A 111,834-nucleotide genomic window follows, 5' to 3' on the forward strand; every position below is an offset into this window, starting at 1 on the left:
CACCCATGTCGTGCTTTCGAGGGTTCGCGGACGGATGGTTGCTTCGACACCACCCATCTTACCGCGGCTCAAGAAGATGCGACATGGGTTCTTTCGTTCTATGCCCTCCAATGCTGATTTCAGGCGAATAACCAAGGATCACTTTAACTGATTGGGAGATATAGACTTGCGGATGGGAACAAACAGCGGGCCGGGTACTACATCAAGGGAGCGGTACGCGCCGCCGATGTCGAGGGAGACGGATCGTCCGTCGCGAGCTGGCGCCAACGAAGGGGAGGTCACGATGTACGCACGCACTCCGGACAGCCGGCCGGCAGAGGTCCAGCCCCGCCCGGGTCCTCCCCTGGCCTCCGCTCCCGGCCCCCGGGTGCTGCTCGCCGCGGCGGACGCCGACGCGCACGCCGTGTACGGCCCCTTCCTGGAGCACGCCGGCTACGCGCTGGTCCACGCGAGCTCGGCGGGCGAGTGCGTGCTCCTGGCGCAGTCGCAGCGACTGGCGGCGGCGGTCGTGAGCGTCGGCCGGCACGGGCTGCTGCCGTGGAGCCGCTACAGCGAGCTGGCCCGGGCGGCGGACGAAGAGCTCGCCATCATCTGCCTCACCACCGACCCCCGCGTGGCCGACGCCGACCGGCTCCCCCCGCGCGCCCTCGCGGTGCTGATGCTCCCGTGCGAGCCGCCCGAACTGGTGGCCGAGCTGGGACGCGTGCTCCAGGCCCGCGGCCGCCGGCCGAACTAGCCGCGGCGGGATCTCTCACGCTCGAAGGGCGCCGAGGATGGTCTTCGGCGCCCTTCGTGGTGCGAGTGCCTGAAGACACTCGCTGGAACCACGGAAAGCCTCGCAAACAGCCGCGAGGCTTCAACCGCATCTGCCACGCAGTTCCGTCGCGCGAAGCGCCGAAGTCCCTCCCCTGAAGTCGGGGGAGGGACAGGCGCGCCAGGCGCCAGGGCGGGGGCTGCCCGCGGCCGCGCTGGAGCCGGCGGAGCGCGAGATCTCCGCGGGTGAGGTTTTTACAGGTCCGGGAAAACACAGCAGGTCTCACCCAGAGTCAGCAGAGTCAACAGAGGTGTTTCTCTGCTGACTCTGCGGCAGAAAAACCGCGTTGCTTCCCGGCTGCCTAGCACCTTCCTAAGTGGCGCCCCGACAGAGACTTGCGCTGCCGGGGCGTTCGCTTGCCGATACCGGGTGGGATAGCTGATGGGATAGGTTCACGCCGCGAGTGATTCCGGGCGCTCCGTCCCGCGAAGGAAGTTGCGCATGCTGCGGCGCGCCTCGGCGGCGCGGGCGCGCACCCGCTCGTTCTGCGGGTCCTGATACACGCGCTCGCGCGTGGCGCTGTCGGCGTGGCCGGTCAGGCGGTTGAGGACGCGCGCGTCCTGCGCGAACTCGGGCGCGAGGTCCGTCGCCTGCCTGCGCAGGCCGTAGAAGGAGCGGCCCTCCTGGTGCTCGACGCCCGCAATCGCCTCCACAGCCACGAACATCATGCGGAGCGACACGTACGATAGCGCCTGCCTCGTCGCGCGTTCTACGGGCACTGAGCCGCGCCGGAGCTTGCCCACCGGGAACAGGTAGTAATCCGAAATCTCCCCGCGCTGGTAAGCGGCCTCCGCCTCGGCCAGGTAGCCGGACGAGAGGGTTTCGTCCACCAGCGCCCGAAGCTCCGGGTGCAGGTCAACAACCTCGCCGTGCTTCTTCCCGGCTCCGTGGACGACGAAGCGGCCCAACCCGAAGCCGCCGCCCGTGCCAAGGTGCAGGTCCGAGCGCCGCGCCCGCACCGCCTGTCCCGCGCGAAGCTCGGCGGCAAGCTCCACCAGCAGCCGCAGGCGGGGATCACCCTGGGGAAGCGCGGCGAAGATCGCCGCCACCTCGTCCACGGTGTGCCGGGGCCGCTTCGTCTCGGCCCGGTGCCCCGTGGCGACCCGCCATTCCTCCTTCACCTTGATCTTCCAGCGCGGCCGGGGCAGGGCGGCCGTGTCGGGGATCAACCCTTCCTGCCGCAGCCACGAAGCGACCGCGTACAGCACAACGCACGTGTATTCGGCCGCGACCCTGCCCCGCCCGTCCTTGCTGCGCCTCGCCAGCAAGCGCACCAGATACAGCACCATGCCGGGCGTCAGCTCGGCCCACGTGAGGCGCCGGTCGAGCAGGGCGACGGCGCGCTCCGCGTACATCTTGGCCTGCCGCGCGTGCTTCGTCGCGCCGGGGTACGCGCCGCGCAACGGATCGAACGCGCGCGCAATCCCCTCGGCCAGCGTGAGCGGGGCGGCGGACTTCTCCGGCGCCGCGCCCGCGCCGGGCTCGGCCATCGCGTTCGCAAGCTCCAACGCCTGCTTGCGCCCCTGCTTGCGGTCGCGGTGCCCCAAGCTCCGCTTCTGCTGTTTACCCCGATTGTCAAGCCAGAGCAGGTACAGGACTCCCCCCGGTTCCCGCTCGGCAATGCGGATCGTCGCCCCGTAGACTCCGAAGGACTCGGACCAGCACTTCTTGCCGGACTTGGCCGGCTGCTTCGCCTTGGGCATCATCGCTCCCCGAATTTGGAGTGGATGATGTCCCGGAAGAGCCTGTCCGGAACATACCCACTCAGGTCAGAAAAACAAGGATCGTCCTTGTCTTTTCTTGCCTTCTGGGGTAAGTCCCGGCGGCGGATGAGGGGCTTGGCCTTGCGCCCGGAGTTCGGAATCTTCCCTTCGCGCAGCAGGCGGCCCAGATGGTCCGTGCTGTATCCGGACTCATGGGCGGCGCGGCGAAGGCTCAGAAGCTCGTCACCTGCGCGCACCTGCGCGGCGGCGAGCTCGTCCGCGCAGAAGTCGAGGATGCGGGCCTGCGCGTCGGCGCCCAGGCGGCGCTGTTGGGCCGCCAGCGCGCGCCACTCGTCGGGCAGGTCGGTGGGAGTGGGCTGGTGTGGCATGGCGGGGCCTCAGCGCAGAGCCGAGGGGCGCCGCAGCGCGCCGAGGAGCCGCCGCGTGCCGTAGGCGGCCCCGCCACCACACCCCGCCTGATCGCGAGCCGTAGAAGCCGGGGATGCGCGCAAGCCGCGGCCGAGGGCGCCACGGCCTGACGCGGGAAACCGCTCCCGGCCGCAGGCCGGAAACCGTTGAGACGGGCGCAGCCCGTCAGCAGTGAGGGAGTCCGCGCCGCACGGGCGCCGGGGAGAACGAACGGGGCCGGTTGTTGTGGGGGCGCCGTCCGAAGGGACTTTCAATCTTTCCCGAAGGCGGCGCCCCCACACGCCCGCGAAGCGGGCGACATGGGGGCGTGGGATGAGGCCGGGCATAAGCGAAGAGGGGGCGGGGGGTTAGACGGCACACCTGCCCCCGCTTGTTACCCCGTTCTTGCGCACGACGCCGACGGACGGACCGCGTGATATGAGGGATACGCGCCCGGAGGGCCGGGACGCCGCCGCGAGCATGGACGGCCCCCGCATCTCCTGGAACTCTTTTCGGAACTGCCGTACTGACCGAATAAGGAGATGGATTATTTCCAAAAAGCAGGGTAGAACACGCTTATGGGATTGCCAGCGTTTTCCGGATCTTCGAGCGCGGCGCGAGCCTGAGTGGCAATTTCCGCCTGATACGTCGCAATCTTGGGTACCAAGGTATAGATGTCCGTGGTATCGATAACGACGGTCCGTACTTGGTTCGTATCGAAAGGAATTCTGTCGACTTTCCTAATGATTTGCACAATTGGTAGACGGCATGCGTGGCGCAGCGCCGTTTCGTAGAATACGTTGGGATTTAGCGTCGAGAGATCGGCTACCACGAGCCGACTACGTTTTATATGCTCGATGATTTGTGATGTAATCATCCCTGGCGAACCGATCTGGTCAGCGCGAACTACTCTCAATCCGAGTTCCTCGATTGCTGGCTGCACGATCGAACCCATAAACAAATCTGCGTGTTTCCGTTGCTCGCTTCCCTCCTCGCCGATGGGCGTCACGTAGAAGCACACCTGTGCCCAATCCCCCTTTGCGGTGCCAATTTCATTCGTAGCACTCAACGGGGGAGTCGCGAACGCGCGAGGAGATTGGGGCGTGGATGCCAGTTCTTCCAAGACGTGTTCGACGGAAACTAGTGTTTCGGCGCCGCCAATCGTTTGCAGGAGGCCGAGATCTTTCGCATTAACCACGAACACATCGAGACACGCGCGAGGGTCGTCAATGTAGAAAGAGGACGACTCAAGGAAATCCTTCATGACCTCCGGCGCTGGCACGCGTTTGTTGACGTACTCTTCATAAATAGCCTTAAACGGTGGAATGTTCTGAATTGCTAGCCTAAACTTCGCCAAGGTGCGGTCACGATGGGTTTGCGTGTCATCGCACGCGATGCGGCCGTCCGGTGTCAGTTCGATCCATTCAGCCTTATACGAACCGATTGTTACGCCGTACTTGCTGGAGTTGGTAATCAAAACCCGCACAGCACTGCTGTTAGGGGAACGCCCAAGCTTCTGCATTAGGGTCAGTCGCCGGATCTTATCTCCACCCGCATAATTCACTATTCCAGCCCCCAGAACCAGCACCTGCTCCAGAGGCTCGCTGGGATAACCTTTTTCTCGTTTAGAGCCGATCTTGGCAGCTCCTACGCCCGACTTCGCGGGCTTTGCTGGTTGCTTCTTCGTCTTGGGTTTCTTTGTCGCCGCGCTCTTTGCCGGAGACGCTGCGGCTGCCTGGGCGATTTCCGTGTTATCAGCCATGAGCTTCAGAAGGAATCCGGTTGCGGAGTTTGCCGTGCCAAAGCTGAAGTCCTATCCAGATAATACTCCCGCCCCCTGAACGTCAAGCGACAGTAAAAATCGCACGCATTCAATCCGATGCCTTGCGTGCCGCGGGCGCGTTGACCGTACCCCTTGGGCGGAGTCCCATGTTCGGACCGGTGCCGCAATCAGAGCCCTAGCCCGCGCTCCCTCCGGATCGAACGCGGGGCGTCGAGCGCGCGCTGGAGTGCCCGCGCCGCCCGCTGCGCGGCCTCGGGGTGGTCGGCCAGGAGCCGGTCAAGCTCCCGCGCGGCCCACGTGGGGCGCGTCTCGGCCAGCACCGACCGGAGCACGGCAATCCCCGTCTCCTCCGCCGTACTGGAGTGCGGCAGGGCGCGCCGCATTTCTTTCGCCTTCACCTCCGCCTCGAGCGTCTTGCGGGCGTGCTCCTGCGCGGCGGAGAGAGCTTCCCGCGTCGGCTTCTCCCGCACGCGCCGCGCGGCCGTCTCCAGCAGGTCGGCGAGGTCGCGCGCACGGCGGCGGGCCTCGTCGGTGTTCCTCACCAAACCGAGCCCCCACAACGGGCGCACACCCCGCAGCTTCCCGAACGCTTCCGGCTTCTCGCGGAGGATGCGCACCGTATCCTCCAGCCCCTTTGCGCGGTAGTGCGCGGCCACCTTCGACTTGCTCGGCTCGGCGTACACCTCGCGTAGGGCGGGCTGGAGCACGTCGGTTGCTTCCGTCGCCCGGCGGGTCAACGCCTCCAGCCGCTCCACCTCGCGCGCGGCGGCGTCCGCCGCGCGCACGATTTCAGAGACGGCCTTTTCCGTCTTCCGGATCGCCTCCGCCTCGCGGAACCACTCGGCCGCGTGCTGAAGCTTCAGGCGCAACCCCGCCTCCTTCAGGCGGTCGGCCTCCTCGTCCACTAGCGCGGCGAAGGCTTCCTCCATCTGCCGCCGCACCGCCGCCGGCGGGACCGGCAGCGGGACCGGCTCAGGCTGCGGCGCCGGAACGGGCTCGGGCTCCGGCTCAGGCTCGCGGACCGGCTCCGGCACGGCCGAAGCGGATGCGGGCGCGAGCGACGGCCCCGCAACGGTGCGTGACTGCGCGAAGTGGTGCGCAGAGTGCTTCCCAAACCGGGCCTCCAGCGTCTTGCGCGAGAAGCCGACCTCGGACGCCTTCACTTCGTGGCTGTCGTCGTGGATCACCAGCCCGCCGCCCTTCACGCGCACCGACAGCCCCACGGCCGCCAGCCCGTCGTGCACCTCGGCCCAGGAGCGCGCGCGCTCCAGCACCGGGCCAGCCCGCTCGGCCACGCGGTGCAGGAACGCCGGATCGCCGCGCAGCAGCACGCGCGCGGGCTGCTGCCCCGGAACGCGCCCGTGCCGGCCGGGCACGATGCGGAAACCAAGCTCTACCTCCCCTGCCCGCAACGCCTGCTCGATCTTCGGCCAGTCCCACGAGTTTTCCCACGCGCGGCGCGTCTCCGGGTGCACGCGGTTGACCACAAGGTGCATGTTCGGGTGCGCCGTGTCCTTGTGGGCCACGATCAAGGCCTCGTGACCGGAGAGCCCTAGCTTGCGCAGCACGGCGTCCGCCACGTAGCGCATGCTCTCGCGGTCTACCGGGTCGCCGGGATCGAAGCTGATGGACAGGTGATAGACCGGGCGCTGCGTCCGCAGCGACAGGGACGCCGTGGCGGCCATGAGCCGCGCCGCGGTCTGCGGGTCGGTGGTGGGAAGGTTGCGGGATTCGATCCACGCAACGCGGTCGCGCTCCTCGCCGGACGATCCCGCCTCCAGGTAGCGCGCCAGCCCCAGGAAGCCTTTCCCGAACGGGTACGTCTGCCCGATCACCGGAGCACCCAAGCAAACGAATCCTCCACCGCCGCCAGAGCCGGAAGCAGCTCGGCGTCCGCCGGTAGCTCCTCGTCGGTGTTGGCGCGGCGGGCCAGCTCGTTGAGCGCACGGCCCGCCGCGACGATCACGTGCGCCGCCGCGGCCGGGGTGGTGTCGGGCGCGGGCGCCGCGCGGATCGCCGCCTCGGTGCGCTTGGCCGTGACCTCGATGCGGGCGGCGGCGGCCTCGGCGCCGTCGATCTCGGCCACGGCCTGCAGCTGACGCAGGTTGTTGAGCACGCGCCCAAGCTCGCGCACGAGCTCGTGCCGGGCGCGGCGCGGGGGCGGGGGCGGCGCGGCAAGCGCCGCCTCCCGCACGTAGCGCAGCGGCGGAACGCCGCGCGCACGGGCGATGGCCTCGACGCGCGCCCACTCCTCGGGCGTCCAGCGTGTCGGCTTGCGCAGGGTGCGGGGTGGCAGTTGGGGTTCCTTTGAGCGCAGCGAAAAGCGAGCAGGGGATTAGGCGCCCCCACGAGCGAAGCGATGTGGGATCAGGCGCCTAACCCCCATTGCTCGCTCCCGGATTTCTGCACCCTGGTACCCCGGCCGGGGACGGGGCGACGACGGGCGCGAAGAGGGCCCTCTAGGGACTGTTACGCGCGCGCACGCGCGCGACAGTCCCTAGAGAGCCCTGCACTCTGCCGGGGAGAGGGGGGAGCCGGGGAGCCGGGGGAGCCGGGGAGCCGGGGGAGCCGGTAGGCAAGGAGCCGGGGAGACAGGAAGGCGGGGTGAGGCGGGGGAGGCACCCCAGTCCCGTTTTCCGTGTCGGACGGCGGGCTTGTGCGTGATTTGGGTCTTGCAGGCTGGCGGGAATCGTGAGGTAGTTACAACGTTACGGGCCGCCCTCTTGGCGTGCACGAAATGCAAGCCCGTAACACGGAGTTTCACTGATGCGCACCCTCCGAACCGCCGCCGCTTCGTTCGTCGCGCTCGTCCTCGCTGCTGCGTGCGATCAGGCGCCGACGACGCCCGCACTCCTCCAGCCCGACCGCCCGGCCTTCGACGGTTTGGGGTTCGGTTCCGGGCACGCGGTCGCCCCGGTGCCAACATCAACGGTCGCCGCCTCATCAAGTGGCGAGACGACGACCGTGACGACGGATAGCACGAGCACCGGGCGCGGACTCGGCTTTGGCTCAGGCCACTAGGGACTAGGCGACCCACTGATTACGGAACGGGATCCGGGCCACTCGTCCCCGATGGTTCTGCGGGTTCCAGCGTTTCAGGCGCACCCGCAGCTCGCCCGTCAGTTGTTCCGGACCTGTCGTCCGTAATGGCGGCGTCACCCTGTGTTCCTGAATGAGACTCTGGACGCGCTCAGCGTGCCGAGCGATCTCGCGGTCGCCCCGCGATTTCGCGAGCTCCAAGGCTCGTCGGGCGTGCTGTTCGGCGTCTTTCCACGAGCGGCACGCCCGCGCGGCTTCGGCCAGGTGGTAGTACGCGGCGGCCGAGTGCTCCGGGTGCTTCTGCGCAAGCGTTAGGGCCAACTGCCGGAGCCGTTCGTACTCGTCCTTAGCACCACCAAGAGCCGCGTAGGAGCGGGCCAACATACTCGCGACCACAGCCCGCGCGGACGGCTGTTCGATCACGTCCATGCAGAGTTGCAGTAGCGGGACAGCGGCACTGTATCGGTGCTGCATCACTTGGACTAACGCAAAATCGGAGACGAAGAACGGGAATCGCCGATCATGCAGCGGGTACAGTTCGACTGCACGCTCCGCTTCTTCTTCCGCTGTGCTAAAGTCCGCTCTCTCCAACAGGAGCAACATCCGATCGTGCCGGACGTGGGCTGCAAGCCACCAAAGATGTCCGTCGCGTGCGACACGCGCCGCTGAATTTAGGTGCTTCACCGCCCGTAATAGGTTCACCCCCTGTGAATACAGGAGGGCGGCCATTCCGATATGTCCACAGATGTATTCGATTCTAGCTCTCTGGCGAATAGCAAGCTCGGGGTGTCGTTTCTGCCGCCGGGCAAGAACGATGGCGCGTGCATAAAATTGCTCCGCGCGTTTCCAATCACCAGCGCGGCGAAGCATGAGCGCGGCGAGGTTTGCTGCCTCGGGATCGTCGGGAGAAACTGCTGCCGCCGCCCTGGCAAACTCTATCGCCGTAATCATCAGTGAGCGCTCTGCGGCCCAATCTGCGATTTGCGCGCACGCACGGGATAGGGCAGCTGCATCGACATTACGCGCCCGGGCGGCTGCAAACGTGCGAAAAGCCTCCCCTATCTCGGGCGCGCCGTTTTGAGCCGCGCGGAGCCGTTCCGCCGCCTCCACTGAGGGCTTGCTGTGGAACAGGCGCGAAAGAGGCTGCGGTGGTGGGGTGCCTTTCGGGTGCGGAGGCGTGCTGGCGAACAGGCGCGCGAGCCGGTAGTCGTGCCAAAGCTCCAGGGAGACGGGGCCGTAGTCCCCCTCTGCGAGAATCGCGTCGACTTCCGGGTAAGGCCAGTCGGGTGGCGGCGGGATTATGTGGGGAGCCGGGGGCATGATTCTCCTGCGCGGGAGCACTTTGTTCACTAATCCCGACACTGTACCGCACCTGAGCGTAAAAGTTGGCGCGCCGTGGCGGCTTCTACAAGGTCGCCGCTCTTGGCCGATTCTGTGTGCAAGACCTGCTGAACTCCTGTGAAGCGCCGCGGTCACACCTTTTTCGCCACATGACACTACAGATACTTACCGCCACGTGACACGGCGCAGCTAATGGGCCGTGCATCTTGACCCCGCGAGCAACGCCCGCAACATGGGATGATCCCCGTATAGTCATTTTCGGCTACCTGCAATGGACTTTTGTGAGGCGCCTCTAAACCCGACACTTCCTAGAAGAACTCGGACAGGCGCCGCGCGGAGCGCCCTTGGAAATGTTCTGGCGCGCACGTGACCGGCGTTTCGGGGTGGTGCTTTTTCGTTCTCACGGCGCGTTTAAGGCGCCCGGAACGAACGGGAAGCGGGGGGCTGTCGCTGGAGCCGGATCACCCTGGCGCGAGCTGGGGGACGCCGGAACACGGGGAGGCAAGGAGCCGAACCGGAATCGTCTGCGGGGCCTACACTACCCGACAGGCGTCACACCTCGGGCGGCAGCCCGCTCCCCCCCGCCGGGCCAATCCAACGGATGATGACCTGCGCACTTGATCAAGCCTGCCTCACTCCCGGCCAGCCTGTGGCCTACTCGATCTCGCCCGATGTGGCGCTTGGGGTGGCGCCTCTGCTTCCGGGATTGGGAGTCCTGCACACGTGGCGGGTGCTGCGGTCGCTGGTGCTCTGGATCGCGGCAGACCGCACGGCCCCGTTCACCGTGTGCGGGATGCAGGCGTTAGAGGAGCAAATCCTAACCGCAGACTATGACCACGAAATCCGTCTGCCGCTGGCGGTAATCGCGCGTTCGCTCACACCGGGGGCGGAAGACGCCAACATGGGACGAATGGCTTACGCTTGCTTGTGCGTAGCCGAATGGGCGCTCGGTCGGGGGTTGAATGGCGTCGCTGTCGCCTTCGCGGATGCTGGCGCGCTGGCGAGTGGCCTAGAGCCCTACGCGGAAGTCGCCGCGCGCTTCCGGCGGGCGGTCGAGCGGCGCAACTGAGGTGTTGTGGGCACGGCGGACGTGCTCGTCCCGGTGCCGATGCTCCGGGATGCCGCAAGGCAGGCGGTGGCACGGGCGAGTCTCCGCCAGGTCGCGCGCGCAATCGGCATTAGTCCGCCCGGCCTCCGGCTGTTCTTGGACGGAAGCGCTCCGCGTCGAGCGACGCAGCAAAAGCTTGTGGAGTGGTACGTTAGGGGAATTCAAGCGCAGGACATCGCCGCTGACGTGGCTACAATCGCAATGGCCTTGCTCCTTGCTCGTTTACCTGACGGTGCGGTCAAGCTCGCGACTGAGCGCGAAGTCTTAGTTGCAATCCGAAGCGGGCATGAGAAAGCAGGTATCTCACCGCCAGAGTGGGTCCGGACTCTGCCAAAGGAGAGTGATCACCTTGCACAGAACGATGCGCCCGGACGGTAGCGCAGCTGGTCGCCCAGCCGAGCCCCCGCTGCGCCAGCCTGCCGGGGTTACGTCTTCGGAACGGTTCACCGTACCCCAGGGAATGTTCAGCGTGCGCAGGGAGCCCGCCGACAGGCAGGGTACCGGGGCGCGCTGGACGATCACCGTGAGCGGCGGGTGAGTAGCGCGAAAAAGCTCGCTCTTCCGATTGCGGGGGATGAGGAGCACGCAGACAAAGCGGATGATTCGGCGGCGGGCGGCGAAGTTCCCCGGAAGCCGGTAGCGCCAGCCAAGCTACCGCCGTTCCCGCCGACCCGCCGCGAATTTTCGCTAGGCGAACGCGGTCCGGACGGTTTCTATGGGTCCGGATGGTGAGCGGCACATACAACCCCCCGCGCGGGACGTTCACGCGCCCGATTCCCTCCTCAGAAGCCGGCGCCTACGTACGCGCCCCGCGCCGGCCCGGTGGAATCGGACGGCGGCGGGGCCGCGGAGTAGCGCGGCGCGCGCACCTCCGCCGGTCTTACGGTGGTCGGATGCAACGGACCACCGGGAGCTGCGCCACTTTCTGGACGACGGCTCGTCGGACGAAAGTCCGAGGACCGGGCCGGGTGAGGGGAGGAATTCAGGGGTTCGCCTGAATCCCGCTCAGCAGCGGTAGGCAAAACAGGTGGGGTCGGCGGTAAGCCAGCCGCAGCCACACGGCGCGTTGAAGTCGCACGACGAGCCGCAGCTTCCCGCCTCGGGCGTACACGGATGCGTGACGGGACAGATGTCACAGCTCTCCCCCTCCGTGGACGCCGACTGTGCCCGCACGGTGCCGCGCGCCCCACCCTCGCGGGGCGAGGCATCGAAGGTTTCCACCGAGAGGGTATCAGGGTCCAGCCGCATCTTCTTCATTGTCCTTCGCCTCCTGAGGGAAGGGGTCGCGGGCCACCGCGGCGCGGATCACCGCAGGCACCACCGCATCCGCAGTGTAAAGGCACAAACAGACCGCGTCAACACTCCGCTCTGGCGATCCGCGAAGTACGTGGCGGAACACCAAGAGGCCTGGTGGCTGTAAAGCACCCCCGCCGGATGGTGGGGCCTCGACACAAATTAGTCCGCACTGCATAGAACCGCGAAAATGGCACTGGATGCACCCGGCGCTGACGGCAAGCAACTTGGGCGCCTTCGAGAGGAACTAAGCGGTGTGGCGCGCCAAATCGCTGCGTTGCTGACGCAGCCGCGGTATGACGAAGCGGCCCTAGCAGAACTCGACGTGCGCGCTGCGGCGCTGCGGTCCCAAATCCGTGCGATGGAGCCGCCTGTCGGTAAGGGATAGGACTCACACACACGGCAGGTGAGCGGGGGGCTTGTCCCCCCGAGCCGGTAGTGGGCTAAGTTGAAATGGCGTTTTCGTGCGCGGGGCGGGTCAGCCGTATGCTGAGCTGTCGCCGCGCGCGTCGGGGTACTCGCGCTGGTAGGCGCGGGCGATGTCCGCTAGAACGTCGTCCGGGAGAGGGCGGCGCTCCTCCCCTACGCGGCTTGCCACCAGCACCACGGCAAAGTCGAGCACCCGCCGGGAGTCATTCTCCGAGAGCGGAGGGTAGATGGTGACACCCATGACCTTGAAGGGTTTGATTTCGGTTATCGCGGACATCGGAGTCTCCGTCTGAACGGTCAATAGGAAAGCGCAGGGGCGCTCCAATCTAGGGAGCGCCCCTCTAGTGTTCTAGAACCTGTGGTGCCTACGCCGCCAGCGCTCCGGGCGTACGGCCCGCCCCTTGATATGGGGGAGAGTTAGCGGTCTTGCGGTCTGCTTCTCGCTCTGGAGCGCATGCGGATGCGATACGCGATTAGCGCGACCGACCATGCGCAAGTCACACCGATAAAGAGGCGCATATCTTGGCTCGGGCCGTACCGGACCAGCAGACCGGCGGGGAGGAAAAGGGCGACTAGCCATACGTGCGCGGCTAGTAGGAATCTGCCGATGCGGATGATCAGCGGCAGCAGCACGATTAGCATGACGACCACAAAGAGAACGGGGGCCACGGTGGGTTATCTCCGTTTCTGAAGGGGAGATCTCCTCCGATGATGATGCAGCCCGCCGGGGATTCCCTGGCGGGCTGCACGGGCAGGCAGGCTGTAGATACGCCGTCGAGGTGTGATTATCACACTCCGGCGGCGTTGCAAGTGGGATAGGATTTGGGATAGGTTGGGCGGCAGAGTCGGGTATTTTCGCCCGTGGAGTCCGGTTGGCCCTTCCGGAACATCAAGGATTCACAACAACTTACCGCACTCTCACGAATTCGACTGCTGACTCTGCGTGAGAATAGTCTTTTGTCTTTTACCGGATTCGATATCACCGCACCGGTAGCCAGTACGTCAGCTTCACCGCCAGGTAGTGGTCGCCCGGCGCGTCGAGGGTGCCGAGCAGCGAGCCCGGGTTGACGCGGCGGGCGGGGACCAGGTCGTCGGCGCGGTCCTGCTGCCACACCACGAACAGCGTGCTCCCGGGGCGCCACTCCCAGCGCAGCACCGCGTTGCTGCGGAAGCTGCGCAGGTCGAAGTCGTCCACCGTGCGCGACTGGCTCCCCAGCTTCACCGTCTGCGAGGCGCCGCGGTCCACGAAGCGGGTGGTGTCGTCCTCGATGGAGCGCAGCCGGTACGCCCCCGCCGCCGGGAGCTCGCCGAAGTCGTAGAAGCGCCCGCTGGAGGCGAACGGCTCCGCGTACAGCTCCAGCGACAGGTCCGGGGTGAACAGGTAGGTGAGGCGGATCGGCGCCGCGAACTCGCGCCGCTCCACCGCCGAGAACACGTACGTGCGCCCGAACGTCTCCGCCGGGCCGCCCTCGAAGCTGGTGATGAACTGCCGCACCGGCGTCGACCACAGGAAGTTGGGGTCCACCGAGAGCTGCCAGCGCGGCCCCGGGCGCACCGACACGCCGCCCGAGAGCCGCACCGTCGGCGGGCTGAACTCGTTGCGGCCGTAGTAGACGCGCCCGTTCCAGCGCAGCCTCGACGACGGGCTGCTGGTGGTCTGGAAGATCACCGCCCACGACGAGGGCGAGCCCATCAGCGGCCCCCCGCGCGTGAGCTGGTCGCTCTGCGAGCGGGGCACGTAGAAGGTAGTGAAGTAGCTGCGCCAGAAGTTCTTCCAGGTGGCCTCGGCGTCGAAGTAGAGGATGCCGTCGGTGCGCGTGCCGCCGTAGTTCCACTCCGCGTACGGGGTCACGTACAGGTCCAGGCGGCGGAACGGTCCCATCGGCCGCGTCTCGCGCCAGCGCAGCTCGCCGTCCACGCTCACCGCGTCGGCCGTGGAGAGCCGCCCCGCGTCGTTCAGCTCGAAGCCGGGTGAGCGGGCGGTGGCGTAGGTTCTCCAGAGCCAGTGCTTCCCGCTGATCTTCGCCGCGCCCAGGCTGGCCACGTAGCCCGAGAGCGAGGTGCGCGAGGGGTCGAGCGTCACGTAGTCCGCGTCGGGCCGCTGGAAGTAGCGCGCCGAGGAGAGCTGCGCCCGCAGGAGCGCCAGCGAGTCGCCGGCCACGTGGCTGTAGCCCAGCGCGCCGCCCACCTCGTAGGTGCCGCCCTGCAGGCGGAGGTTCCAGTCCACCCCGCCCGCCACCGCGCCGCGGTTCAGCCGCGCCGCCAGCGGCGAGCCCTCCTCCAGGTCGCGCCCCACCAGCGTGAGCGTCGTCCCCACCGTCGAGCGCGCCTTCCCGAACTCCTGCTGCAGGCGCACCACCCCGTACCCCGCGGGCGGCTCCACCACCACGCTGCCGAACGAGTCGGCCTCCGCGTCGAAGGTGCGCGCCCGCTCGCGCCCCGTCACCGCCGCCAGCACGCCCACGGAGAGGCCCGTGGGAAGGCGCCCGGTGAGCTTGGCCGCGCCCAGGATGGTGCTGTCGTCGGGGCGGTCCACGAAGTCGCCGCCCGCCGGCCCGCGCGGCGCCGCGCCGATCCGCCGCGAGTAGAAGTAGTTGGCCCCGCCGCCGGCCAGCAGCTGGCTCCCCTCGGTGAAGAACGGCCGCCGCTCGGCGAAGAAGGTCTCGAACGCCGAGAGGTTCACCTCGGCCGGGTCCGCCTCCACCTGCCCGAAGTCGGGGTTCACGGTGGCGTCGAGCGTCAGGTTCGGCCCCAGCCCCATCTTGAAGTCGGCGCCCACGCGCGCCGTGGCCTCGCGCGGGTCGTGGAACGGGTCCGCCGGGTCCACCCCCGAGCGCAGCGACGCGCCGGCCGCCACGTACGGCATCAGCTCCATCCGCCGTCCGGGGCGCACCCCCTCGATCCCCGTGAGCTCGCCGAAGCGCGACGCCCACGCCGACACGCTCTTGGGGACGACGATCCAGTAGTCGTCCTCCTCCTTGCTGGGGATCCAGCGGCGCACGTTCACCCCCCAGGTCTGCGCGCTCCCGGGGTTGAAGCGCAGCTGGGTGAAGGGGATGCGCAGCTCCGCCGTCCACCCCGCCGAATCGCGGGCCACCTCGGCCTCCCACACCGGCGCGTACGAGTCGTCGACCGACTCGCTGTCGCGCGGGTGGTAGGCGTCCAGGCGCTGCCCCGCCGCGGTGACGCCGAACGAGTAGGCCGTGCGGCGGTCGTGATAGGTGTCGAGCGAGACGCGGATCATCTCGGCCTGCGCGAACTGGTCGCGCCGGCTCACGGGCGCCTGGATCGCCTTCGGGTCGGCGGAATACATCCGCGCGCCCACGTAGAGCGCGTGGTCGTCGTAGACGAAGCGCACCTCGGTGCGCTCCGTGGCCGGGGCGCCCTCGGCCGGCTCCTTCTGCGCGAAGCCGGAGAGCACGGGCGCCGCCGCCCACACCTCGTCGTCCAGCCGCCCGTCGAGCGCGGGGGCGCGCCCCTGCACCCGCACCGCCGCCGCCCGCTTCGCCGCCGCCGAATCGGCCGCCTGTGCCGCCGCCGGCTGCTGCGCCGCGGCGCCGGCCGCCGACAGGGCGGCCAGGAGGAGGGCGGCCGCCGGGCCCGTCACGCGCGCGCTCACGTGGCCACCGTCGCGAGCCAGCGCGCCACCCGCGCCCGCTCGCCGTCGGAGCCGATCCCGTCCATGGCGCGCTCGAACGCCGCGCGGACGCCCTCGCTGCGCAGGCTGCGCTGGGGGACCGAGACCAGCACGCGCGCCCGCTCGCCGTCGGAGGAGATCTCCTCGCTCGCGCGGATCGCCGCCGCCACCACGTCGTCGCGCGCGCCCTCGCGCCGGAGCACCGTCACCAGCACCCGCGCCAGCTCGCCGTCGGAGCTGATCCCGCCCGCCGCGCGGAAGAACGCCTGCCGCACCCGCGCGTCGGCCAGCGGGTTGTCGCGCGCCACGCGCGCCAGGACGTACGCCCGCTCGCCGTCGGAGCGGATGGTGGCCGCCACGCCGAGCAGCGCCGCCAGCTCCGCGGGGCCCGGCGAGGCGCGCTCCAGCACCTGCGCCAGCACGTAGCGCTTCTCGCCGTCGGAGCCGATGGTCCCCGCCGCGTCCAGCAGCGCCGCCACCTCCGCGGGGCCGAGCCGGGTGCGCTCCAGCGCCTGCGCCAGCGTGTAGCGCTTCTCGCCGTCGGAGTCGATCTCGCGGGCCAGGTGGCGGAACACCCGCACCGTCTCGTCGTCGCGCAGCGCCGGCGAGGAGCGCAGCAGCGTCACGTAGTAGTGCCGCTTCCCGCCGTCGCCCTCGATCTGTTCGATCTCGCGCAGCACCCCGTCCACCCCCTGCCGGGCGCGGATGCGGGCCACGCGCCGCTCGGCGCCCACCCCGCTGCTGCGCACGGCCTGCAGGATCATCCGCTCGATCCAGGCGCGGTCGTCGGCGTCGGGCGCGCGCTGCACGCCGTCCTCGAAGTAGAGCCGTCGCACGCCGCCGCGCTCGTCCGGGCGGAACTCCACGCGGCGCTCGGGGCGGCCGCGGACCGCCTCCTCGATCGTGAGCCGCCCGTCCGACGAGATCCGCGCCACGTCACGGTCGTCGTCGGTGAAGTCCACCTCGCCGCGGGCCAGGATCTCCAGCCGCGTCCCGTGGTCGGTGTCCACGCTGCGCCAGGTGCTGGTCGTCTGCGCCGGCGCCGCGCGGCACCCCGCCAGCAGCGCCACCCCCGCCGCCGCGACGGCCCCCGCGACCCTTCTCCACCGCTCGGACATCTGGCTCCTCCCTGGCTCGAATGGTTTCTCAAGTGCTGATATTTCAGCACATCCGCGTACGCGAACGGGCGATTCCAATCCCACGCCCCTAACGCACTAACGCACTAACACACTAACGCACTGGCGGTTCGGGCGTGTCCTCCGCTGCACTCCGCGCCGGGGCTGCGCGCGCGCTCACGTCGCCGCCCGCGCGAACCAGCGGGCCACCCGCGCCCGCTCGCCACCGGAGCCGATGCCGTCCATCGCGCGCTCGAACGCGTCTCGGACGGCCTCGCTGCGCAGGCTGCGCTCGGGGACCGAGACCAGCACGCGCGCCCGCTCGCCGTCGGAGGAGATGTGCTCGCTCGCGCGCACCGCCGCCGCCACCGCGTCGTCGCGGGCGCCGTCGCGCCGCAGCACCGTCAACAGCAGGCGCGCCAGCTCGCTGTCGGACGAGATGCCCTCCGCCTGGTGGAAGAACGCCCGCCGCACGCGCGCGTCGGCCAGCGGGTCGGCGCGCGCCACGCGCACCAGGACGTACGTCCGCTCGCCGTCGGAGCTGATGCCCGCCGCCACGTCGAGCAGCGCCGCCAGCTCCGCGGGGCCCGGGCCGAGCTCCAGGGCCCGCGCCAGCACGTAGCGCTTCTCGCTGTCGGAGCGGATGGTGGCCGCCGCCTCGAGCAGCGCCGCCATCTCCGCGGGGCCGAGCGAGGCGCGCTCCAGCGCCCGCGCCAGCACGTAGCGCTTCTCGCTGTCGGAGTCGATCACGCGGCCGGCGTGGCGGAGGATGCGCGCGGTCTCGTCGGCGCGCAGGCCGGGAGAGCGGAGCAGGGCGGCGTAGTACTGCCGCTTCCCGCCGTCGCCCTCGAGCTGGTCGATCTCGCGCAGCACCCCGTCCACCCCGTTGCGGGCGCGCAGGCGGGCCACGCGGTGCTCGGAGCCGAGCCCGCTTCTGCGCACCACCCCGAGGACCATCTGCTCGATCCAGGCGCGGTCGTCGGCGTCGGGCGTGCGCTGCACGCCGTCCTCGTAGTAGAGGCGCTGCACGCCGCCGCGCGCGTCGGGGCGGAACTCCACGCGGCGGTCGGGGCGTCCCGCGACCGCCTCCTCGATCGAGATCCGCCCGTCGGACGAGAGCCGCGCCACGTCGCGGTCGTCTTCGGTGAAGTCCACCTCGCCGCGCACCTCGATGTCCACCCGCCTGCCGTGGTCGGTGTGGCTGCTGCGCCAGGTGCCGGACTGCGCGGCCGCCCCGCCGCAGCCGACCAGCAGCGCGGCCCCCGCGAACGCGACGGCTCCCGCGATCGTTCTCCACCGCTCGGACATCTGGCTCCTCCCTGGTTCGGATGGTCTTCTCAGTGCCGGTATTCAGCACTTCCGGGCCGACCGGTCGATTCCGTCCTCTTCACGCACTTCGCACTTCGCACTGCGCACCGCGGTTTGGGCGTGTCCCTCCGCTGCGCTCCGGGCCGGGCTGCGCGCGCGGTAAGGCAGCAAACAACGCTGCCTAACCGCGCCGGGCCCCCTCCGCGCCAAACCCCCGGCGCTCCGGGGTCCCGGCCCTCCGGGCGCGCATCCCTCACGCAGGATCTGGTCACGATCGTCCGCGATGCGCGCCGAACCCGTCCCCGCGCTGAGCGAGCCCGCGCAGGCGGGCTTTGCGCAGTTGTTGCCGCGGATTCATCCGCCACCCCCACGCCGGTCCCCGTCATGTCCACCCTCTCCCGAAGTTGGGAGAGGGTTGCCGCTCCAGGGCGGCGGGTGAGGGCCCCCGCGCCGACTCCGTCCACCTGCGGAAAAATCAGCACTTCACCGCCGGGAAAGGGACGGGCGGACCCGTCCCCGTTCCGCATCAGCCGTCGGTGAGCTCGCGGATGATGGCGATCATCCAGTTCTCGCCCTCGGTGTTGAACGGCCGCGCCTCGCCGTCGACGCGGTAGCTGTGGCGCAGCCCGCCGTCCGCATCGGGGGTGATCTCCAGCCGCCTGCTCCGGCCGCGGGCCCTCTCCTCCACCACCAGGCGGCCGCCGCGGCGGATCCGCGTGATGTCCCAGCGCTGGCGCCCGAACTCCACGTTCTTCGCGAAGATGCGCGCCACGCGGCCGTCGTGCTCGGTCACTTCCACCTCCGCGTTCCAGAGGTGCTCCTCGACCGTGCCGTCCACCTGCACCGAGCGCGCGCCGCTCCCGGGCGACGCCGCGGCCTGGCGATCGCCCAGCAGCTCGGCCAGGACGCTGGCGCGCTCGGAGTCGGACGAGATCGCGTTCGCGGCCCGCAGGTACGCCTCGCGCACGCGGGGGCTCAGCACCCGGCGGGCGGCGATGGTGCGCATCACGAGGCCCTGCTCGCTGGACGAGTTCATGTGCGGCACCCCCTCCAGCACCGCCGCCAGCACGTTGTCGCCCGCCACCGGCAGGACCAGGGCGCTCCGGTAGATCTCGCGCTGCTCCGACGCCGAGGGCACGTGCCGCGCCGCGTCCACCACGGCCAGCACCACCGCCTCCGTCAGCCCCGGCCGGCGCAGGACCGTGGTGAACATCTCGCGCTGCTCCCCGGCCGAGGGGATCTCGCGCGCGGCGGCGACCACCGCCTGGATGACGTCGGGCCCGGCCTGGGGGCGCAGCACCACCGCCTTGAGCACCTCGCGCCGCTCTCCCGGCGACGAGATCTCGCGCGCGGCGGCCACCACCGCCGCGAGCACCCCGGGGGTGGCGGTGGCGCACTCGGCCACCGCCTTGAGCACCAGGCGGCGCTCGCCGTCGGAGGGCATCGCGCGCGCGGCCTGCACCACGTCGGGGAGGAGCGCGCCGGGGCAGCCGCCCATCACCGCCATCAGCACGTCGCGCCGCTCGCCCGGCGACGCCATCCCCGACACGGCGGCGAAGAAGGCGCGGCGCACCTCGCCGTCGGAGAGCAGCCGCGAGCGCGCGGCGGCCTTCAGCACCTCGCGCCGCTCGCCGTCGGAGTTGATGCCGCCGGCCACGCGCAGCAGGCTCACCATGTCGTCGCGGCCGACGTCGCCCTGGCGGAGCACGGCCATCAGCACGCTCGCCCGCTCCGACGCCGAGCTGATCCCGCCCGCCGCGCGGATCACCAGCTTGTACGTCCCCGTGTCGTCCTGCACCGCCTGGATCAGCGCCCGCGCGTCGGCGGAGGCCACGCTCTGCTCGCGCGCGACCGTCTCCACCTTCCGCTCGTCGAGCAGCGCCGACCCTGCCGCCGGGACCGCCGCGGACGCCTCCGGCTCCGCCGCTTCCGCCGTCGGGGCGGGGGGCTGGGTCATCCCCTCCAGCACGTCGCCGATGCGGTCGCCCAGGCGGGCCAGCAGCCCGGGCTTTTCCGGCTTCTCCGTCTCCCCGGGCCGCTCCGCCGCCGCGGCCGTCCGCGCCGCCTGCGCCGGGGGCACCACGCGGGCGACCACCGCGCCGGGGTCCGTGACGTCCGGGAGCCGCGGCTCGGCGGCGCGCAGGGCGGCGAGCGGCACCACGGCCACGGCGGCGACCACCAGCGCGGCCAGCCCCAGCCCGCGGCTCACCCCGCCGCGCGGCGTGGCCTGGTCCAGGATCGCCAGCAGGCGCCCCTCGAACTGGCTGCGGCGCGCCATGGCCAGCGCGGCGGCCGGCCCCTCGGACGAGCCCAGCGAGCGGACGATGTCGAGAAGGTGGTCGGCGTAGCTCACCGGGCGGGTGCCCAGCGCCAGCACGGCGTCGTCGCACGCCCGCTCGCGCTCCTCGCGCATCCGGCGGGCGGCCACCCACACCAGCGGGTGGAACCAGAAGAAGGCGAGCGCCAGGTGCGCGATCCACTGCGTGAGCGGGTCCCAGCGGCGGATGTGCGCCAGCTCGTGCGCCAGCACCACCGTGCGCCGCTCGCGGTCCCACGACTCGGCTTCCTGGGGGAGGAGCACCACGGGGTGGAGCACGCCCCACGTCATCGGCACCGACGCGTGCGCCTCGCGCAGGAGGGTGACCATGCGCCCCACGCGCAGCCGCCGCGCCAGCGAGTCGGTGATGTGCACCCACCCCTCGTCGGTGATCTCGGTGGCCCGCCGCTCGATCCAGCGCACGCGCAGCAGCCCGTACGCCAGGCGCACCACCAGCAGCGCCCCGCCCGCCGCCCACAGCGCCAGGAGCGCCATCCGCCAGTCGAACGGCAGCGGCGGCCGCGTGCGGGCCGGGGCCGGCGCGGTGCTCGCGGGCGCGGACACCAGCGGAGCCGCCGGCGACGGGGACGGCACTTCGCGCGCGGCGACGGGGGCGCCGGCCGGCGCGGGCCCGGAAGCGGGCTGCGAGACGGGCGCCGCGGGGTGCGCGGGCGGAGCGGCCGCCGGCGCGGCGGGGAGGGGGCGGAGGAAGGCGGGGAGGGGAAGCGCCTTCCACGCGGGGAGGAGGCGGCCCAGGGCGGGGAGCGCCAGCACGGCGGCGAGCGCCACCACCCACACCAGGTGCCGCGACGCGGCCGGGCGCCGCCGCATGAGCCGCGTGGCGGCCAGCGCGCCCAGCAGGACCACGGTGGCCTTGAGCCCGGCGTCCAGCAGCAGCGCCACGCCGGCCGCGAAGTCGAGATCGGTCCCGCTCATCCTCCCGTCTCCTCGCGCCGCGCGGCGTCGATCAGCTTCGCCAGCCGCTCCAGCTCGGCGCCGGAGGGCTTCTGCTCTTCCAGCAGCGCGTTGATCACCTGCTCGGTGCTGCCGCCGAAGAAGGTGCGCACCAGGTCGCGCAGCGCCGTGCTGCGGGCGCGGACGCGCGGCGTGGTAGGCACGTAGACGTAGCGCTTGCCGTCCATCTCGTGGCGCAGGTGCCCCTTCTCCTCCAGCAGGCGCAGCGCCGCCCGCACCGCCGAGTAGGTGGGGGGATCCGGGAGGTCGTCGAGCACCTCGGCCGCAGTGGCCTTCCCGCGGCGGTAGACGATCTCCATGATCTGGCGCTCGCGGCGGCTCCCTGCGAGGACGGCTTCGCTCATGACGGTGCGACGGTGCGGAGTGAAGGTGCGAGAGCCGGTCTCCCGCGGCGGGGCAAGTGCGGAAAATTCCGCACATGCTGAATATTCAGCAGATGAGGGCGGACGTCAAGAGTTTCGGTTCGGAATGGGGATCGGTTCCCCAGGGCAGGGAGCCGAGACGGGCGGCTGAAGCCGCAGCAACAACCGCGGAAAGCCTCACAAACCCCGTGAGGCTTCAACTGCGACGGCGCCGGAACGGACAGTTGTGTCGGGCTCACGCGCACTCACGCACTCACGCACTGCCGTTTCGGCGTCGAGGAAGCCGGCCACCGCCGCGGCGTACTCGTCGGGCATCGCCAGCGAGGTGGCGTGGCCGGCGCCGTGGAAGGTGCTCACCACGGCGGACGGGTACAGCGCCCGCAGCCTCGCCCGGTCGCGCGCGCGCAGGATGGGATCGTCGGCGGACTCGAGGATCAACACGCGGCCCTCGCGCCTCTCCAGGTCGCCCGGCGCGAGGCGGAACGCGGCCAGGCTCTCCAGCATCCAGTCGTTGTAGCGCGCCAGGGCGGCGCGCGAGACCTGCCGGCGGACGCCGTCGCGCAGCCAGGCGTCCCAGGACGCGGCCTCCGCGGGGCCGGCGCGGCGCACGGGCCGGAGCACCTGGCGCAGGCGCATGCGCAGCAGCGCGTAGAAGACGCGGTCGGGGATCAGCGCCCACAGCCGCGAGCCCAGCCGGATGCGCCGCGCGTCGCCGGGCCGCAGCGCGAAGGTGTGCGAGAGCGCCAGGTGCCGCACGCGCTCCGGGTGCCGCCGCGCCAGGCACTGCGCCACCCAGCCGCCCAGCGATCCGCCCAGCACGTCCACGCGCTCCAGCCCCAGCCGGTCCAGCAGCGCGGCGATCCCGTCGCACAGCGCCGTCATCGCCGGAACGGCGGGGTACGCGAGCGCGATCACCCGCCGCCCCTCGGCCAGCCGGCGGAGCGCGGCGCCCGCCGCGTCCACCATCCCGAGCGCGCCCGGCAGCACAAGCAGCGGCGGACCCGGCCCGTCCCCGCTGTCGGAGAACGTCCACTCGACGCCGTCGATCGTCAGGCGGGAGAGCGAGGAGCGCGGATCGGCTCCAGCGGTGGTCTGCATGGTCGTTTCTTGTATGAAGTGGAACGTAAGCACTATTTTAAACTAGTTTAAACTTGAATTGAGCGCAATCAAAATCTCTCCCTCTCCTCTGCGGACACGCTCCACTCTTGCGTGTCGTTCGAACCGTGATCTATGTAGACAGCCCTTCGAGCATTATCCCTCCTCATCATCTGCAAGGAGAATGGTCATGAAGCCGAGCATGCGCAGACCGACGACCATCGTGGGAGCCGTCGTCCTGGCGCTCGTGGGATCCGCCCTGCTCCTTCCCAGGTCGGGCCTGGGCTCTGCCCCGCCGGAGGGCTCGTCCTCCCAGTTCCAGTTCAAGCGGACGAGCGGACTCTTCTCGCTGCCGCAGAACGCCGTCTCGGTGGACTGGGTGGTCCTCAACGACGGCCCGGTCGCCCAGCAGGTGCGCGTCACCGTGTTCAAGGTCGGCGCCGGCGTGAAGACTTCCCAGGGAGCAGTGGTCGCGACGGTCAATCCCAACAGCTCCTTCCACAACGCCAACGGGGTGGGCGTGGGCAAGCCGTTCACGGTGGGCTTCTACTACGAGGTGGTCGTGGAGAGCACCAACGCCGCCGTCCACCCGAGCGTGCAGGTCTGGTCGAACCAGGCCAACGCCGTGATCCCCGGCACGCTGATCCCGCCGGGCGACTTCGTCCCCCTCATGTAGCACCTGGTCCGCACGGCGCGGAGAACCAACGCAGACTCTGTCGATGCTGCGTGGCTCACCATCCGGCGTTCGATGACCGTTTCGCGCTTACCCGCGGAAGGGCCCGACGTAGGCGCGAAACAGGTATGCCTGGAACATGCACCCGGGGGAGACCGGCACGTAGTAGATGCGGGTGACGTCGTGCATACGGTCCGGCGGTTCGTGCTTTTTCGCGCGCTCTTCCTGGTCCATGACCTCGAAGATGTCGACGCCCTGGAACGCGCCGACCTTCCGGAGCCCGGGCTCGCGCAGGTCGGCCGGGGAGAGCGAGCGCGGCAGGCCGTACCGATGGGCCGGGCGGCCGTTGAGGATGGTGATCACCTCGCGCCGCTCGAACCAGGGCTGCCCCTGGGCGTAGCGCGCCTCCGGCACCACCTGGTGCAACGGCCGCCCCGCGACCAGCGTGTCGCCCGTGCGCGGGTCGATCCATCCGGCGAATTCGCGCAGCTCGTCGCCCACCCCGGCGCAGACGCGCACCTCCTGCGCCCTGGCCGGCGGTCCGACGGGGGCCAGCGGCCGGTCCGGGGCGCAGCCGAGAAGGAGGGACGCGAGGGTGGAGAACGCGAGATGAAGTCGCCTCATAGTCGAACTCCGGTCAAGGCCTGCCAGGATGCCGATCGCCTATGGTTGCTTGTATACCGTACGGCTGGAAGATGCATCCGGGGGAGACCGGCACGTAATAGACGTCGCCTGGGACGCGGTCCCTGAACTCGAAGACGTCGACGCCCTGGTACGTGACCGAGAGGCGCAGCCCCGGGTCCCGCAGGTCGGCCGAAGACAGCGAGCGCAGCATGCCGTACTTGGTGACGCGGCGGTTGCCCACCGTGATCGGCTCGTCGCGCTCGAACCAGCGCTGGCCGGCCGCGTACACGTAATTCGGGATCACCTCGCGCAGCGGCCTGCCCGCGACCAGCGTGTCGCCCGTGCCCGGCTCGATCCACCCCGAGAACTCGCGCAGCTCACCGTCCACCGCAGCGCAGACGCGCACCTCCCGCGCCCTGGCCGGCGGGCCGACGGGTGCCAGCGACCGGTCGGGGGCGCAGGCGGGGAGGAGCAGCGCCAGGGCGAAGAATGTGAGGTGAAGCCGCCGCATCGTCGCCTGCCGGTGAGGAGTGGCCGGATTCCGATCTGCTCCCGCGCTTCACCCGCGGACGGGTCCGACATCGACCTCATTGTAGTACTGCTGGAACAAGCACCCGGCGGAAACCGGCACGTAGTAGCTGCGGGTGATGCCGTGCAGCTCGGCCGGCTGTGGCTCGTTCCTGATGCGGCTCTCCTGGTCCTTCGGCTCGAAGATGTCGACGCCCTGGAAGGTGCCGACGCGCCGGAACCCGGGCTCACGCAGGTCGGACGGGGAGAGCGACCGCGGCAGGCCCCACTGGACGGCCCGACGGGTGTAGGAGGCGCCGGAGACAGGGACGGGCACCGCCTCGCGCCGCTCGAACCAGGGCTGCCCTTGGGCGTAGCGCGCCTCCGGCACCACCTCGCGCAGCGGCTTGCCCGAAACGAGGGTGTCGCCCGTGGCCGGGTCGATCGAGGCTGGCAGCTCGCGCAACTCGTCGCCCACCGTGGCGCAGACGCGCACCTCCTGCGCCCTGGATGGCGGCCCGAAGGGCGCCGGCGGCCGGGCGAGGGCGAGGGCGGGGAGCAGGATTGCGAGCGCCGCGAGCAAAGTCCACCGCATCTGGTTTCCACCTCCGGATGCACGTTCCCGCCGACGGAATGGCCCCACCTACTCTAGCGCCGCCGCAGGTTCGCGTCCAGAAACTCCAGCACCCGCCGCCACGAGTCCTCGCTCGCCAGGGCGGTCCCCTCCGGGGTGCCGCCGGGGGTGATCATGCGGCCGGTGATGGGGTGCGGGCGGCTCCGCCCGACCTCGGAAGTCGCCAGATAGGGGCGGCCGATGGAGTGACCCGCGCCCGGGTAGGACAGGTGCTCCACCGGGTGTCGGAAGCCACGGCGGCGCAGGCGCGCCACCACCCGCTCCGCCATCAGCGCCGACGGCCACAGCAGGTCGTCGCGGCCGGAGACCAGGAGCACCGGGCCGTCGATCCGCTCCACCGGGATCTCCGCGCGCGCCGCGGCGTCCGCGTCGTCGAGCAGGGCCAGGAACTGGTGCACCGCGAGCGGCGCGCAGTCGCGTGCGTCGCGGCATCCGGCGTGGCGCGCGACCGCCGCCGGGCTCGCGCGCCGGTGCATGCCCGGCAGCGCCCGGCCGCCGAGCGTCCAGGCGGGGCTGGTCCAGGCGTCGGTGATCGTGCCGGGCCAGACCACGTGGCTGGGGGCGTACGCGACGACGGCGCGCACCTCCGGGTACGTCGCGCCCAGCAGCAGCGCCAGCTCTCCGCCCCGCGAGGCGCCGAGCACCCCGATGCGCTCCGGGTCGACGGACGGCTGCCCGGCCAGCCAGCGGAGCGCGGTCCCGAAGTACTCCAGGGGGATCTCGGCCAGCCGCTCCGGCAGCCCCTCGGCGGCGAAGTAGCCGAGCGCCAGCACCACGTACCCGCGCGAGGCGAGGCCCCCCGGCGCCGCGCCCGGCGGCGCGATCCCGCCCTGCGAGCCGTTCAGCACGACCACGGCGGGGCGGCGACCCTCGCCCGGAGGGTAGTACGCCGTCCCCACCAGACCTCGCTCGCGCACCGGCTCGACGCGCACGTCCGGCGCGACCGCCCGGCGCCACACGGTGTCGGCCGCCACCACGCGCCCGTCCATCTCGGCGGCGAGCGCCCACGGCTGCGCCGGCGGATGGCGCGCGTCCGGCGTCCTGAGCGCCCCCAGCAGCGGGGCCGCCGCCGAATCGCGCCGCGCCGACCAGAAGAGGCCCATCGCGTGCACGCCCGCGTAGTCGCCCGACACCGGCGCCGCGCGGGCGAGGTCCACGCGCCCCTCGTCGGCGCGGAAGGCGGCGCTCGCCCGCCACCCCCGCGCCGGTCCCTCCCCGGAGAGCCGCACCGTCACCTCGCGCCCGGGCGGGAGGCCGGTGAGCGCGATGCCGACGCTCTCGTCCACCAGCACCGTGTCGGCGGAGAGCTGGAAGCGCGGCTGCGCCCGGCACGGCGCGGCCGCGAGCGCGGCGCAGACGAAGATGAGGAATGGCAGGCGGCGGTCCATGCGGCGACTCCGGGGTGAGCGGCGTCCGCGCCGGGTCCTACCTGATAGGGGATTTACGAACGCGCTACAGAAACGCTGTCATCCTGAGGGCGCACACACCGAAGTCGCGGCTGCGCAAGAGCTTGTGCGCCCGAAGGATCTGCGGGTGGGGACTCGCGCGTCTGCCTGGCTCACGCTCGGACCCGGCCCGCAGATCCTTCGTCGCCGCCGGAGATTCGCCCATTCCGCGAGTCCGGCGCGGCGGCTCCTCAGGATGACAATCCGGGGGATTCGGGTTTGTAACGGGCTTCGCTCAGCGCACCGCCTGCCGCACCTTCTCGGCGAGGGCCAGGTTCATCCCCGGCACGGCGGCGATCTGGTCCACATCGGCCCGGGCCAGGCTCCAGTAGGTGTCGAAGCGCTCCACCACCGCCTGCACGCGCCTGGGTCCCATCCCCTGCACCCGCTCCAGGACAACCGCCAGCCGCTCGCGCTCCAGCTGCAGGCCGATGGCGTCGGCGTCGGAGGTGTCGTGGCCGCGGCCGCGCAGGTGCTCCAGGAAGCCCACCCAGTCGTCGTGGCCCCACCCCTCGGGGCGCGCCGACGCGAAGTCGCGCAGGTCCGCCCGCAGGTCCGCCGTGCGCGCGGCCACGCTGTGCGGCACCTTCCGCTTCGGGGCGCGCTTCGCCGGCGCCAGGGCGCTCCCCACCTTCCCGGCGGCGCCCTTCTCCGCCGCGGCCTTCCGCGCGCGCGGCGAGGTGGCCGCCGCCTTCACCTCCGGCGGGTCGGCCGGGGCGGGGGCGCCCTTCGACTCCGTCGCCTTCGCGCCCGCCCGTGCCCGCGGAGCCTGCGTCTCGTCCGCCGCCTTCGTCTTCGCCATCGCTTCCGTGATCTTCAGGAAAGTGGGTGGTCAGCCGGCATCTCAACGACAGAATATCACACAGAGGACACGGAGGACACAGAGAGATTCGAACGCGTCACGCTGTTTTTCCTCCGTGTTCTCTGTGTCCTCCGTGTGAGATTCAAGCCGTTCCTTCCTCGCGCTTGAGCACCAGGATCCCCAGCGGGGGCAGCGTCAGGCGCACCGAGTCGGCGCGCCGGTGCTCGGGGACGGGCTCGGAGTGCACCAGGCCGAAGTTCCCCAGGTTGCTCCCGCCGTAGACCTCGGCGTCGCTGTTCAGCAGCTCGCGGTACGCCCCCGGCCGCGGCACCCCGATCCGGTAGCCGAAGCGCGGGACCGGCGTGAAGTTGCAGACGAACACCAGCTCCTCGCCCGACTGCGCGCCGCGGCGCACGAAGCTGAGCACGCTCTGCTCCACGTCGCCGAAGTCGATCCAGTCGAAGCCCTCGTAGCTGAAGTCCGTCTCCCAGAACGCCCGCTCGCGCCGGTACACCGCGTTCAGGTCGCGCACCCAGCGCAGCATGCCGGCGTGCAGCGGCTCCTCCAGCAGGTGCCAGTCCAGCGAGCGGCTCTCGCTCCACTCCCGCCGCTGGCCCAGCTCGCCGCCCATGAAGAGCAGCTTCTTCCCCGGGTGGGCCCACATGAAGCCCAGCGCCAGGCGCAGGTTGGCGAACTTGCGCCAGTCGTCGCCCGGCATCTTCTCCAGCAGCGAGCCCTTCAGGTGCACCACCTCGTCGTGCGAGAACGGCAGCACGAAGTGCTCGCTGAAGGCGTACATCAGCGAGAAGGTGATCAGGTTGAAGTGGTACTTGCGGTAGACCGGGTCTTCCTCGATGAAGCGCAGGAAGTCGTTCATCCACCCCATGTTCCACTTGAGGTGGAAGCCCAGCCCGCCCAGGTGCGGCGCCTGGGTGACGCCCGGCCAGGCGGTCGACTCCTCGGCGATCATGAGCGCCCCCGGGTGGCGGTCGCGCACCGTGGCGTTCAGCTGCTGCAGGAAGTGGATCGCCTCCAGGTTCTCGCGCCCGCCGAAGGCGTTGGGCACCCACTGCCCGGCCGGGCGCGAGTAGTCCAGGTAGAGCATCGACGCGACGGCGTCCACCCGCAGGCCGTCGACGTGGAACTCCTCCAGCCAGTACAGCGCGTTGGCCAGCAGGAAGTTGCGCACCTCGTTGCGCCCGAAGTTGAAGATCAGCGTCCCCCAGTCGGGGTGCTCGCCCTGGCGCGGGTCCTCGTGCTCGTAGAGCGCCGTCCCGTCGAAGCGGCGGAGCCCGTGCGCGTCCTTGGGGAAGTGCGCCGGCACCCAGTCCAGGATCACCCCGATCCCCAGCGAGTGCAGGTGGTCGACGAAGAAGCGGAAGTCGTCGGGCGAGCCGTGGCGGCGGGTGGGCGCGTAGTAGCCGGTGACCTGGTACCCCCACGACGGGTCGTACGGGTGCTCCGCCACGGGGAGCAGCTCCACGTGCGTGAACCCCATCTCGGCGACGTACTCGCCGAGCTCGCGCGCCAGCTCGCGGTAGGTGAGCGGCCGGTCCTCCTCCCCGGGAACGCGGCGCCACGACCCCAGGTGCACCTCGTAGACGGCCATCGGCCGCGTGTAGCAGTCCTCCGCGCGCCGCCGGTCCATCCACTCCTGGTCCGTCCACTCGAACTCCCTCAGGTCGTGGACGACCGACGCCGTGGCGGGGCGGTGCTCGGCGGCGAAGCCCACGGGGTCGGCCTTGAGGAAGGTGGCCCCCTGCGGCGTCTGGACCTCGTACTTGTAGACCGCGCCCGCCTGCAGCCCGGGGACGAAGATCTCCCACACCCCCGCGCCCGGGTGCAGCCGCATCGCGTGGCGCCGCCCGTCCCAGCCGTTGAAGTCGCCCACCACGCTCACCCGCCGCGCCGCGGGCGCCCACACCGCGAAGCGCACCCCCGCCACCCCGTCGATCTCGTCGGGGTGCGCGCCCAGCACGTCCCACAGCCTCAGGTGCGTCCCCTCGCCGACCAGGTAGAGGTCGAAGTCCGCCACCGTGGGCGGGAACGCGTAGGGGTCGGCCAGCTCGGTGGCGCTCCCGTCGGCCCAGCGCGCGCGCAGGCGGTAGGGGAAGGCGTGCGCGCCCGGCGGGAGCACCGCCTCGAAGAAGCCGTCGGGGTGCGCCGGCTCCATCGGCGCCTCCTCGCCCGTCTCGGCGTCGACCACCGCCGCGGACGTGGCGCCGGGGAGGAAGGCGCGCACGACCAGCCGTAGCTCGCCGGCCAGGGAGACGCGGTGCATCCCCAGCACGCGGAACACGTCGGGGTGCTCGCCGCGGACGATCTGCCGCACGTCGAACTCGAGGGTCGCTGAAGCCATCACGCTGCCGTCCCGTCCCTGCCCTGGTCTCACCTGATCCGATATCGAGGAAACGCGCGCTCCCGCCTGCGAAGGGCGTGCCGCGCACTTCGCACTCAGCACTTCGCACTGCGGTTTAGGGCGTGTCCCTCCGCTGCGCTCCGGGCCGGGCTGCGCGCGCGGTAGGGCACGATACGACCGTGCCCAACCGCGCCGGGCCACCGCCGCGACGAAACCCCGTGTCGCGGCGGCGTCCCGGCCCTCCGGGCGCGCATCCCTCACGCAACGGCAGGTGACAGGGAACAGGTGACAGGGGACAGCCGGTAACGACCCCCGTGTCCGCACCGAATCCGTGAAGTCCACCCTCTCCCGAAGTTGGGAGAGGGTTGCCGCTCTAAGGCGGCGGGTGAGGGCCTCCCGCCGCCGCGCCGGAGTCCGCCGGAGCGCGCGCGAGCTGCCTACTCCACCCCCGCCGCCGCCCCCTCGTCCACCACCCACACCACCTCGCCCGCCGCCGCGCGGGAGGCCGCCGGAACGCGCGCGAGCTGCCTACTCCACCCCCCCGCCGCCCCCTCGTCCACCACCCACACCACCTCGCCCGCGGCCGGGCGGACGAGCTGCGCCGGGAGCCGGAAGGGATCCAGCGGCCCGCGCAGCACCTGGCGGACGACCTCCGCCTTGTCGCGCCCCAGCACGACCATCTCCACGCGCGCGGCGGCGTTCAGCACCGGCGGGGTGAGCGTGATGCGCGGCTCGCCGAGCGGGCGGTGGACCGCCACGCCGACCGACCGCTCCCGCTCGCGCAGCAGCTCGTCGAAGGGGAAGAGCGAGCAGACGTGCGCGTCCGGCCCCACGCCCAGGTGCACCAGGTCGAAGCGCGGCGCGCTCGCGCCGAAGAAGCGCTCCAGCTCCTCCGCGTACGCGCGCGCCCCGTCCTCCGGCCGCAGCTCGCCGCGCATTCGGTGCACATTCCCCCGGGGGATCGGCACGCGGGAGACGAACGCCGCCCACGCCATCCCGAAGTTGCTGCGCGGGTGGCCGGGCGGGACGCAGCGCTCGTCGCCCCAGAACAGGTGCACGCCCTCCCACGGCACCCGCGAGGCGAGCGGCTCCTCGCCCAGCAGCCGGTACGCCGCGCGCGGCGAGCCCCCGCCCGTGAGCGCCACCGCGAAGCGCCCGCGCGCCTCCACCGCCTCCCGCGCCCGGGTGGCGAAGCCCTCCGCCACCGCGCGCGAGGCGGCGCCCGCGTCGGGGTGGATCTGGACGCGCGGCTCAGGAGTCATCAGGAGTCATCCGCGTTCACCAGCGCGAAGAGCGGCAGGCCGAGCCCCGCCGCGGCGCCCGCGTAGCCGCCGAGACGAAAACCCGCCTGGAGCCGCACCCCCGACGCCGCCTCGACCTGCGTGGAGAGCGCCGCCCAGTCGCGCAGGCCCACGCTCCCCTGCAGCGCCGCGCCCAGCCGGGTGCGCACCTCCAGGTCCTCGTCGGCCTGGAAAAGGATGAGCGCGGGCGCCACGTCCACCGGCACGTCGTCCGTCACCCAGCGGCGGTAGCGCGCCCGCACGCCAGAGCGGAGCGCGTGGTCGTTCAGCGCCAGGAACACGCTCCCGCCCACCGCGTGGTCCGCGGACCGGTTGCGCATCCACCCCACGTCCCACGTCGCCAGCCAGCGCCGCACGTTGTGCACCCCCGGCGGCGTGGAGACGAACCACTGCACCCCGAACTCGGTGATCCAGAAGCCGCGGCACGCCGGGAGCGGGCGCGGCTGGAAGCAGGCGCGGCCCCCGTCATCCTGCGCCCGCGCCGGGCTCACCGCCGCGAGCGCCAGCACGGCCAGCAGCAGGGCGCCGCGGGCCGCCTGCCACGGTGTCGCGCGCATGATCTCCTCCCGTTCACGACCGGGGAAAGGCGCAGGCGAGCGGCGAGCTCCGCACCCCGTATGCCCCGGCGTCAGGCTTTGCACTCCGGTATGTATCAATCCTGTTGACACAATCGCGCGGCACGACTATGTATCATGTAGACTGATACAAGTCACCCCTCCACGAGCGGAGGCTGCGATGAGCTTCGACTTCGCCGACGGCGTCCGCCGCGCCCTGGCCCGGATGCGCGACCGGAGCCCCATCGAGTGGGGGGTCGTGTGGACCGAGCCAACCTTCAGAGTCGCGGAGGCTGCGATGAACTACCACTTCACCGACGGCGTCCGCGGCGCTCTCGCCCGGGCGCGCGACGAGACGATCCGGCTGCGGCACGACTGCGTCGCGCCCGGGCACATCCTGCTGGGCCTGCTGGGCGACAGGGACGTGTCCGCCCTCCTGGACCGGCTCGGGGTCGCGCCGCAGGACGTCCGCGCGGACATGGAGCGTCTGCCCGTGGTGCGGCGGCCGGTTCGCCTCGGTTCGGAGCTCCCTTACACGAGCGGCGCCAAGCGCGTGCTGGAGCGCGCCATGGCCGAGGCGCGCGAGCAGGGGGACTCCGAGGTCCGGACGGAGCACCTCCTGCTGGGCGTGCTCCACGACCACAAGAGCGAAGCCGTGCGGACGCTGCGGGGCTACGGCGTCACCCTGGAGCAGGTGCGCGACGCGATGCGGGGCCGGGGCCCTGGCGCGGCGTTCGTCCCGCGCGTCGACGACGCGTCGGAGCGCTCCATCTACGAGCAGCTCGTGGCGCAGGTGCAGGAGGCCGTCGCCACGGGCCGGCTGCGCCCCGGCGAGCGGCTCCCCTCCGTGCGCAGCCTGGCCGACCAGCTCGACATCGCCCCCGGGACCGTCGCGCGCGCCTGGACCGAGCTGGAGCGCCTGGGCGTGGTGGTCACCGAGGGCGCCCGCGGCACGCGCGTGGCCGAGCGCGCCGGCCCCCGCCCCGACGACGCGCGCGCGGAGAACCTGGTCGGCCTGCTGCGTCCGGTCGTGGTGGCCGCCTTCCACCTGGGCGCCACCGCCGCCGGGCTGCGCGAGGCCCTGGAGCGCGCCATGTCCGGCATCTTCAACGGCGACAGGCAGGGAGAGGAGCCCGCTGGCGGCTGAAGCCGTGAAGGGCGGCTGAAGCCGCGGCTACAACTGCAGAAAGCCTTGCCCGGCCGGCTTCGGCGCTGCGTCGGATCCCGGCGCGGGCAAGGCTTCGACAGCACTCCCGTACCTCGTACCTCGTACCTCCGTACTTTCGTACTTCCCTACGGCGCCCTCCACTCCCGCCCGTCCTCGCGGATCAGGCGGTCGGCGCCCTCGGGGCCCCAGGTGCCCGCCGGGTAGGGCTCGGGCTCGCCGCCTTTCTCCCACTCCTCCAGGATCGGGGTGACGAGCGTCCAGGCGGCCACCACCTCGTCCTCGCGGGCGAAGAGGGTGGCGTCGCCCAGCATGGCGTCCAGCAGGAGGCGCTGGTACGCCTCGGGGCTCTCCAGCCCGAAGGCGCGGCAGTAGTCGAAGTCCATGCTCACCGGCTTCAGGTGCCCCAGCAGCCCCGGCACCTTCGCCTCGAAGAAGAGCGAGATCCCCTCCTCGGGCTGGATGCGCAGCACCAGCGCGTTCGGCTGCGGGCGGTCGCCCTCCACCAGGTCCAGGATCGGGTGCGGGGCCGGGCGGAAGCGCACCACCACCTCGCTCGCCTTCCTGGGCAGCCGCTTCCCCGTGCGCAGGTAGAAGGGCACGTCGGCCCAGCGCCAGTTGTCGATCCACAGGCGCAGCGCCGCGAACGTCTCCGTGCGCGAGTCCGGCGCCACGCCCGGCTCCTCCCGGTAGCCCGGCTTCGACCCGTCGGCGGAGGCCGCGTACCGGCCCCGGACGACTTCGTGCGCCACGTCCTCGCCGCGCACCGGGCGCACCGCGCGCAGCACCTTCACCTTCTCGCCCCGGATCGAGTCGGCGTCGTAGCTGGCGGGCGGCTCCATGGCCACCAGGGTGAGGATCTGCAGCAGGTGGCTCTGCACCATGTCGCGCAGCGCCCCCGCCTTCTCGTAGTAGCCGGCGCGCCGCTCCACCCCGACTTCTTCCGCCACGGTGATCTGCACGTGGTCCACGTGGCTGCGGCTCCACACCGCCTCCCACAGCAGGTTGCCGAAGCGGAACACCAGCAGGTTCTGCAGCGTCTCCTTCCCCAGGTAGTGGTCGATGCGGAAGATCTGCCGCTCGTCGAACACGCGGTGCAGGTCGCGGTTGAGCTCCTCGGCGCTCGCCAGGTCGCGCCCGAACGGCTTCTCCACCACGATGCGCGTCCACGCCGCATCTTCGGGATCGCGCGCCAGCCCGGCGCGCCCCAGCGCCTCCACCACCGTCTCCATCACCCCCGGCGGCACGGCCAGGTAGTAGAGCCGGCTCCCCGCCGTCCCCCGCTCGCGGTCCAGCGCCTCCAGCCGCTCCTTGAGCCGCGCGAAGCCCGCCTCGTCCTCGAAGACCGAGCTCACGTACGAGAGCCGCTCCGCGAACTCGTCCCAGCGCCCGGGCTCGGGCTCGCCGCCGAACTCGGCCAGGGCGGCGCGCATGCGACCGCGGAAGTCGTCGTCCGTCATCGGCTCGCGCGCGAAGCCGACCACGGCGAAGGAGTCGGGGAGGAGGCCGTCGCGGAAGAGGCGGTAGACGGCCGGCAGCAGCTTGCGGCGCGTCAGGTCGCCCGTGGCGCCGAAGATGACGAAGACGTGCGGCTGGGGGACGCGCGGGCTGCGCATGGTGCGGCGCAGCGGCGTGTCGGCGGGGGCGCCCGCGCTGGTCCGGACGCGGGTGGCGGGGGGCGCGTCGCTCATCCGGGGACGGGCTCCCCGGGCGTGGCCTCCTTCACCGCGTGCCCGCCGAACTGGTTGCGCAGCGCCGCGATCACCTGCGCGGCGTAGCTCTGTTCCTGCCGCGAGCGGAAGCGGGCCAGGAGGGAGAGGGTGATGACCGGCGCGGGGACGTCCAGGTCGATCGCCGTCTCCACCGTCCAGCGTCCCTCGCCCGAGTCGGCCACCCAGCCGCGGATGCGCTCCAGGTCCTGCCCCTCGGCCGCGTAGGCGCGCTCCAGCAGCTCCAGCAGCCAGCTGCGCACCACGCTGCCGTGGTTCCAGAGCGCGGCGATGGCGCGCAGGTCCAGCCCCATCCCGGAGGCGTGCAGGATCTCGAACCCCTCGGCGTACGCCTGCAGGAGCCCGTACTCGATCCCGTTGTGGACCATCTTGGTGAAGTGCCCGGCGCCGCTCGCGCCGACGTGCAGGTAGCCGTCCGGCGGCGCCAGGGTGCGGAAGACCGGCTCGCAGCGCCCGACCGCCTCGGGCGCGCCGCCCACCATCAGGCAGTAGCCCACCTCCAGCCCCCACACGCCGCCGCTGGTGCCGGCGTCCACCAGGTGGACGCCCTTCTCTCCCAGCTCGGCCGCGCGGCGCTGGGTGTCGTGGAAGTTGGTGTTGCCGCCGTCGACCAGCACGTCGCCCGGCTGGAGGAAGCCGGCGAGCCTGCGGAGGGTGTCCTCGGTGGGCGCCCCGGCGGGGACCATCACCCACACCACGCGCGGGGGCTCGAGCGCGGCGGCCATCTCCTCCAGCGACCCCGCCGCCGCCGCGCCGGGGGCGGAGCCGACGCGCTTCGTCAGCTCGGGGTCCAGGTCGTAGACCACCACCTCATGGCCGCCGCGCAGCAGGCGCGTGACCATGTTCCCGCCCATCTTCCCGAGCCCCACCATCCCCAGCCGCATCGCCGCCTCCCCGTTCGTGTCCGCCGGTACGTTGCCGGCGCGAAGCTGCAATTACGCGGCCCGGGACGGCTCCGCAAGGGGCGGTTCGCGATGGCGGAGGAGGGCCGGGCATGGAGCGATGCCGGCGCACGACCTCAACGCGCCGATACAGGCTCTTGCACCGAAAATGCGTCCGCTTACGTGAGCGCCGATGGGGCGCGAGACGGGATCGTCCCGAGCCCTTCACGCGCGCATAGTGGCGGAACCGGAAGCCCCACCGAGGGCCCCTCACCCTGCACGCGGAGACCACGATGCGGAAGCTGAAGCTGGAGCTGGACGACCTGCGGGTGGAGTCTTTCCTCACCGTCGCCGAGCAGCCGTCCCTGAAGGGTACGGTGCGCGCCAACTCATGCCGCTACGAAGGCGACCCGTACTATACGCAGTACTGGTCCACCTGCGAGCCGACGCTGCAGGACGACCCCAGCTGCAGGCAATGCGTCAGCCTCAACGACTGCCTGAGCGACGGGGGCGGCGGGTGCCAGGGCTACTACACCTGGGAGGAGAGCTACTGCCAGTGCACCGCCGAGTACAGCTGCGAGTGCGCGTTCAGCGAAGCGTCCAACTGCCACCGCTGCACCGGGCCGTGACGGTGCGCGCGATGACGCCGGGCGAGCGACGGCAGGCGCGGCTGGGACGACGCGGCGGCCCGGGTGTTTCGCCCGGGCCGCCTTCTCCGGGCATTGTCACCAAAGGGTGCAGCCCGGATGGATCGTACGTTGGCCTCCCGCCGCGGCCAGGAGCCGGCGCTCACGGTCCTCCCGCCGAGTCCGTGGGGGAAGAATCCGCCGGCGAGGCGCCCGGCTGCAGCACGCCCTCCAGGCCGCCCGCCGGCTGGCCGGCCGAGTCGGGCGCGTTGCGCAGGGAGGGGCTGACGGGGGAGCAGTCCGGCGTGGCGGGCTGCCCCGGGCCGACCATGATCCAGCAGATCCACGACTTGCGGCGGGCCTGGGCCTGGTAGCCGTCCGCGGTGGAGCCGACCAGGCGCACGGCCACGTCCCGCCGCGGTGCATAGGGCAGGTTGGTGGCGCTGGCCGGGCGGCCGGCGTCAAGGGTGTCGGGGTAGCGGTGATACTGGGCCGCGTGGCGCTGCATGGCCTCGTGCAGCCGCTCGAGCTCCGTGGCCGCGTCGTTTCGTGGGTTCCCGCACGCGCCCAGGAGCAAACCGACGATGACGAGGCGTGTGAGCGAGAGGCGGTTTCTGAGCAAACTGGTGATCAAAGCGTGATCCCTCCGAACATGCTTCGGTCTGACGGTGTCCGTGACGGTTGCAATTACACCTGGAAGAAAGGCTTCGCAAGGATCCGGATGTACGAGGGGCGATGCATGGCCCTGGTTCCATCTATCATTACCCGCGTCCATCTATCCAATCATCATTAAAACGAATACTATGGACGGTCGAAAGAATTCAAAGTGATCAGAGCTTGTGGAGGCAAGGAGACAGCGCAGTTTGTCCGATCAATATCGAAACGCGCTGGCCCGGCACGCCGCGTTGAGGTGGGAAGCATATGCCGCAGCGAGAGATGATGCGATCTTGAGCGGAAGCATCGGGCCACGGCTCCGCCTGGCCGACATCGATCGACGGGCTCTTGCCCGCTGGAGTGACACGTGGACCGGTTCGCATCCCTCGGGTGCTGGCGGTTGGAACTGGCCCGATCTGGTTGCGCTTCAGCCCCGGAGGGCGGCGCTGCTGCCGCTGGCGATCTGGTATGGTCCGGACCTGTGCGGCCTGGCCCTGGGCCACGCGTCGCGTCCTGGCTCGGGCGGCGTGCGCCACACGGTGACCCTCACGTACGTGGAGCGGCGCCCTGAGCCACCTTCCGTGCCGTTGCGGGGAAAGGTGGTTCCGCTGGCCGTCGCAGTCGCGCGGAGCTACGGCCTCGCGCTCGGCGCCAAACGCCTCCGCCTGCGTTACCCGGACCCTAACCTGTTGCAATACTATCAACTGCTCGGCTTCGACGTTGCCTGGAAGGGCGAAAAAACCGGTATATTGCGAACGGGAGATATGACGATGAAGAAGTCCATCCACACGGTTCAGCCGCCGAAGCGCAAAAAGGCGAGCGGGTTCATCGACCGCTTCGCCCGTTTCGCGCGCAGGGAGGCGCCGCTCCCCACGCAGGAGGAAGCGCGGCGCCGCATCCGCAGCAGGCCCGGCTTCTTCGCCTCGCTCAGCCCGGAGGCTCGCGCGGCCGTGCTCGAATACGACGGCCCCGAAGCGATGGGCCCGCCTCCCGACGAGCGACGGCCCTGACGCAGCAGCCAAGGAAATAGAAACCGCCCGCGCAGTTCTTCTGCGCGGGCGGTTCGTTTCAGGTGGAGGATCGCGTCGCTTCGTCACTTTTGCAGGAACGACCCCGCCAGCTCCGACTCGCCGCGGACGGCGAGCTGCGCGGCCGCCCGCCCGCACACGGCGCCGATCACGTTCCCCGTGCCGCTGTACGCGCCCACGGCCCAGAGCCCCGGCGCCATCTCCTCGAACACCGGCAGCCCGTCCGCCGTGTACCCCACCGACGCCGCCCAGCGGTGGGTGACCGGCGCGTCGACGCCTAGCCGGTCGCGCAGGAAGGTCTCGATCATCTCCTGCACGAAGCCGTCCGGCTCCGCCTCATCCGTCCACTCCCCCTCGCCGCCCCGGTCGCGGAACCCGCCTAGGGCGATACGGCCGTCCGGGAGCTGCTGCCACCACTCGTAGCCGTAGCGCAGGTAGACGGGGCGCGGGAAGCGGATCTCCCCGAGCGGCGCCGTCGCCAGCATCTGCAGACGCGCCGTGCGCACCCGCCCCGCCAGCGACGGGAAGAGCCGCGCCAGCCCGCCGTCCACCGCCACGATCACGCGCGGGGCCCGCACCCGCCCCGCGGGTGTGCGCACCCCCGACCCGGAGAGCTCCACGGCGGGCGAGTGCTCGAAGAGCCGCGCGCCGCCCTCCGCCGCGCGCCGGGCCAGCGACCGGCAGCGGCGCAGCGGGTCGAACGCCGCGTCGGTGGGGATCAGCAGCCCGCGCCCCTCCGGCCCGTCGTACCACTCGGCCGGCAGGGCGTCCGCGCGCATCGCCCGGAGCTGCTCGGCGCAGTCGCGCTCCTCCTCGCCCGACGCGGCGATCCGGAGCGAGCCCACGCGCCGCACCGCGTCCGGCGTCTCCGCGGCGATGCGGTCCATCTCCGCCAGCGTCAGGCGGTAGACGGCCAGCGCCCGCCCGCGGCCGTACGCCCGCACCGCGTCGTGGTAGAAGTGGTAGCTCCCCGCCAGCAGGAACCCGCCGTTGCGCCCCGCCGCGCCGCCCGCCACCGGCCCCGCGTCGAGCCCGACGACGCGCTGCCCCAGCCGCAGCAGCTCGCCCACGCACGCCAGCCCCGAGCCGCCGAGCCCGACGACGCACGCGTCCGCCTCCACCTCGCCCTCCAGCCGCGGAAGACCGAGCGCGGCACCGTCCTCCCACACGGGGACGTTGTCCGTCGGTCGCCCCTCCCCTACCTCCAGCCACCGCTCCCGCGTGCTTGCCACCCTCGTGTCCATCTGGCTCATGCGTACAGGGGATAGCTCTCCAGCGGTGGCAGGTCGCGCTCGGCGGAGCGCGCCGTCATCGTTCTGCCCAGCACCGCCTCCGCCTGCTCCTGCACGAGTTGTCCGATCCGCATCGCATCAGCGGTGATCAGGTCGTCGCTGGTGAGCGCCGTCCGCTTGAAGGTGGCAATCAGTTCTTTCACGGCCTCGTAGTCGCCCTTGCGGGCCGCCTCCCGGAGTTCCTGGTACGGCCGCGTCAGGTCCGGCAGCTTGAACCAATCGTCGCGTCTGCCGGATTGGGAGATCGAGAACACCACGTAGGGGTAGTCGCGCACCGGCTGCCCGTCGGCGTCCACCAGTCGGAAGTCCGTCGGCGTGACTCGCAGCTTCGAGACGTCCACCGTGCCCTTGCGCGCTCGCATCACCACCCACCACCCGGTGCGGGGAGGATTGTAGGTGTCGGATATGCCGATCTCCAAAATGGAGTCTCCCGAAGCGCCGGTGATGGCATCGATTCCCTTGCGCAGCGGCTCGATGAAGGGCAGCGCGGTGCTGACGACCGACACGCCGGCCGCCGACGACGCGCTCTCCAGCAGGTCGATGAAGGGAGCCGCCAGGTCGGCCTCCTTGATGGAGAACAGGCCCAGCTCCAGCCCGACGCCTTCCCCCCGATAGGGGATTGGGCCCAGCAGCGTCTTTTTGACGGTGATCACCCGGTCCAGGTTCGCGGGGTCGATGTTCCGCAGCTCCGCGGGGCTGGTGACCGTGTGGAAGGAGGCGTCCTTCCCCGACAGGTGATTGAGCGTGGCGAAGCTGTGCACCACTCCGTAGAACTTCGTTGCCAGCCTGCGAACGTTCACCACGCGCAGCGAGCGCAGGGTAATGGTCAGATACGCGCCGTCTACCGGCACCTCCTCCTTCTCCTTCGGCTCGTCCGGCACCTGGGGCCCGTCGAGCTGGGCGTATACCCAGTCCTGCGCCCGCTTCCGGAACAGATCGTTCCACCATCCCATTGTGGTCTCCTCAATACACAGGCAGCTTGAGAGCGCGGAACACCGATGCGGCCCAGATCCACTCCGCGAACTCGATCGGCTCGTTCAGCGCCGTCCGGCAGAAGCTGAACCCGAGCACGCGGGAGCCCTCGTCGACCAGCGCGCACCCGGAGTCGCCCGGACGGGTGACGGGCTGCGTGTACACCCTGCCCTGCTCATTCCGCAGAGGGAAGGGGAGGTTGAGGTCCATCCCTGTGACAAACGTCGACTTCCGCTGCGAGGTGATCCCTTCGAAGTGCACGCGCTGCTTGGGAGTCGGGCACTCGTCCAGGAGCGGCCGGACCGCTTGGGGAGTCGCCGGTGCCCGCTCCTCTCCTAGCTCAATAAAGCAACTATCGGTGATCAGGTCGGCGGATCGGACCACTCCCAGCACACTATCCACGTATACCGCCTGTCCCACCACGCACGCGGCCCCCCGCTCGGCGAACAGGTCGGGGAGCGCTTCCGGGTCGGCAACCAGGCCGTGGAGGCACCCGGTGACGCCGTGACGGCCCCCCGGACCCTTCGTAACCACCCCTGCCGTAAACGCGGGCTGCCGCTCCCGCTCCACCGCCACCCCCCACGCCGGAGACGCGACCGCGCTCGTCAGGCTGGTCTTCGGCATGGGGGCGAACAACAGGCTGAACGGCTGCCGGGCGATCATCTCACGGAAGGTGCCGCGGGAGATGAGCCGGTCCATCGCGTTCAACAGGGCGAGCCGATAGACCGTCTGGTCCCGACCTGGCGCCCCGGCCGAACCCTTGGCGCCGGCGGGGTCGCCTGTGGCCACGCCGGCGTCATCCTCTCCGCCACCGGTAGGGAGTATTTCGAAATCGTGCACGACTTCATCGATCCACTGCTCTGCGCCGTTCTCGAGGTCGCCAGGGCGTATGCCGGCTTGGTTGAGGAACTCGGGGAGCGAGACCGACCTGCGGTTTGCGAGGCTCGGGTCCGTGGACAGGAGCAGCAGGTCGTACCGAGGCACGCCGCCCAGCTCGTGGAAAACGAGGAGCCGGCGTAACCGTTCCGCGTGCGCATAGTGCGAGAGAGCGGAGGCGAAGCGCTCGGAATGGGAGAGCGCATTCCATAGGAACACGCTCGCCATCACCGCCCGTCCGGACACGTCTTCCACCAGCTTGGAAAGTCCTTCGAACACCTCGGTCTGCTCGATTCCTCCCGCACCCACCACAGCCTCGGGCCAGCGGAAGTGGGCCCGGAGCTCGGCCTCCTGGACCAGTGATGTCGCAAGGTCGGAGAGGTTCATAAGCGGGAGTTCGGTGGAAGGCGTGAGGTCGGCAGGCAGGCGATGCAGGGGCAGGGGGGGAAGGCCGGAACGCCCCCGCACGTCGGGAAGAGTACCCCCGCCGTACCCGGCCGGCAACCTCCTCGCGGCCCCGTTCAGCGCCAGCCCGCCGCCGTCTACTTGCGCAGCAGCTTGAAGGCGTGGCTCCACGAGCCGGAGCGGACGCCGTGGGTGATCCAGAGCATCGCCAGCGGCTCCAGCAGGCGCGAGCCGTCGATCCCGCCCACGTCCACCACCTCCCAGCCGAAGGCCTCGCAGATCCCGGCGACGGTCCGCTTCGCCCCCTCGTCGCCGCCGCAGACGAACATCGTGGGCGGGCCGCCGGGGAAGTCGGGGTCCACCATCTCGCCCGCGGTGATGATGTTGAACGCCTTCACCACCCGCGCGCCCGGGAGCCAGCGCTGCACCTGCTCGCCGCCCGAGTCGGAGTGCCCCACCGCCAGCCGGGGCGCCCCGCCGGAGAAGTCGAGCGGGTTGGTGACGTCGACCACCACCTTCCCCGCCAGGTGGTCGGGGCCGGCCAGGCGCAGCGCGTTCTCGGTGCCCGCCCAGAGCGTCGCCAGCACGGCCAGCTCGCCGAACTCCGCGGCCTCGGCGAAGGTCCCCGCGCGCGCGGCCGGCCCGGCCTGCGCCAGCCACTCGCGCACCGCGTCGCTCTCCGGCGTGCGCGAGCCGATCATGACCTCGTCGCCGCGCCGCGCGAAGCCGAGCCCGAGCGAGCGCCCCACCACGCCGGTGCCGAGGATGCCGATCTTCATGGGCTGAGTTCCGTCAGGAGTGGACATCGGATCGAGAGGGAGGGGGGAAGGTGCGGCCCGCGGGCGAGGCGGCGCAAGGCCTGCCGGAAAGCGTCAGGGCCGGCCCCCTCGCGGGAGTCGGCCCTGTCGCGCGGCCAGCCGGTCGGGGCCACGGTTCGGCGGGGAACGGTTGCCATCTGTGACGGGCGTCGTTGTGCCTCCACATTAAGCTGCCGACCGTGGAGCCCGACCCGGCTGAACGGCGTGTGTGGGTCCCGCGATGACCGACTGCTGCTGATCGGGAGGCTGCTCGCCTCCGGTGCATTGAGGGTGCCCCGCTGCGGACGAGATTGTGGTTGGATCCTATTGAGCCGAAGCTGCGACGTGCTTCCGTACCAGGGGCGCGGGGGGACGTTGCAACCGGCGTGCCGTTTGTCAGCAAAACGTCGCGATCAGTGCGATCTATACCTCCTCGTTACACTTAGCTGCTCCGGGGCCGGGTATCAGATGCGGCATCCGTGGGGCGTGAACGTCCGGTTGTGGCACCGGCGCCGCACCATCCATGTCCCAGCCTCGGCCCAAAGTGTACGGACATAACGCCTCAACGCAAGTGACGGAAATTACAACGACCGGTGTTCACGCCAAGGACCGCGTGGCGGAGGGTGCCTCCGCTGCGCCTGTCTCCGTGCCTCCACGTGAAAGCAGAAGGGCCCGCCGGAGCGGGCCCCTTCGAGGTCAGGCGTCGTGCGCGTGCGGCGTCAGGCCTGGGCCACGCGGGTGAGCTTCTCGTCGACCACCTTGAGCATCTGGCGGAAGCTCTTGGCGAACTTCTCCACCCCTTCCACCTGCAGGCGCTCCGTCACCTGGTCCAGGTCGATCCCCAGCTCCCTGAGCGCGGCCAGGTCGGCGCGGGCGCGGTCCAGGTCGCGGTCCACCGTGCGGGCCACCTCGCCGTGGTCGGCGAACGCCTCGATGGTGGCCAGCGGCATGGTGTTCACGGTGTCGGGGCCGATCAGCTCCTCCACGTAGATCACGTCGCGGTACTCGGGGTTCTTGGTGGAGGTGCTGGCCCAGAGCGGCCGCTGCACCTTCGCGCCCTTCGCCCGCAGCCGCTCCCAGCGCTCGCCCGCGAACACCTGCCCGAAGCGCTCGTACGCCAGCTTGGCGTTCGCCACCGCCGCGCGCCCTTTCAGCCCGCGCGCCCGCTCCGCGTTCTCGCCGCCCTTTTCGATGATCTTGTCCAGCTCCGCGTCCACCGCCGTGTCCACGCGCGAGACGAAGAACGAGGCCACCGACGCCACGCGGTCCAGCGGCTCGCCGGCTTCGGCGCGGCGCTCCATGGCGCGCAGGTACGCCTCCATCACCTGATCGTAGCCGGAGAGCGAGAAGAGGAGGGTGATGTTGACGTTGATCCCCTCCGCGAGGAGCTGCTCGATGGCGGGGATCCCCTCGTCGTTGCCGGGCACCTTCACGAACACGTTGGGGCGCCCCACCGCCGCCCACAGCCGCCGCGCCTCGCTGATGGTCTGGTCGGTGTGCTCCGCCAGCAGGGGGGAGACCTCGATCGACACGAAGCCGTCGCCGCCGTCGGTGGCGTCGTAGACCGGGCGGAAGATGTCGCAGGCGCGCTGGATGTCCTCGATGGCGACCGCCTCGAACGCCTCGTTGGCGTCGGCGCCGTCGCCGGCCAGGAACTCCATGGCGTCGTCGTAGTCGTCGCTCTCGCCGATGGCCTGCTCGAAGATCGACGGGTTGCTGGTGACGCCTCTCAGGTCGTAGTCGCGGATCATCTCCTGCAGCTCGCCGCTGTCGATGATCCCGCGGCGGATGTAGTCGAGCCACACGCTCTGCCCCTGTGCGTGGAGCTCGTGCAGGCGGCTGCTGTCGGTCATCGTGGCATCCCTCGGGTTGAACGGCGCGGAAGTGATTTAGTCCTTAGTCCTTAGTGCTAAGTCCTAGGTGCTGAGTCCTGCGTGCTGAGTCCCAAAGGTAACCCTTTGCGCGGCTCGGCGCCCGGGGTTCACACTAACACACCAAGGACTAAGCACTAAGGACTCCGCACTTCGCACTTCGCACTATCTTTCATCCGCCCCGTGCCGCGTCGGCCCCGCGGCCGCCAGCCCGGCCTCCAGCTCCAGCCCCTCCTCGCCCCGGCCCAGCACGTGGAGCGCCTTGGCCGCCACGTTCTCGGGGGTGAAGCCCAGCTCCTGGAAGATGCGCTTGGCCGGCGCCGAGGCGCCGAAGTGCGTGATCCCCACCACCGCCCCGTCGGCCCCCACCCACTCGCGCCACCCCATCGTCGACGCCGCCTCCACCGCCACCCGGGCGCGCACCTCGGGCGGGAGCACCTCGTCGCGGTACTCCCTCGGCTGGCGGCAGAAGAGCGTCCAGCTCGGCATGCTCACCACCCGCGCCGCCACGTTCTCCTCCTTCAGCCGCTCGCGCGCCTCCAGCGCCAGCGACACCTCCGAGCCGCTCGCGATCAGGATCACCTCCGGCTCGCCCCCCTCCGCGTCCGCCAGCACGTACGCGCCCCGGCGCAGGCCCGACGCGGCGCCCAGCGCCTCGCGGTCCAGGTGCGGCAGCGCCTGCCGGGTGAGGGCGAAGAAGACCGGCCCCTCCGTGTATTCCATCGCGAAGCGCCACGCCTCCACCGTCTCGTTCGCGTCCGCCGGTCGCAGGTCGACCAGCCCGGGGATCGCTCGGAGCGCCGGGAGCTGCTCGATCGGCTGGTGCGTGGGGCCGTCTTCCCCCAGCCCCACCGAGTCGTGGGTGAAGACGTAGATCGCCGGCTGCTCCATCAACGCCGCCAGCCGGATCGGCGGGCGCATGTAGTCCGAGAAGATCAGGAAGGTGCCCCCGTACGGCCGCACGCCGCCGTGCAGCGCCATCCCGTTCATCAGGCTCCCCATCGCGTGCTCGCGCACCCCGAAGTGCAGGTTGCGCCCCGCGTAGCTCGCCGCCTCGAAGTCGCCGCCGCCCTCGATCAGCGTGTTGTTCGACCCCGCCAGGTCCGCCGAGCCGCCGATCAGCCAGGGCACCCGCTTGGCGATCGCGTTCAGCGCCTTCCCCGACGCCGCGCGCGTGGCCAGCGGCTTGTCGTCCTTGGTCCACGAGGGGAGCTCCGCGTCCCACCCCTCCGGCAGCCGGTGCTCCAGCGCCGCGTACAGGCCGCGCGCCAGCTCCGCGTGCTCGCCCGCGTAGGCGTCGAAGCGCCGCTCCCACTCCTCCTGCAGCCCCCGTCCCCGGTCGACGGCCCCGCGCATGTGCGCCAGCACCTCGTCGGGGACGAAGAAGGCGTCGGTCGTCGGCCAGCCCAGGTTCTGCTTGGTGAGCTTCACCTCCTCCTCGCCCAGCGGCTCGCCGTGCGCCTTCTCGCTCCCCGCGCGGTTCGGCGAGCCGTAGCCGATGGTGGTGCGGACGACCACGAGCGAGGGGCGCTCGTCCGCCTGCGCCGCGCGGATCGCGTCGTCGATCCCCTCCAGGTCGTTGCCGTCCACCCGCAGCGTGTGCCAGCCGTACGCCTCGAAGCGCTTCGCCACGTCCTCGGTGAACGCCAGGTCCGTCGAGCCCTCGATGGTGATGCGGTTGTCGTCCCAGAAGTAGACGAGCTTCCCCAGCTTCAGGTGCCCGGCCAGCGACGCCGCCTCGCTCGCCACCCCCTCCATCAGGTCGCCGTCCGAGCAGATCGCGTAGACGAAGTGGTCCACCACCGGGTGCCCGGGCCGGTTGAACACCGTGGCCAGGTGCCGCTCCGCGATCGCCATCCCCACCCCGTTGGCGAAGCCCTGCCCCAGCGGGCCCGTCGTGGTCTCCACCCCCGGCGTCAGGCCGTACTCCGGGTGCCCCGGCGTCTTGCTCTCCCACTGGCGGAAGTTCTTCAGGTCGTCCAGCGACAGGTCGTAGCCGGTGAGGTAGAGCAGCGAGTAGAGGAGCATCGACGCGTGCCCCGCCGACAGGACGAAGCGGTCGCGGCCGAACCAGTGCGGGTCGTGCGGGTTGTGGCGCAGGTGCCGCGTCCAGAGCACGTAGCCCAGCGGCGCCAGCGCCATGGGCGTTCCCGGGTGCCCCGCGTTGGCCTGCTGCACCGCGTCCATCGACAGCGTGCGGATGGTGTTGATGCACAGCAGGTCGAGGTCTGTCTGCCCCGTCGCTCCGTCGGACATCAATCGATGCGGGTGGAGGGTGGTCGAGAGAACCTTCTCACTTCGCGCTCGGCACTTCGCACTGCAGTCTTGGCATGTCCCTCCGCTGCGCTCCGGGCCGGGCTGCGCGCGCCGTAGGGCACGGTACGGCTGTGCCCAACGGCGCCGGGCCCCCTCCGCGCCCAACCCCCGGCGCTCCGGGGTCCCGGCCCTCCGGGCGCGCATCCCTCATGCAACCCCAGGGGACAGGGGACAGGGGAACAGCCTGCCGATCCCCGTAGGGGCGAGGCCTGCCTCGCCCGAAGGATGCCCGTCCCCGCGCTCCGCAGGCTATCCCGCGCCGTCGGCAGTAGTCCGCGCAGGCGGACTTCGTGTGGTCGTTGCAGCGAATTTATTCGCCCGCCCGGCCCGACCCACCAGAGCCCGACTCACCCGATCCACCCGGCCCACCGGCGAATACCACCGCGTCGTCGATCGCCCCGATCCGCTCCAGCGCCACCAGCGCCGCGCCGCGCGCCGTCTCCTCCCCCTCGGGCCTGAGCCGCAGCGGCCGCCCCACGGCTTCGCCCACGATCCGCGCGAACGCCGGCGAGGCGTGCAGCGCGCCCCCGCTCGCCACCACCTCCGCCGCGGGCCCGAAGGCGCGCTCCACCGCCCGCACCGCCTCCGCGATCCGCGCCGCCACCGCCTCCATCCACGCCCGCGCGATCTCCGCCGGCGCGGTGTCGAGCGTCATCCCCGCCATCGACGCCGTCTCGGCGAGATCCGACAGCGGCGGCCGCTCGCCCACCAGCGCGGGGACCACCTCCAGGCCGTGCGCGCCCGGCACCGTCGCCGCCAGCGCCGCCTCCAGCTCCCCCGGCGGCGGCAGGCGGAAGGTGCGGCGCAGCCAGTCCAGCACGTTTCCCGCGTTCGAGAGCGCCCGCCCCGCCACCGTGCGCCGCGCGTCCAGCCGGTAGCACCAGAGGTCGTCCGGCACCACTGGCTCGCCCTCGCGCAGCACCCGCACCGCGGCGGACGTCCCCACCGTCAGCGCGATCCGCCCCGGGCCCACCGCGCCGCTCCCCAGCGTGGCGCAGGCGCCGTCGCCCAGCGCCGGGAGCCAGGGCACGTCCGCCAGCTCCGGCCAGCGCCGCGCGAACTCCGGAAGGAGACCCCGGAACGGCTCCTCCGCCACCTCCGGCAGCCGGTCGGCGCCGACCCCGACCACGTCCAGCATCTCCGCGTCCCAGTGGAGCGCGCGCAGGTCGAAGAGGCCCGTCCCGGAGGCGATGGAGAGAGAGGAGCGCCGCACCCCGAACAGTCGCTCCCCCAGGAGCTCCCCGATGGAGAGCCAGGCGGCCACGCGCGGGAAGGTATCGCCGCGCGTGCGGCGGAGCCAGAGCAGCTTCGCGGCCGGGTAGCTCTCGTGCAAAAAGCACCCGGTGCGCCGGTGCGCCGCGTCCGCGTGGACCCGCTCCCGCAGCGCCTGGGCGTCCTCCCGCGCCCGCGTGTCCCCCCACCCGAAGAGCGGCGTGAGCGGCGCCCCGTCCGCGCCGACCCCCGTCACCCCGTGCCAGAACGTCGCCAGGGAGACGGCAGCGACCTCGATCTCCGCCGCGCGCGCCGCCTCCACCGCCCGGTCGATGACGCCGCAGCACGCCGCGAGCAGCGCCTCCGGGTCCGTCTCCATCGCCCCCGCCGCCGACGTGTGCCAGGCGACGGGGACGCGGGCGAGCGGCGCGGGCTCCAGCGGCCTCGCGGCACGGTCGTAGAGCCCGGCCCGCACGGACGACGAGCCCGCGTCGAGCGCCAGGACCCACGGCGCGCGGGAGGCTGCGGAAAGAGGCATCGGCGGGGCGACAATCTATGGTCCGGCGCCCCCGCCTGCCACGAAGACGCGGGTGGGCGCCCCGCCGCGGCGAGGCGCCCACCCGCCGGCCTGCCTCAGAGGTTGCGCGGGTTCGGGTCCTGGTTCCCCAGCCCGCCCGGCTCGCCGGGGTCGCGGCGCAGGGTGGGGTCGGAGTTCCCCAGCCCGCCGGCGCCCTGGTCCAGGTCCGCCGCGTGCAGGTCGTCGCGCACCGTGGCCCCGCCCTCGCGCACCACGTCGGCGCGCTCGCGGGCCAGGTCGGCCTCCACCGTCTGGTGCTCCACCACCTGCTGCTTGCGCACCACCAGCTCCTCCTTCGGCACCACCCGCTTCTCCACCACCACCTCCTCCTCGCGCAGCGGGATGCGGATCTCGTCCTCGGTGATCTGCGTGTCGGCGCGCAGCGGGTCGGTCACCGGGCGGCGCTCCACCGTCACCTCCTCGCGCATGGTGGGCACCGACTCGCGCACGTGCTCGGTCTCCACCCGCTTGTGCACCCCCACCTCGCCGGCCTGCACGCGCCGCTTCTGCAGCTCCAGCTCCTCCTCCGAGAGCGTCAGGCGCTGCTCGCCCTCCGCGCCCCGCCGCGCGCCGTAGAACCCGCTGTCGTCGAACGACTGGTGGCCGTAGAAGTCGTCCGCGGCGCCGCCCGCGGCCCCCGCCGCCCCCGCGGCCGTGGTCCCGCGGCCGAAGCTGTCGCGCACCGAGGTCTCGAAGTCGCGCGTGAGGGGCCGGTGGTCGTACGCCGGGAGGCTGGCCAGGTCCGACGCGTTCAGGTTGTCGACCACCACGCAGTCGCGCTCGCGCTCCAGCCGCGCGTAGCCGATCGGCACCAGCACGTGCCGGTCGGGGTCGCCGGCGATCAGCGAGTTGTCGAGGTCCACGTCCAGGTAGCGCACCTTCATGGCGCCCGTGTCGACCAGCAGCTCCTCCACCTCGCCGATCTTCCGCCCGTCGGCCGACACCACGTCCCAGCCGCGCACGTCGGGCTCGCCCTCGGCCACCTTGAAGTCGTCGAGCTGCTTGAGGGGCACCACCTGGTCCAGGTTCTCGTTGGGCATGGGTCCTCCTTGCTCAAGGGCGGCCGATCTCCCGGTGCCGCAACGACATCGGCCGCGTCTTCCAGGGGGTCGGGAGGGCGCCTCCGCGCGCCCGCCCCGGCTCACCGGGGGCCGTCACCCGTCGCACAACCCGTTCCATTCGCCGGGGGCGGCCCGTCCCGTTTCTGCTCTGGACAGGTGTTTGACAAACCTTGTGCAAGGCGGTTATGCTTGAGGTACGAGGTACGAGGTACGAGGTACGAGGTACGAGGTACGAGGTACGAGGTACGAGGTACGAGGTACGAGGTACGAGGTACGAGGTACGAGGTACGAGGTACGAGGTACGAGGTACGGCCGGGATCTTTCGCCGTTCCGTACCTCGTACTCCGTACCTCGACGAACATCGAAGGGAGATCGATGCCGGCACGCACGTGGCCGCGGCGGCTGGGGTTCGCGGTGAAGGTGGTGGGACGGGAGGGACTCAAGAGCAACGACGCGCGGCGCTGGCAGTCGGGCCCGCACCTGCGCGTGTCGATGGAGTACCTGCGCGCCATCCTCGACTACCTGGACGAGGTCGACGTGCGGATGTACCGCCTCTCCTCCGACTTCGTCCCGTACTGCACCCACCCCGACCTGCCGCAGTTCCACCGCCAGGTGGCCGAGTGCCGCGACGGCCTGGCCGGGCTGGGCCGCACCGCCCGCGAGCGCGGCATCCGCCTGTCGCTGCACCCCTCGCAGTACGTGCTGCTGAGCGCGCTCGACCCCGCCATCAACGCGAAGGGCATCGCCGACGTGAACGCGCAGGCCGAGCTGCTCGACGCGCTGGAGCAGGGGCCCGAGGCGGTGGTGGTCCTCCACCTGGGCGGCGCCTACGGCGACAAGGAGGCGGCGTGCGCGCGCTTCCGCGACAACTTCCCCCGCCTTTCCGAGGCCGGCCGCCGCCGCCTGGTGATCGAGAACGACGAGACGCTCTACACGGTCCAGGACTGCCTGCGCGTGCACGAGGCCGTGGGCGTCCCCGTCGTCTTCGACCACCAGCACCACCTGCTCAACCCCGGCACCCTCGCGATCGGCGAGGCCGTCCGGGCGGCGCTCGCCACCTGGCCCGCGGGGGTGACGCCCAAGGTGCACTTCTCGTCGCCGAGGCTCGACTCGCGCACCGTGGTCCGCGCGAAGAAGGAGGTCGCCGTCCCGCCGCTCCTCTCGCAGCACGCCGACTACGTGCACCCGTGGGAGTTCGCCGCCTTCCTGCGCGAGGCGGGCCCCGCCCCCTTCGACGTGATGCTGGAGGCCAAGCGGAAGGACCAGGCCCTGCTCAAGCTCCGCGCCGACCTCGACCGCCACCGCCTCTGGGGTTCTTCTCCCGCCGCATAAGCCTCTCTGCCAGCACCTGACGGGCCCGCCTCCGCGCGGCTCAGCGCCTCCATGCAGCCGGAACGTTTCGCAAAACGAACAAAGTGGATATTGTTCACTCCGTTCACGAGGGTCTTGCGCAACTATATCACCGTGTGTTATAGTCATGCCGGCGACGCTGACGAGGTACCTGGAGTTCGTACGGCTTCCCTCGTTCGAGCGCGGCGCGGAAGGTCTCCTCACTGAGGAGGACGTCCGTGCGCTCGAGCAGACGCTGATCCAGAATCCGCGCGCTGGCGCGGTGCTCCGTGATGGCGGAGGCGTGCGCAAGGTGCGCGCGGCCCTCGAGGGGCGCGGCACGAGCGGGAGCGTCCGGGTCGTCTACCTGTACGTGGAGGTCCGCGAGAAGGTCTACCTGCTGCTGGTGTTCGCCAAGAACCAGCAGGCGAACCTCTCGCCCGAGCAGTTGAAGCGCGTGCGGCAGCTGGTCGAAACACTCAAGGCGGAGGGGCGATGATGGCCACCGGGAAGGGAAAGCCGCGCGAGGGGAGCGCGTTCGGCGACGCGCTGATCGGGGCGCTGGAGGAGGCGGTCGCCTTCGAGCGGGGCGAACTGCCGGGGGTGCGCGTCGACCGCGTGGAGATCACCGCGCGCGACGTGCGGGTGGAGCCGCCGCCGGCGTATCCGCCGGCGCGGATCCGCGCGCTGCGCAGGAACCTCTCGCTCTCGCAGCAGGTGTTCGCCGAGGTGCTGAACGCCAGCCCCAGCGCGGTGCGCGCCTGGGAGCAGGGCCAGCGCGAGCCCGACGGCCCCTCGCGCCGGCTGCTGGAGATGGCGGAGCGGCACCCGGAGGCGCTGACGGACAACCTCTACGGCCGGCGCATCGAGGAGCTCCGCAGGCAGGGATGGCCGCGCATCGCCGCCGAGCGGCCGCTGAAGCCCTACGGCACGGAATGACGAAGCCCCGCGAAGAGCGGGGCTTCGTGTTTCGGCGTCCCGGCCGGCTTCGGTCAGGAGCCTGCGCCCGAGCGGAGGTGCCGCACCACCGCGTCGCCGGCCGCCCGGGTGCCGAGCGAGCCGCCCAGGTCGGCGGTGGTCTCGCCCGCAAGGATGGCGGCGCGCACGGCCGTCTCCACCCGACCGGCCTCGGCGGCGTGGCCGAGGTGGCGCAGCATCAGCCCGGCGGTGAGGATGGCGGCCAGGGGGTTGGCCCGGTCCTTCCCCGCGATGTCGGGGGCCGAGCCGTGCACGGGCTCGAACATGGAGACGCGCCCCGGGTGGATGTTCCCCGAGGCCGTGAGCCCCAGCCCTCCCACCAGCGCCGCCCCCAGGTCCGAGAGGATGTCGCCGAACAGGTTGCCGGTGACGATCACCCGGTAGCGCTTCGGGCGGCGCACCAGGTCCATCGCCAGCATGTCCACGTAGAGCGCCTCGGCCTCGATCTCCGGGTGCTCGGCGGCCACCTCCTTGAAGACGCGCCGCCAGAGCCCGCCGGCGTGCTCCATGGCGTTCGCCTTGTCGGACATGGTCACCCGCTCCAGGCCGTGCTCGCGCGCGTGGCCGAACGCCGCGCGGACGATGCGCTCCACCCCCTTGCGGGTGTTCACGTCTTCCTGCACGGCCACCTCGTCGGGGGTGCCCTGCTTGAAGACGCCGCCCATCCCCACGTACACGCCCTCGGTGTTCTCGCGGAAGATCACGAAGTCCACGTCGCGCTCCGTCTTCCCCTTGAGCGGGGTCAGGCGCTCGTGGAAGAGGCGCACCGGGCGGAAGTTGATGAACAGGTCCAGCCGGAAGCGCATCCCCAGCAGGATCTGGCGCGCGTGCTCGTTGCCGGGGACGCGCGGGTCGCCCAGCGCGCCCAGCAGCACGGCCCCGTAGTTGGCCTCCAGGTCGGCGAACTCGGCGTCGGTGATGGTCTGGCCGGTCTCCAGGTAGCGGTCGGCGCCGTGCGGCCACTCCACCAGCTCCAGGCGCGGGCCCCCCAGCTCCTCCAGCGCACCGAGCACCTTCACCGCCTCGCGCGTCACCTCCTTGCCCACTCCGTCGCCGGGAATCACCGCGATCCGCGCCATCTTCGCTCCGCTCGCTCGGGAGAGGGTGGAAAAGGAAGCGGCGAAGATACCCGGCCCCGCGCGAGGCGGTCAAGCACGGAATCCACCCTGGTCCTGTACGACCAGAATCCCTGTCGCCTATATTGAAACTGATATAACATGGAGAAGCGCCAGCTGAAGCCACTGGTGTGGGTCGGATCGTCAAAGCGAGACTTCGCAGCATTCCCCGACCCGGTTCAGGACGAGTTCGGGTATGCGCTGTTTCTCGCACAGGTGGGGCGGAAGTACGAAGGGGCGAAGCCGCTGAAGGGATTCAGTGGAGCTGGCGTGCTCGAGATAATGGGTGATTTCGACGGTGACACGTACCGGACCGTCTACACGGTGCGCTTCGACAGCGCTGTCTACGTGTTGCATGCTTTTCAGAAGAAGTCGAAACGCGGGATCGAGACGCCCAGGCACGAGATGGAATTGGTTACGGAGCGCCTTCAGTGGGCGCGCCGGATGCACCAGGAGATCACACGGAATCAGGAGCAGAGATGAAGAAGAAAGAGTCTGTGCCCGAATACGAGGTCAGCAGCGGCAACGTCTTTGCCGACGTTGGACGGGAGAACGCCGAAGAACTGCTCGCAAAGGCCGAACTGGTGCATCAGATCACCCTTCTGATCGAGCAGCGGGGGATTTCACAATCCCAGGCGGCGGAACTCTTGGGTACCACGCAACCTACGGTGTCTGACCTGATCCGCGGCCGGCTGTCGAAATTCTCGATGGAACGGCTGATCTACTTCCTGAACCGGCTGGACCGCGATGTGGAAATCGTCGTCCGCGAGAAGCCGGTGACGGAGGATCGCGCCCGGATCAGGGTCGCCGCGGCGTAGGATCGCCTGGCGAGCGGCGGCCCGTCATTCCGGCGCGAACGGGAAGCTCTCTTCCAGCGCGACCAGCTCGTCGCACGCCACCCGAAGCGCTTCCGCCAGCTGGTCGAGGCTGCCGGCCTCGCGATTGCCGAGGTCGACGTTCGTCTCCTGGCCGAGCGCGGTCTGCTCCAGGATCCGGCCCTCCACCACCCATCGTTCTTCCTCGTGACGGGTCTCCAGCCAGAAGCAGATCGCCCGCTCGTCAACCAGTTCCGCGTCCACCCAGCCTGCCAGATTCAGCCCGGCGCCTAGGAACTCGCGGACGTCGAGCCCGTCCCGCACGCCGGTGACGTCGGCGCGGCGGCGCAGGCGCACGGCCAGATCGATCATCCGCTCGCGCACGTACGCGAGCGCGCCGAGCAGCCGCGCCGCCGGATCGTCCGGGGTCTCAGCGCTCATGATTCTCGGGATGAGGGAAGCAGGCGCCGGGAGCCCGCTCAACGGGAGAGGGACTGCACGTAGCTGCTGACGGCGGCGACCTCCTCGTTGTCGAAGGTGCCGTCGCCGCGGGCGGGCATCGGGACGGGGAATTCGCCGGGGTCGGGGACGCCGCCGCGCACCACGGCGGCGATCTGGTCGGGGGCGCCGCCCTGGGCCCGGCGCCACTCGGCGTCCGCCAGCGAGGGGCCGAGCTGCGTTCCCCGGCCGCCCTCGCCGTGGCACATGATGCAGGCCTGGCGGTAGAGCTTCGCGCCGTCGGACCCGTCGTCGGCGGACGAGCGCGAGGCGGAGCTCGTTTCCTGGCCCGACGCCGGGGTGGCGGCGCGGGCGCCGCCCTCGCCGCCGAGCCTGTCGCACGCCGCCAGCAGCGCGAGCGCCAGGGTCCAGCCGATCGACCTACCTCTCCACATCACCGCCGTCCGTCCGGGATCCACGCGCGGCCCGCCCCCGGGGCCCCGCTTCGGAGGGCGCGGCTACCGCAAGCGGTGTTCCGGGGAGGGGGGCGGCGCCGGGGCGCCGGTCTCGCGCGGCCACCCGCACGAGGCGCAGAAGCGCCAGTCGGGCTCCACCATGGCGCTGCACTCGGGGCAGGGGATCGGCGCGAGCGCCCGCCCGCAGAAGGGGCAGAAGCGCGCCTCGCGGTCCTGCGGCAGCGCCGAGCGGCAGGTGGGGCAGGAGCGCAGGCGTGGCTTCGCCTTCGGCTGCGGCGCGGGCTCGGCCACCGTCGCGTCGCCGTCGGCCGAGGGGGCGGCGGGCGCCGGCTCCGCGGCCGCGGGGGCGGGCGGCGCGGCGTGGTCGGGCGCGGGGACCTCGGGGGCGTAGGGGTTCAGGTAGACGCCCACCTCCGCGTAGTCGCGGTAGATCCCCAGGATCGGGTTGGAGGTGCGCAGCTCGCGCTGGAACTCCTCCTGCACGTCGGCGCGCTCCACCACCAGGTAGTCGCGCTCGCCGGAGAGGAGCCTGAGCAGCGCGTGCTCGTACTCGGCCAGCTCCGCGAAGGCCAGCTCGGCGCGCACCGCGCGGTACGGCACCAGGTGCTGGTAGAGGTCGCCCACCGTGACCGGATGCCCCGGCTCGCGGAGGAGCACGTCGGCGATCCGCCGGTACAGGCGGTCGAGTGCGTCCATGGAAGCGAAGTGCGTGAGTGCGGAAGTGCGTGAGTGCGTTGAAAGAGCGGGAGCGCGCCGGGGGGCGCGCTCCCGCGCAATGTATCCCCGCGGACCGCCGCGCGTCAGGGGAGCGTGGCGCCCGGCGCGGCGCCGGGGGCGGTGAGCAGCGCGCGCACCTCGGCGGGGGCGCGCGCCAGCACGCGCTCGGCCTGCGCCGGGTAGCCCGACTCGCGCAGCGCGCGCACCAGCCCGGCCCAGGCGCGGGCCGAGGTGGAGTCGAGCAGCACCGCCTGCTGCAGGCGCTCGACGGCCTCGCGCTGGCGGCCGGTCTCCAGCAGCAGGTAGCCGAGCTCGGTGTTGAGCCCCGGGTGCTCGGGCGCGGCGGCCAGCCCCTCGCGCAGCTCGCGGGCGGCCTCGCCCCGCCGGCCGGACTGGCGGTAGATCTGCGCCAGGTAGTAGTGCGGCAGCGGCGCCCCGGGGTCTTCGCGCGCGGCCTGGCGGAAGAGCGTCTCCGCCCGCGGCGTCTGACCGGCCCGGTACGCCGCCTCGCCGTCGCGCAGGGCATCGGAGCCGCCGCCGCCGAGCAGCAGGACGGCCAGGAGCGCGAGCGCCGCCAGCGCCGCGGCGCCCGCCACCCACGGCCACGCGGGGCGGGTGCGGGAGACGTGCGGGACGGGGTGCACCAGCTCCCGGTCTTCCGGCGGCTGGGGGATCAGCGTCTCGTCGGCCCCGAGCACGGGGTCTTCGAGCGGCGCGTCGGCGGGGTGGGCGCGCACGTGGCGCTGCAGCCCGTCGGCCACGGCCAGGGCGGTCTCGGCGTCGCGGGGGGCGGCGTCGCCGCCCTCCGAGGCCAGGCGCGCGGCGGTGGCGGAGAGGTCGTGGAAGGCGGCGGCCAGCTCCATCGGCAGGCGGTCGCGCCGGCGCAGCTCGGCCAGCAGGGCGTCGGTGGGGAGGTCGTCGGGCGAGAGCGCCTTCAGCCGGAGCTCCACCGGCGCGGTGGGGTCGTCGCGCAGCATGCGCCGGAGCGCCGCCTCGGCCGCGCGGGCGACGCGCACCACCGCGCCGGCGCGGACCTCGCCGGCGCGCAGGCTCTCCAGGTCCAGCGCCACGCTCCGCAGCGGGCGCAGGGTGGACTCGGGGTCGTGGCTCACGGCTCGCTCCTCCCGGGGAGAGACGAAGCGGGCCGCCCGGCCGCCGCGCGGGTCGCGCGGGGCCGGACGGCCAGCGGGGGGCTCGGCGCCGGGGCCGGCATCCGATCGGGGCGCCTCAGGACTCGATGCGCAGCAGGCCCAGGCGGGCGCCCGCCCTCAGGAACGCCTCGGCGCTGTCGCAGGGGATGGTGCGCCCGGTGCGCTCGCGGATCTGGCGCGCGGCGCGGCGCATGTACACCGACAGCGGCAGCCCCGGCTCGGAGCGGTCGCGCATCCCGCGCAGGATGTCGTCCCAGGTGCCCTCGTACAGCGTGCCCTCCATGGTGCGCACGCGGTGCACCTTCACCTCGGTCTCGCGCCCCTCGCCGGGGGCGTTCAGCATCCGCATGATGAAGTCGATCTGCGCCGAGAGCTCCAGCGGCTTCTCGGCCTCCTCCTCGGCCCCCTCGAACGACGACTCGACCTCGGCCAGCAGGTGGTCGACCTCGTCGGGCTCGGCCTCGAGCTCGGCGATGCGCTCGCGCCAGGGCCCGAGCGCGGGGTCGTCGTCGGCCGCGCGGTCCACCGAGGCCTTGAGCTCCAGGAAGCGCCAGAGCGAGAGGGTGTCCCAGTGCTCCGCCGGCGGGACGCGCTCCAGCTCGCGCAGCGCGCCGGCCAGGTCGCCGCGGTCGTGCAGCAGGTGCGCCAGATAGATGCGGGCCTCGTGCAGGTCGCCGTCCAGCCGGAGCGCCCGGCGCAGCTCGCGGCGCGCGCCCACGTCGTCGCCCAGGGCGTGCAGGGTGTAGCCGCGGGCGGCGGCCACCTCGGCGCTCTCGGGGTGCGCGGCCGAGAGCGAGGCGAAGCGGTGCTTGGCGTCGGCGAAGAGCCCCTCGCGGTAGAGCGCCCGCCCCATGGTGAGCCCCAGCTCCAGGTCTTCGGCCAGCCCCATGGCGTCGACCGTGGCGAAGCACTTGAGCGCCTCGTCCACGCGGCCGAACTTGAGCAGGGTCTCGCCGAGCCCCACCCAGGCGTCCTCGTACTCGGGGTCGAGCTCCAGCGCCGTCTCGAAGGAGATGCGCGCCCAGGCGTACTCCTCGCGCGCGATCCGCACGTAGCCGAGACCCACGTGCAGGAGCACCGAGTCGGGGTGCCGGCGCAGCCCCTCGCGCAGCAGCTCCAGCGCCTCGTCGTAGTCGCCCGCCTCGTAGAGGCGGTGCGCCTGCTCGTCGAACTCTTCCGCGCTGAGGAAAGAGGTGCCCATGCAGCCTTGTCCTGAAGGGAGAGGTCTCACGCGGGCGCGGGCGGGGGATCCGACCGCGTGCGGAACTCCTGGGGGGGCGGGGCCGGCCGGGGTGCGGCGGCTGCCCGGTCAAATATAAGCGGCGCCGCAAGCTGCAACCAGTCCCGCGTACAGTTTCGCCGGGCTTGCGACGGGGCGGCGGGGGCGGCACATTTCTATCCCCTGTCCGGTTTCCCGCGTTTCGAGTCCAGAGGAGGAAGATGCTCGACCGGCTGTTCGGCCGCCGCCGCCTGAGCCCCGAGGCCAAGCGCAAGCTGCTGGTGATCGCCGCGCGCTCCGAGGAGAACATCGTGGAGACGCACGTGGCGAACATCCTCGACATGATCGACATGCTGGGCGACGAGGTGGACATCGACCGCGCCATCGAGCTGTACGGCGAGATGCTGCCGATGGACGAGCACGTGGCGGCCACGGTGGCCAACCGGGTGATCGCACGCCACGAGGACGCCCCCCGGGGCGGCCGCGGCGGGGGGCAGCAGCAGGGCGGCCGCTTCTCCCAGGTCTTCCGCGACCCGGGCCGCGACTCCGGCCCGGGCCGCCGCTAGCCCCGCCTTCCGCCGCACGCTTCCGCGACGCGTTCAGTTTCCGGACGGCGGCCGGCCCCGGGCGCGCCGGTCCTCGCGATTTCCGCGGCGCGCCAGCACCTGCGGCGAGCGGAGTGTCGAATCTTCCGACACTCCGCTCTTCCCTTCCTGCTCGGTCGCGGATCGTGCAAGTCTGTTATTTACAATCGCTTGGGTCGATTGAAGACGCGCGGTCCGCCCCTTGCCTTCCGCGACGCCGCCCGGTTCAGGACACCGGGAGCACCGATCGTCTTCCCTCTCCCACTTGCGCAGGCCCAAGTGATCGCACGAGCCGCCGTTCCCGTCGCGCGCCCCGCCGCGCCCTCCTCGCCGTCCCTGGTGGGCAACAAGCGCCCGCAGCCGCACCGCTTCCACCTGACCTCCGGCCGCGTGCTGGAGGGCAACATGCACCGCGCCCCCAACACCCGCCTGGCCGACCACCTGTCGACCATCAAGGGCTTCGTCTCGCTGACCGACGTGTGCTGCGCCGCCACGGGCGAGCGCTTCCCCTACATCGTCGTGAACCAGGACCACATCCTCTTCATCGAGGAGGTGCAGCCGGTCGAGCCCGCCGGGGCCACCCTGCGCGCCGGCGGCCTGGCCGCGGTGGGGAGCTGAGAACATCCGGGCCTCACGCAGAGTCAGCAGAGTCAGCAGAGGACTACGAACTGCATTTGAATCACACAGAGACACAGAGACACAGAGGAACGGAGAACCGCGATGAAGTTCTCCGTTCCTCTGTGTCTCTGTGTGAGGCCTTTCTGTTCTTTGGAGCCGGCGCGGTGGGAGGCCGTTCCGGAAGCAGAGAGGCGCCGTCAGCCCGCCGCCCGGTCGCTGGCGGGGACGGCGTCGGCGGTGGGCGAGGGGCGGTGGCAGAGGCGCACCACCGTGACGCGGCGCTCCTCGGTCTCCTCCACCTTCAGCTCCACCTCGCCGTCCACGCCGGGGGCCGCCACCCGGTCGCCGGCGACGGGGACGCGGCCCAGGGTGCCGAAGACGTAGCCGCCCAGGGTGTCGAACTCCTCCTCGGGCAGCCGCAGGCCGAAGCGCTCGTTGACTTCCCACAGGCTGGTGGCGCCGTCGATCAGCACGTCGCCCTCGGGGGTGGGCTCGAACTCGGGCTCGGGCTCGTCGTACTCGTCGGCGATCTCGCCCACGATCTCCTCCAGCAGGTCCTCCATGGTCACCAGGCCGTGCGTGCCGCCGTACTCGTCGAGCACGATGGCCAGGTGCACCTTGTTCTGCCGGAGCTCCGAGAGCAGCTCGCTCACCCGCTTGGTGCCGGGGACGAAGTACGCCGGGCGCAGGACGCTGCGCAGGTCGAAGCCGGTCTGCTCCAGCTCCTCCCGGTTCTCCAGCAGCGGCAGGAGGTCCTTGGTGAGCAGCACGCCCACGATCGAGTCGACCGAGCCCTCGTAGACGGGGTAGCGCGAGTGCCCCTCCTCGATGGCGATCCGCACCAGCTCGTCGAAGCCGGTGTCGACGGAGACGGCCACCATGGCGGTGCGCGGCGTCATCACCTCGCGCGCCACCGTCTCGGCGAACTCGAAGACGCCGCGGATCATGTCGCGCTCGTCGGGCTCGATCTCGCCGGGGTCGGCGCCGTGCGTCACCAGCATGCGCAGCTCCTCGGGGGTCTGCATCAGCGGGTGGAAGCCGCTGGTGCGGACTCCACAGAGCCGCACGACGGCGCGCACCAGGAAGCCGAGCGGGGTGGTGACCGGCCACAGCACCCACGCCGCCATCTCCAGGAAGGGGATGGAGACGTGCGCGGTGATCCACTCGGCGCGGTGGATGGCCACCAGCTTGGGCACCTGCTGGCCGATGGTCGCGTGCAGGACCACCACCGCGCCCAGCGCCAGCAGGAGGGCGGGGACGGGGAGCACGCCCAGCGGCTCCAGCCAGTCGCGCGCGGCGCGCACGGCGTAGTAGCCCAGCAGCACCGAGGCCAGGCTGCGCCCCAGCTGCGCGGCGAACACCAGCTCCTCCAGGCGGTCGAGCGAGGGGAGCACGCGCGCCGAGCGGGGGTCGCCCAGGCGTACGTTCTGTTCGATGCGGTTGCGGCGGACGGCGATGAGGGCGAACTCGGCGGCCACCAGGAAGGCGTTCGCCGCGATCAGCGCCAGCGCTATGAAAAGGGGGAAACTACTCGGGTCGGGGTCCATGGAAGGTCAGGACGGGCCCGGGACCCCGGACGTCGGGGACCCGCTCACGCGGACGGGCTGCAGCGGGAAAGGGCTGGTGGTGCGGCCCTTCCCCCGGCCCGGCCGCGCGTGGCGCCTCAGGCCGCCGCGGTGGCGGCGCCGGCGCCGGAGCTGCCGATCACCGGCCGGCAGAAGCGCAGGCCGATGGACTCCAGCTCCTTGAGCTCCTCGGGCTTGAGCGACGGATAGCGCTCGCCCAGGAACTCGATGGTATCCTTCATCCACTCCACCTGCTGCTCCTCGCTGGAGCCGAGGACGCCGCAGCGGTGGATGTGGGAGAACAGCTCGTTGCGGGCGTCGTCCAGCTCGGACGAACGCTGCGGTTTGCGGTTCCGGTCACGATTACGGCTCAAATCTTCCTCCTCTTCCTCTTACGAAAGGCATCCCTCGCGCGGAGGGGAAACGGGTGATCCGGGAGTACGGGGAAATATAGTGGTTTCCGCCGCTCCGCGAAACCGTCCGGAGCGGCTTTCCGGTCCGCCGCTTGCGATCGTCCCGGCGCGCTCCCCGGAAGCCTTCCGGTGCCCGACCCCCGTGCTTCCCCGATGCCGCGCCCGCCGCTCTCCCGACTCGCGCGCCTGCCGCCGCGCCGCGCCTGGTGGCGCACGGCGGGGTACCGCGCGCGCGTCACGGACATCGACACCTACCGGGTGCATTCCGTCGAGGCGGGCGAGGGGCCGGAAGCCGTGGTGCTCCTGCACGGCCTCTCGGGCTCGTCGCGCTGGTGGCGGGGCAACGTCCCGGCCCTGGCGGAAACGAGGAAGGTGCTGGTGCCGGACGTGATCGGCTTCGGGCGGAGCCGCTGCCCGGGGCCGCTGCCGGACGTGCCGGCGCTGGCGGACGTGCTGGCGCGGTGGATCGAGGCGGTGGCGGACGCTCCGGTCCACCTGGTGGGCCACTCGCTGGGCGGGCACCTGGCCATCCACCTGGCGGCGCGCCGGCCGGAGCGGGTGCGCCGCCTGGTGCTGGCCGACGCGGCGGGGATCCCGCGGCGGGTCGACGCGCGGATGCTGATGCGCTTCGCCTGGGAGGTGGCGCCGCCCAGGCGCTGGGGCGACCCGCGCTTCCTCCCGGTGATCTGGCGCGACGCGCTGGCGGCGGGCCCGTTCAACGTGCTGGCGGGGCTGCGCCACACGCTGAAGGACGACGTGCGCCCGCTCCTGCCGCGGATCCGGGCGCCCACGCTCGTCCTCTGGGGCGAGCGCGACAGCATCGTCCCCCTGGAGCACGCGCGCATCCTCAGGGACGGGATCCCGGACGCGCGGCTGCTGGTGCTGGAGGGGGCCTACCACAACCCGATGGTGGACCGGGCCGAGGCGTTCAACGCGGCGGTGCTGGGGTTCCTGGCGGGGGAGGAGGTGGGGGAGTGAGGGAGTGCGAAAGTGCGAAAGTGCGAAAGTACGAAAGTGCGAAAGTGCGAAAGTGCGAAAGTGCGAAAGTGCGAAAGTGCGTGAGTGCCACACGGCGATGACGTGAGCTCGATGACGCTGGGGGAGGCGGCGGAGGCGTGGAGCCGCACGCACCGGGTGGACGCGGAGGGGTGCGAGATCCGCTTCCGCGAGGCCGGGCGCGGGCCGAGCCTGGTGCTGGTGCACGGGCTGGGGCTCTCGGCGGACTTCTGGGCGCGCAACGGGCCCCCGCTGGCGGCGGCGGGGTTCCGCGTCCTGGCGCCGGACCTGCCGGGCTTCGGGCGGACGGAGGGGCCGCCGCTGCTGCCGGTGGAGGAGCAGGCGCGCTGGGTGGCCCGCTGGGCGGACGCCGTCGGGCTGGGGCCGGCGGCGTACGTGGGGCACTCGGTCAGCTGCCAGACGGCGCTGGAGCTGGCGGCCGGCGCGCCGGAGCGGGTGACGGCGCTGGTGCTGGCGGCGCCCACGGGCGACCCGGCGCCCGGGCGGCTGCTGCGGCAGGCGGCGGGCTTCGTGGTGGACCCGGTGTTCGAGCCGCTCGACCTCTTCGTCTCGGTGGGCGAGAACTACCTGCGCGCCGGCTTCGGGCGCTGGCTGCGCACCTGGGTGGCGGCGGGGCGCCACGACACCATGGCGGCGGCCCGGCGGGCGCGCGCGCCGGGGATCGTGCTGCTGGGCAAGCACGACCCCGTGGTGCGCCGCGGCTTCGCGCGGGAGCTGGCGGAGGCGCTCCCGGGCGGGCGGTGCGTGGTGCTCCCGGCGGGCGCGCACGCCATCGTCTTCGACGCGGCGGAGGAGTTCAACGCCGCGGTGGTGAAGTTCCTCCGCAAGGTGCTCCCGGAGGCGCGCTCCGCCGACCCGTGATCTCCCGATCCGGAAAACACTAGGCCTCGCGCAGAGGAAGCAGAGGTAGCAGAGGAAATCACGACCCGTGATGAGCTCTCTGCTTCCTCTGCTTCCTCTGCTTCCTCTGCTTCCTCTGCTGACTCTGCTGACTCTGCTGACTCTGCTGACTCTGCGTGAGAAACGTCTTTTCCGTCCGGCGGTTGCAGGGCGGGAGCGCGCGGCTAGAATACTGTCCGACACGAGCGCGGCGGGGGAGGGCGACGGGGCCCTTCCCCGCCGGTCTATCGGGAGATGCGGGGGAGCGGGGATGGAGCGCGAGCAGGCGGACGCGATGGTGGGGGCGGAGGCCACGGCGCCGGTGCCCGGGTGGGGGTGGACCGAGACGGCGCTGGCGGTGATGGTGCTGGTGTGGGGCGTCAACTTCGCCGTGGTCAAGCGCGCGCTGGCGGCGTTCGACCCGCTGGCCTTCAACGCGGTGCGCTTCGTGATCGCCTCCGCGGCGGTGGGGGCGGTGCTGCGCTCCCGGGGGCCGCTGGCGCTCCCCGCGCGGCGCGACCTGCCGCGCATCCTGGCGCTGGGGCTGCTCGGCAACGTGCTGTACCAGATGTGCTTCATCCTGGGCCTCGCCCGCGCCCGCGCCGGCACCGCCAGCCTGATGCTGGCGGTGACGCCGATCTTCACCGCGCTCCTCTCGGCGCTCACGGGGCACGAGCGGCCGGGGTGGCGCACCTGGGCGGGGGCGGCGCTCTCCATCGGCGGGGTGGCGCTGGTGACGGGGGCGGGGCTCTCGCTGGAGGGGCGCGAGGAGCTGACGGGCGACCTGATCCTGCTGGGCGCCGCGGCGGTGTGGGCGCTCTACACGGTGGGCGCCCGGCCGGTGGTGCGGCGCTACGGCTCGGTGGCCACCACGGCGTGGACGCTGTGGGTGGGCACCGTGGGGCTGGTGCTGGCGGGGGTGCCGGCCACGGCGGCGCAGCGGTGGGACGTGGGGTGGGAGGCGTGGGGCGGGCTGGTGTTCTCGGCGCTCTTCGCCATCGGGCTGGCGTACCTGATCTGGTACCGCGGGGTGGAGAAGATCGGCAACACGCGCACGGCCATCTTCTCCAACCTCACCCCCGTGGTGGCGATGACGGCCGCCGCCGTGCTGCTGAAGGAGACGCCGTCCACGTGGGCGCTGGTGGGCGCGGCGCTCACCCTCACGGGCGTGATGGTGGTGCGCTCGGACCAGGGAACCGCAGGGGACGGGGAATAGGGGACGGCCGGCGAACCGCCCGGCCGTCCCCGTCTCTCTCCGCTCAGCAGCGCGGCGGCAGGCCGGTGCAGCCGCGCGCGGTGAGGCAGGCGTCCACCTCCGACCCGCAGAGGGGATCGAACGGGAGGTTCGACGGCGCCCGGAGCTCGGCCGCGCTCTCGGCGGCGGCGGGCTCGAACGACTCCACGGTCAGGCTTGCCAGGTCGAGCTTGGTGCGCATGGCTGGATCTCCGGTCTGGGGACGCGGCGCTGCGGGCGTCCTGCCCCGCCCCCCGTGCTCCGGCGCGGGGAGGCGCGCCCAGCGCAAAGGCTGCACCACGCCTGGGCCGGACCTCCGACAACGGAACAGGGGACAGCCACGACCCGTCGGCTGTCCCCTGTTCCCCTGTACCCTGTCGGTTCAGACGCAGGGGCCGACCACCTCGGTGCAGCCGCGCCCGGTCGGACAGGCGTCCACCGCGGAGGCGCAGTTGGGGCCGCCGCCCTGCGTCGGCGCGAGGAACTCGATCCCGCCCTCGCGGGCGGCAGTCTCGAACGACTCCACGCTCAGCGTGTCGAGGTTGAGCTGGATCTTGCGCATGGTAGTGTCTCCCGTTGGGGTAGGTATCGGCGTGGCGGGGCGGCGTCGCTGCCGGCCCCGGCATCCTCCGCGGTCCGGCGCACCGCGGCGCGCCGGATCGCAAAGGCGAGGCGAATATGCCGGTTCCGTTTTGCGCCGTCAACGCCTTGCCGACATGCACTCGCCGCGTTAATGGGGCGCCCGCGCCGCGCCCGTGCGCCGCACTGTTCCAGCCGCGCCCCAGCAATTCCGTGCACTTCCGGGCGTAAGCACGAGTCGTAAGTGGATGAAATCAAATGCAATGAATGCGGCGCAGACGCGAACGGATGGACGTGGCACGGCCGAATGGGAGACGCGCGAACTTCGTTGAAATTCAAGAAGATCGTTTTGTCAAGATCGATGCCTCCGCATCTGTCATTCCGAAGCTGTGATACGGACTCCGGTTGCACAGATCACGACATACCCTGATCGCCGGGGAGCCACCCCTGGTGCACGCTTGTTGCCGCCGTACGGGCAGGGGAAGAGAGAAGCATCGACGAGGGAGGCGCATGCGACAGTACTGGATTCTCGCGCTCGCGATGCTGGAGGCTGCGTGCCGGGCGGTGCCCGCGCGGCCGGTGCCGGACGGCCGGGCCGGCCTCGCGCGGGCGGAGATCGAGCGGGAGCTGCGCAGGATGGAGGAGGCCGCGCGGCGCAAGGACGCGGAGGGGTTCGTCCGCGCCGACTCGGTGATCACCATCGCCACGCCGGACGGGCGGTCGCTCACCCGCACCCGCGCCGAGCTGGTGAGCGACCAGGCGTGCCGCTGGGAGGCGGTGGTCGAGACGCGCGAGATCCGCTTCGACCTCGACAGCCTGCGGGTGGACGGCGACTCGGCGGTGGTCTTCGTCCGCCAGCGCTGGGAGCGGCGCCTGCGCGGCGATGACGGCGCCGAGCACATCCGCCTCACCCACGCCGCGCACCGGGAGACGTGGGTGCGCCGCCCCGCCGGGTGGCGCACGCGCTCGGTCCGGATCCTCGGCCAGGGCCCCAACTACACCGACGGCAAGCCGCAGTAGGCGCCCGGTCCCGGCCGGCGCCGTGTCGTTCGAAGCGCGCCGCCCGGGTGCGCACTTCGCACTTCGCACTCTGGTCCTTCCCCGCGCCCGATCGTCCCCGGCGGATCGCCGCTTCTCACGCCTTCGCTCCCGTCGTCACGGGCGCGTATCGGCCGGAGCGGCGCGGAGGCAATCGTTCAATCGAGGACCCGCGGCCGCGGGCCTCGTCCGGACGATCACTCCCAGCCAGAGGAGCCCCCCATGAGAAAGTTCAGGCTCGACGTGGAAGACCTGCGGGTCGACACCTTCGCGACGACGCCCGAGCCCGCGCGCGGCGCCGGCACCGTCGACGCGTTCGCGACGGGGCAGGTGGGCACCTGCTTCGACCCGAGCTGCCGGCCCCGGCTGTGTCCGCAGGAGACGGTGGAGGCCACGTGTCCCGCCACCTGCTACAACACCTGCCCCAACACCTGCGCGAACACCTGCGACGACCCGACCTGCGCGAACACCTGCGCCTACACCTGCGACGACGCCACCTGCATCGACTGCGGCTCGGGGAGCCCGTCGTGCTGGGACTCGTGCACCTGCCCGCTCACGCCGTGACCCGGCGGCAGGGGGCGCTCCCGACGGGGGCGCCCCCTCCACGGCACGTCCAGCCCTGCCGCAGTCCATCCCGCCGCTCACCAGCCCGTCCCGGGCGCATTCTTCCAGCCGCGGCGCGGGGGTATTCTCGATCCGTGCATCATCTCGTGCGTGTGCACACGAACGCCCTGCCGACCCCGCCCGGGGGAAAGGAGAGCCCCATGAGCAAGATCCGTCTGGACGTGGACGCGCTGCGCGTGGATTCGTTCGCGGTGGAGCCCGGAGATGAGGCCGCGCGCGGGACGGTGGACGGCTACGACACCGGTGCGTCGTGCCTCGCCTGCCCCAGCAACCCGTACACGTGCGACGAGACCTGCCCCGAGTCATGCGGTTGCCCGACGTTCCAGTTCCCGACCTGCGCCACGGGCTGCCCGGAGTGCGAGCCTGGAGCGTAGCACTCACGCCACAACCTGGCGACAAACCGCACGGGGCGCTCTGCAAAGAGCGCCCCGTGTTCGTATCGTCCCGAACAACTCGTCCCCTGCGGCTGCATTTTGTCCCGCGGGCCCGGGCTTCGTCCCATCCCGGTTCCCGCCACCTGCGGCGCGCGGCTACCCTGCACGCTACCGCGAGAGCGAAACGGACCGCCCCCCGGCGCCGACCCCCTTTCGGCCACAGGAGACCACGATGAGAAAGTTCAAGCTGGAGCTCGACGACCTGCACGTCGACAGCTTCATCACCCTGCCCGGCCCGTTGGACCTGAACGGGACGGTGGACGCCTTCGACAGCGAGGGCGAAACGCGCTTCGGCCCGAGCTGCCGCCGCGCGTGCCCGAGCGACGGCGCCACCTGCACCGAGCCCACCTGCGTTACCTGCGCCGCGACCTGTCCGGCCACGTGCGCCAACACGTGCGACGACGCCACGTGCCCGAACACGTGCCCCTACACCTGCGACGACAACACCTGCGTCAACTGCACCGCCAACTGCCCAATCTCCGCCAACGACACGCAGTGCGGCAGCTGCTGGGAGACCTGCGGCGGCACCTGCCCCGTGTGAGCGAGTGAACCCGCGGCGCCTCCCCTTTCGGGCGGGGGCGCCGCCCGCTGTGCGCCGGGCGCGGTCCGTCACCAGGCCCGCCGCTCCCCCCGGGGGGCGGCGGGCCTGCCATTGCGGGGCGGGAGGGCGGGCCGTATCCTCAGCCCCGACACCGGTCTTCTCCGACTTCTCCCGCTCTGTTCCCGATGAAGCGCTACGCCGCGTACGATCCCCCCGAGTACCTGGACTGGCAGGCCGATCCCGAGCTGCTGCGCGCGTACCGCGAGAAGGCCGACGCCGACCCGGAGCGCCGCGCCGCGATCCGCGCGCTCGGCGAGGACGAGCTGCTGGCGATGTACGCCGGGCTCCTGCGCAACCGCCTGCACGACGTGGCGCTCAAGCGCTGGGTGCGCAACGGCGTGATCTCCAAGGCGTGGCTGGGCACGGGCGAGGAGGCGGCCACCATCGGCCCCGTGCACGCGCTCCGGCGCATGGGCCCGGGCCGCGACGTGGTGGCGCCGATGATCCGCAACGTGGGCGCCTGCCACGAGATGGGGATGCCCGTGGCCGACATCTTCCGCAGCTACCTGGGCACCGCCGACGGCCCCTCGGGCGGGCGCGACCTGCACGTGGGCGACCTGGAGCACGGCGTGCTGCCGCCGATCTCGCACGTGGGCGACGTGGTGCCGGTGATCGCCGGGATCGCGCTCTCGTTCCTGCAGCGCGGCGAAGACCGGGTGGGGCTCACCTGGGTGGGCGACGGCTCCACCAAGGCGGCGGCGTTCCACGAGGGGATCAACTTCGCGGCGGTGCGGCGGCTGCCGGTGGTCTACATCATCCAGAACAACCAGGTGGCGCTGGGGACGCAGCTCGCCCAGCACGCCGCCGGGCGCTTCGACGACTGGCCGGCGATGTACGGCGTGGCGGGCGGCGTCTTCGACGGCAACCACGTGTTGGACGCCTTCGCCGCCACGCGGATCGCGGCCGAGCGGGCGCGCGCGGGCGGGGGCGTGACGCTCCTGGTGGCCGAGACCTTCCGCATGGGCGGCCACGCCACCCACGACGAGCGCGAGGCGCGCAGCCTGTTCCCGCCCGACGTCTTCGCCTACTGGGGGAAGCGCGACCCGGTGGGGATGTTCGAGGCGTGGCTGGAGGGGGAGGGGATCGCGCGCGCGCGCCTGGAGGCGATCGAGGCCGAGGTCGCCGCCGAGGTCGACGCGGCCGCCGAGGAGGCGCTCCGGAGCCGCGACGCCGCCATGCCCGCCGGCGAGACGGCGGAGCTGGGCGTCTACGCCGGGGCGTGAAGGCGTCCTCCGCCGGAGCCCCGGCCGCCGCCGGGATGTCCGACGATCCGAAAACCCCTGACCTCCGCTCCCGATGAAGCTGAAGCCCGTGCAGAAGGGCGAGCGCGTGCCGCTCGACGACCGCGACGCCGCCCGGCCCGAGGGGCTCCCCGACGACGACGAGCTGGAGAAGAAGACCAAGGAGCTGGGCAAGGAGCTCGGCGACCTGCAGAGCGCGCTCTACGCCGAGGGGAAGCGGGCGCTCCTGGTGGTGTTCCAGGCCCGTGACGCGGGGGGCAAGGACGGGGCGATCAAGCGCGTGTTCGGGCCGCTCAACCCGCAGGGCTCGTACGCCGCCTCGTTCAAGGCGCCCACGGAAGAGGAACTGGCGCACGACTTCCTCTGGCGCGTGCACAGGGTGGCGCCCGAGAAGGGGATGATCGGCATCTTCAACCGCTCGCACTACGAAGACGTGCTGGTGGTGCGGGTGGAGAAGCTGGCGCCGCCCGAGGTGTGGCAGAAGCGCTATCGGCAGATCAACGCCTTCGAGCGGACGCTGGTGGAGAGCGGCACGCGCATCCTCAAGTTCTTCCTCCACGTCTCGCGCGAGGAGCAGAAGGAGCGCCTGCTGGCGCGCCTGGACGATCCCGAGAAGAACTGGAAGTTCCGCGTGAGCGACCTGCAGGCGCGCGAGAAGTGGGACGAGTACGCCGAGGCCTACCGCGACGTCTTCTCCCGCTGCAGCACCCCGTGGGCGCCCTGGTACATCGTCCCCGCCGACGACAAGCGCGTGCGCGACTTCCTGGTGGCGAAGAACGTGGTGGGCGTGCTGCGCAAGATGGACCCCAAGTACCCCCCCGCCGACCCCGACGTCCTCGCCTGGCGCGACCGCATCGTGTAACCGGATTCTCCACCGGAAGGGGACTCACACGGAGTCAACGGAGTCAACAGAGAACCTCTGGCAGTTCTCCGTTAACTCCGTTGACTCCGTGTGAGACTTTAAGTTACGGATCTCGATTCCGATCGACTCTCTCCCTCCCGCCCGGAACCCCCGCGCGCCGTGGCCGGTAGACTTCGCGCTCACGGTGGATCGCGTGCGGACGTGGCGAGCGGAGGCGGGGGATGCGGAGCGTGCGATGGGCGGTGGTCTCGGTCGCTGTCGTAGCATCGGTGCCGGCTGCGGCGCGGGCGCAGCAGACCGACTGGGGGCTGCGGCCGGACTCGGCGGAGATCCCGGTGGACACGGTGCGGCTGCCCTCGCGCCGGGTGGACCTGGGCCGGTGCGACGTGCTCGGCTACCGGGTGGTGGACGACTCGGTGGCGGTGCGGCGGCTCCAGGAGTTCCCGCAGTGCAAGGGCGCGGACTTCGGGGACCCGGGCGCCCGCACGCTGGTAGGCCTGCCGCTCTCGGGCGACTGCCACGCGAGGTTCCGCATCGACGCGTGGCGCTCGGAGCGGCGCCGCGAGTACCGCGTCCTGGTCACCACCTACGGCGGCGGGTGCCGCGCCTGGGGCGGAGGCTACCAGTGGCTGGAGCTGCCGAAGCTCCCCGCCGGGTGGCGCGTGGGCTTCGGCGAGGCGCGGGTCCGCGACGACTACACCCGCGGGGCGGAGGAGCCTCCCCCGGTTCCGGACCGGATCTACATCCCCCAGCCGGGCGAACCCCGGGGGCGGTGAGGCAAGGAAATACGAGAGCGGCGGGGCCGGATCATCCCGGTCCCGCCGCTTCCGTTCGGTCTCGTAATTCGGCGGGGGCCATGACTCATAACACGTTGTCATCCTGAGGGCGCGCGCGCCGGAGCCGCTTCTGCACAAGAGGTTGGGCGCCCGAAGGATCTGCGGGTGGGGGCTCGCGCGTCAGCCGGGCTCACGCTCGGACCCCACCCGCAGATCCTTCGTCGCCGCCCGCGATCTCCTCATTCCGACGGTTCCGCGCAGCGGCTCCTCAGGATGACAGCATGGGGATTCGAGTGGTAGAAGATGGCGTTGCGCATCCCGACCCGCCTTTCCGGGCTTGCTTCAGCGGGTGCGGATGGTGAAGCCGATGACGATGGGGGCGCTGTCGTCGGGGACGGGGTCGTCGTGGGAGCGGCCCAGGAAGAGGCGGTCGAGGGCGTTGTTGGGGTGCGCCTGGGTGTAGCGCACCACCTTCCACCCCGTGAAGGTGCCGATGGCCGCGCCCACCGCCACGTCGCTCGCCCAGTGCTTGTTGTTGTACATCCGCGACACCCCCACCAGCCCCGCGCTCGCGAACAGCACCGTACCCACCAGCACGTGGTGGCGCGGCCAGTGACGCCCGACCTCGGTGGTAGCCGCGGCGGCCGCCGCGAACGCCGAGGCCGTGTGGCCCGAGGGGAAGGAGCGGCGCCCCTCGTCGCCCAGGCCGCCCAGGAAGGCGAAGTCGAACGGGTTGTCGGGGTTCTGGTACGGGCGGTCGCGCCCGGCGACGGTCTTGAGCGCGAAGATGATGGTGTTGGTCGCCACCACCGACGCGCCGGTGTGCAGCCCCAGCTCCGCCAGGTCGCGGTCGCCCCGGATGCGGCCCCCCGCGTACAGCCCGCCGGAGATCACCAGCGACCCGGGCACCCCCAGCAGCCGCGCGCCGGTGGCGGCGGTGGAGAGGAGCGGGCTTCCCTGGAGGAGCGAGTCCTGGATGGACTGGGCGAGTGCCCGGTCCAGCGGCGCCAGGACCACCGTGGCCGCCGCGAAGCCGGCCGCGTACTTCCAGTCGCGCGAGGTGAAGAACTCGATCTCGCCGCCCGACGAGTCCGCCTGGGCGGCGGCCGGGAGCGGCGGCGGCCAGGAGACCGCCTTCTGCGCGGACAGGGGCGCGGCGGCGATCGTTGCCGCCGCCGCCAGGGTGAGGAAGGCACGTCTCATCTCACATCCCACCATCTGCCCCTGGCCCGAGTGTGCGGAATCTCACGCAGAGGCGCAGAGAACCGCCGCGGTTCTGCTTTTCTCCGTGTCTATGCGTCTCTGCGTGAGTCCTGCCGTTGCCGTTCGACCCCGGTCAGCCCTCGGCCGAGTGGCCGGCGTAGAGCCGCTCGATCTCGTCGGCGTAGAGCTTCTCCACCGCCTTGCGCCTGACCTTGAGCGTGGGGGTGAGCGTGCCCGCGTCGATGGTGAACTCGTCGGCCAGCACCAGCACCTTCTTGGGCACCTCGTAGCGCGCGAACTCAGAGAGCCGGCCCAGCGCCTCGCGCTCCAGCAGCTCGCGGACGCGCTCGTCGCCGACCAGCGCCCGCCGGTCGCTGCTCTCGATCCCCTGCGCCTTCGCCCACGCGTCCAGGTTCTCGAAGTCGGGGACCACCAGCAGGCTGGGGAAGGCGCGCCGGTCGCCGATCATCACCACCTGCGCGATGAAGGGCGACATGGCGGCCACGTTCTCGATCGGCTGCGGGGCCACGTTCTTCCCGCCGGCGGTCACCAGCAGGTTCTTGAGGCGGTCGGTGATCTTCAGGAACCCCTCCGCGTCCAGCTCGCCGATGTCGCCGGTGTGGAACCAGCCGTCCTCGTCGATCACCTCGGCGGTGGCGTCGGGGTTGTTCCAGTACCCCTTCATCACGTGCGGCCCGCGGGTGAGGATCTCGCCCCCCTCGCCGATGGCCACCTCCACCCCGGGAATGACGGTGCCCACCGTGCCGAGCTTCACCGCGTCCGGCCTGTTGACCGCGATCACCGGCGAGGTCTCGGTGAGCCCGTAGCCCTCGTAGACGGGGAGCCCGGCCGCGAAGAAGAAGCGGGCGATGTCGGCCGAGAGCGGCGCGCCGCCGGAGACGAAGTTGCGCAGCTTGCCGCCCGTGCGCTCGCGCAGCTTGGAGAAGACCAGCCGGTCGGCCAGCCGGTACTGGAAGGCGAGCACGCCCGAGGGCTCGCGGCCGCCCAGGCGCAGGTCGGCCACCGCCGCGCCCACGCCGCGGGCCCAGTCCACGATCTTCTTCTTGAGCCCCGCGGCGCCCGTCACCTTGGTGTAGATCTTCTCGAACAGGCGCGGCACCGACACGGCCACGTTGGGCCCCACCTCCACCAGGTTGTCGGCCACTTTGTCCATCGACTCGGCGTAGGCGATGGTGCACCCCAGGTCGAAGTACAGGTAGTCGACCATCCGCTCGAACACGTGCGAGAGCGGGAGGAAGGAGAGGGTGGTGTCGCCCTCGTTGATGATGGCCGTCATCCCGTGCTGCAGGCAGGCGGCCACGTTCGACGCCAGGTTGAAGTGGGTGAGCATCACCCCCTTGGGCGTCCCCGTGGTCCCCGAGGTGTAGATCAGGGTGGCCACCTCGTCCCTCCCCACGGCCAGCGCCCGCTCGCGGAAGTCCGTGCCGCGGCCGCTCTCCAGCTCCTTCCTCCCGTCCTCCAGCAGGGTGGAGAACGAGCGCGCGCCCTCGGCCCCGGCCACCTGGTCGAAGACGGCCACCAGCCGCAGGTCGGGGAGCTCGGCGCGGATCTCCTGCAGCTTGGACAGCTGCTCGCGCGTGGAGCAGAAGACGGCCCGGGCGGCGCAGTCGCGCAGGATGAAGGCGGCCTGGTTGGCCGGCAGGGTGGGGTAGAGCGGCACGTCCACGGCCCCCATCCCCAGCACGGCGAAGTCCGTGACCGCCCACTCGGGGCGGTTCTCGGAGAGGATCGCCACCCGGTCGCCCGGCCGGATGCCGTGCAGGGCGAGCGCGGCGGCCAGGCGGGTCACGCGCTCCTCCAGCTCCCGGTGCGAGATCGGCCTCCAGTCGCCGGCCAGCTTGTGCAGCATGGCCCGTGGGCGCTGGTAGCGGTCGACGGCGCCCAGGAAGATCCTGTTGACGGTGTCGCGCTCCACGGGGTTCAGCGGGACCAGCCGGGACCTGGCGGCGATGGAGGCGGCGGTCGTGGGCATCGGGAGGGGGCTCCTGGGTCGGCGGCGGGGCTGGCACGTTCGCCCAAGTATGCCGGTGGGCACACCCCGAAGACAAGTGGCGGCGCGGACGCGCGCTCGGGCGCCGCCCAACTGCGGTGCGGACGCGGTTCAGTGCGGCGGCGCCTTCGGACATCCATCTGCACGACAGTCTCGAGATGGCAGGAGGGTAGGATTTCTGTATAGATCTAAATACGCCCATACGATGCACGCGTGTTCTGCGTCAAAGAGCACGCAGGCAACTGCGGAACGCGGGAGCCACGCAGCTTAAATCGAAAGTTTACAAAGATTTAGTTGACTTTACCGAATGGATCCCGTAAACTGGTTGCGCCACGGTTAAGGACGCTTTCTGGCGGAACGAAGACGGAGTCCGCCGCGGAGCCGTCCACCACGCGGGAGGCAGCCATGTCGGAGCCGATCGACGGCGCGGTGCAGGAGACGGGCGCGAGCTACATCGGCGTCTCGGCCGAGCAGTTCATCCAGTACGCCCGGAAGGACCTGGCGGAGGAAGACGCGACGCGTCTTCCCGGCGAGGTGCGGGACTCGTACGAGAAGTTCGTCGGGTCGCTGGAGGCGCAGGCGGCGAGGATCAGGCCGCGGCACTACGTGTTCGTGTTCGACCGGTTCCTGTTCATCAAGGTCTCGTTCTGACGCGGCCGGGCGGCGCTCCGGACCATCCCGGGGCGCCGCCCCCCGCGGCACGTCGCTCACCCGTCTCCGGCCCCGCACACACGATGACGACCGATCTGGAAGACGCCGCGCGGGCCGCCGTGGAGCGCGCGGCGGAGTGGCTCGCGCGCTTCGCCCGGGCGCGCGACGGCGCCCTGGCCCCGGCCGAGCTCGCCCTGGTCCTGCTGGGCGCCGCGTGCGCGCGCCGGCTGGGGGTGGGCGACGGGGGCGGCGCGGAGCGCGCGCTGGCCGCGCTCCTCCCCGGCGGCCGCCCGGCGCCCGAGGCCGACGCGTGGTTCCACTCCGGCGGGGCGGTCACCAGCCTCCTCTGCGCCGCGCTCCTCCCCGACGGCGACGGCGGCGCCCACGCGTTCCGCCGCTGGTGCGCCGGCGAGTGGGAGGCGCTGGCCGCGCGCGGGCGGCCGGCGTCGCCCGTGCAGGCGCGGACCGGCGCCTGGCTGGCGGCGCTGCTCGCCGGGCGGGAGCCCGGCCCCGCGCCGCCGCTCCCGCCGCCCGCGCGCGGCGCCGCCGCCCACGCCGCCGAGACCGCCGAGGTGGGCGCGGTGGCGCAGGCCGTGGCGGCGCTCTCCGGCTTCGGCGCGCGGCCGCTGCCGCCCGGGTGGGCGGCGGACGGCGCCCTGGAGCGGGCGCTCCGGCTGTGGACCTTCTGCGCGGTGAAGGAGCGCGACCTGGACCTGGCGTGCCCGCTGGCGCGCTCGCTCGGCTACGCAGGGCTCGGCGAGGCCCCGGAGTACGCGGAGGCCGTGGCCCTCGTGCTGGACTGCCAGCTCCCGGACGGCCGCTTCGGCTCGCAGCACTTGGCCGTGCACCTGCAGGAGCGCTGCGCCGGGGGCGCGCTCGACGTGGAGCGGATGGTGCACCTCCGCCTGACCGCGGCGAGCGCGTGGATGCTGGCCGAGCACGCGCTGGGCGGCCGCTCGCCCCTGGCGGGCGCCGCGCCGCGGGAGCCCGCGCCCCGGCCGCGCGCGGAGCCGGCGCGGCCGGCGGTGCCCGCCGCGGTGCTGGCGCGCGGCGTCCGCGAGGCGGAAGGGCGGGCGCTCGCGTGGGTGGAGGACCGCCTGGAGCTGTTCAACCCCCTGCGCCACGCCGACGTCCGGCGGGCGGAGTACGCGGTGAAGGCGGCGGCCGAGCTGGCGCTCACCTGCTCGCTGGCCGGCGGGGGGGAGCGCTACCGCCGGATCGCCCGCTACCTGTGGGACGAGGTGTTCGCCACCGACGCCCTCCGCGAGCACCTGCTCGCCAAGCCGGCGCAGCTGCCGGCCGCCGGCCTGTACGCGTCGCTGCGCAGGTGCGGCTTCGAGGACGCCGCCTTCCGCGCCCGGCTGGAGCGGCTGGTGGCGGGCCCGTACCTGGCGGGGGCGGAGATGGGGCCCGCGGTGCGGATGGACCTGGTCCACGCGGTGCAGTCGGCCGGGCTGGCCTGGCCGGGCGAGCCGATGGAGGCCGTGTACCGGCGCACCCTGCTGGCGCACCACCCCGACGTGCTCGTCCTCACCGACGCCGACGCGTACTCCTTCACCCACACGGTGTTCTTCGCCACCGACTTCGGGGCGGCGCGCCCGGCGTTCGCCACCGACGCGGACCGCGCGTACCTGGCCGCCGCCCTCCCGCGGCTGCTCGGCCTGTACATGCGCCGGGGCAACTGGGACCTGGGAGGCGAGCTGCTGATGGCCATGCGGTACATGGAGGTGGACGACCCGGCCGCGCCCGAGGCGTGGCTGCACCTGCTCGCGGCGCAGCGCGAGGACGGGTCGTGGCCCGGCCCGGTGGCTCCGGGGGAGCGGGCGGACGCCGCCGGGGCCGACGACGCGGCGCCGGCCGACGCGCGCTGGCGGTCGTTCGCCGACGACTACCACACCACGCTGGTGGGGCTGCTGGCGATCCGGACCGCCCCGCCGTCGTGACGCCGGGGGAGGGATGCGCGCGGGGGACGGGCGAAGCGGCCCGTCCCCCGTTCGGTTTTCCGACGATCGCGCGCGGACGCTTCAGCAGTGCTGCTCGAAGGCGGCGGCGAGGTCCTGGGCGATGGCCTCGGCGGTGCGGCCCTCGATCCGGTGGCGCTCCAGCATGAACGCCACGTCGCCGTCCTTGAGCAGGGCGATGGAGGGCGACGAGGGCGGGTAGCCGTGGATGTACTCGCGCGCGCGGGCGGTGGCCTCCAGGTCCTGCCCGGCGAACACGGTGGTGAGCTTCGCCGGCTTCTTCTCGGAGCGCGCGAGCGCCAGCGCCACGCCCGGGCGGGCGTTGCGGGCGGCGCACCCGCACATGGAGTTCACCACCAGCAGGGTGGGCTCCTGTGCGTCCGCCAGCGCCTGGTCGACCTCCTCGGGGGTGCGCAGCTCCTGCACGCCCAGGCGCGTCAGCTCCTGGCGCATCGGCGTGATGAAGCGTTCATCGTACGGCATCCTTCACCTCTCCTGTATGGTGGATCGGGATCAAGGTCGTTCCCGATGGAATGGTTCACCGCTGTACGAGGGCTAATCTAGCATCCTTCGCGAGCGGCGGGCAGGGGTGGGCGAGGGGAGCCGGGGCGGACGATGCTCTCTGATTTTCTAAGGCAAGTACGTACCTGACGCCAAGCCGGGAATTCCAGTGAATACCTATCCAATCTAATGATACTCTTCCGATCCTGAAACGAGACGGTTGTGAGCCCGGAAGAGGGCCGAAACAACACAGGGTCCGGGCAAGCGGGAGCTCGGACCTTCGCACGGACTTGAGGGCGAGCATAGAAGTTACGGTAGAAGAAGGGAAGGAAAGCGGTGCCGTAACCTCCGGACGCTCATTCGTCCGCACTAAAACCAATCCGCCTTTGCGTCCCTCTCCCGCGTAACGGTGTTACGCGTCCGGATCTTCCGGTGCTTCCCCAGGCGGTTCCTCAAAAGGTTGGTCAACAGAGCCTCCCTGTTGAGGTGTACGGGCGCGCGAAGGCCGCGCGCCCAACACACTGGTACGCCGCTCGTCAGGAGCTTGTTTTAGGGGGAACGAGAGAACGCCACGAGAGAGGGCGGAAGTAGATTCACCGGGTGAACGCGCGAGAAAGATACCAGCGGGAGGAACGAGAACCGCCCCCGAATTTTAAGGGTTAAAAAACAAGAAGCTTGGCTTTCAAGAGAGGAAACCGCGTTGACTATTTGCACGGGCACAAATAGCTAGGGCGCTCACCATGTAGGCGAGCGCCCTAGCTGTTCACTTTTTGAACGAGTTGGCTTTTATTCATCGGGCGGCGGCAGTCGTCGCGGGGCATCGGGAGCTTCCGGCGTCTTCTCTTCTAACTCACGGCGTTGCTGTTGTTTCGCCTGGAAGTACACGCCCGCCAGCAGCGCGAGAGGGGTAAGCACAGCAGCGAGACCGTAAATGTCTTTGTCCAAGGCGATCAGGATGATCCCGCCTATGATTGTGATAGCCGCCAGCGCAAACGAAAGGTGCAGCCCTCGCCATTCCGATCTGATGTCAGCTTCCACAACGCGCTCTTCAAGAGTACGGCGGTGCAACGCTTGCGTATCCCAAGCACCGAAAATCAGTTCGGCGGCACCGGGGTACACCTCTTCGTAACGCTGGATAATCTCAGGCGGTGGAACAGGACCAGTAAACTCCGCCCTGACGAGGAAACCCCGCCTGAGGTTTGGATCATCAGGCGGGGGCGCGGGCGTTTGTGATGGTTCGGGCGTGGTTCTCGCAGGCGGTTGGGACTCGCCTTTAGGCTTCTTCTTCCCGGCCATCAAAGATCCTTCCGATTACGTTCTGCCTTGGATGCAACCGACGAAATCGCCACTGACAAATCGTCTCCGACTGCCAGCCAATCGGCGTACAGTGCAAGTGCGTCTGATTCTTCCGGGGTCGGGCTCAGGCGGTACGCAGAATCGTTCAGCGTACCGGCAAGATCAACGAGACGGCCCGCGCCGCGTCGGAACGACGGTCTAGAAAACAGATACGAGGAACGGGTCATTTCTCATCCCAACAGCTTGAGGCACTCACGTGTGAACAGCGCTTTCACTGTAGTGTTACACCAATTCACAGCGCAAGAGCCGTGGCCTACCTCCTACATAGTGTGCCGCTGTCTATCGCTTCGTCAATACAGACGGGGCCGGGGATCAACTCCCGGCCCCCTCAAGCGCTTCCTTCGTCGTCCTCTCTACCTCAAGACACGCGCGGGTGTTCGCCTCTGGTAGGTCGATGAATCCGGTCCGAAGCTCTTCCAAGTCTTCCAGCATGTGCCGCAGCACTTCGGGCGAGCCCTCTACGGTAACTCGCCCGTCGCGTAGCTCCACCACCTCCAACCCCTCCGGCGCAACCTCCGGGTTGTCCATGAAGCACCCGCGCCACGCGGCTTCGGAGAAGCTGACCCCCGTAGTCGAGATGCTCAGCGCGGGTTCGGGGTCCAGGGGACGTCCGCGACGCCGGCGCGGCGGTTGGCGAGGCGGGCCAGGGTGAAGAGGAGGTCGGAGAGACGGTTGAGGTACATGACGTACTCGGGGGCGACGTGCGCCTCGTGCGCGAGCGCCACCACCCGCCGCTCCGCGCGCCGGCAGACGGTGCGCGCCAGGTGCAGCACCGCCGCCGCGGGCGCGCCGCCGGGGAGGATGAAGCTCTTCAGCGGCTCCAGCTCCGCCTCGGCCGCGTCGATCCAGCGCTCCAGCGCCTCCACCCGCCCCGGCTCCAGCGCGGGGATGTAGGCGTTCTCCCGCCCGCCGTCCTCGGGCGCGGGGGTGGCCAGGTTGGCGCCGACGGTGAAGAGGTCGGCCTGCACCTGCCGGAGCCCGGCCGCCGTCTCGCCCTGCCCCGCGGCTTCCAGGTGCAGGACGACGAGCCCCAGCGTGGAGTTCAGCTCGTCGACCTCGCCGTACGCCTCCACGCGCACGTGGTCCTTGCGCACGCGCTGGCCGCCGAAGAGGCCCGTGTCGCCGCGGTCGCCCGTCTTCGTGTAGATCTTCATGCGCTCGTGGGGGTGGCGTCCAGCGCCCGGATGGCGGCGCGGCCCAGCGTCCACTCCAGCCAGAGGAGGCGGCGCAGCACCTTGCGCGGCGTCCACTCCTCGCCGTCCAGCTCCAGGCGCAGCCCGCGCCGGTCCGGCTCCAGGTGCCCCAGGTGCTGGACGACGAGCGCCAGCGCCGTGTCGAGCCGCGCGACGGTGCGGTCCGGCGCCCCGGCCAGCGGCGTGGCGCCCAGCCGCGAGAGCGTCCACCACTGGGCGCGCGCCAGCTCCTCCAGCACCCGCCGCACCGTCCAGCCGCCCTCGCTGGGGCGCTCCAGCTCCTCCTCCAGCTCCGCCGGCCGCAGCCGCCGCACCCGCGCCAGCAGCCGCCCGCGCAGGTCGCCCAGCAGCCGGAGGCTGCGCCGGATCTCGTCGTCGGAGAGCGGCCGCAGGTCCGCCGCGAAGAGCGCCGCGCTCTCGCCCACGCCCGTCCGTGCGTCCGTGCGGACCCACTCGTCCACCGCGATCTCCAGCTCCGCGCCCGGCGGGGGTACCGGCTCGCCGGCCGAGGCCAGGAAGCGCAGCCACTCCATCCACTCGCGCTCGAACGCCCCCACGGCCGCCCGGGGAGACGCCCCGGACGCCGCGCACCCCGCCAGCGCCAGCGGGTGCGCAACCAGTTCGCCGTCCGCGCCCTCCTCCAGCCCGACGGAGACGCGGGCGAGGGAATCGCTATCTACAGGAACCACGTCGATCTTCGTTGCTCGATGGGTTTTCGCGCGAGCCGCCGGGGGCCCTCACCCGGCGCCGCTACCGCGTCGCCACCCTCTCCCAACTTCGGGAGAGGGTACTTTGCGGGGATCGCGGCGGAGGCGGCTCCGGTGCGCCAATGCCCTCTTCCCCACCTGCGGAGACTCGCTTCCGCCGCGGACGTAACCTCCCGCGCCGGGCCGGTCGAGTACCCTCTCCCGCGGTTGGGAGAGGGTGGCGGCTCTAAGGCCGCCGGGTGAGGGCCCCCGCCGCCGCGCCCGATCCTCGCACGACGATCCCATCAATCCTCACCCCACCGCCGGCTCCAGCAGCTCCAGCGTCCCCGCGTCCGCGTCCAGCCGCGCGCGCACGCCCAGCGGCAGGGTCCAGTTGTCGTCCACGTGGCCGAAGGGGAAGCCGAAAGCCACCGGGACGCCCAGGTCCGCCAGGCGGTCGTGCAGCACCTCGGCGATCTGCGGCGTCCCTTCCGCCCCCTCGTCGGGCGACTCGGTGAAGGCGCCGAGCGCCACCCCCGCCACCGACCCCAGCACCCCCGCCAGCCGCAGCTGCGACAGCAGCCGGTCCACCCGGTACGCCGGCTCGCCCACCTCCTCCAGGAAGAGGATCGCGCCCTCCGCCCGGACCTGGTACGGCGTCCCCAGCGTCGCCGCCACGAGCGAGAGGTTGCCGCCCACCAGCGGGCCCTCCGCCGCGCCGCCCGCGAACGCCTCCGCGCGCCCGTTCTCCGCGGGGAAGGGGAGGACGCCCGCCGGCTCGGCGCTGGTGAGCAGCCGCACCAGGCCGCCGCGCGAGAACGGGTTCAGCTCCGCCGTGGCCGGGTGCGGGCCGTGGAACGAGACGATCCCCAGCCGCTGGATCGCCAGGTGCAGCGCCGTGATGTCGCTGAAGCCGATCACGGGCCGGGGGTGCCGGGCGAGCGCGTCCCAGTCGAGCGCGTCCACGATGCGCATGGTGCCGTACCCCCCGCGCAGGCACCAGACGGCGTCGATGGACGGATCCCGCAACGCCGCGTCGAAGTCCGCCGCGCGCTCGGCGTCGGGCGCGGCCAGGTAGCCGTGGCGGCCGCGCACGTGCGCCCCCTCCACCGGCTCGAAGCCCCAGTCGCGCACCCGCTCCACCGCGCGGTCCACCGCCCCCTCGGCCAGCGGCCCCGCGGGGGCGACCAGCGCCACGCGCGCGCCGGGAGCCAGCGCCGGCGGCCGGATCACGGCGCCCCTCCCATCGCCAGCGCCAGCAGCAGGAGCGATGCGGCCGCGAGCCCCGCCCCGGAGAGGAACGGCGCCGACTGTCCCACGTGCGCCAGCGCCACGCCCCCCCACACGGGGCCGAAGACGCGCCCGAGCGCCGAGAGCGACTGGTAGGCGCCCAGCACCCGCCCCTGCTCGGCGGGGCCGCCCTGTCGCGAGATCAGCGCCGAGAGCGAGGGGCTGGTGGTGCCGTACCCCAGCGCCAGCACCGCGAGCGCCCCCGCCAGGAGCGGCAGCGAGGGCGCCAGGGCGACCCCCGCCAGCCCCGCCGTCAGCAGCGCGAGCCCGGCGAGCACCACCCGCCGCTCGCCCAGCCGGCGCACCAGGCGCCCCACCGCGAAGCCCTGCGCCAGCGCGGCGACGACGCCGACCCAGGTGAAGAGGAAGGAGATCCCCTCGCGCCCCAGCGACCAGCGCGCGTGCGCCCAGAGCGAGAACGTCCCCTCCATCGCCGCGAAGCCGAGGGTGACCAGGAAGCCGGCCGCGTAGAGCACCCGCAGCCGCTCCGAGCCGCCGCCGCGGAAGAGGGTGCGCAGCCGCTCGCCCAGCCCGAGTCCCGCCGGGGCCGCGCTGCGCCGCTCGGGCGGGAGCGACTCGGGGAGCCGCGCGACCGCCCAGAGGCCGTTCAGGAAGGCCAGCGCCGCCGCGCCCAGGAACGGCGCCGCGTGCCCCCAGCGCGAGAGCACCCCCCCGAGCGCCGGGCCGAAGACGAAGCCCAGCCCGAGCGCCGCGCCGACCAGGCCCATCCCCCGCGCGCGCTCGTGCGGGCCCGTGACGTCGGCCACGTACGCCTGCGCCACCCCGATGTTGGCCCCCGCGAACCCGTTCAGCGCCCGCGCCGCGAAGAGGAGCGGGAGCGAGCCGGCCAGTCCGAAGAGGAGGGACGACGCCGCCGAGCCGAAGAGGCCCACCAGCAGCACCGGCCGCCGGCCCACCCGGTCCGACACCCGCCCCCACCACGGCGCGAAGAAGAACTGCATCAGCGAGTAGACCGCCACCAGCCAGGTGGCCGCCACCGGGCCCGCGCCCATCGCTTCCGCGTACAGCGGCAGGAGCGGGATCACGATCCCGAACCCCACCAGGTCCAGGAAGACGGTGAGGAAGACCACCGCCAGCGGCGAGCGCCCCGCGCGGCCGGCGGCGGCCGCGGGCGGCGCCTCAGCGGCCGAACGGGAGGCGCGCGAGGCTGCGGAGGTCGTTGATCTGCTCCAGGACGGACTTCTCACCCTGCTTCCCTTCACCCTGCGGCGGGGCCGGCGCGGCGCCCGCCAGCAGGTCGCGCACGTCCAGGATCGCCTCCAGCCAGAGCTGGTCGCGGCGGAAGGCGAAGTCCAGCCGCGCCATCTCCGCCTCGTCGCCCGCTCCCCGGGCGCGCGCGTACGCCTCGCGGTAGAGCTGCTCCAGGTTGGCGGCGATGTGGTCCCGCGGACGCGGCACGGCGGCCCCCTTTCCGGCACCCGGTGGAAAGGCGGGGAAGATACCGATTCACGCGGGGCGTGACAACGCGCACCCGGGGCTCCATATTGCTCCCCTTCTTCCCAGCGGGACGAACGACGCCGGCCGCCGCGGCGGCCGGGTAAACGTCTGCGACGGCACGCGTTGTGCGCGCCGCCGAACGTCCCCCGACCTTCCACCCCCTGTCTCGGAGGAATCGCTCATGAGCGATGTGATCGAGACCGCCGACGCGATCCACGCCAGCGCCAACCGCCTCTACTGGCACAGCCACGACAGCGTCGACCAGCTCGCCGCCCGCCTGGGGATGAGCCGGCACGCGCTGTACAACTCCATCCGCCCCGCCCCGGCCGCCACCGACTGCGCGGAGTGCGGCGAGGAGATGGTGTTCGCCAACCGCAACCAGCGCGCGCAGGGCCGGGCCCACTGTCCCGGGTGCGGGAACGAGGCGCTGGTGGACGTGGAGCGCCTCGGCCTCGTTCACAACGAGCCGCCCCCCCCGCCGATCCGGCGCAAGCGGCGCTCCTCCGTGGAGCGGATGATGCGCGTGTACCTGCGGGGGCTGCGCGGGGTGCGCCCCGAGCGCGCCGCCATGATCGGCGGCGCCGCCGCCATGGGGATGGCCGCCGCGCTGGTGGCCGGCGAGGTGCTGCGCGGCATGCACCGCTGGTAGCCGCCCGGCGGCCGATCCGTCGTCGAGCCATGCAGACCCGTTCGCCCGCCGCCGCGCGGGCGAACTCGTTTCCAGGGAGGGGAGAGCCGTGCAGGACGCGCGCATCGAGGCGCTGAGGAAGATGGCCGCCGCCCGGCCCGGCGATCCGCGGCCGCGCTTCGGGCTGGCGCTGGAGTACGAGAAGGCCGAGCGCTGGGAAGAGGCGGCGGCCGAGCTGCGCGAGTACCTGGCCCGCGCCGCGGACGAGGGGAACGCCTACGGCCGGCTTGGCAACGCGCTGCGCCGCCTGGGCCGCGACGACGAGGCGAAGGAGGCGTACCGCCAGGGCGTCGAGGCCGCCTACAGCCACGGCCACCCCTCCATGGCCGCCGAGTTCGAGCAGGTGCTGGAAGACTGGGACTACGCCTGATCAGGACCCGGGAACGCAATCGTGCACCTGACGAAAACCCCCACCTGGCGGGGTGGGGGTGAGTCGGGCGTGGTCTATCGAATCGTCTGAGGGGCGCGACACCTCTCCAGGTGCCCTCATCTCGGGAATGGCTCCGACCTCAGCAGCTTCGGCTGCGCCGGACCGCGAAGCTCGGCTCTCCGCGCGAGCGCCACCGACGCCGCGGCACAGGCCGCGCCCAGAGGGCAGAGCACGAACACCGCATCCGCCCGGCCGGTCAGGAGAGGGAACGCGGCGGATGCCAGGATCCCCCACATCGCGGCCCGCCCGGGCGAGAGGTCGAGGATCGTCTTCCGCCGCTCGGCGAAGGACAGGAGGGCTCCGAAGGCGACGCCCGAGACGAAGCCGACCATGCCCATGATCGCGCCCACGACGATCGGGCCTTCTCCCGGGTCGATTTCTTCCGGGCGGAGGACGCCGATGACGACCCCGGCGACGGCCATGATCGTCGCCCACGCCGCTCCCCAGGCCAGGCCGGTGCCGATCACGCCGCGCAGCTTGCGAAGCAGCGGGTTCATCCTTGCCTCCACGTGAAGCCGGCGACTCTTCGATCCAGCCCAATACAGGGCGGGCGGTGGTATTTCGTCAAGTGCATGATCCCGTTCAGAACACAGAATGTCTCACGCAGAGGAGCAGAGTCAGCAGAGGAAAACCGCGGAGAGCGGTGAGTTCTCTGCTACTCTGCTGACTCTGCGTGAGAAAAGCAGTTACGGATTCTGGCGCGCCGCGGCCGCCGCCATGCAGCCGCGCGTGCGCAGGAGGGTCTCGATCTCGAAGGCGATCGACTCGGCCGGGCGCCCGTCGGTGGGGACGGAGAGGTCGGCCAGGCGGTAGAGCGGCTCGCGCTGGGCCAGCATCTCGGCGATGCGCGGGGTGGGGTCGGCCAAGTCGCGGAAGGGGCGGTCGATGGTGTCCGTCACCAGCCGCCGCGCCGTCTCTTCCGGGGAGACTTTCAGCCACACCCGCAGCGTCTCCGACCCCAGCATCCCCAGCAGCTCGGGGCGCGTGATCCACCCGCCGCCGGGGGCCAGCACCAGCCCGGGCGTGTGCTGCGCCTCGCCGGTGAGCGCCGCCTCCATCTCGCGGAAGCGCTCCTCCCCGTCGGTGGCGATGATCTCCTTGACCGTGCGCCCCTCGCGCCGCTCGATCTCCACGTCGAAGTCCAGGAAGCCCCACTCCAGCCGCCGGGCCAGCGCCTGCCCGACGGTGCTCTTCCCCGAGCACATGTACCCCAGCAGCACCACGCGCACGATCCGCCCCGGCGCGGGTCCCGAGTCGCTCATTTCCCCTCCTTCGACGCGGCTGTGATGGTCCGTGACCCCTCGGCAGGTTCCGCGCCGGGGTGAGCACCACCGCGCCCGCGCCGAAGCTCGCTCCTCGCGTCGAACTCGCCCCGCAACCTCCCACGGAACGGGGGAGGTGGCGAGCCCCAGCGAGCCGGAGGAGGCCGCGGCCCCGCCCCCGCGCCGAGGCCAGCCCTTTACATCCCCCTCTCCACCCCGAATATTCCCCGAACCGGGTCCCATCCGCGGTGTACGCGGAGCCGGGCCTTTCGGCGCGGTGCCAAAGGCCGCACTTTCCATCATCCACGCGAGACGGGTCTTCCAGCGGTCCTCCGCCCCACGGCTTCCCACGGTCGATGATCACACCCACGCGGCGCGAGCGCGTCCTCCCCCGCCTCATCGAAGAGGAGATGCGGGAGTCCTTCCTGGACTACTCGATGAGCGTGATCGTGCAGCGCGCGCTCCCCGACGTGCGCGACGGGCTCAAGCCCGTGCACCGGCGCATCCTGTACGCCATGCACGAGGCCGGGCTCGCCCCCGCGCGGCCGTACAAGAAGAGCGCGACCGTGGTGGGCGACGTGCTGGGCAAGTACCACCCCCACGGCGACACCGCCGTCTACGACAGCCTGGTGCGCATGGCGCAGGACTTCGCGCTGCGCTACCCGCTGGTGGACGGGCAGGGGAACTTCGGGAGCATCGACGGCGACAACGCGGCCGCCTACCGCTACACCGAGGCCCGGCTCTCCCCGCTCGCCACCGAGATCCTGGCCGACATCGACCGCGACACCGTCGACTTCGTCCCCAACTTCGACGACCGGCTGCGGGAGCCCACCGTGCTCCCCGCGCGCGTGCCCAACCTGCTGGTCAACGGCAGCTCCGGCATCGCGGTGGGGATGAGCACCAACATCCCGCCCCACAACCTGGGCGAGGTGGTGTCCGCCGCGCTGCACCTGCTCGACCACCCCGAGTGCACGGTGGCCGAGCTGATGGAGCACGTCCCGGGGCCCGACTTCCCCACCGGCGGCATCATCGTGGGCGTGGCCGGCATCCGCGACGCGTACGAGAAGGGGCGCGGCCGCGTGGTGATGCGCGCGCGCGTCTACAAGGAGTCGCGCAGGAGCGGCCGCGAGCAGCTGGTGGTCACCGAGATCCCGTACGGCACCAACAAGACGCGCATCATCGAGCAGATCGCCGAGCTCACCCGCGCCGGCCGCCTGGGCGACGTCTCCGACCTGCGCGACGAGAGCGACCGCGACGGGATGCGCATCGTCCTGGAGCTCAAGCGCGGCGCCAACGCGGCCAAAGTGCTCACCCAGCTCTTCAAGGCCACCGCGCTGCAGTCCACCTTCGGCGTCATCTGCCTGGCGCTGGACCGCGGCGTCCCCCGCGAGTTCACGCTCAAGGAGCTGCTGGAGCGCTTCCGCGACCACCGCGTGCAGGTGATCGTGCGCCGCTCGCGCTGGGAGCTGGGGCGCGCGCGGGACGAGGCGCACGTCGTCCGCGGCCTGCTGGTGGCGCTCAGCCACATCGACGAGGTGGTGCGCATCATCCGGGGGTCGCGCACGCGCGAGTCGGCCGCGCGCAAGCTGGAGAAGGAGCTCCGCCTCGACGAGCGCCAGTCCGACGCCATCCTCAACATGCGGCTCTCCAGGCTCACCCAGCTGGAGGGCCGCGAGCTGCGCGACCGGCTGGACGAGCTGGACCGCGCCATCGCCGGGCTGGAGGCGGTGCTGGCGAGCCCCGAGCGGCAGCTCGACCTGGTGCGCCAGGAGCTGCGCGCGGTGGCCGAGCGCTACGCCGACCCCCGGCGGACGAAGATCTTCGAGAACGAGAAGGCGGTGAAGATCGAGGACCTGCTCGCCTCGGAAGAGGTGGTGGTCACCGTGAGCCGCGAGGGGTACGTCCGCCAGATCCCCATGGCCGTCTACCAGCGCAACATGACCGCCGGCCGCCGCCTGTCGCTCGACCGCTACGAGGGCGACTATGTGGCGCGCGCCTTCGTGGCGCAGACCGACGACACGCTGCTGGTGTTCTCCACCGACGGGCGGGCGTACGCGCTCCCGGTGCGCGACGTCCCCGAGGCGGGCGGCTCGTCGCGCGGCAAGGGGCTGCACCAGATCTTCGAGCTGGGGAAGAAGGCGCGCGTGGCCGCCGTGCACCTGGTGCACGAGTGGCGCTCCGACCGCATGGTGCTCTTCGCCACGGCGGACGGGACGGTGAAGCGCACGCCGCTGGACCAGTACGCCAACGCCCGCTCCGGCATCGAGGCGGTCAAGCTGACGGCGAAGGACCAGGTGGTCGACGTGCGCGTCACCGACGGCGAGGGCGAGGTGGTGCTGGCCGGCCGCGGCGGGCGCGCCATCCGCTTCGCCGAGGCCGAGGTTCCGGTGCAGGGGCGCGTCTCGCAGGGCGTGCGGGGGATCAAGCTCAAGGACGGCGAGGCGCTGGCGGGGATGCTGGTTGCCCGGCACGAGGGCGGCGAGGCGTGCCTGGTGACCACGCGCGGCTGGGCCAGGCGCGTCCCCCTGGACGAGCTGGCCGTGCAGGGCCGCGGCGGGATGGGGACGGTGCTGCTCGCGCCCACGAAGGAGACCGGCGACCTCGTGGCGCTGCGCGAGGTGCACGCGGGCGAAGACCTGATGGCGGTGACCACCTCCGTCCGCCTGCTGCGCCTGAAGCCCGACTCGGTCCCGAAGAGCGGCCGCGCGGGCGAGCCCGAGAAGGTGCTCGCCTTCCCCGGCCAGGAGCGCATCGTGGAGGTCACCCCCGTCGCCGAGCGCGAGGCCGCCACCGGCGAGGGCGACGAGGACGCGGGCGCCACCGCGCTCACCATCGACGTCGGCGGCCCGAGCGGCCCCGGGGGCAACGGCTCCTCCACCGCCCCCCCGGCCGTCGAGCCGAGCCGTTCGGAATCGAGCGCGGACGATCGCCCGAAGGCTGCCGGCGAGGAGCTGGACCTCTTTGGTTGAGGTGGCCGGTTCGTGTACACCCGACGCCCCCACCGCCGTCATCCTGACGCCGGCCAGACCGGACTCGCATCGTGCTCGAATGCCGGCAGGCCGAAGGATCTATAGCCGGCACCCGCGCGAAAGACGGCTGTCGGCGCGGTGGCCGTCCATAGATCCTTCGGGCGCACAAGCAATTGCGCGAACGCGAGTTCGGTGCGATGCGCCCTCAGGATGACATCGTTTGGGAGTGACGGCGTAAACGGCCGCGGTGGACTGCACCGCGGCCGTTGCGCTTGACGGACCATCCGTTCCCGGTCTGTTACCTGGGTAACAATGTACCACCTATGACGAGGCGAGAACGATGGCGGATGCGCGGATCACGGTGGAGCGGGTGCAGCTCGGCGTGCGGATGGAGAAGCGGATGGTGAAGGTGCTCAAGGCGCTGGCCGAGTACCACGACCTCTCGCTGGGCGACCTGCTGGAGGGGATCGTCCTGCACGCCTTCGAGAACCGGCCGCCCTTCGGCGACGGGAGCCTGGAGCTGGTGCGCAAGCTCAAGGACGTCTACGGGATGGGCTACGGCAGCGAGGCCGCCCACCGCTTCCGGGAGGCGAAGGATGGCTGAGCACGCGGCCGCGCTCCTCGACGCGGCGGAGGCGCACGACTTCGAGCCCGTGCACGTGGTCAGGAGCGCCCGCATCCGGCTGGACGGCCCGCCGGAGCGCGTCTTCCCGCTCTTCACGCCCGTAGGCGAGCGGGCCTGGGTGCCGGGGTGGTCGCCGCGCTTCCTGTGGCCCGCGGACGGCGAGGCGCGCCGGGGCACCGTGTTCCTGACGCGCGCCGCCGGCGAGCAGGCCACCATCTGGACGGTGACGGCGTACGAGCCCCACCGCCGCGTGACGTACGCGCGCATCACCCCCGGCTCGCGCGCGGGGATCGTGGAGGTGCGCTGCGGGCGGACGCCACACGGCCGCACCGTCGCTCGCGTCACCTACACGTTCACCGCGCTCTCGCCGCGCGGCAACGACTACCTGCGCGCCTTCACCGAAGAAGAGTTCCGGCGCTACGTCGGCGGCTGGGAGGCGGCCATCAACACCCACCTGGCCGGCGGCGCCCCGCCGATGGAGGACTGAACGAGCAGCCAGACTGTCAACCCAGCATCACACGGAGTCAACGGAGAACAAACCAGGGGGCCTCCGTTAACTCCGTTGACTCCGTGTGAGACCTGTTGTTCGAATCTCGCTCAATGAAAGGGCGGGCCGCGCTCGGCGGCCCACCCTCCTTGATTTCGATCGCCGAACCGGATGCTCAGTTCGGGCGTCCGCCGAGCGTGGCCACGTCCTGGGTGCGCAGGGGCCGGCCCGCGGCCAGCAGGTCCAGCACCCGGTCGGGCGCGGGCTGGTACTTGAGCGCGGTGGCGCGCATCCCCAGCAGCAGGTTCACCGTCACCAGCGTCCCCGGCACCTCGGAGCGGTCGAGCATGGCGGCCAGCTGGGCGCGGGTGTTGTCCTGGAAGTTGCGCGCGACGATCACCAGCGCGTCGGGCATCTCGTCCACCGCCGCCCGCACCGCGTCGGCCGCGGCCCCGCCGATGGTCCACTGCACCGCCGGGTACGCCAGCACGATCCCCTCGCGCTCGCCCAGCGTGAAGCGCACCGCCCCCTCGGGCCCCACCTCCTCCAGCCGCGCGTTGCCGGTGAGGTCCTCCATCACCCGCCCGATGCGGCTCCTGAACTCCTCGGCCACCGTGGGCCCCTTGAGCGACAGGCTGCGCAGGCTCTCGGCGAACCAGCGGTCCGCGTCGAAGTGGCGGAAGCAGGGGAGCAGCCGCGCGGCCGTGGAGCGGTCCACCCACCCGGTGGCGGCCAGCGCGTCGAGGAGCGCGCCGCCCTCCAGGTGCGGGGCGCGCGAGGCCACCGCGCGGAGCGCGTGCTCCATGCGCGTGTTCTCGTCGCCCGTCTGCGCCATGAAGGCGGGGACCGGGATGCGGAGCGCGGAGAGGTTGCCGAACCAGATCATCTACTTCGCGTGGGCTGCTGCCGTGGCTTCGGTTGTCGTGGGAATTTCGCGTTGGACGATGGGGCAAAGCCGCCCTCGCGTCAAGGGAAATCGCGAAATCCGGGCCCGGGCGCCCGCGGCCCCGGCGCTTGACACGCGGGGGCCGCCCCGCAAATTCCCCCCGTCCTCATGGCCGTCCCATTCCTCCTCCGGGAGAGCCCGTGCGCCACCTCGCCACCGCCGCCCTGCTGCTGGCCCTCGCCGCCTGCAAGGTGGAGCGCACGCCCCCCGGGTTTTACAAGGAGCGCGACCCCGGCCGGGTGGAGCAGCAGGACGCCGCCGGCGAGATCCGCGTGCGGGTGCGCAGCTTCGCCGACGGGCTCGGGCGCGGCGACCGCGCCGACGCCGTGGACGCCCTCTACCCGCTGGACCTGGCGCAGGTGGTCGGCGTCGACGGCAACGCCCGCCTCACCCGCCTGGGGCCCGTGGGGCTGCGCCAGGCGCTCGACAGCCTGAGCCTCCCCGCGCCCGCCGTGGCCAGGACCCCCGACCTGGCGGTGCAGGTGGGGCTCAGGGAGGGGATGGGGTGGTTCTCCACCCACCTGGAGCTGCTCCCCACGGGCGCGCCGGCGCGCGAGCCGCTGTGGCTCAGGGCCTCGGGCGTCTTCACCCGCGACCGCGGGGCGTGGCGCCTGGCCCAGCTCCACCTCTCGCGCGCCTGGCAGCCCCCCGACACCACGTCCGCCGACACCACCCGGGCCGACTCCGCGGCGGCGGACACGGCGGGGAAAGACGAAACGGAATGACTCTCACAGAGGGCACAGAGGACACGGAGGAACAGCGGATGAAGTTCTCCGTGTCCTCCGTGTCCTCTGTGAGAGCCTGCCGTTTTCCCTACTCTTCCCCGGCAGCGGCGGCCGCCGAGTCGGCCCTGGGGCGCAGCTCGGGCGGGAGGCGGATCGGCTCGGGCTCCTTCTCCCAGTCCAGCGGACGCGTCATGGGCGCGTAGTCGATGCCGGGCTGGAAGGCGAGCGGCTCCGCCATCGCCGCGCGGAACGCCGCCTCGTCGATCATCCTCATCATCAGCATGCGGCGCAGCACCTCGTTGCGGCGGGCGCCCACCGCCCCGGGGAGCGCCTCGGGGTCGGTGATGCGCGGCGGCAGGAGGATCCCCGCCAGCGTGGCCGCCTCGCCCAGCGTGAGCTGCCGCGGGTCCTTGCCGAAGTAGTCCTCCGCCGCGTGCCGCACCCCGTAGATCCGCCAGTCGCCCGTGGTCTGGCCCAGGTAGATGCGGTTCAGGAAGAACTCCAGCGCCGCGCGGCGGGAGAGCTGCGCCTCCACCAGCGGCACCATCGCCGCCCGCCACGCCTGGTCGCCCACGCCGCTCCCCAGCCGGTGCACCTGCGCCACCAGGTCGCGGGTGAGCAGCGGCCGCACCTCCTTGCCGTACGAGGGCGTGCGCTGGAACCCCGACGTGTCCACCACCGCCAGGAACGCCTGCACCACGTGCGGCGGCAGCTGGTTCAGGCGCACCCAGTCGGGCCGGCGCAGCGAGCGCCGGTACTGCCCCAGGAAGCCGTCCTGCAGCCGTTGCTGCGCGAAGAAGGCGAACACGCCCATCCCCACCACCAGCAGCCCGCCGATGGCCAGCAGCACGATGAGCGAGCCGCGGTGCTTCCCGCCGAAGCCGCCCGGCTCGGGCTCGCGGGTCCACTTGCCGGCCCGCGGTGCCCCGCCCAGCTTCTTCGCCTTCGCCTTTCCGAGCCTCATGCCAGCTTCGCCGGGTCAGTCGGTGGATGCCGCGCGGACGCGCCTGCCGAAACCGCGAACTGCCTGGACTGCCGCGTTGGGCGTGTCCCCCGTGCCGGGGGCCGGGCTGCGCGCGCGGTAGGGCACGATACGACTGTGCCCAACCGCGCCGGGCCCCGGTCGCGCCCAACCCCACGGCGCGCCCGTGTCCCGGCCCTCCGGGCGCGCATCCCTCACGCAACTGCAGGCAACAGGGAAAGGAACAGCAGCCCCGGTCCCCGTCGCTTGCGCCCGACAGCCGGGCGCGGAGGGGCAAAAACTATTCCCCGTGCGGTGTTTGCGCGAGCCCGCCCGGTTGCGTCCGACCTCCCGCGCCGTTAGCCTTCAGCGCGCGCGAAAGCGAACGTACTCCCGTACTTTCGCACTTTCGCACTCACGCACTTTCGCACTTTCGCACTGCGTTGGTCGAACAGAACTACTTCCGCCGCGGCTTCGGGCTCCGCAAGGAGATCGAGCCGCTGATCCGGTCCGAGTACCACAGCGCGCTCGTGGACCGCGTCCGCGCGCGCGGCTACCAGGACCACTTCGGCGAGGGCGAGCGGCGCCTCACCGTGCGCCTGGCCGAGGAGTTCGGCTTCTGCTACGGCGTGGACCGCGCCGTCGACTACGCGTACGAGACGCGGCTCAAGTTCCCCGACCGGCGCGTCTTCCTGCTGGGCGAGATCATCCACAACCCGCACGTCAACCGCCGCCTCACCGAGATGGGGGTGGTCTTCCTCTACCCCGACGAGGAGGGCCGCTTCGACTTCGCCTCGCTGGGCCCCGAAGACGTGGTGATCCTCCCCGCCTTCGGCGCCACCGTGGCCGACTTCGACCGGCTGAAGGAGGTGGGCTGCGTGCTGGTGGACACCACCTGCGGCAGCGTGCTGAACGTGTGGAAGCGCGTGGACCAGTACGCCCGCGACGGCTACACCGCGCTCATCCACGGCAAGCACCACCACGAGGAGACGCGCGCCACCGCCAGCCAGGTGTACCGCTGGCCCGAGGGGCGCTTCATCGTGGTGCGCGACATGGCCGAGGCGCGCCTGGTGATGGACTACCTCGAGCGGAAGCCCGGCGCCCTCACCCGCGAGCGGTTCCTGGAGCACTTCCGCGGCAAGACCTCGCCCGGCTTCGACCCCGACCTGCACTTGGAGAAGATCGGCGTCGCCAACCAGACCACCATGCTCTCGGGCGACTCGCTGGCCATCGCGGCCGAAGTGGGCAGGGCCGTCGAGCGCCGCTGGGGGGGCGAGCCGGGCTTCGACCCGGCGGCGCGCTTCCGCTCGTTCGACACCATCTGCTCGGCCACGCAGGAGCGGCAGGACGCGGTGGTGAAGCTGGTGACCGACCCGGCCACGCGCCCCGACGTGATGCTGGTGATCGGCGGCTACAACTCGTCGAACACCAACCACCTGGCGGTGATCTGCGCGCGCCACGCCGTGACCTACCACATCGCCGACGCCGCCTGCATCGACCCGGCGCGGGGCACCATCCGCTTCAAGCCGAGCGGCGCCCCCGCCGGCGCCCCCGAGCTGGAGGCCGAGGACTGGCTCCCGGGCGGCCCCGTGGTGGTGGGCCTCACCGCCGGCGCCTCCACCCCCAACAACAAGATCGGCGAGGCGATCGAGCTGCTGCTCGCCACCCGCGGCATCGAGCTGGAGCCCGAGGCCGTGGCGGCGTGAACCCCGAGTGCGAAAGTGCGTGAGTGCGAAAGTGCGAAGTAGACGGCGCACCACGCGGAGATCGGAGTCCAGAACGCAGCGAGGCGGGGCGGCCATTCAGGCGCCCCGCCTCGATCATCCTGTCAGCCTTCGGCACGACTAACGGCAACCGATCACCCGTGCCGTGCTGTTCCACTTTCGCACTCTCGCACTTCGCACTTCTGTACTGTCTACTCTGTTCCCTTCCTGACCTAGAAAGAGCGCTCCGCGGTCGCGCGCGCGCCGGCCTCCTCGGCGGTGCCCACCAGCTCGGGGAAGATCGCGCGGAAGACGGCGAAGAGCTCCGGGTCGAACGAGCCCTCGTCGTTCTCCATGATCTCCAGCGCCTCCTCGGGCGAGAGCTGGCGGCGGTAGCTGCGCGCCGTGGTCAGGGCGTCGAACACGTCGGCGATGCGCAGGATGCGCGCGGGGAGCGGGATCGCGTCGCCCGCCAGCCGGTCGGGGTAGCCCTTCCCGTCCCAGCGCTCGTGGTGCGAGCGCACCATCGGGCGGATGTCCCAGGGGAACTCCACCGGCGCCAGCATCTCGTCGCCGATCACCGTGTGGCGCGCCATGATGGCGAACTCCTCCTCGGTGAGCTTCCCCGGCTTGTTCAGGATCTCCTCGGGGACCTCGGTCTTCCCCAGGTCGTGCAGGAAGGCGCCCATCCGGAACCACACCAGCTCGCGCTCGGTGAGCCCCACCTCGACGGCGATCCGGCAGGCGTACTCGGCCACCCGCTCGCAGTGGCCGCTGGTGTAGCGGTCCTTGGCCTCGATCGACTCGCCCCAGAAGCGCACCAGCGAGAGGAAGTCGGCCTCGAGCTGGTCGATGCGCTCGGCGATGTCGGCCTGGGCCGTCCTGGCCTGCAGCCCGATGAAGAGCGCGTGCGAGCGGTTGAGCGCCTCCAGCGCCTCGCGGTTGCGGTTGAGCGCGCGCAGCACCAGGGCCAGCTCGCGCTGCGCTTCAGCCTCGTAACGCGGGTACAGCGCCTCGGAGGCCAGATAGATCGACTGCCGCAGCGAGTTCTCGGCCAGGTGCAGCCGGCCCGCGGTGCGGTAGATGATCCCGTAGGCCTTCATCGCCTCGGCCTGGCCCTCCAGGTTGCCGACGCGGCTGTAGGTCTCGAACGCCTCGTCGCAGCTCGCCCGGGCGTGGTCCGGCTGGCCGAGCGCCAGGAAGAGCTCGGTCCGGTTCATGTGCACGTCCCCGGCGATCATCACGTCGTCGATCCGCTCGCAGATCTCCAGCGCGCGCCGGAAGTAGTCGTCCGCCTCCTCGAGCTTGCCCTGCGACACGTTCAGCACGCCCAGGTTGGTGAGCGTGGCCGCGCACCAGCGGTCGGCGCCGGCGCGGGTGAGGCTCTCCAGGCCGGCCTGGTAGCGTGCCTCGGCTTCCACCAGGTCGCCCCGCACGCTGGCGAGGATCCCCAGGTTCTGCTCGACCTCGCCGGTGATGTTGTCGTCGCCCTGCTCGCGGGCGATGGCGCGGGCGCTCAGGAGCGCCTCCTCGGCACCTTCCAGGTCGCCGCGGCTGTAGCGGAGAATGCCCAGGCCGTTCAGCGCCCGGGCGGCGTGGAGCGGCTGGTGGTGCAGCTCGGCCAGCACCAGCGCCAGTTCGAACAGCTCCACCGCTTCCGCGGTCCGCCCGGCCTGGCGCTGGCTGTGGCCCAGCTTGGTGACCACCTCCAGGAGGGACTTCGGCGAGCGGAGCTCGACGGCGCGCCGGTAGGCCTCGTCGTACACCTGGAGCGCCAGATCCCATTCGCCGGCGCGCTCCAGGGCGGCCGCGCGCTCGATCAGCGCCACGCAAGCGGGATGAACCTTGTCCGGGGAACGCGTCTCAGACACTGGCGATCACAAAAAAAGCGGGGCGCCGGTCGCGGCGCCCCGCAGGGAAGCGAACCGCTGGGTCAGCCGCCGGCCGCGACGTAGATGGCGGGCTTCGCGGACGGCGGCGCCACCTGGGTGTCGGTGGCATCGTCGGACTGATACCCGTCCGGGCCCGCCGGGTTCTGCGAGCAGCCGCCGATCGCGATGAGGATGCCGGCCGCGGCCACGAGCGACGCGCGCAGGGTGTACTTCGACATGGGTCTGCCTCCTGGGGGGTTGGGGAACGTTTAGGAACGTTTGGGGAACGGTTCCTCGGGGTGGGGTACGGAACACGACAAGTTGTTCACTGTGTGCGCCACAGTGTACAACACTGCACTGGAATCTGTCAACACTTTCGGCCCGTCCCGAAAGTGACCTGCCGTTAGGACGGCAGGCGAGCGCTACCGTGGGGCCATGTTGTATGGCTCCGCCCACGTCGGCGGCCGCTTCGTGCGTTCCCGTGGGATTCCGCCCCGCGGCGCGTCGGGACGGCCCCCGCTCAGTGGTGCGCCGGCGGGCGGGCGAGCACCCGGAAGAGGTGGTTGAGCGTGGCCAGGCTGCACCCCAGGCCGGCGACGGTCAGGAAGAAGCCGGTGAGGAAGTAGGCCACGGCCGCGCCGCCCCGCCCGATCTCGCTCCAGCTCCCCGCGGCCACGAAGGCGGTGACGGCGAGCGCCAGGAGGAGCGCGCCGAGCCCCAGCCCCGTGGCGAGCGCCAGCAGGCGCGCCGCGCTCTCGGGGATGGCGGGCATCCCGATGGCCGAGGGCGAGGTGCGGCGCGGACGCTCCTCCGCCCAGCGGCGGTAGCGCTCACGCACGGAGTCGTAGGTGCCCTCGCCCGCGTCGCCGTGCCGGTTGCTCATTGCTCTCCCTGGTGGCTCAAGGCGAAGACGTAGGCGGCCAGCGCGCGGACCTGCGGCTCGGTGAGGTCGGCGCGGCCGCCTTTGGGCGGCATCATCCCCGGGTGCTCCCTGGGCTGCGGGACGCCGTTGTTGATGACGGTGACGATCTCGGGGTAGGCGCCCGAGATGTTCAGCCACTGGCCGTCGTTGAGCGGCGGCGCCGACGGGGTCCCCGCGCCCCCCGCCCCGTGGCAGGCGGCGCAGGGGTTGGAGAAGAGCTCCTGCCCCTCGTCGACCATGGCCTGGGTGACCCCCGCCGGGAGGTTCTTCGCCACCAGCTTCTGCGGGGCGGCGCTCGCCATGGCGCCGGGGCGCAGCGGCGGCGGGTCGGGATTGGTGGCCTGGGGCACCTCGGGCGGATAGTCGCGGTGCGAGACGCGGTCGTAGCCGTAGTCGCCGCCCGGGGTGCACGCCGCGAGGGCGGCGCCCAGGGCGAGCGCGCAGAAGGCCGCCGGCCGCGTGCGGCCGGTCGTCGGTCGAGGCATGGGGCTGGTCTCCTGGTTCGCCGCGCGGCCCCGGCCGCGCGCGGGCGACAAAAGAACGTCCCCGGCGTGCGCGCGCAAGGGTTTTCCGCGCGGCGCGGACACGCCTCACCCCGCGGCCGCCGCCGCGCGCTCCCCGGCGGCGCGGCGGGCGGCGGACTTCAGGCGCTCGACCATGGCGTTCAGCCCGTGCTCGCGCGCCTGCAGGCCGATCTTCCCCATCACCTGGCGCACGAAGTCGGGGGGGATGGCCAGGGTGGCCTCGGGGGGCTGCCCGTTGAGCGCCTCGAAGAGCATGGCCAGGAGCGCCCGGATGGCGGCGCTCTCGCGCGGGACGTCGGCGTGGAAGTACATCTTCCCGTCCACCACCTCGGGGAAGAGCGCCACCGGCGTCATGCACTCGTGCACGCGGTAGCGCTCCTGGTCCACCCCCTGGAAGCGCTCGGGGAGCGGGGGGAGCCGGTTGGCGTACTGCACCAGCGCCTGCCGCGTGAGGTCGGGCGACAGCGTCTCGAAGCGCCGCAGGATCTTCGCGATCGACGGCGGGACTCCGGTCGTCTGGGTCGGCTCGGTCATGATCCGGGTCTCTGCGCAAGAAGCGTGTCGGACGTGGGGCAGGGGTGGAGAAGTGCGAAAGTGCGAGAGTGCGTAAGTGCGAAAACCGGAGAGGGAGAAACGGCGGAAACAGTGGAAAATCGGCGATTCCGCGCGCTTCCGGCTCGCCTTCCCGGCGGTGGAAGCAGGGAGAATCGCGGGAATTCGGCTGTTGGAGCGGCGCCACGCGTGAGGGATGCGCGCCCGACAGGGCCGGGACGCCGACGCGACACGGGGTATCGTCGCGGCGGCGGCCCGGCGCGGTTGGGCACGGTGGTATCGTGCCCTACCGCGCGCGCAGCCCGGCCCGGAGCGCAGCGGAGGGACACGCCCAAACCGCAGTGCGAAGTGCGAAGTGCGGAGGCAACCGATCATCCCGATCCGGTATGAAGAGGAAGGGGCGGCCCCGGACGAGGCCGCCCCTTCGTACGCTCCCGGAGAGACCGGAGGCGAAGCACTCAGCTGGTGGCGAGCGTGGTGCCGTACCGGGCGTTGATCGCCGCGGCCAGGGCGTTGGCGAACAGCACGTGCGCCGCGCTCGACGGGTGCACGGCGTCGAGGGAGATCAGCGCGCCGAACAGGTTGGGCGCCGCCGTGGCGCCGGTGACGGGGCAGGTGTTCAGCACCGCCGCCTGGAACTGCGCCGCGGTGGTGGCCGTGGCCAGGTCGATGCACTTACGGATCTGGTTGGTGCGGCCCGAGGTGCGCGTGGTCAGCTGCGGCGCGAAGATCGTGTTGGGGTCCACGTACACCCAGTTGTTGGCGGCGGCGGCGGCCTGGAGCGCCGCGTTGTAGGCGTTGATCCGCGCCGTGATCACCGCGATCTCGGTCTGGTCCAGCAGGAAGAGCCCGCCCTGCTGCGCCGGGTCGCAGTTGATCTCGGGGATCGCCGTGGAGGTGACCGCCTGGAAGCTCACCAGGTTGGCCGCGAGCGGGTTGGGCTGGCCCAGGTTGTTGACCGGCGAGCAGTTGTCGTTGACCAGCTTGCCGTTGAAGCGCCGCGTGGTCACGTCGCGCGCCAGGAAGAAGAACGCGCCGGGCTGCACGATGGGGGCGAACTGGATGGCGTTGACCACCCCCACCAGCGCCGCGCCCTGCGCGCCCGAGGCGTTGATGGCGCCCGCCAGCTCGGTGACCCGCGCCTGGAAGGGGGCCAGCCGGGTGAGGTTGGAGTCGGCGCCCGCCGCCAGCGGCCCCAGCACGCCGCTCGCCACCGCGTTCAGGGCGTCGTTGTTGCCGATCCACACCGACACGAAGGTGGGCTCGGCGTCGATCATGGCCTGCACCTGCGTGCGCCCGCCGGTGACGAGCGTGTAGAGCTGCGCGATGGAGCCCGAGGGGATCGCGAAGAGGTCGGCGATGCGCACCCCCGGCACCGCCAGGTTCTGCACGTAGGTGGGCACCGAGTCGGGGTCGGCGACGCGCAGCGCGCACGCCGGCACCCCGGTCTGCGGGGTGAAGGGGGCGGTGAAGGGCGCCGGGCACCCGGGCTTGGCCAGCCAGGGGATGCCGAAGTTGAAGTTGCCCGCCCGCTGCGACAGCAGCACCGGGTAGGCGCGCGCCTGCAGCGAGTCCACGATGCCGCCTGACTGGAAGCCGGCCGTGATGGAGTTGCCCAGCGCCACGTAGCGCTCGAAGAGGGCGCCGCCCGCGGCGCCGGCGGGGGCCTCGGTGAGCAGGTCGTCGCCGTCGCCCACGCAGGCACCCAGCGCCAGCAGGGGCAGCGCGGCCAGGGCGAGCAGGCGCCGGCTGGTTGAAAGTCTCATTCGTCTCTCCAGGGGTTGAAACACTCGTTTGCTCCGGGAAGCTGACGATGCACGCCGCAGGCCGTCACGGGGCGCCGCCGCCGCCGAACCGGTACGCCAGCGTGAAGCCGAAGACCTGCCCGCTCGAGGAGTAGACGCCCACCCGGCCGCCGCCCGGGCGCACGGCGCCCTCGCGCGGGGGCTGGTTGATGTACTGGAACGCCAGGTCGGCCGAGAGCGCGGGCGTCACCCGGTAGCCGAGCCCCACCGTGTAGTAGTTGCGCTCGCCCTCGGGGAGGAACGGGGTGGCCCGGGGGGTGGCGGCGGTGTTGTAGCGGAAGCCCGCGCGCAGCGCCAGCCGCTCGTTCCAGCCGTACTCGGCGGCGAAGCGGAAGGTGTTGGTGTTGCGGTAGTCGAGCTCCAGCACCGTGGTGTCGCCGTTCTCGAAGACGATGTCGAACTGGTCGAAGCTCTTCCACCCGGTCCACTGGTAGTCGGCGAAGAGCATGAGGGCGTCGGTGGCGCGGTAGGCGAGGCCCGCCACGGCCTGGGCGGGGAGCTCGATCTCGGTGGCGATCGCCTGGTCGGCCAGCGGCCCGCCGGGGGCGAACTGGGCGGCCAGCGCGGCGTCGAACACCGTTCCCGTGGCGATCTGGGTGAAGTCGGCGTCGCCGTCCATGTCGACCTTCACCGAGTGCAGGTAGCGCGCGCCCAGCGTGGTGCGGGGCGAGAGCCGGAGGACGGCGCCCACGTGCCCGGTGAGGGCGTTGCCGTCGCCCTTGAGGTTGGCGTCGGCGATGTCGCGCCCGCTGAGCCCCACGGAGGGGGCGTCGGCGCGCTGGCTGACGTCGATGGTCAGGCGCACGTAGTCGAGCCCCGCGCCCAGCGAGAAGCCGGGGGCCACCTGGTACGCCACGGTGGGCTGCACGTAGATGGAGCGCAGCGAGTTGTCGTACCCCGTGTAGCGCCCCTCGAAGTTGAGCTGGTCGCAGTCGGCGTCGTCGGTCGGGCACACCGGCCACTCGAGCCCCAGCCCGTACGGGGCGAACACGCCCACGGCGGCGGCCAGGCGGGGGTTGGGCCGGTACGAGAGCCAGAGCGCGGGGACGGGCACCACCTCGGGGTCGCGCCGCACCGGGTTGTCCTCGAGGGGCGGCTGCCGGCCGGCGTGGTATTCGAACTTGCTGCTGGCGCGGATGAGGGTGAGGTTCAGGCCCACGGCGCTGGGGCGCATCGCGAGCCCGGCCGGGCTGAAGTACACGGCCGAGCCGTCGTCGCAGGGCGACGCGATGCCGGCGCCCACGCGGCCGGCCATGCACGCGCTGTGCTGGTCGACGGACGACCCCTGCGCGGAGAGCGGCGTGCCAACCGCGGCGCACGCGAGGGCGGCGGCGCCGGCGATTGCCAGACTTCGTCTCATAACGAGGCTCCTTGGGCGGTACAGTGCTGAGGGCTCCCGGGCGGGGGCCCGGAAAAGCGGGGAAGATCGGTCGGGAGTTCTGTCGGCGGAGCACGATACAGCGCGCCCCCCGTCCGGTCAAGCGGGAAAGCCCCGCCGCCGCAAGGCTTTCGGCCCCTCCGCCCGGCCCGCGCGCACTGAGCGGCGCTCACCGCCCCAGGGCCGCCACCACCAGGGTGCCGACGGCGTTGAAGAGCGCCACGCAGTTGGCGGCGATGAACACGGGGTTCTTCAGCCGGAGCGAGTACACCAGGAAGAGGAGCGAGGCCGCCGTCTGCAGGGCGAAGAAGAGGGGGTCCACGTCTTCGGGCCCCTCGGTGAGCGAGCGGATGAAGGTGTAGGTGAGCGACGCCGCCAGCGCCGTGCAGGCGGCCCATCCCACGGCCTTGACCCAGCGCTTGTCGGAGGCGCGTCGGTTCTGCGGCATGAAACCCCAGTGCGAAGTGCGAAGTGCTGAGTGCGAAGTGCGAAGTGCCTGATCCTGGATGCTCGGTGCCCGGTGTGCCAGGCGGTGGTTCCGCACTTCGCACTTGCCCCCCGAGCGGGGCGCGGCGATGATGCACGGGTCGTTCCCGTCCGGGGGCAATCTCGGGGAGGAGGGGTGGAGCATGGAGATGGTGCAGCTCGGCCGCACGGGCCGGCGGATCACGCGCATCGGGCTGGGCGGGATGCAGGTCTCCCTCCCGGGGCGCCCCCCGCGGGAGCAGGGACTCGGCGTGGTGCGCCGCGCCCTCGAGCTGGGGGTGAACTTCATCGACACGGCCGACGTCTACTGCCTGGACGACTCCGACCTCGGGCACAACGAGCGGTTGATCGCCCAGGCGCTGGACGAGGCGGGGATGCGCGCCCAGGTGACGGTGGCCACCAAGGGCGGCCTGGTGCGCCCCGGCGGGCGCTGGGAGAACGACGCGCGCCCCGAGCACCTGCGCCGCGCCTGCGAGCGGAGCCTCCAGGCGCTGGGGGTGGACCGCATCGACCTCTACCAGCTGCACGCGCCCGACCCGAAGGTGCGCTTCGAGGACAGCGTGGGCGAGATGGCGCGGCTGTACGAGGAGGGGCTGGTGGCGGCGGTGGGGCTCTCGAACGTCTCCCTCATGCAGCTGCGCGTGGCCGAGGCCATCGTCCCCATCACCTCGGTGCAGAACCGCTTCAACCCGTGGGACCGCGACTCCGAGCGGACGGGGCTCGTCCGCTACTGCGACGACCACCGCGTCACCTTCCTCCCCTACAGCCCCGTGGGCGGCCACCGCCGGGTGGGGCTGCTGCGCGAGAGCCCCGAGCTGCGCGCGATCGCCGGCCGCTTCGGCGCGAGCCCCGAGGAGATGGTGCTGGCCTGGATCCTGGGCGTCTCCCCCTCTCTGGTCCCCATCCCCGGCGCCAGCCGCGAGGAGAGCATCGAGAGCAGCGTCCGCGCCGAGTCCCTCCGCCTGGACCAGCGCACCCTGCGCGAGCTGGAGGAGGCCTTCCGCGCCCTGCCGAGCTGACCTGGCGGCCGTATCCCGGTTGATGCTGATTGACGATCTGCTTCGGGATTCGCGACCGAGGTTCCCGTAGGGGCGAGGCCTGCCTCGACCGCCGGGGCCTGTTTCCGTGGGGAGGGCCGGGATCCGCGCCGCCGTCCGAAGTCCCCAAAGCCTCACACGGAGAAACAGAGAAACAGAGGAAGTCCTCCATTCCTCTGTTTCTCCGTGTGATCCCGATCCGTCGGGAACCGGAACGATGCCGCGGAACGTGGGATCAGAACCCGCTGCCGCCGCCGCCGCCGCTGCCGCCGCCGCTGGAGCCGCCGCCGCCCGAGCCGGACCCGGACGAGCTGGGGCTCGACGACATGGTGCTCCCCGCGCGCGAGGAGAGGCTGCTCATCCCCTGGGTGAAGCTCGAGGCGCGGAAGCCCGAGCCGTAGCCGCTCCCGCTGTACCAGTCGGGCGGCTCGCGGTACAGGTCGTCGAACGCCTTCGCCCAGCGCGCCTCCACCCCGAACGCCATGGCGTACGGCAGGTAGCGCTCGAACATCTCCGGCCCGGTCACCATCCGCCGGTAGCGGTCGCTCTCCACCTTGTCCAGGAACTCGCGGAAGCCCAGCGCCGCCTCGCGCGCCCGCGCCCCCGCCACCGTGCGCGCCGGCATGGCGAAGCCGAAGCCCACCACCAGCAGCGCGCTGGCAATCCCGCCCGCCGCCAGCGCCCACGGCTCCACCCACCCCAGCGCCATCCCCGCCCCGAACACGGCCCCGAACACGCTCAGGATTCCCAGCACGGTGCCCACGCCCGTCCAGTTGGCCAGCACCTGGTCCGGCCGGTCGCGGTAGTAGCCGCGCTCCTTCAGCCGCTCGTAGACGGCCTCGCGGATCCCGGGGAGCGAGCGGTAGAAGCGGTTGGTGAGGTCGGAGAGCTTCACCGACTCGGCCGGCGCCGCGGCCGTCTGCGTCATCCGCTCCTGGAAGGCGCCGCGGTCGAACTCGCGCCCCGCCGCCTGCGCCTGGCGCGCCTCGGCGAAGACGGCCTTGATCACCTCCCACGGCTGGTCGGCGGTGCTCGCCGCGGTGAAGAGCGCGTTCAGGAACTTGCGCTCGTGCGGCAGCAGCGCGCCCCATTCCTCGCGGGGCCTGCGCAGGTGGAAGACGTACTCGGTGTCGGAGAAGAGCCCCAGGAAGCGCTTCTCCTTGCGCTCCTCGATCCCCAGGTAGCCGCGCACCGCCAGGTCCACCAGCGTGGCGGTGACGTCCTGCATGTGGACGCGGTGGTCCACCAGCGTCCCGATCTCGGCGGGGGTCATCCCCTCGGGCGGCTCGTAGCCCACCACCACGGGGAGCTCCTTGGGGTCGCGGCCGCGGCGGCGCCAGGCGCGGAAGGAGAAGAAGAACGCCAGCAGCGGCAGCCCCAGCGGCCACTTGCGGGCCGTCTCGGCGCGCGAGTGCGCCGCCGCGCTCGGCCGCCCGGCGATCGCCCCCGCCGGCCACCCCACCGCCACGGTGAGCCCCTCGCCCGGCGCCAGCTCGCGCCGCGTGGCGAAGGTGACGATCCCGCTCCCCGCCTCCACGTCGGCGCCCTGCTCGGCCGATCCCTCGTAGCCCACGTACGCGGCCTGCTGCCTCGGCACCACGCCGTCGGGGAGGATGACCCGGGCGCGGGCCTGCTGGATCGGCATCGTCCAGTCGTTGCCGGTGACGTTCCAGTACAGTTCGTCGAAGTTGCCGGCCGCGCTGTCGGCGTAGAAGAAGCGGACGGCGTTCTTCACCCGGTAGCGGATCACCAGGATGCGCTCGGCGTCGCGGGCGTCGGGGATCCAGATGCGCAGGCGCTTCAGCATGTCGTCGCCGTCGGCGTCTTCCTCCTGCCAGCGGTACGGCTGGCCCGAGGGGGTGGCGACCCCCTGGACTTCGACCTTCAGCTTCTCGGTCCGCCCGTCGCCGTTCCTGTGCTGGAGCGAGAGGTCGCGCAGGATGCCGTTCCAGGGGCCGTAGAAGGCGAAGTGGATGGTCTCGGTGACGTCGGTGGCGCCGTCGCGGTGGACCACCAGGTCGGCGGCGTACGTGCGGATCTTGATCGAGTCGCCCTGCGCGCGCGCCACGGGGGCGAGCGCCGGGAGGAGGGCGATGAGCAGGAGGAGTGCGCGGCGCATGCGGGACTTCGTGGATGGCGGCGGAAGGCGGGCGCGGGACGGGGCCCCGCGCCCGGGCGGGTCAGAAGCTCACCTTCGGGGCCTCGCGCTCGACCTCGGCGGCCTCGAAGAACTCGCGCGGCTGGAAGCCGAACGCGCCGGCCACGGCGTTGGAGGGGAACTGCATGATCTTGGTGTTGAATTCGCGCACCACCGCGTTGTAGTAGCGGCGCGCGTTCTGGATGGCGTCCTCGATCGCCGCCAGCTGGGCCTGCAGGTCGCGGAAGCCGCCCGAGGCCTGCAGCTGCGGGTAGGCTTCGACGGCAACCGACAGGCCGCGGAGCGCCGCCGTGAGCTGGGCCTCGGCCTGGGCGCGCTCGGCGGGGCCGGCGGACTGGGCGGCCACGGCGCGGGTGCGGGCCTGGGTGACGGCCTCCAGCGTCTCGCGCTCGTGGCCGGCGTAGCCCTTCACCGTCTCCACCAGGTTGGGCACCAGGTCGTAGCGCCGCTTGAGCTGCACGTCGATGTCGCTCCAGGCGTTCTGCGACCGGAGCCTCAGGCCCACCAGCTGGTTGTAGACCGCGACCACGAAGACGGCGACCAGCGCGACGACGGCCACGATGACGATCAGGGTCATGCTCACGGTGCGTTGCTCCGGCGGGAGGGTGGAGCGCGGGCCGGGCGGCGCCGGCGGGAGGTGGACGGAAGTTAACGGCGGGGGCGGGCGCGTGTAAATCGTTTCGTGGGAAAGGCTGTGCGGACAGGCCGCAGTCCTCTCGCCCGCATTGCTCGTCAGGCCAGCGCAGATCGCTTAGCAATCACCTCAGCCGCCTGCTCCAAGTTGCCTGCGCGCTCGATTGCACCGATAGAACACGAAGCGAGCCGTTCCGGGTTATCCCGAGCTTCTTGAACGACGAAGCCGAAGGTGCGTTTGTCCGCGAAGAGTACGTCTACGTACGGGGCGAACCCGACATGAGCTACATCGAGATCGTCACCCGGCTCCTCCGGCTTGGGGTGACGCTTGCGAGCACGCTGTACGGCTAATTGCAGAGAGAAGCCGGGTGCGGCGTACGGATCTAACCGGCGGACGAGTTGCTCACCTGTGGACGGTTCAGCCCCTACACGGCTGAGCACTTCGTCAACCTCCTTCCGTGCCGAGTTGAAGAAGCCGGCTACTATCGCAAGATCGCTGTCGGGGATACGGCCAAGGGCCTCAACCTTGGCGAGATTGTAGATGTTTTCCAGGGCTCGCCGGGCACTCCCGTGATCTTGAATGGAGGTACGTACCAACTGGTACATCTGGCGCGTGAGTGCCTGAACGTCGGGAGGCATATCGGTGAGAGCGGCTTCGAAGGCTTCCCGCACTGCCGGGGAATCGAGCTGGGGGGGATCGATTGCCCGACGCATGCTCACCGGTGGCCCGAGTTGACTGGCTTGCTTCGATGTGTTCGACGCGTCTGCTCCCATTTCGTGAGCGGTACGCATGAGCTTGAACAGCGGCTGCAGATCTATGGTTGCAGCACGGATTTCACTGATATCCACCTTGGGAAAGAGTGTATCCACCGCACTTCTGCGTATATCTGGTCTGAACCCGAGAAGCGTAAGTAGTTGTAGCTGGATTTCCAACTTGAGAACGAGATTGATGCCGGCTGGCTTACAGCGGATGGATGGAAATACCTCCAGAACTTTCAGGCGGTGCTCGACACTCGCGCGGTCAGCCAATTGCGCAATCTCTTGCAGGTGGTGGAGCGATAGAGCCAACTCGCATTCGTATGCGCGCCAGGTGGAGAGGAATGCCTCCCTCTGGCTGATGGAGGCCCGTTCCAAAAGGGCCAGATGTGCAGAGTCGAGATAGACGAGCAAAGCAGAGTACTTCAGTGGTACTGGTACAAGGGTTCATGGAATCGTGCGCAGCGTGTCCCGCTCCTGGAATATATCGGTACGCACAAGACCTTACCCTCTCGTTCCGCATGCCCAGTGGTGATTAAGAAGGAGGAGGTGTTACCTTCCGCTCGGGAGTCAGATGATCCGCTGATGAGGAGTACGGTCGATGGGAATCCCCGCCGTTGACCTGACGAGTGCACCTCCCCAACTCCGCGATCTGGTGGAGGAGGCCGCGCGCGCAGGAGAGGTGGTGCTCACGAGCGGAGGCGAAGCGGTGGCCAAGATCATCCCGCTGCGCCGTTCTCGCGCGCCACGCCGCCCGGGCAGCGCCCGTGGGCTGATTCACATGGCCGAGGACTTCGACGCCACCCCCGAGGACTTTCAGGATCCTCTGTAAGCCGACAGAGGCCTCCCGAGCCCGATGATGGGCGGCCCGGCGGGACGCGACGTCAGGCCTCCGGAGCCAGGGACGCGAACAGGCCGGCGATCTCGGGATCGCCGGATTCGCGGGCGTGCGCGGCGAGGGGCTTCCCGTGCCTGTCCGCCGCGGCGGCGAGCGCCGGGTGCCGGGCGACCAGGCGGCGCGCCCACCTGGCGTCGCGGGTCTGGATGGCGTAGAGCACGTCCTCGATCTCGATCGCCAGCAGCCCGCCCAGCTCGCGCAGGTACTCGATCGCCCAGCCGGACGGGGTGGCGCCGAAGCGGGCGTCGCGCGCGTTCAGCTCGGCCCCGGCGGCGAGGAGGAGGTCGACGACGGGCCGGTGCCCGTTGAACGCCGCGTAGTGCAGCGCCGTCGCCCCCTCGTCGTCGCGGGCGCGGGCGAGCTCCGGGTGCGCCGCGAGGAGGGTGCGCACCCGCTCGGCGTCGCCGGACTCCACGGCCTGGAAGAACTGCCCGGTCTCGCTCATGCGGCCTCGAAGGTTGATGGGCCTGACGCCGGGCTCCCCCGCCGCGCCGCGCGCCGGAGGGCTACCGCGGAGCGGCCACCCCGCCGAGGAGGGCGATGGCCCTCAGGCCGCCGCCCGGCAGTCCCGGCTGCGGGGCGGGGGCCTGGACCGGCACTCCGATCACCCGGGCCGTCATCCAGCCGTTGGGCGGGGGGAGGGCGTGCAGCGCGCCCGAGGGAAAGTAGGAGAGCAGCTTCGGCCGGGAAGGGTGCCCCAGGATGGCGACGTGGTACTCCTGCTCCGCGATGAACGCGCGCATCCCGGGCTTGGACTTGCCGACCAGGACCTTGAAATCCTCGTCGATGCCGGGATAGGTCTGGCTGGCCCACTCGAACCACCGGCCGAGCGATGCGGTGCCTTCCCTTTCCAGCGCGCTGCTGAATTCGTGCTGCAGCGCGTGCTCGGGGAGCTGCCGCCTCGTCTCCAGCTCGGCCCGCAGCTCGGCGGGGAGCTTCGGCAGCTGGAGCAGGAAGTCGCAGGCCAGCTTGAGGAAGCTCGGCGCCCAGAGAGGATGGTACAGGTCGTCCTGCACCTGCACGAGCTGCTGGGAATTCGGCTTCCAGCGGGCCTGCCCGCCCCCGGAGGCCAGGTCGTGCGCGTCGAGCCTGCCGGACAGCCAGAGCGCCTCCCGCAGGAGGTCGGACGCTTCCGCGCTCCGGTTCCCGTCGAGCTCGTACTCGAGGAACGGGATCACCGGAGTCTGCACCTTCAGCTTGCCCCTCTTGACGGCCTCCAGGAACCTGCGCAGGGGCGACTTCAGCCGCCTGACCGCCGACGGAAGCTGTGACGGGTCCGCCCACAGGGGGATCCACTGCATCGAGGCCATAGTCCCTTTCCTGAACGCGCCCGGGCCAGGTCCCGCTCCGCTGAGCAGGCGACGCCGTGGCTTGCACGAATCAGGGATTACGGTGCGCGGAAGAGGCGCGAGGGAAGTTTAGGGCGGGGGCGGGCGGGTGTAAATCGTTTCGGCGGACGCGGCCGGCGTCAACGGGGTGGACCGGGAACGAGCCATCCCAGCCCGTCGCAGCCGTGGCAGATGTCCTCGACGGCGGGGGCGGCCGGCGTGACCGGCCCGCCCGTGCCCCCGCAGACGTCGCAGAGGCGTGCGTCCGCGGGGCGCGCGGGGATGAGCTCCCGCAGCTCGGGATGCCTGCGCGCCCCCAGCACCAGGGCCGCGTAGAGGGCCGAGAGGTCGGTTTCCGGCTCGGTGGCATGGGCGAACGACTCGTGGTCGATCCAGAGGACCACGCCGTCGGGCCGGATGGCCCAGAGGTAGACCTGGTTGCCGCTGAGGGGAAAGGCGTTGCGCTCCATGCAGAGGCGCATCAGCCAGTTCTCCCGGGCGTCCGCGGCCAGCGCGTCGATCTGCCGCTGGATCCAGGCCGACAGCTCCGGCGAAGGCGGGAGCGGCTCGGGGTAGCTCCTGTCGAAGCGCATCGCCCTCGGCAGATCCCGGTTACGTCGCCACGCTCGCCTCGGAATACAGCGCGGGACCCTCCCACAGCCAGTTCGCCGCCTGGTGGCGCTCCTGGGCGGCGCTGTGCGCGGTCGAGAACACGTCCGGCGGCGCCCGGTCGATCCGCCTGCCGCCGAGCCCGAGGTCGCCTTCGACCAGGGGGATTCCGGTGAGGTCCAGCGGGCCGAACCAGCAGGTCCGCGCGAACTCGCCGAAGTCCATCGCGCCCGGCTTGACGTAGAAGTCCCGCAGCCGCCAGTGCAGCGCGAACAGCCGGCTGCGGAGCGCTTCGATCTCTTCCCGCGGCCGCAGAGCCGGGCTCGCCAGCAGCGCCCGGGCGGCGCCGGCGTCGAGCAGCCCCAGGCTCTTCCAGAGCGGGTCGGGGTCCACCAGTTCGTCGTGGGGCGGGAGCTCGAACCGGCCGAGCGCCCAGGCCAGCACGGCCAGCCCCTCCAGCCGCCATGACGCGTTCATCTGCGAGCGCGGGTCCAGGCGGCCGGGCGGCTGCCGCAGGTGCTCCCTCTCGTACTCCTCCAGCTCGTCCTCGACGCCGGTCTCGCGCACCCAGCCGAGCAGGTCCTGGTGCTTCCCGGCGGCACCGCGCTCCCTGGCCTCCCGCTCGAGGATGGCCCGGGCGGTGACGGCCGCCAGGGCGAGCGCCCGCCGGGCCACCCGCTCGGCGGTGGGGGGCTCGGCATCTTCGTCCTCGTCGTCCGGCGCGGCCGCCCCGGACGGGTCCGACACGGACACCTCGGCTATCACGCGGGGCCAGACGGCCGCGGGGTCTTCCGCGCCCGCGCCCTCGGGCGAGAACAGGACGCGCCCGCGCGCGTCGCGCAGCGCCGACGGGGTGAACAGGACGCCGTCCACGAGCTCGGCCACCGCGAACAGCACGTCGAGCCGCGGGTCGCCGCCGGGGTCGGGGTCCGGGTCGAACTGCGTGGCGAGCGAATAGCGGAAGGTGGTGGGGAGCATCACCGCCTGGCGCTTGCGGCCGCTGTCCGGGAAGCGGGAGAGGTACCCCCGCATCCCACCCATCTGGGCGGACCAGTTCGGCTCCGCGTGGTAGTCCGGATCGTAGAGGAGCGTGAGCGTCCGCTTCCTCCACCACTTCCCGAAGCTGACCCTGGCGCTCCGCCAGCGGTCGTCCGGCCCGTCGATCTTGACGTCCGGGGCGAGCTCGCGCAGCCGCCGGGCGACACCGGCGTGGTCCGCGATGCGGGCGAACAGGTTGATCGGCTCCGCCGTCATGAACGGCTCCCTGGCAAGTGTATCCGCGCGCGCCGGTCAGCCGTTGGGGCGCGGGCGCATCTCACGGCTGGTTGGATCCTCGAGTGGATTCGGCGAGCATTCCGATCGCCGTCGAACGCCCGGGCCCGAGCGCCGCGGGCCGAGACGCCGGGCCGCGAGGTCGGGCTGAAGCCGTGCCGTCGCAGTCGCGTGCAGCGCCAGGTCAGGCTGGTGGCCCATCCTCCTCGCCGGCCGGGCGGAAGCCCACCTTCTCGTTTGCGCGCAGGCTCGCGGTGTTGGTCCACCGCGGCGCCGTCAGGATGCGCCGATAGCCGCGTGTCCTGGCGTAGGCCGCCGCATGCAGCTTCAGGGCCGTGGCGAGCCCCCTCCCCCGCTCTTCCGGACGTACTCCGGTCCAGCCCTGGACCAGCGTCTCGCCGTCCGACCCGCGCACGTTGAGGCAGGTGTAGCCGAGGTACCGCTCGCCCGATCGCGCGAGGAAGAGCGCCTCGGGCGCCACCTTGAGGAAGGCGAGCCGTTCGATCATCTCGGCCGGCGTGCGCGGCGCATCGATATGGGCGCGTGTGGCGTTCTCGAGGTCGGTGAGCTCGCGAAGCCACTCCGCGGGCCGCCGTTCCTGCTCCTCCGCGAGCGTGGCGAACACGATCCCACGGGCCTCCAGCTCTCGCGCGGCGGCCGCAGCCCGTGCGGGGTCGAACCCGTCCAGGTTGAGCACCAGCTCGCGGAACTTCGAGTCGCCCACGCGGCCTTCCTGGGGTCGAGTGCAAGCCGACACCCGGCTTAGCTCAGGGCGTCCTTACTACCGCCTCCGCCCCTCGCGGCGCCAGCAGCAGGATGGACGGCACCTTCGCGGGATCGAACAGGCGCAGGTAGAAGTGGCCGATGCCGGCCAGGCCCAGCATCAGGTTCGGCGTCTCGCCGCCGTCGGGGACGCCGCAGGGCCAGGGGGCGCGCGGCAGCAGGTAGCGGGCGATCCCCATCCGCCCCACCTGCTCGGCGAGCTGCATCGCCCCGCCGCCGCCGAACGCCTGCTCGGCCAGGATCAGCAGCTCGGCGTTCCCCGCGTCACCGTGGCAGAGCGAGAAGCCGGCGCTCCCCGCCTGCGCCGCGGCCTGCAGCGCGTAGGCCGTGGTCCGCAGCGCCGCGTCGGCCTCGCGGCGGTAGACGTCGTCGCCGGTGAGCTGCCAGGCCCGGATGCGCGCCATCCCGATCCCCGGCGCGCCGTGGCACCAGGCCAGCGCGTAGCCGGGCTCGGGCGGCGTGGGCATCCCCATGCTCTCGAAGGTGCGGAAGTCCGGCCAGTTCCCCTGCCGCGGGTCGAACCAGCTGCGCTCGTAGCGGAACCCCTCCTCGGCCGCCGCGCGGAAGCGCGCCTCGCCCGTGCGGCGCCAGAGCTCCAGCAGCGCCAGCGCCACCCCGGACGCTCCGTGGCTGTAGCCGGTGAGGTCGCGCCGGGTGTCCATCTCCAGCGTCCGCCAGCTCGTCCCCGCCTCCCCCGGCCGCGCGATGGAGAGGAGGAAGTCGCCCAGCCGCGCGGCCGCCCCCATCCACGCCTCCACGCCGAAGCGCGCCGCCAGGTCCAGCAGCGCGGGGATCGCCCCCGCCGCCCCCGAGATCACGTCCACCTCGTGCGGGCGCGGCTCCAGCCCCGCCACCTCGTCCGCCAGCTCGCGCGCCGCGGACGCGTACTCCCCGCTCCCCAGCAGCTCGCCCGCCTCGGCCAGCACCCACGCCACCCCCGTCGCCCCCGAGTGGAAGGCGAGCCGGCCGGCGGCTCCCAGCTGCCCGCGGCGGGAGAGGACGTGCCGGAGCGCCCCCTCGGCCGCGGTGCGGAAGGGGCGCTCGCCGGTCGCCGCGTGGAGCCGCGCCAGGAACAGCGCGATGCCGGCGGTGCCGTCGTACAGCTCCGCGCCCATCGCCTTGTGGACCACGGTCCAGGCGCTGCCCACCACCTCGGACGCGTCGCCCAGCCAGTTGCAGCGCGCGCCGTCCCAGAGGGCGTCGCGGCAGAGGCGCGCCCCGACGCCGGCGGCCGCGTCGATGAAGGCGAGCCGGCCGGTGGCGGCCACGGCCTCAGGCGGCGGCGGGAGCTCGTGCAGGGTCATAGCGGTCGATCGAGCCCGGGTTGAGCCACGGGCGCTCCAGGTCCACCCCGGCGGCCGCGAAGTGCGCGGCCACGGCCCGCATCCGCTCCTCGGGCGTGCGCAGCCCTGCGGTGTGCGCCTGCCACACCCCCTCGGCCAGCACCCGGCAGCGCGCCATCCCGAAGCTCTCGCCCGTGTCGGGGTCCTCGGCCAGCGCCAGCCCCGGCGCCAGCGCGCGGGTGAAGAGCGGCGTCTCGGGGGAGAGGTGCGCGGCCACGCGCGGGATCACCCCCTCCAGGGCCAGCTCGGCGGTGATGCGGAAGTAGCGGTGGCTCACGTAGAGCACCGCCGGGTCCGCGCGCACGTACGCCGAGCGGAGCGACAGCGTCTTGAAGCGGAAGGGGACGCCGTAGCGGTTGAGCGCGCCGGCCAAGTGGCGCAAGAGCGCCGGGGCGCCGGCGTCGTCCACGTGCCAGTACAGCCGCACCAGGTCCAGCTCGTCGCCCTGGTCGAACGGCGACTCCCCGAAGGCGAAGTAGAAGCCCGGCTGCATGGTGGCCGACTCGCGCGGCGCGTGGACGCTCACCCGCATCCCCGGGCGCGGCTGCATCCCGGGCCCGTCGCGGCTCAGGAACTCGCCC

108 protein-coding genes (1 of these 108 only partly in view) are annotated in these 111,834 nt (G+C 71.7%); 34 read left to right on the top strand and 74 right to left on the bottom strand.

Annotated features, from left to right (window positions below; all coding sequences use genetic code 11):
* The first annotated feature begins 283 nt into the window (after nt 1-283).
* The gene (locus VF746_31840; protein ID HEX8697054.1) at nt 284-736 is read left to right on the top strand and encodes a hypothetical protein; all 453 of its coding nucleotides are present in this window, start codon (nt 284-286) and stop codon (nt 734-736) included.
* Between the two features lie 470 nt (nt 737-1,206).
* Here the strand turns inward: VF746_31840 and VF746_31845 are convergent, their stop codons facing one another.
* From VF746_31845 to VF746_31870, 6 genes are all read right to left on the bottom strand, one after another.
* Nucleotides 1,207-2,517 carry a hypothetical protein gene (locus tag VF746_31845; GenBank protein ID HEX8697055.1) on the bottom strand — a complete coding sequence of 437 codons (1,311 nt, stop codon included), beginning with the start codon at nt 2,515-2,517 and terminating at the stop codon, nt 1,207-1,209.
* Nucleotides 2,517-2,906, bottom strand: a complete 390-nt coding sequence (locus tag VF746_31850; GenBank protein HEX8697056.1) for a hypothetical protein — start codon at nt 2,904-2,906, stop codon at nt 2,517-2,519. The genes VF746_31845 and VF746_31850 overlap by 1 nt, the downstream gene beginning before the upstream one ends.
* A gap of 566 nt (nt 2,907-3,472) precedes the next feature.
* Nucleotides 3,473-4,687 carry a hypothetical protein gene (locus tag VF746_31855; protein HEX8697057.1) on the bottom strand — a complete coding sequence of 405 codons (1,215 nt, stop codon included), beginning with the start codon at nt 4,685-4,687 and terminating at the stop codon, nt 3,473-3,475.
* 188 nt (nt 4,688-4,875) lie between these two features.
* Entirely contained in the window at nt 4,876-6,555 is a 1,680-nt protein-coding gene (locus VF746_31860) for a relaxase/mobilization nuclease domain-containing protein (GenBank protein ID HEX8697058.1), read from the bottom strand.
* Nucleotides 6,540-6,842 carry a hypothetical protein gene (locus VF746_31865; protein ID HEX8697059.1) on the bottom strand — a complete coding sequence of 101 codons (303 nt, stop codon included), beginning with the start codon at nt 6,840-6,842 and terminating at the stop codon, nt 6,540-6,542. Before VF746_31865 ends, VF746_31860 begins: the two co-directional genes overlap by 16 nt.
* An 890-nt stretch (nt 6,843-7,732) precedes the next feature.
* Entirely contained in the window at nt 7,733-9,067 is a 1,335-nt protein-coding gene (locus tag VF746_31870; GenBank protein HEX8697060.1) for a hypothetical protein, read from the bottom strand.
* Between the two features lie 622 nt (nt 9,068-9,689).
* On the opposite strand from VF746_31870, the gene VF746_31875 reads away from it, so the two are divergent.
* Nucleotides 9,690-10,157: a hypothetical protein gene (locus VF746_31875; GenBank protein ID HEX8697061.1), complete on the top strand. Its 468-nt coding sequence runs from the start codon at nt 9,690-9,692 to the stop codon at nt 10,155-10,157.
* A gap of 1,810 nt (nt 10,158-11,967) precedes the next feature.
* On the opposite strand, the gene VF746_31880 is transcribed toward VF746_31875, so the two are convergent.
* The 7 genes from VF746_31880 to VF746_31910 form a co-directional block, all read right to left on the bottom strand.
* A complete protein-coding gene (locus VF746_31880; protein ID HEX8697062.1) occupies nt 11,968-12,195 on the bottom strand; it encodes a hypothetical protein in 228 nt (75 codons plus the stop codon).
* Between the two features lie 702 nt (nt 12,196-12,897).
* Nucleotides 12,898-15,537: a DUF5916 domain-containing protein gene (locus VF746_31885; GenBank protein HEX8697063.1), complete on the bottom strand. Its 2,640-nt coding sequence runs from the start codon at nt 15,535-15,537 to the stop codon at nt 12,898-12,900.
* Nucleotides 15,534-16,673 carry a hypothetical protein gene (locus VF746_31890; protein ID HEX8697064.1) on the bottom strand — a complete coding sequence of 380 codons (1,140 nt, stop codon included), beginning with the start codon at nt 16,671-16,673 and terminating at the stop codon, nt 15,534-15,536. Before VF746_31890 ends, VF746_31885 begins: the two co-directional genes overlap by 4 nt.
* Nucleotides 16,674-16,847: 174 nt before the next feature.
* Nucleotides 16,848-17,978 (bottom strand): hypothetical protein, encoded by a 1,131-nt coding sequence (locus VF746_31895; protein ID HEX8697065.1) that lies wholly within the window; start codon nt 17,976-17,978, stop codon nt 16,848-16,850.
* 526 nt (nt 17,979-18,504) lie between these two features.
* The gene (locus tag VF746_31900; protein ID HEX8697066.1) at nt 18,505-21,231 is read right to left on the bottom strand and encodes a M56 family metallopeptidase; all 2,727 of its coding nucleotides are present in this window, start codon (nt 21,229-21,231) and stop codon (nt 18,505-18,507) included.
* Nucleotides 21,228-21,614: a BlaI/MecI/CopY family transcriptional regulator gene (locus VF746_31905; GenBank protein HEX8697067.1), complete on the bottom strand. Its 387-nt coding sequence runs from the start codon at nt 21,612-21,614 to the stop codon at nt 21,228-21,230. Before VF746_31905 ends, VF746_31900 begins: the two co-directional genes overlap by 4 nt.
* Nucleotides 21,615-21,809: 195 nt before the next feature.
* The gene (locus VF746_31910; GenBank protein ID HEX8697068.1) at nt 21,810-22,730 is read right to left on the bottom strand and encodes an alpha/beta hydrolase; all 921 of its coding nucleotides are present in this window, start codon (nt 22,728-22,730) and stop codon (nt 21,810-21,812) included.
* A 199-nt stretch (nt 22,731-22,929) separates the two neighbouring features.
* On the opposite strand from VF746_31910, the gene VF746_31915 reads away from it, so the two are divergent.
* Entirely contained in the window at nt 22,930-23,403 is a 474-nt protein-coding gene (locus tag VF746_31915) for a hypothetical protein (GenBank protein ID HEX8697069.1), read from the top strand.
* A gap of 87 nt (nt 23,404-23,490) precedes the next feature.
* Here VF746_31915 and VF746_31920 read toward each other — a convergent pair whose 3' ends face one another.
* The 8 genes from VF746_31920 to VF746_31955 all read right to left on the bottom strand — a co-directional run bounded on the left by VF746_31920 (nt 23,491) and on the right by VF746_31955 (nt 31,629).
* Nucleotides 23,491-24,024: a hypothetical protein gene (locus VF746_31920; GenBank protein HEX8697070.1), complete on the bottom strand. Its 534-nt coding sequence runs from the start codon at nt 24,022-24,024 to the stop codon at nt 23,491-23,493.
* Nucleotides 24,025-24,037: 13 nt separating this feature from the next.
* On the bottom strand, nt 24,038-24,535 hold the full coding sequence (locus tag VF746_31925) for a hypothetical protein (GenBank protein ID HEX8697071.1): 498 nt from the start codon (nt 24,533-24,535) through the stop codon (nt 24,038-24,040).
* 48 nt (nt 24,536-24,583) lie between these two features.
* Entirely contained in the window at nt 24,584-25,126 is a 543-nt protein-coding gene (locus VF746_31930; GenBank protein HEX8697072.1) for a hypothetical protein, read from the bottom strand.
* A gap of 53 nt (nt 25,127-25,179) precedes the next feature.
* A complete protein-coding gene (locus VF746_31935; GenBank protein ID HEX8697073.1) occupies nt 25,180-26,553 on the bottom strand; it encodes an acyl-CoA thioester hydrolase/BAAT C-terminal domain-containing protein in 1,374 nt (457 codons plus the stop codon).
* Nucleotides 26,554-26,845: 292 nt separating this feature from the next.
* Entirely contained in the window at nt 26,846-27,412 is a 567-nt protein-coding gene (locus tag VF746_31940; GenBank protein HEX8697074.1) for a helix-hairpin-helix domain-containing protein, read from the bottom strand.
* A gap of 142 nt (nt 27,413-27,554) precedes the next feature.
* On the bottom strand, nt 27,555-29,771 hold the full coding sequence (gene glgB, locus VF746_31945) for a 1,4-alpha-glucan branching protein GlgB (protein HEX8697075.1): 2,217 nt from the start codon (nt 29,769-29,771) through the stop codon (nt 27,555-27,557).
* A gap of 437 nt (nt 29,772-30,208) precedes the next feature.
* Nucleotides 30,209-31,033 carry a 6-phosphogluconolactonase gene (pgl, locus tag VF746_31950; GenBank protein ID HEX8697076.1) on the bottom strand — a complete coding sequence of 275 codons (825 nt, stop codon included), beginning with the start codon at nt 31,031-31,033 and terminating at the stop codon, nt 30,209-30,211.
* Nucleotides 31,033-31,629 (bottom strand): hypothetical protein, encoded by a 597-nt coding sequence (locus tag VF746_31955; GenBank protein HEX8697077.1) that lies wholly within the window; start codon nt 31,627-31,629, stop codon nt 31,033-31,035. The genes pgl and VF746_31955 overlap by 1 nt, the downstream gene beginning before the upstream one ends.
* Before the next feature lie 178 nt (nt 31,630-31,807).
* Between VF746_31955 and VF746_31960 the strand changes: the two genes are divergently transcribed.
* Entirely contained in the window at nt 31,808-32,773 is a 966-nt protein-coding gene (locus VF746_31960; protein HEX8697078.1) for a Clp protease N-terminal domain-containing protein, read from the top strand.
* A 146-nt stretch (nt 32,774-32,919) separates the two neighbouring features.
* Here VF746_31960 and zwf read toward each other — a convergent pair whose 3' ends face one another.
* Together zwf and gnd are read right to left on the bottom strand one after the other, a co-directional pair.
* Nucleotides 32,920-34,482 carry a glucose-6-phosphate dehydrogenase gene (gene zwf / locus VF746_31965; GenBank protein ID HEX8697079.1) on the bottom strand — a complete coding sequence of 521 codons (1,563 nt, stop codon included), beginning with the start codon at nt 34,480-34,482 and terminating at the stop codon, nt 32,920-32,922.
* On the bottom strand, nt 34,479-35,405 hold the full coding sequence (gene gnd, locus VF746_31970) for a decarboxylating 6-phosphogluconate dehydrogenase (GenBank protein ID HEX8697080.1): 927 nt from the start codon (nt 35,403-35,405) through the stop codon (nt 34,479-34,481). The genes zwf and gnd overlap by 4 nt, the downstream gene beginning before the upstream one ends.
* Nucleotides 35,406-35,695: 290 nt before the next feature.
* Here gnd and VF746_31975 point away from each other — a divergent pair, with 290 nt between their 5' ends.
* Nucleotides 35,696-36,031 (top strand): hypothetical protein, encoded by a 336-nt coding sequence (locus VF746_31975; protein HEX8697081.1) that lies wholly within the window; start codon nt 35,696-35,698, stop codon nt 36,029-36,031.
* Nucleotides 36,032-36,191: 160 nt separating this feature from the next.
* Here VF746_31975 and VF746_31980 read toward each other — a convergent pair whose 3' ends face one another.
* A complete protein-coding gene (locus VF746_31980; protein HEX8697082.1) occupies nt 36,192-36,536 on the bottom strand; it encodes a hypothetical protein in 345 nt (114 codons plus the stop codon).
* Nucleotides 36,537-36,975: 439 nt separating this feature from the next.
* On the opposite strand from VF746_31980, the gene VF746_31985 reads away from it, so the two are divergent.
* On the top strand, nt 36,976-37,692 hold the full coding sequence (locus VF746_31985) for a hypothetical protein (GenBank protein ID HEX8697083.1): 717 nt from the start codon (nt 36,976-36,978) through the stop codon (nt 37,690-37,692).
* A gap of 83 nt (nt 37,693-37,775) precedes the next feature.
* On the opposite strand, the gene VF746_31990 is transcribed toward VF746_31985, so the two are convergent.
* The 8 genes from VF746_31990 to VF746_32025 form a co-directional block, all read right to left on the bottom strand.
* Nucleotides 37,776-38,942 (bottom strand): FAD-dependent oxidoreductase, encoded by a 1,167-nt coding sequence (locus tag VF746_31990; GenBank protein HEX8697084.1) that lies wholly within the window; start codon nt 38,940-38,942, stop codon nt 37,776-37,778.
* A 17-nt stretch (nt 38,943-38,959) separates the two neighbouring features.
* A complete protein-coding gene (locus tag VF746_31995; GenBank protein ID HEX8697085.1) occupies nt 38,960-39,955 on the bottom strand; it encodes a hypothetical protein in 996 nt (331 codons plus the stop codon).
* 10 nt (nt 39,956-39,965) lie between these two features.
* On the bottom strand, nt 39,966-41,237 hold the full coding sequence (locus VF746_32000) for a hypothetical protein (protein ID HEX8697086.1): 1,272 nt from the start codon (nt 41,235-41,237) through the stop codon (nt 39,966-39,968).
* Nucleotides 41,238-41,392: 155 nt separating this feature from the next.
* Nucleotides 41,393-42,034: an NADPH-dependent F420 reductase gene (locus VF746_32005; protein ID HEX8697087.1), complete on the bottom strand. Its 642-nt coding sequence runs from the start codon at nt 42,032-42,034 to the stop codon at nt 41,393-41,395.
* A gap of 737 nt (nt 42,035-42,771) precedes the next feature.
* A complete protein-coding gene (gene tal / locus VF746_32010) occupies nt 42,772-43,905 on the bottom strand; it encodes a transaldolase (GenBank protein ID HEX8697088.1) in 1,134 nt (377 codons plus the stop codon).
* A 183-nt stretch (nt 43,906-44,088) separates the two neighbouring features.
* Nucleotides 44,089-46,179: a transketolase gene (gene tkt / locus VF746_32015; GenBank protein ID HEX8697089.1), complete on the bottom strand. Its 2,091-nt coding sequence runs from the start codon at nt 46,177-46,179 to the stop codon at nt 44,089-44,091.
* Between the two features lie 370 nt (nt 46,180-46,549).
* The gene (locus VF746_32020; protein HEX8697090.1) at nt 46,550-47,989 is read right to left on the bottom strand and encodes a gluconokinase; all 1,440 of its coding nucleotides are present in this window, start codon (nt 47,987-47,989) and stop codon (nt 46,550-46,552) included.
* Nucleotides 47,990-48,084: 95 nt separating this feature from the next.
* Nucleotides 48,085-49,068, bottom strand: coding sequence for a DUF2382 domain-containing protein (locus tag VF746_32025; GenBank protein ID HEX8697091.1), 984 nt, complete (start codon nt 49,066-49,068; stop codon nt 48,085-48,087).
* 396 nt (nt 49,069-49,464) lie between these two features.
* Between VF746_32025 and uvsE the strand changes: the two genes are divergently transcribed.
* The 3 genes from uvsE (at nt 49,465) to VF746_32040 (ending at nt 51,357) form a co-directional block, all read left to right on the top strand.
* On the top strand, nt 49,465-50,421 hold the full coding sequence (gene uvsE / locus VF746_32030; protein ID HEX8697092.1) for a UV DNA damage repair endonuclease UvsE: 957 nt from the start codon (nt 49,465-49,467) through the stop codon (nt 50,419-50,421).
* A gap of 145 nt (nt 50,422-50,566) precedes the next feature.
* Nucleotides 50,567-50,917: a type II toxin-antitoxin system RelE/ParE family toxin gene (locus tag VF746_32035; GenBank protein ID HEX8697093.1), complete on the top strand. Its 351-nt coding sequence runs from the start codon at nt 50,567-50,569 to the stop codon at nt 50,915-50,917.
* Entirely contained in the window at nt 50,914-51,357 is a 444-nt protein-coding gene (locus tag VF746_32040; protein ID HEX8697094.1) for a helix-turn-helix domain-containing protein, read from the top strand. The genes VF746_32035 and VF746_32040 overlap by 4 nt, the downstream gene beginning before the upstream one ends.
* Nucleotides 51,358-51,410: 53 nt before the next feature.
* Here the strand turns inward: VF746_32040 and VF746_32045 are convergent, their stop codons facing one another.
* Nucleotides 51,411-52,475, bottom strand: a complete 1,065-nt coding sequence (locus tag VF746_32045; GenBank protein ID HEX8697095.1) for a 3-isopropylmalate dehydrogenase — start codon at nt 52,473-52,475, stop codon at nt 51,411-51,413.
* Between the two features lie 138 nt (nt 52,476-52,613).
* Between VF746_32045 and VF746_32050 the strand changes: the two genes are divergently transcribed.
* Nucleotides 52,614-52,994 (top strand): type II toxin-antitoxin system RelE/ParE family toxin, encoded by a 381-nt coding sequence (locus tag VF746_32050; GenBank protein ID HEX8697096.1) that lies wholly within the window; start codon nt 52,614-52,616, stop codon nt 52,992-52,994.
* Nucleotides 52,991-53,329, top strand: coding sequence for a helix-turn-helix transcriptional regulator (locus VF746_32055; protein ID HEX8697097.1), 339 nt, complete (start codon nt 52,991-52,993; stop codon nt 53,327-53,329). The genes VF746_32050 and VF746_32055 overlap by 4 nt, the downstream gene beginning before the upstream one ends.
* A 24-nt stretch (nt 53,330-53,353) precedes the next feature.
* Here VF746_32055 and VF746_32060 read toward each other — a convergent pair whose 3' ends face one another.
* From VF746_32060 to VF746_32080, 5 genes are all read right to left on the bottom strand, one after another.
* Nucleotides 53,354-53,767 carry a hypothetical protein gene (locus VF746_32060; GenBank protein HEX8697098.1) on the bottom strand — a complete coding sequence of 138 codons (414 nt, stop codon included), beginning with the start codon at nt 53,765-53,767 and terminating at the stop codon, nt 53,354-53,356.
* A 38-nt stretch (nt 53,768-53,805) separates the two neighbouring features.
* Nucleotides 53,806-54,219, bottom strand: coding sequence for a cytochrome c (locus VF746_32065; protein ID HEX8697099.1), 414 nt, complete (start codon nt 54,217-54,219; stop codon nt 53,806-53,808).
* Nucleotides 54,220-54,282: 63 nt separating this feature from the next.
* Entirely contained in the window at nt 54,283-54,936 is a 654-nt protein-coding gene (locus VF746_32070; protein ID HEX8697100.1) for a zinc ribbon domain-containing protein, read from the bottom strand.
* Nucleotides 54,937-55,040: 104 nt separating this feature from the next.
* Nucleotides 55,041-56,069, bottom strand: a complete 1,029-nt coding sequence (locus VF746_32075) for a tetratricopeptide repeat protein (GenBank protein HEX8697101.1) — start codon at nt 56,067-56,069, stop codon at nt 55,041-55,043.
* 115 nt (nt 56,070-56,184) lie between these two features.
* A complete protein-coding gene (locus VF746_32080) occupies nt 56,185-57,309 on the bottom strand; it encodes a tetratricopeptide repeat protein (protein ID HEX8697102.1) in 1,125 nt (374 codons plus the stop codon).
* A gap of 239 nt (nt 57,310-57,548) precedes the next feature.
* Between VF746_32080 and VF746_32085 the strand changes: the two genes are divergently transcribed.
* Both VF746_32085 and VF746_32090 read left to right on the top strand, forming a co-directional pair.
* Nucleotides 57,549-57,893, top strand: coding sequence for a hypothetical protein (locus VF746_32085; GenBank protein ID HEX8697103.1), 345 nt, complete (start codon nt 57,549-57,551; stop codon nt 57,891-57,893).
* Nucleotides 57,894-58,190: 297 nt separating this feature from the next.
* A complete protein-coding gene (locus tag VF746_32090; protein HEX8697104.1) occupies nt 58,191-58,529 on the top strand; it encodes a hypothetical protein in 339 nt (112 codons plus the stop codon).
* Nucleotides 58,530-58,726: 197 nt separating this feature from the next.
* On the opposite strand, the gene VF746_32095 is transcribed toward VF746_32090, so the two are convergent.
* Both VF746_32095 and VF746_32100 read right to left on the bottom strand, forming a co-directional pair.
* Entirely contained in the window at nt 58,727-60,076 is a 1,350-nt protein-coding gene (locus VF746_32095; protein HEX8697105.1) for a hemolysin family protein, read from the bottom strand.
* Nucleotides 60,077-60,192: 116 nt separating this feature from the next.
* A complete protein-coding gene (locus VF746_32100; protein ID HEX8697106.1) occupies nt 60,193-60,468 on the bottom strand; it encodes a hypothetical protein in 276 nt (91 codons plus the stop codon).
* A gap of 168 nt (nt 60,469-60,636) precedes the next feature.
* On the opposite strand from VF746_32100, the gene VF746_32105 reads away from it, so the two are divergent.
* The 3 genes from VF746_32105 (at nt 60,637) to VF746_32115 (ending at nt 63,619) form a co-directional block, all read left to right on the top strand.
* Complete coding sequence (locus tag VF746_32105; protein ID HEX8697107.1) at nt 60,637-61,485, top strand: alpha/beta fold hydrolase; 849 nt, start codon at nt 60,637-60,639, stop codon at nt 61,483-61,485.
* 111 nt (nt 61,486-61,596) lie between these two features.
* A complete protein-coding gene (locus VF746_32110; protein HEX8697108.1) occupies nt 61,597-62,385 on the top strand; it encodes an alpha/beta hydrolase in 789 nt (262 codons plus the stop codon).
* A 289-nt stretch (nt 62,386-62,674) separates the two neighbouring features.
* Nucleotides 62,675-63,619, top strand: coding sequence for an EamA family transporter (locus VF746_32115; GenBank protein HEX8697109.1), 945 nt, complete (start codon nt 62,675-62,677; stop codon nt 63,617-63,619).
* A 43-nt stretch (nt 63,620-63,662) separates the two neighbouring features.
* Here the strand turns inward: VF746_32115 and VF746_32120 are convergent, their stop codons facing one another.
* Nucleotides 63,663-63,839, bottom strand: a complete 177-nt coding sequence (locus VF746_32120; protein HEX8697110.1) for a hypothetical protein — start codon at nt 63,837-63,839, stop codon at nt 63,663-63,665.
* A 180-nt stretch (nt 63,840-64,019) separates the two neighbouring features.
* Nucleotides 64,020-64,199 (bottom strand): hypothetical protein, encoded by a 180-nt coding sequence (locus tag VF746_32125; GenBank protein ID HEX8697111.1) that lies wholly within the window; start codon nt 64,197-64,199, stop codon nt 64,020-64,022.
* 527 nt (nt 64,200-64,726) lie between these two features.
* Here VF746_32125 and VF746_32130 point away from each other — a divergent pair.
* From VF746_32130 to VF746_32160, 7 genes are all read left to right on the top strand, one after another.
* A complete protein-coding gene (locus VF746_32130) occupies nt 64,727-65,236 on the top strand; it encodes a nuclear transport factor 2 family protein (GenBank protein HEX8697112.1) in 510 nt (169 codons plus the stop codon).
* 240 nt (nt 65,237-65,476) lie between these two features.
* The gene (locus tag VF746_32135; GenBank protein ID HEX8697113.1) at nt 65,477-65,818 is read left to right on the top strand and encodes a hypothetical protein; all 342 of its coding nucleotides are present in this window, start codon (nt 65,477-65,479) and stop codon (nt 65,816-65,818) included.
* A gap of 200 nt (nt 65,819-66,018) precedes the next feature.
* The gene (locus tag VF746_32140) at nt 66,019-66,252 is read left to right on the top strand and encodes a hypothetical protein (protein HEX8697114.1); all 234 of its coding nucleotides are present in this window, start codon (nt 66,019-66,021) and stop codon (nt 66,250-66,252) included.
* A gap of 232 nt (nt 66,253-66,484) precedes the next feature.
* Entirely contained in the window at nt 66,485-66,853 is a 369-nt protein-coding gene (locus VF746_32145) for a hypothetical protein (protein HEX8697115.1), read from the top strand.
* Between the two features lie 185 nt (nt 66,854-67,038).
* On the top strand, nt 67,039-68,136 hold the full coding sequence (locus tag VF746_32150) for a thiamine pyrophosphate-dependent enzyme (protein HEX8697116.1): 1,098 nt from the start codon (nt 67,039-67,041) through the stop codon (nt 68,134-68,136).
* 73 nt (nt 68,137-68,209) lie between these two features.
* Entirely contained in the window at nt 68,210-69,016 is an 807-nt protein-coding gene (locus VF746_32155; GenBank protein HEX8697117.1) for a PPK2 family polyphosphate kinase, read from the top strand.
* A gap of 221 nt (nt 69,017-69,237) precedes the next feature.
* The gene (locus tag VF746_32160; protein ID HEX8697118.1) at nt 69,238-69,792 is read left to right on the top strand and encodes a hypothetical protein; all 555 of its coding nucleotides are present in this window, start codon (nt 69,238-69,240) and stop codon (nt 69,790-69,792) included.
* Nucleotides 69,793-70,134: 342 nt separating this feature from the next.
* Here the strand turns inward: VF746_32160 and VF746_32165 are convergent, their stop codons facing one another.
* Nucleotides 70,135-70,995, bottom strand: a complete 861-nt coding sequence (locus tag VF746_32165) for a phosphatase PAP2 family protein (protein ID HEX8697119.1) — start codon at nt 70,993-70,995, stop codon at nt 70,135-70,137.
* Nucleotides 70,996-71,128: 133 nt separating this feature from the next.
* The gene (locus tag VF746_32170) at nt 71,129-72,988 is read right to left on the bottom strand and encodes a long-chain fatty acid--CoA ligase (GenBank protein HEX8697120.1); all 1,860 of its coding nucleotides are present in this window, start codon (nt 72,986-72,988) and stop codon (nt 71,129-71,131) included.
* Nucleotides 72,989-73,411: 423 nt separating this feature from the next.
* Here VF746_32170 and VF746_32175 point away from each other — a divergent pair, with 423 nt between their 5' ends.
* Nucleotides 73,412-73,657: a hypothetical protein gene (locus tag VF746_32175; protein ID HEX8697121.1), complete on the top strand. Its 246-nt coding sequence runs from the start codon at nt 73,412-73,414 to the stop codon at nt 73,655-73,657.
* A gap of 83 nt (nt 73,658-73,740) precedes the next feature.
* Nucleotides 73,741-75,600 carry a hypothetical protein gene (locus tag VF746_32180; protein HEX8697122.1) on the top strand — a complete coding sequence of 620 codons (1,860 nt, stop codon included), beginning with the start codon at nt 73,741-73,743 and terminating at the stop codon, nt 75,598-75,600.
* 81 nt (nt 75,601-75,681) lie between these two features.
* On the opposite strand, the gene VF746_32185 is transcribed toward VF746_32180, so the two are convergent.
* The 8 genes from VF746_32185 to VF746_32220 all read right to left on the bottom strand — a co-directional run bounded on the left by VF746_32185 (nt 75,682) and on the right by VF746_32220 (nt 82,063).
* Entirely contained in the window at nt 75,682-76,101 is a 420-nt protein-coding gene (locus VF746_32185; protein ID HEX8697123.1) for a BrxA/BrxB family bacilliredoxin, read from the bottom strand.
* Nucleotides 76,102-76,905: 804 nt separating this feature from the next.
* Nucleotides 76,906-77,415, bottom strand: coding sequence for a DUF2335 domain-containing protein (locus tag VF746_32190; GenBank protein HEX8697124.1), 510 nt, complete (start codon nt 77,413-77,415; stop codon nt 76,906-76,908).
* Nucleotides 77,416-77,787: 372 nt separating this feature from the next.
* Nucleotides 77,788-78,003 (bottom strand): hypothetical protein, encoded by a 216-nt coding sequence (locus VF746_32195; GenBank protein HEX8697125.1) that lies wholly within the window; start codon nt 78,001-78,003, stop codon nt 77,788-77,790.
* 53 nt (nt 78,004-78,056) lie between these two features.
* Nucleotides 78,057-78,629, bottom strand: coding sequence for a cob(I)yrinic acid a,c-diamide adenosyltransferase (locus VF746_32200; protein HEX8697126.1), 573 nt, complete (start codon nt 78,627-78,629; stop codon nt 78,057-78,059).
* Nucleotides 78,626-79,357 (bottom strand): hypothetical protein, encoded by a 732-nt coding sequence (locus tag VF746_32205; GenBank protein HEX8697127.1) that lies wholly within the window; start codon nt 79,355-79,357, stop codon nt 78,626-78,628. Before VF746_32205 ends, VF746_32200 begins: the two co-directional genes overlap by 4 nt.
* A gap of 309 nt (nt 79,358-79,666) precedes the next feature.
* Nucleotides 79,667-80,587 carry an LD-carboxypeptidase gene (locus tag VF746_32210; GenBank protein HEX8697128.1) on the bottom strand — a complete coding sequence of 307 codons (921 nt, stop codon included), beginning with the start codon at nt 80,585-80,587 and terminating at the stop codon, nt 79,667-79,669.
* The gene (locus VF746_32215) at nt 80,584-81,735 is read right to left on the bottom strand and encodes an MFS transporter (GenBank protein HEX8697129.1); all 1,152 of its coding nucleotides are present in this window, start codon (nt 81,733-81,735) and stop codon (nt 80,584-80,586) included. Before VF746_32215 ends, VF746_32210 begins: the two co-directional genes overlap by 4 nt.
* 49 nt (nt 81,736-81,784) lie before the next feature.
* Entirely contained in the window at nt 81,785-82,063 is a 279-nt protein-coding gene (locus VF746_32220) for a hypothetical protein (protein HEX8697130.1), read from the bottom strand.
* A gap of 220 nt (nt 82,064-82,283) precedes the next feature.
* Between VF746_32220 and VF746_32225 the strand changes: the two genes are divergently transcribed.
* Nucleotides 82,284-82,751, top strand: a complete 468-nt coding sequence (locus VF746_32225; GenBank protein HEX8697131.1) for a hypothetical protein — start codon at nt 82,284-82,286, stop codon at nt 82,749-82,751.
* 88 nt (nt 82,752-82,839) lie between these two features.
* Nucleotides 82,840-83,160 (top strand): tetratricopeptide repeat protein, encoded by a 321-nt coding sequence (locus VF746_32230; GenBank protein HEX8697132.1) that lies wholly within the window; start codon nt 82,840-82,842, stop codon nt 83,158-83,160.
* A 116-nt stretch (nt 83,161-83,276) separates the two neighbouring features.
* Here the strand turns inward: VF746_32230 and VF746_32235 are convergent, their stop codons facing one another.
* On the bottom strand, nt 83,277-83,717 hold the full coding sequence (locus tag VF746_32235) for a hypothetical protein (protein HEX8697133.1): 441 nt from the start codon (nt 83,715-83,717) through the stop codon (nt 83,277-83,279).
* Nucleotides 83,718-83,906: 189 nt separating this feature from the next.
* Nucleotides 83,907-84,482, bottom strand: a complete 576-nt coding sequence (locus VF746_32240) for a shikimate kinase (protein ID HEX8697134.1) — start codon at nt 84,480-84,482, stop codon at nt 83,907-83,909.
* A 356-nt stretch (nt 84,483-84,838) separates the two neighbouring features.
* On the opposite strand from VF746_32240, the gene gyrA reads away from it, so the two are divergent.
* From gyrA to VF746_32255, 3 genes are all read left to right on the top strand, one after another.
* Nucleotides 84,839-87,451, top strand: coding sequence for a DNA gyrase subunit A (gene gyrA / locus VF746_32245; protein HEX8697135.1), 2,613 nt, complete (start codon nt 84,839-84,841; stop codon nt 87,449-87,451).
* A gap of 340 nt (nt 87,452-87,791) precedes the next feature.
* Nucleotides 87,792-88,055, top strand: coding sequence for a hypothetical protein (locus tag VF746_32250; protein ID HEX8697136.1), 264 nt, complete (start codon nt 87,792-87,794; stop codon nt 88,053-88,055).
* On the top strand, nt 88,048-88,563 hold the full coding sequence (locus VF746_32255) for an SRPBCC family protein (protein ID HEX8697137.1): 516 nt from the start codon (nt 88,048-88,050) through the stop codon (nt 88,561-88,563). Before VF746_32250 ends, VF746_32255 begins: the two co-directional genes overlap by 8 nt.
* Nucleotides 88,564-88,738: 175 nt before the next feature.
* Here VF746_32255 and VF746_32260 read toward each other — a convergent pair whose 3' ends face one another.
* Complete coding sequence (locus tag VF746_32260; protein HEX8697138.1) at nt 88,739-89,449, bottom strand: hypothetical protein; 711 nt, start codon at nt 89,447-89,449, stop codon at nt 88,739-88,741.
* Between the two features lie 200 nt (nt 89,450-89,649).
* On the opposite strand from VF746_32260, the gene VF746_32265 reads away from it, so the two are divergent.
* Nucleotides 89,650-90,234, top strand: a complete 585-nt coding sequence (locus VF746_32265; GenBank protein ID HEX8697139.1) for a nuclear transport factor 2 family protein — start codon at nt 89,650-89,652, stop codon at nt 90,232-90,234.
* Nucleotides 90,235-90,322: 88 nt separating this feature from the next.
* Here the strand turns inward: VF746_32265 and VF746_32270 are convergent, their stop codons facing one another.
* Nucleotides 90,323-91,198, bottom strand: coding sequence for a transglycosylase domain-containing protein (locus VF746_32270; protein ID HEX8697140.1), 876 nt, complete (start codon nt 91,196-91,198; stop codon nt 90,323-90,325).
* 440 nt (nt 91,199-91,638) lie between these two features.
* On the opposite strand from VF746_32270, the gene VF746_32275 reads away from it, so the two are divergent.
* Complete coding sequence (locus tag VF746_32275) at nt 91,639-92,901, top strand: 4-hydroxy-3-methylbut-2-enyl diphosphate reductase (GenBank protein HEX8697141.1); 1,263 nt, start codon at nt 91,639-91,641, stop codon at nt 92,899-92,901.
* Between the two features lie 230 nt (nt 92,902-93,131).
* Here the strand turns inward: VF746_32275 and VF746_32280 are convergent, their stop codons facing one another.
* The 8 genes from VF746_32280 to VF746_32315 form a co-directional block, all read right to left on the bottom strand.
* Nucleotides 93,132-94,727, bottom strand: a complete 1,596-nt coding sequence (locus VF746_32280; GenBank protein HEX8697142.1) for an HD domain-containing phosphohydrolase — start codon at nt 94,725-94,727, stop codon at nt 93,132-93,134.
* A gap of 104 nt (nt 94,728-94,831) precedes the next feature.
* The gene (locus VF746_32285) at nt 94,832-95,008 is read right to left on the bottom strand and encodes a hypothetical protein (GenBank protein HEX8697143.1); all 177 of its coding nucleotides are present in this window, start codon (nt 95,006-95,008) and stop codon (nt 94,832-94,834) included.
* Between the two features lie 281 nt (nt 95,009-95,289).
* On the bottom strand, nt 95,290-95,652 hold the full coding sequence (locus VF746_32290; protein HEX8697144.1) for a hypothetical protein: 363 nt from the start codon (nt 95,650-95,652) through the stop codon (nt 95,290-95,292).
* On the bottom strand, nt 95,649-96,176 hold the full coding sequence (locus VF746_32295; GenBank protein HEX8697145.1) for a c-type cytochrome: 528 nt from the start codon (nt 96,174-96,176) through the stop codon (nt 95,649-95,651). The genes VF746_32290 and VF746_32295 overlap by 4 nt, the downstream gene beginning before the upstream one ends.
* Nucleotides 96,177-96,281: 105 nt before the next feature.
* Nucleotides 96,282-96,749 (bottom strand): SufE family protein, encoded by a 468-nt coding sequence (locus tag VF746_32300; protein ID HEX8697146.1) that lies wholly within the window; start codon nt 96,747-96,749, stop codon nt 96,282-96,284.
* A 476-nt stretch (nt 96,750-97,225) separates the two neighbouring features.
* Complete coding sequence (locus tag VF746_32305; protein HEX8697147.1) at nt 97,226-98,533, bottom strand: SGNH/GDSL hydrolase family protein; 1,308 nt, start codon at nt 98,531-98,533, stop codon at nt 97,226-97,228.
* A 64-nt stretch (nt 98,534-98,597) separates the two neighbouring features.
* On the bottom strand, nt 98,598-99,932 hold the full coding sequence (locus tag VF746_32310) for an outer membrane protein transport protein (protein ID HEX8697148.1): 1,335 nt from the start codon (nt 99,930-99,932) through the stop codon (nt 98,598-98,600).
* Nucleotides 99,933-100,119: 187 nt separating this feature from the next.
* Nucleotides 100,120-100,398 carry a hypothetical protein gene (locus VF746_32315; protein ID HEX8697149.1) on the bottom strand — a complete coding sequence of 93 codons (279 nt, stop codon included), beginning with the start codon at nt 100,396-100,398 and terminating at the stop codon, nt 100,120-100,122.
* A gap of 103 nt (nt 100,399-100,501) precedes the next feature.
* Here VF746_32315 and VF746_32320 point away from each other — a divergent pair, with 103 nt between their 5' ends.
* The gene (locus tag VF746_32320; protein ID HEX8697150.1) at nt 100,502-101,455 is read left to right on the top strand and encodes an aldo/keto reductase; all 954 of its coding nucleotides are present in this window, start codon (nt 100,502-100,504) and stop codon (nt 101,453-101,455) included.
* Between the two features lie 253 nt (nt 101,456-101,708).
* Here VF746_32320 and VF746_32325 read toward each other — a convergent pair whose 3' ends face one another.
* The 3 genes from VF746_32325 to VF746_32335 form a co-directional block, all read right to left on the bottom strand.
* Nucleotides 101,709-103,592 carry a DUF2207 domain-containing protein gene (locus VF746_32325; protein HEX8697151.1) on the bottom strand — a complete coding sequence of 628 codons (1,884 nt, stop codon included), beginning with the start codon at nt 103,590-103,592 and terminating at the stop codon, nt 101,709-101,711.
* A 61-nt stretch (nt 103,593-103,653) separates the two neighbouring features.
* Nucleotides 103,654-104,208, bottom strand: coding sequence for a LemA family protein (locus VF746_32330; GenBank protein HEX8697152.1), 555 nt, complete (start codon nt 104,206-104,208; stop codon nt 103,654-103,656).
* Nucleotides 104,209-104,363: 155 nt separating this feature from the next.
* Nucleotides 104,364-105,434, bottom strand: coding sequence for a hypothetical protein (locus tag VF746_32335; protein ID HEX8697153.1), 1,071 nt, complete (start codon nt 105,432-105,434; stop codon nt 104,364-104,366).
* Nucleotides 105,435-105,621: 187 nt separating this feature from the next.
* Here VF746_32335 and VF746_32340 point away from each other — a divergent pair, with 187 nt between their 5' ends.
* The gene (locus VF746_32340; GenBank protein ID HEX8697154.1) at nt 105,622-105,852 is read left to right on the top strand and encodes a hypothetical protein; all 231 of its coding nucleotides are present in this window, start codon (nt 105,622-105,624) and stop codon (nt 105,850-105,852) included.
* 52 nt (nt 105,853-105,904) lie between these two features.
* On the opposite strand, the gene VF746_32345 is transcribed toward VF746_32340, so the two are convergent.
* The 7 genes from VF746_32345 to VF746_32375 form a co-directional block, all read right to left on the bottom strand.
* On the bottom strand, nt 105,905-106,363 hold the full coding sequence (locus VF746_32345; protein HEX8697155.1) for an ankyrin repeat domain-containing protein: 459 nt from the start codon (nt 106,361-106,363) through the stop codon (nt 105,905-105,907).
* A gap of 61 nt (nt 106,364-106,424) precedes the next feature.
* Nucleotides 106,425-107,228, bottom strand: coding sequence for a hypothetical protein (locus VF746_32350; GenBank protein HEX8697156.1), 804 nt, complete (start codon nt 107,226-107,228; stop codon nt 106,425-106,427).
* Between the two features lie 158 nt (nt 107,229-107,386).
* Nucleotides 107,387-107,839: a hypothetical protein gene (locus VF746_32355; protein ID HEX8697157.1), complete on the bottom strand. Its 453-nt coding sequence runs from the start codon at nt 107,837-107,839 to the stop codon at nt 107,387-107,389.
* A gap of 19 nt (nt 107,840-107,858) precedes the next feature.
* Nucleotides 107,859-109,109, bottom strand: coding sequence for a DUF4272 domain-containing protein (locus VF746_32360; protein HEX8697158.1), 1,251 nt, complete (start codon nt 109,107-109,109; stop codon nt 107,859-107,861).
* Between the two features lie 202 nt (nt 109,110-109,311).
* A complete protein-coding gene (locus VF746_32365; GenBank protein ID HEX8697159.1) occupies nt 109,312-109,851 on the bottom strand; it encodes a GNAT family N-acetyltransferase in 540 nt (179 codons plus the stop codon).
* Nucleotides 109,852-109,894: 43 nt separating this feature from the next.
* On the bottom strand, nt 109,895-111,214 hold the full coding sequence (locus VF746_32370; GenBank protein HEX8697160.1) for a lanthionine synthetase LanC family protein: 1,320 nt from the start codon (nt 111,212-111,214) through the stop codon (nt 109,895-109,897).
* Nucleotides 111,183-111,834: the 3' portion of a T3SS effector HopA1 family protein gene (locus VF746_32375; protein HEX8697161.1), read on the bottom strand. The gene runs 380 nt beyond the window's last position; the window shows 652 of its 1,032 coding nt (coding positions 381-1,032); the start codon falls outside the window, past its right edge; the stop codon is at nt 111,183-111,185. Before VF746_32375 ends, VF746_32370 begins: the two co-directional genes overlap by 32 nt.

The sequence above is a fragment of the Longimicrobium sp. genome, assembly GCA_036389795.1.
GTDB lineage: Bacteria > Gemmatimonadota > Gemmatimonadetes > Longimicrobiales > Longimicrobiaceae > Longimicrobium.

Excerpts from the sequence above, each read along its gene's own strand:
- VF746_31840 (HEX8697054.1), top strand. The coding sequence starts at position 284 with ATGTACGCACGCACTCCGGACAGCCGGCCGGCAGAGGTCCAGCCCCGC.
- VF746_31845 (HEX8697055.1), bottom strand. The coding sequence starts at position 2,517 with ATGCCCAAGGCGAAGCAGCCGGCCAAGTCCGGCAAGAAGTGCTGGTCC.
- VF746_31850 (HEX8697056.1), bottom strand. The coding sequence starts at position 2,906 with ATGCCACACCAGCCCACTCCCACCGACCTGCCCGACGAGTGGCGCGCG.
- VF746_31855 (HEX8697057.1), bottom strand. The coding sequence starts at position 4,687 with ATGGCTGATAACACGGAAATCGCCCAGGCAGCCGCAGCGTCTCCGGCA.
- VF746_31870 (HEX8697060.1), bottom strand. The coding sequence starts at position 9,067 with ATGCCCCCGGCTCCCCACATAATCCCGCCGCCACCCGACTGGCCTTAC.
- VF746_31875 (HEX8697061.1), top strand. The coding sequence starts at position 9,690 with ATGATGACCTGCGCACTTGATCAAGCCTGCCTCACTCCCGGCCAGCCT.
- VF746_31880 (HEX8697062.1), bottom strand. The coding sequence starts at position 12,195 with ATGTCCGCGATAACCGAAATCAAACCCTTCAAGGTCATGGGTGTCACC.
- VF746_31890 (HEX8697064.1), bottom strand. The coding sequence starts at position 16,673 with ATGTCCGAGCGGTGGAGAAGGGTCGCGGGGGCCGTCGCGGCGGCGGGG.
- VF746_31895 (HEX8697065.1), bottom strand. The coding sequence starts at position 17,978 with ATGTCCGAGCGGTGGAGAACGATCGCGGGAGCCGTCGCGTTCGCGGGG.
- VF746_31900 (HEX8697066.1), bottom strand. The coding sequence starts at position 21,231 with ATGAGCGGGACCGATCTCGACTTCGCGGCCGGCGTGGCGCTGCTGCTG.
- VF746_31905 (HEX8697067.1), bottom strand. The coding sequence starts at position 21,614 with ATGAGCGAAGCCGTCCTCGCAGGGAGCCGCCGCGAGCGCCAGATCATG.
- VF746_31910 (HEX8697068.1), bottom strand. The coding sequence starts at position 22,730 with ATGCAGACCACCGCTGGAGCCGATCCGCGCTCCTCGCTCTCCCGCCTG.
- VF746_31915 (HEX8697069.1), top strand. The coding sequence starts at position 22,930 with ATGCGCAGACCGACGACCATCGTGGGAGCCGTCGTCCTGGCGCTCGTG.
- VF746_31920 (HEX8697070.1), bottom strand. The coding sequence starts at position 24,024 with ATGAGGCGACTTCATCTCGCGTTCTCCACCCTCGCGTCCCTCCTTCTC.
- VF746_31925 (HEX8697071.1), bottom strand. The coding sequence starts at position 24,535 with ATGCGGCGGCTTCACCTCACATTCTTCGCCCTGGCGCTGCTCCTCCCC.
- VF746_31930 (HEX8697072.1), bottom strand. The coding sequence starts at position 25,126 with ATGCGGTGGACTTTGCTCGCGGCGCTCGCAATCCTGCTCCCCGCCCTC.
- VF746_31935 (HEX8697073.1), bottom strand. The coding sequence starts at position 26,553 with ATGGACCGCCGCCTGCCATTCCTCATCTTCGTCTGCGCCGCGCTCGCG.
- VF746_31940 (HEX8697074.1), bottom strand. The coding sequence starts at position 27,412 with ATGGCGAAGACGAAGGCGGCGGACGAGACGCAGGCTCCGCGGGCACGG.
- glgB (HEX8697075.1), bottom strand. The coding sequence starts at position 29,771 with ATGGCTTCAGCGACCCTCGAGTTCGACGTGCGGCAGATCGTCCGCGGC.
- pgl (HEX8697076.1), bottom strand. The coding sequence starts at position 31,033 with ATGACTCCTGAGCCGCGCGTCCAGATCCACCCCGACGCGGGCGCCGCC.
- VF746_31955 (HEX8697077.1), bottom strand. The coding sequence starts at position 31,629 with ATGCGCGCGACACCGTGGCAGGCGGCCCGCGGCGCCCTGCTGCTGGCC.
- VF746_31960 (HEX8697078.1), top strand. The coding sequence starts at position 31,808 with ATGAGCTTCGACTTCGCCGACGGCGTCCGCCGCGCCCTGGCCCGGATG.
- zwf (HEX8697079.1), bottom strand. The coding sequence starts at position 34,482 with ATGAGCGACGCGCCCCCCGCCACCCGCGTCCGGACCAGCGCGGGCGCC.
- gnd (HEX8697080.1), bottom strand. The coding sequence starts at position 35,405 with ATGCGGCTGGGGATGGTGGGGCTCGGGAAGATGGGCGGGAACATGGTC.
- VF746_31975 (HEX8697081.1), top strand. The coding sequence starts at position 35,696 with ATGCGGAAGCTGAAGCTGGAGCTGGACGACCTGCGGGTGGAGTCTTTC.
- VF746_31980 (HEX8697082.1), bottom strand. The coding sequence starts at position 36,536 with ATGCAGCGCCACGCGGCCCAGTATCACCGCTACCCCGACACCCTTGAC.
- VF746_31995 (HEX8697085.1), bottom strand. The coding sequence starts at position 39,955 with ATGGGATGGTGGAACGATCTGTTCCGGAAGCGGGCGCAGGACTGGGTA.
- VF746_32000 (HEX8697086.1), bottom strand. The coding sequence starts at position 41,237 with ATGAACCTCTCCGACCTTGCGACATCACTGGTCCAGGAGGCCGAGCTC.
- VF746_32005 (HEX8697087.1), bottom strand. The coding sequence starts at position 42,034 with ATGAAGATCGGCATCCTCGGCACCGGCGTGGTGGGGCGCTCGCTCGGG.
- tal (HEX8697088.1), bottom strand. The coding sequence starts at position 43,905 with ATGACCGACAGCAGCCGCCTGCACGAGCTCCACGCACAGGGGCAGAGC.
- tkt (HEX8697089.1), bottom strand. The coding sequence starts at position 46,179 with ATGTCCGACGGAGCGACGGGGCAGACAGACCTCGACCTGCTGTGCATC.
- VF746_32020 (HEX8697090.1), bottom strand. The coding sequence starts at position 47,989 with ATGCCTCTTTCCGCAGCCTCCCGCGCGCCGTGGGTCCTGGCGCTCGAC.
- VF746_32025 (HEX8697091.1), bottom strand. The coding sequence starts at position 49,068 with ATGCCCAACGAGAACCTGGACCAGGTGGTGCCCCTCAAGCAGCTCGAC.
- uvsE (HEX8697092.1), top strand. The coding sequence starts at position 49,465 with ATGCCGGCACGCACGTGGCCGCGGCGGCTGGGGTTCGCGGTGAAGGTG.
- VF746_32035 (HEX8697093.1), top strand. The coding sequence starts at position 50,567 with ATGCCGGCGACGCTGACGAGGTACCTGGAGTTCGTACGGCTTCCCTCG.
- VF746_32040 (HEX8697094.1), top strand. The coding sequence starts at position 50,914 with ATGATGGCCACCGGGAAGGGAAAGCCGCGCGAGGGGAGCGCGTTCGGC.
- VF746_32045 (HEX8697095.1), bottom strand. The coding sequence starts at position 52,475 with ATGGCGCGGATCGCGGTGATTCCCGGCGACGGAGTGGGCAAGGAGGTG.
- VF746_32050 (HEX8697096.1), top strand. The coding sequence starts at position 52,614 with ATGGAGAAGCGCCAGCTGAAGCCACTGGTGTGGGTCGGATCGTCAAAG.
- VF746_32055 (HEX8697097.1), top strand. The coding sequence starts at position 52,991 with ATGAAGAAGAAAGAGTCTGTGCCCGAATACGAGGTCAGCAGCGGCAAC.
- VF746_32060 (HEX8697098.1), bottom strand. The coding sequence starts at position 53,767 with ATGAGCGCTGAGACCCCGGACGATCCGGCGGCGCGGCTGCTCGGCGCG.
- VF746_32065 (HEX8697099.1), bottom strand. The coding sequence starts at position 54,219 with ATGTGGAGAGGTAGGTCGATCGGCTGGACCCTGGCGCTCGCGCTGCTG.
- VF746_32070 (HEX8697100.1), bottom strand. The coding sequence starts at position 54,936 with ATGGACGCACTCGACCGCCTGTACCGGCGGATCGCCGACGTGCTCCTC.
- VF746_32080 (HEX8697102.1), bottom strand. The coding sequence starts at position 57,309 with ATGGGCACCTCTTTCCTCAGCGCGGAAGAGTTCGACGAGCAGGCGCAC.
- VF746_32085 (HEX8697103.1), top strand. The coding sequence starts at position 57,549 with ATGCTCGACCGGCTGTTCGGCCGCCGCCGCCTGAGCCCCGAGGCCAAG.
- VF746_32095 (HEX8697105.1), bottom strand. The coding sequence starts at position 60,076 with ATGGACCCCGACCCGAGTAGTTTCCCCCTTTTCATAGCGCTGGCGCTG.
- VF746_32110 (HEX8697108.1), top strand. The coding sequence starts at position 61,597 with ATGACGCTGGGGGAGGCGGCGGAGGCGTGGAGCCGCACGCACCGGGTG.
- VF746_32115 (HEX8697109.1), top strand. The coding sequence starts at position 62,675 with ATGGAGCGCGAGCAGGCGGACGCGATGGTGGGGGCGGAGGCCACGGCG.
- VF746_32120 (HEX8697110.1), bottom strand. The coding sequence starts at position 63,839 with ATGCGCACCAAGCTCGACCTGGCAAGCCTGACCGTGGAGTCGTTCGAG.
- VF746_32125 (HEX8697111.1), bottom strand. The coding sequence starts at position 64,199 with ATGCGCAAGATCCAGCTCAACCTCGACACGCTGAGCGTGGAGTCGTTC.
- VF746_32130 (HEX8697112.1), top strand. The coding sequence starts at position 64,727 with ATGCGACAGTACTGGATTCTCGCGCTCGCGATGCTGGAGGCTGCGTGC.
- VF746_32135 (HEX8697113.1), top strand. The coding sequence starts at position 65,477 with ATGAGAAAGTTCAGGCTCGACGTGGAAGACCTGCGGGTCGACACCTTC.
- VF746_32140 (HEX8697114.1), top strand. The coding sequence starts at position 66,019 with ATGAGCAAGATCCGTCTGGACGTGGACGCGCTGCGCGTGGATTCGTTC.
- VF746_32145 (HEX8697115.1), top strand. The coding sequence starts at position 66,485 with ATGAGAAAGTTCAAGCTGGAGCTCGACGACCTGCACGTCGACAGCTTC.
- VF746_32150 (HEX8697116.1), top strand. The coding sequence starts at position 67,039 with ATGAAGCGCTACGCCGCGTACGATCCCCCCGAGTACCTGGACTGGCAG.
- VF746_32155 (HEX8697117.1), top strand. The coding sequence starts at position 68,210 with ATGAAGCTGAAGCCCGTGCAGAAGGGCGAGCGCGTGCCGCTCGACGAC.
- VF746_32160 (HEX8697118.1), top strand. The coding sequence starts at position 69,238 with ATGCGGAGCGTGCGATGGGCGGTGGTCTCGGTCGCTGTCGTAGCATCG.
- VF746_32165 (HEX8697119.1), bottom strand. The coding sequence starts at position 70,995 with ATGAGACGTGCCTTCCTCACCCTGGCGGCGGCGGCAACGATCGCCGCC.
- VF746_32170 (HEX8697120.1), bottom strand. The coding sequence starts at position 72,988 with ATGCCCACGACCGCCGCCTCCATCGCCGCCAGGTCCCGGCTGGTCCCG.
- VF746_32175 (HEX8697121.1), top strand. The coding sequence starts at position 73,412 with ATGTCGGAGCCGATCGACGGCGCGGTGCAGGAGACGGGCGCGAGCTAC.
- VF746_32180 (HEX8697122.1), top strand. The coding sequence starts at position 73,741 with ATGACGACCGATCTGGAAGACGCCGCGCGGGCCGCCGTGGAGCGCGCG.
- VF746_32185 (HEX8697123.1), bottom strand. The coding sequence starts at position 76,101 with ATGCCGTACGATGAACGCTTCATCACGCCGATGCGCCAGGAGCTGACG.
- VF746_32190 (HEX8697124.1), bottom strand. The coding sequence starts at position 77,415 with ATGGCCGGGAAGAAGAAGCCTAAAGGCGAGTCCCAACCGCCTGCGAGA.
- VF746_32195 (HEX8697125.1), bottom strand. The coding sequence starts at position 78,003 with ATGGACAACCCGGAGGTTGCGCCGGAGGGGTTGGAGGTGGTGGAGCTA.
- VF746_32200 (HEX8697126.1), bottom strand. The coding sequence starts at position 78,629 with ATGAAGATCTACACGAAGACGGGCGACCGCGGCGACACGGGCCTCTTC.
- VF746_32225 (HEX8697131.1), top strand. The coding sequence starts at position 82,284 with ATGAGCGATGTGATCGAGACCGCCGACGCGATCCACGCCAGCGCCAAC.
- VF746_32235 (HEX8697133.1), bottom strand. The coding sequence starts at position 83,717 with ATGAACCCGCTGCTTCGCAAGCTGCGCGGCGTGATCGGCACCGGCCTG.
- VF746_32240 (HEX8697134.1), bottom strand. The coding sequence starts at position 84,482 with ATGAGCGACTCGGGACCCGCGCCGGGGCGGATCGTGCGCGTGGTGCTG.
- gyrA (HEX8697135.1), top strand. The coding sequence starts at position 84,839 with ATGATCACACCCACGCGGCGCGAGCGCGTCCTCCCCCGCCTCATCGAA.
- VF746_32250 (HEX8697136.1), top strand. The coding sequence starts at position 87,792 with ATGGCGGATGCGCGGATCACGGTGGAGCGGGTGCAGCTCGGCGTGCGG.
- VF746_32255 (HEX8697137.1), top strand. The coding sequence starts at position 88,048 with ATGGCTGAGCACGCGGCCGCGCTCCTCGACGCGGCGGAGGCGCACGAC.
- VF746_32260 (HEX8697138.1), bottom strand. The coding sequence starts at position 89,449 with ATGATCTGGTTCGGCAACCTCTCCGCGCTCCGCATCCCGGTCCCCGCC.
- VF746_32270 (HEX8697140.1), bottom strand. The coding sequence starts at position 91,198 with ATGAGGCTCGGAAAGGCGAAGGCGAAGAAGCTGGGCGGGGCACCGCGG.
- VF746_32285 (HEX8697143.1), bottom strand. The coding sequence starts at position 95,008 with ATGTCGAAGTACACCCTGCGCGCGTCGCTCGTGGCCGCGGCCGGCATC.
- VF746_32290 (HEX8697144.1), bottom strand. The coding sequence starts at position 95,652 with ATGAGCAACCGGCACGGCGACGCGGGCGAGGGCACCTACGACTCCGTG.
- VF746_32295 (HEX8697145.1), bottom strand. The coding sequence starts at position 96,176 with ATGCCTCGACCGACGACCGGCCGCACGCGGCCGGCGGCCTTCTGCGCG.
- VF746_32300 (HEX8697146.1), bottom strand. The coding sequence starts at position 96,749 with ATGACCGAGCCGACCCAGACGACCGGAGTCCCGCCGTCGATCGCGAAG.
- VF746_32305 (HEX8697147.1), bottom strand. The coding sequence starts at position 98,533 with ATGAGACTTTCAACCAGCCGGCGCCTGCTCGCCCTGGCCGCGCTGCCC.
- VF746_32310 (HEX8697148.1), bottom strand. The coding sequence starts at position 99,932 with ATGAGACGAAGTCTGGCAATCGCCGGCGCCGCCGCCCTCGCGTGCGCC.
- VF746_32315 (HEX8697149.1), bottom strand. The coding sequence starts at position 100,398 with ATGCCGCAGAACCGACGCGCCTCCGACAAGCGCTGGGTCAAGGCCGTG.
- VF746_32325 (HEX8697151.1), bottom strand. The coding sequence starts at position 103,592 with ATGCGCCGCGCACTCCTCCTGCTCATCGCCCTCCTCCCGGCGCTCGCC.
- VF746_32330 (HEX8697152.1), bottom strand. The coding sequence starts at position 104,208 with ATGACCCTGATCGTCATCGTGGCCGTCGTCGCGCTGGTCGCCGTCTTC.
- VF746_32340 (HEX8697154.1), top strand. The coding sequence starts at position 105,622 with ATGGGAATCCCCGCCGTTGACCTGACGAGTGCACCTCCCCAACTCCGC.
- VF746_32345 (HEX8697155.1), bottom strand. The coding sequence starts at position 106,363 with ATGAGCGAGACCGGGCAGTTCTTCCAGGCCGTGGAGTCCGGCGACGCC.
- VF746_32350 (HEX8697156.1), bottom strand. The coding sequence starts at position 107,228 with ATGGCCTCGATGCAGTGGATCCCCCTGTGGGCGGACCCGTCACAGCTT.
- VF746_32355 (HEX8697157.1), bottom strand. The coding sequence starts at position 107,839 with ATGCGCTTCGACAGGAGCTACCCCGAGCCGCTCCCGCCTTCGCCGGAG.
- VF746_32360 (HEX8697158.1), bottom strand. The coding sequence starts at position 109,109 with ATGACGGCGGAGCCGATCAACCTGTTCGCCCGCATCGCGGACCACGCC.
- VF746_32370 (HEX8697160.1), bottom strand. The coding sequence starts at position 111,214 with ATGACCCTGCACGAGCTCCCGCCGCCGCCTGAGGCCGTGGCCGCCACC.